The organism is Aliivibrio sp. 1S128, assembly GCF_001691065.1.
Taxonomy (GTDB): Bacteria; Pseudomonadota; Gammaproteobacteria; order Enterobacterales; family Vibrionaceae; genus Aliivibrio.
The window spans coordinates 57,672-173,014 of record NZ_MAJV01000001.1 but is presented as its reverse complement, the minus strand read 5'-3'; the positions used below and the strand labels follow the sequence as shown (position 1 = coordinate 173,014).

The window sequence follows — 115,343 nt, the reverse complement described above, 5'->3', positions numbered from 1 at the left end:
GCAATCATTGAATGTGCTGACGCCGCGCATGGCCTTGGCGGTCGTATTATCGGTGATGGCGGTTGTTCATGTGCCGGTGACGTATCTAAGGCGTTCGGCGGCGGTGCTGATTTCGTAATGCTTGGCGGAATGCTAGCTGGTCACGAAGAGTCAGGTGGCGAAGTGATTGAGCAAGATGGTAAGCAGTTCATGAAATTCTACGGAATGTCTTCACAAAGCGCGATGGACAAGCACTCAGGTGGTGTTGCTAAGTACCGTGCAGCTGAAGGAAAAACCGTACTATTACCATACCGTGGTTCAGTTCATACAACGATTTCTGACATCCTTGGCGGTGTACGTTCAACTTGTACATACGTAGGCGCGGCAAAGCTTCGTGAGCTAACTAAGCGCACAACTTTCATCCGCGTACAAGAGCAAGAGAACAACGTTTACGGTAAAGAGTGATTAGTTGATTTAACTTAAATTATAATAATTTAGGGCTGTGTTTTTTCAGCCCTTTTTATTTGGTTTATGACGTTAGGATATTAGTTATTGTAATACCTTTCACCATCAATAACCCAACTTGCAATGACATTCATATCTTTAATTTCAATTTTAATTTCTGACATATTTCTAGCGCCTTTACCTGTTAATTCAGAGTAAAGTGCCTCAGCTTCCTTTTCTGCAGTCGCTTGACCTGTTGAACCTAGCTCTTCAGGTACACAATATACAAATTGTGGTTTCATAATATCCTTCTCCTTTTGATAATCAGACTATAAAACCCTACCATAGAATTTTAGTAGAAAACAAATTAACGTCACAGAAAAAATACTAATATCACCATTTTGGCAAAAATAGTACTCTGTTATTTAATAATAAAGTGAATTTATTTTTTGTGTGTATAGTCGAGATAAACGCATTCGTTTAATGAATAGAGATAGGAGAGAGTTCGCATGAAGCATGAAATTATTAAGGATCTAGAAAGTCGTTATACAACGAAAAAATACGATTCAAGTAAAAAAGTATCCCAACAAGATCTAATGGTATTGTTAGAGGCATTGCGTTTATCTGCATCATCAATTAATTCACAACCGTGGAAGTTTATAGTTATTGAATCGAATGAGGCGAAGCAACGCATGCATGATTCATTTGCTAATATGCATCAATTTAATCAGCACCATGTTAAAGCGTGCTCTCATGTTATTTTATTTGCTAACAAATTAACTTACTCACGTAATGATTACGAATTGGTATTGAATAAAGCGGTACTAGATACTCGAATTACGGAAGAGCAGAAAGAAGCAGCCTTTGGATCGTTTAAGTTTGTTGAATTGAATTGTGATGAAAATGGTGAGCATAAAGCCTGGACTAAGCCTCAAGCTTATTTAGCTTTAGGTAATGCATTACATACTTTGGCACGCTTAAAAATTGATTCAACGACAATGGAAGGTGTTGATTCTACTTTACTTAATGAGATATTTTCTGATGAGTTAGAAGGGTATGAATGCCATGTTGCTTTAGCTATTGGTTATCATCATGAAAGTGAAGATTTTAATGCAGCATTACCCAAATCGCGTAAAGCGTTTGAAGATGTAATTACTGTTATTTAACCTCAATACTATATTAAATAAAAAGCCAGCATTTACGCTGGCTTTTTTAAGAATATAACAACTAAATTAATATACGTTTTTAACGGGTAGTTTACGAAGGGTTTCGTAATGCTGTCCGACCATATTTGTATAGTCGCCTGATAAGTAAGACGTAAGCATGCTGTATGTTAGCGTCCAAACAAACTTATCTGCATCAGTGGTTACAGTATAGCCATCATATAAAGCAAAACTTGCTGTCAGTAATTGAGGGTCGAGACCTGCATTTACATAAGCGAGAGTGTAGTCAATAATAACCGTTACGCTGTTTTTGCTGTGAGATTTGCCATCATTATAAGTAATCATATCAGTCTCAAGGTTATAAACGACACCCTCCTGATCTAATACCCCATTAACTACTTTCTCAAATGTTAAATTAGCTTCACCTGAGGCAATTTGTGCCTTATACGAATTTACAATAAGCTCAATAAATGGTGCATCTAATGCAAGGATCGGTGTATGGAAATTTGATTGAAATCCGGCAACTGGTTGCCATGCCGATTGAATTGAAGCTAAAGTTTCAGCCGATGCTTGATCTAGTGCTACTTTTGCATTGTAACCTTCGCTCGTAAATAGCTTAGAAGCCACGCGGTTTGCTAGAACATTATCTTTAGTAATTTTATAGTTTACACCTTCTAAAGAAACGGTAAGCGCATCATCACTTAATAAACCATAGCGATCTAATTGCTTTGTTAAACTATTTCTCTGTTTTAGAGAGGTTTCAGCAAACGTAAAGTCTCTTGTTTGCATCATGTCTGTACCCATAGATAAGATCATAGTAGACATATCGGTACGAGCATAATTACTCAAATTATAAAAATTTAAAATACCTCCAGGCAGTGGGGGCAATGATTCAACCTGTTGAGTGACATGTAAGTTCACATCAATTGTAGGCTTATAAACTGCGCCAGTATTGTCAACAAATTTTACTGCACTAATCAATGGTTCTTTAGCAACTAAATGCGCCATGATTGCATCGTATTCAGCTTTTATTCCAGGTAAATCTAGCAATGATGCGTAAGCAGCTTCATCGGTGTAACGAAAAGAATAGCGACGAGCGAGTTGGTAGCTTGCTAGTCCTTTATCTGGCCACATACCTAGAACGGAAACGGCATTTGAATATGGGTTTGCAGGGTCAAATGAACTAACTGAGTTTAAAAATTTTGAGTTAATTGATTTTGCATGGATAGTCGTAGCACCATGTAAATTTTCAATGATTGGTTTTGCAACGTCATCAAAACAATCTGCACGAGTAATATCATAGTCACTTGGAATGTTGTAACTCTGAGCGCTCAATGTCTCCCCTAGGGAGATACTGCGCATAACGCCTGCGCGGTCTGTAATAATACACTGTGTTTCTGGTGTTCTTAGGATATCTAAGAAAAATTCTGACGCTTTATTTGCACCATAAGCATAGTCACATAACCATGAATTTTCAGCTGTAAGCTCTCTATCTGGTGAATAAGTACAAATGTTTGGATTAGCCGCAACTCGTTGTAAAAACTCTGTCGGTTTATCTGAAGGCGATGCGTCACCATAGTCATGGAATAAGGTATCAATACGCTCATTATCTTCAATCATGTCTCGAACTGTATTCATTTCGCGGAATCGACGGATAATGTATGAAGGATAATCAGAATTGAATGTACCATCGCGGTATAACCCAGCATTTCTTGAATCATAACTATCGAGATATTGTTGCCACTGATACGTGGCAATTTCTTGAAGGTTAGCTCCCTCATCAAAACGGTTACAATCACTGTTTAAAGAAACATTCCCATCGGTACAGAATGCATAGGCTTTACGTGTGAAACCAAGTATGTCATCAAGGTAGTAAAGCACCCCGTGTTCTGCTCGAGGATCACCATTTAATGCCGCTGTATCTAGACGGGAGAAATCACACGTATAGTTTGATTGACCTGTTGGTTGCCCTAAATCATCAAGAATAGCGGATTGTTCAGCGCATACCATTAGAGCGTTATTATCAGTAGTTATGCCGTATTTATTATAAAATGAATCAGCATATTCTAATTCTCCACCTTCAACTGAACGCTGTTCATTCGTCATTGGTGAAGCTTCAATAAGGTCTAGTTTACGTCCATAAGCAAATTTAAATGCAGCTAAGTCGTATAGTCCCCATGTAGGGATTTCATCTAGCATACTTGGTGCATAATCCATGGTTGAACTGTATGCGGGAACATTACTCAAACCAAGTAGCTTAGATTGTTCTTTTGATAAGTAGTTATCAATGTCATTAGAACCTTTAAAGTTATGACGTAAGCCTACATTGTGGCCAATCTCGTGGACCAGTGTATTTGCATATGTCGTTACCGTAATTGCATCCGCTGCGGTTGTTTTTAGATTTTTAGGTAAATCTGACCAAGCTTTTAATGTTTTCGTTACAATGCCTGATCCAGTATCAGTAACGGTAGTAAAGTAACCTTCGTCAGTTAAAGGTAGGTTATCGATAACAGCTTTACTGGAAGAGGACACCCAAGAGGCTTCTATAGGATAAACATTGTTTTCACTCCAAAAAGCGATGCGATCTTCTTCAGCTTGAACAATTTTTTCTAAGTCCATCTCATCATGCATTTGTCCAAGCGTTGTTGGAGATACTTTATTTTTAATGCTTTGTTGAGCTAAAAATTGAATAATATCCTGCTCATCTAAAGAGGTTGTTGCATGATCATGGCCTGAATGATTTATCTCTAAACTTGATGCGACTTGCTTATTCTTTTGTAATTCGATACGAGAGGCAACTGTGGGTGTCTCATCAACAGGGGAAAGTCCATTTAACTCGAGTTGCCCGCGGTTGTATAAACGCGCCATATTATCCCAATAATAAGGTACACCGGTTCTCGCTACCCCTGAGTATTGATTGACGTGAGCTTTGATTATTTCGCCTGTGACAGGGTTAGCAATGGATGGACCATAGCCTAATAAACCATTATCTAGGGGTTCATCAACAAGGTTGATCACGTTATAGCGTAAATCACCTGGGTGAATGCCCATACCTTCAGTTTTGTTTACTATTTCAAGCATCGGTTTATTGGAGTTTGGCTCAAGCAAGCGCAACGTGTTATTCATTTTATTAATGGTTGTAATTGTGGAGTCTAAGAAGATTTTGTTTTTTTCCTCAAAGAAATTGTCCGACAAATAATACTTAATCGTTTCTTTGTTTGGATTAAAACGATTTAAGTAAGTAACCGAATCGTATTTGTTCGTTATCGGATCTTTTTTCTTAGTCGTTGTTGTAAAGAAGCCAATGTCATTCTCATCATTAACAGGGTATAGCACTGGTTGATAGTCACTTGATGCTAAATGACTTTCATGAACTAGAGAGTAATAGAAGCGAGACTTAAATGAGCCTTTTGCCATTTCTTCTTCCATTGCTGACCAATCCATATAGCGAGATAGCTTGTCAAAATTGATCTTAAATGTTTGTTCAAGCTCGAAGTTTAATACACCTTTCTTTGGATCAAACTCCCACGAGATCACTTCTGGTGAACCTTGAGGTGTTAAGCCATCTTTGGTTCCATATAACTCATCCCAGTTTAAGTCACTAACAAGTGTCGATTCAGGATCTGGCGTAAAGTGGGTATTGTTTCTAAAGGTGGTATTGCCAAGGTTTGGATCTGAATCAGTTTCTTCAACATTAGTACAATCCCCATAGCTGTCTTCACGACATTGATATTTTGCGTAGCTGCCAGGAATAGTCATGACATGAGGGAAGTTTACTTGATCGTCAGAACCAATATTGTTCGAGTCTTGTGGTAAACAGAAGCCACTTTTATCTTTCGGTAAGATAAGATCTGGATTGTTATTATCGTAACCACGAACTTCTAACCCTTCATCTGAAAAACAAAGTTCAACGTATCTTCCCATGCCTTGTAAGAAGGGGAATTGTGTTACTGCAAAGCGAGGTGCAGCACCTGTAGTTGGCGCATAGAACCAGCGACCTTCTACACGGAGATCTTGTACTTGAACTTGGGTTAAGTCTTTATCAAGCGTATCGTATTCTTGCTCTTCTGGAGCACAACCCGTGAGGGCAACCGCGATTGCTGCGGTTAGGGACAGTTTTTTATAATTCATAGAGTAACATCCTGTTTTTTATTGTTCTTCCTTAAAATGAATAGGTCATTCCAAGTGAGTAAGTGGCTTTGGCTTCATCAAAAATGTCAAAGCTACCTAGGGTTCCTTGTGCTGCGTCTGTGTATACGCCTGAAGAAGCAAGAGTTAAAGAAATTGATAAGTCGTCGAGTAGTTTATAACCAGCCCCTAAACTACCACCATAGCTGTATCCGTCAGCCCATCGTCCGTTGTAATTTATGGTCGTTCCACCTAGTGCAGATGCAAAGAAAAAGGCATCACCATAGGAATAATTTGCGGCTAATAAGAGTGATAATCCCCAAGAGATATTCACTGTTCCGGAAGGCGAGGTAGTATATTGATGAAAGTTTTTACGTATTCTTGGTGCAACAGTCATATCAATATCTAGCAGTGTAAATGAGATCGGGGTTTGGATTCTAAATGCTGTATTTAAATGGTTATCTTGTGAAAATTCAGAAGTAGGGATCGAGAATTGGCCACTCATTCCTATTTTTCCTGATCCGCCAAAAGTGAATAGTGACGAACGTGATAATCCTATAACGGTATCTGTTGAGTAATATCCCTCAGCATGCTGCAAAGTACGATAACCTCCAGAATTGGCATATAAGGAATAGTTATCCCAGAAGCTTAAATAAACTGAACCATGCAATGATACCGCTCTGTTTGAACGATAATCTGATTCTTGAAAAAAATTACTGTCATAACCAAGGGATAATGATCCACCCCACGAGGTACTGTCTTCCTTTATGTCGCTAGATTCACTTGTATCATCAGCAAACACAGGCTGTGATAATGCTAAAGTGCAAGCAATAAAGCGAGACAGTACTGACACATTTATTTTTTTTGTCTGCATGTGTGACTTCCATGTATAAATACGCTCATCTGTGAGCAAAAACTGACATTGTAATTTTAATTTGGTCTCGTCATTAAATTGACGATGTAACATACATGTAACCTTTTGTGGTAATATTACGCAACAAATTATATTTTATGGATAGTATGGTTTTATTTTTTGAGTTCGATAACACCAAATAATGAAACTGAACTAGTAATTAAGAACAAGATACAGTAACGTTATTTTTAATCATTAAATAACATCAAGGAAGTAGTTATGGGATTTTGTGCAAGTTTATTATTAAATGCGTTAAGAGTTAAATTAAAAGAGAACGATCTAACATATAATGAATTATCATTAAAGGTTAACGTGCCTATTTCAACATTGAAACGTCATTTTCATAGTAATTCAATTGGTATAGATAAATTACTTGAGTATGCTACCGTATTGAATACTAACATAGAGGAGTTATCTCAAATTGCACGAGATATTCACCATAGAGAAGAAGGGACAAGGACGGAAGTATTAGACGAAATATTTTTTAGTCACCCTTATCTATATGATTTCTTTTATGAGATCCACGTAAAAGGTCGAACTATTGAAGAGGTAGCGACAGAGTTTGAGTTATCTGAACAAAGTGTGTATATCTACTTGAGATCTCTTGAAATTCTTGGCCTGTTAGAGTTGCGTTCAGACGGGGTTCCATGCTTTTTAACACCGCCGTATTATACGTTTTTTGAAGGATCTAAATTAGACGAGCTTTTCACTGAAAAATTAAGACTTGAAGTGTTGTCTCAAAATAGTCGGCCTGAAGTCGGGATGTCACGTGTTTGTTTAACTCAAGAGCAAATAGAACAAATATCAGAAATGGTTTATGAAAAAACTCAACAATTTCATTTTCAAAATAAAGAATCTAAAGAAAGTGAATTATTAAGAAAAAATATATTATTAAGTGTAACTAAAGGTAATTATATACATCTTTCTGAGGGGTTAATTAATATAGAGCCCACTTTATTAAAAGAATTATACGAAGCAATGAATTGTGATGAAAGTAAATAATTAATCTATTATTTATTTTTTTGTTAGAGTTAGTTCATAATTTAAACAAAGATAGATAGTCGAGTTAACCGTCTTTTTTAAAGATAAGATTACCTATTAAATGGTGTAATTTAATTAAACTTGAATTGAGCTATCTATCATTTTCCACTAATATATCACCTTTGTAATATTACTAGGACGAGTGTCTTAGTTTTGATAAGGTTAAACAATGAAAACAGTTCCAACCCCTACATTCTCATGGGTGCTGTTGTCTCCAAAATATTGGTTAGTATGGCTATCTTTTTCTTTTCTTGCTCTTTTAGTCAATGTATTGCCTTTTTCTATACTTAAAGCATTAGGTTTTGGTATAGGACGCTTATCTCAACATTTTTTAAAAAAACGTGCCGATATTGCTAGAACAAATTTAAAGCTCTGTTTTCCGGATCATTCGTCAGAAGAAATTGATAACCTTGTGATTAAAAATTTCCAAAATACAGGGTTAGCGATTATTGAAACCGGTATGGCGTGGTTTTGGCCTGATTGGCGAGTTAAGCGCCATATCTCTATTCTTGGGAAAGATAAGATTTTGCAACAAGAAAAAGAGGGCCGTGGCGTTTTAGTTATTTGTTGCCATTTTTTGAACTTAGAGATGACAGCACGCATCTTTAGCCTTTTTGCTCCAGGGTACGGGGTTTATCGCGCGAACAGCAACCCTGTTTATGAGTTTATCCAGCACAGAGGTCGTACGCGTAAAGGGCATCAAATGATCGATCGCCGTGATGTAAAAAGCATGATTAAAGTACTTAAATCTGGCAATCGTCTTTGGTATTTACCTGATCATGACTATGGTAGAAAAAACTCAGTGTTCGTTCCTTTTTTTGCGGTTAATGAAGCGGCAACAACAACAGGTTCAAGCTTTTTAATTGACATGACAAAATGTGCAGTGATGTCAGGAACGAGCATAAGACAAGGTGGACATTACACGTTAGAAGTTGGTGATGATTTAAGTGGTGATATTCCACGCCGTGACGCAGTAACAGCAGCAACAGTGTTAAATCAGGAAATTGAACGTTTAATAGAAAAAGAACCTTCTCAGTGGATGTGGTTACATAAACGCTTTAAGACTTTACCAGAAGATTCGACTCAACAAGATAGATATAAAACTAAATTATTAACAAATTAAGTTATCTATCCATATAAAAAAGCCCCATTATCCATGTAGGATAGCGGGGCTTTTATATTGAAGGAGTTAACCGTTAATTCAGGTAACGCCTTTTTATTTAGTGATTAAGCTAAAAGCTCTTTTGCTGTTTTCACTGCATTTTCAGTAGTGAAACCAAACATTTTGAATAGTTCTTCAGCTGGTGCTGATTCGCCAAACGTTGTCATACCGATGATCTTGCCGTTTAAACCAACGTACTTGAACCAGAAATCAGCAATACCCGCTTCAATAGCAACACGTTTTGTTACTGCTGATGGAAGTACTGATTCACGGTAAGCTTCATCTTGTTTATCAAATGCATCTGTTGCTGGCATTGATACAACACGTACCGCTTTGCCTTCAGCAGTTAGTTGAGCCGCAGCTTCAACCGCAAGCTGAACTTCAGAGCCTGTAGCGATAAAGATTAGTTCAGGTTGGCCTTCACAATCTTTAAGAATGTAGCCGCCTTTAGCGATGTTAGCTACTTGCTCTACATCACGATCTTGTTGTGCAAGATTTTGACGAGAGAAGATAAGTGCTGATGGGCCATCGCGACGCTCAATTGCTAGTTTCCAAGCAACTGCAGATTCAACTTGGTCACATGGACGCCATGTGCTCATGTTTGGTGTTAGACGTAGAGAAGCGACTTGCTCAACTGGTTGGTGAGTAGGACCATCTTCGCCAAGACCAATAGAGTCATGTGTGTATACTTGGATATTCTGAATTTTCATCAGAGCAGCCATACGCATAGCATTACGTGCGTATTCCATGAACATTAGGAACGTTGCGCCGTAGGGTACGAAACCACCGTGCAGAGCGATGCCGTTCATGATAGCTGTCATACCGAATTCACGAACACCGTAGTGAATGTAGTTACCAGAGAAATCTGTTGCTTCAAGCGACTTAGAACCAGACCACATAGTTAGGTTAGAAGGTGCAAGGTCAGCAGAGCCGCCCATAAATTCAGGTAACATAGCACCAAACGCTTCTAGTGCATTTTGAGAGGCTTTACGTGATGCGATGTTTGCAGGGTTTGCTTGAAGATCAGCTATGATTGCAGAAGCTTTTTCTTCCCATTCAGCAGGTAAATCACCGTTTACGCGGCGAGTAAACTCGGCTGCAAGCTCTGGGTATGCTGCTTCATAAGCTGCAAATTTCTCGTTCCACGACGCTTCCTTAGTTGCGCCTGCTTCTTTCGCGTCCCATTCTGCGTAAACTTCTTGCGGAATTTCAAATGCGCCGTGCTCCCAACCTAATTGTGCTTTCGCTGCTTTAATTTCTTCAGCGCCTAGTGGAGCACCGTGACAATCGTGCGTGCCTTGCTTGTTTGGAGAACCAAAACCGATGATAGTTTTAGTACAAATCAGAGTAGGGCGAGGATCTGCTTTTGCAGCGATGATTGCGGCATTGATTGCGTCAGCATCGTGACCATCGACAGCAGGAATTACGTGCCAGCCGTATGCTTCAAAACGTTTAGGCGTATCGTCAGAGAACCAACCTTCCACTTCACCATCAATAGAGATACCGTTGTCATCCCAGAAAGCAACCAGCTTACCAAGACCTAATGTACCTGCTAGAGAGCATGACTCGTGAGAGATACCTTCCATCAGACAGCCATCACCCATGAATGCATAAGTGTAGTGGTCAACGATGTCGTGGCCTTCTTTATTGAATTGTGCCGCTAATGCTTTTTCAGCCATCGCCATACCAACTGCATTCGTGATGCCTTGGCCTAATGGACCTGTGGTTGTTTCGATGCCTGGTGCATAACCGTACTCAGGGTGACCTGGCGTTTTAGAGTGCAGTTGACGGAAGTTTCTAAGCTCTTCAATTGGTAATTCATAACCTGCTAGGTGAAGCAGAGAATAAATTAGCATAGAGCCGTGGCCGTTAGATAGGATAAAACGGTCGCGATCAGCCCATTCAGGGTTAGCAGGGTTATGGTTTAGGTGTGAACGCCAAAGAACTTCAGCGATGTCAGCCATGCCCATTGGTGCGCCAGGGTGACCAGAGTTTGCTTGTTGTACGCCGTCCATGCTTAGAGCACGAATAGCATTAGCTAAATGTTTACGGTTCATAATAGTTAACTCGAATATTTGAAAATGAAGGGCTGAGAGGTTCAACCCGATTTGAATATGGTGACGAGCTAGAAACGATAGGCGCTTCGCTTCTAGAAACTATAAGAGCATGGAATACATACGTCGAGAGTGTTACTTATAACGTAATTGCTTTTGCTCTTATAGTAGCGAAGCGTTCTAGTTTCTAGTTCTATAGCTTAGCTGCGATCATGTCTTCTAGCTTACCTTGGTCAACCGCAAAGTTACGGATGCCTTCAGCCAGTTTCTCAACAGCCATTGGGTCTTGGTTGTGATCCCATAAGAACTCAGCGTGAGTCATTGCAGCTGGACGTTCTTTATTGCCGTTAGTATCAATCAGTTTCTCAACCACTTCACCCGTTGCTTCTTCAAGCTCTTGAAGTAGGTTAGGGCTGATAGTTAGACGGTCACAACCAGCAAGCTCAAGAATTTCACCGATGTTACGGAAGCTTGCGCCCATTACTACTGTGTTGTAGCCGTGTTCTTTGTAGTAGTCGTAGATACCAGCAACAGAGATAACGCCTGGATCTTCGCTTGGTTCAAAATCACGACCTTCTTTTGCTTTGTACCAGTCCATGATGCGACCAACAAAAGGAGAGATTAAGAACACGCCAGCTTCAGCACAGGCACGCGCTTGAGCGAAAGAGAATAGAAGCGTTAGGTTACAGTTGATGCCTTCTTTCTCTAAAACTTCAGCCGCACGAATACCTTCCCACGTTGACGCCAGTTTAATAAGAATGCGATCGTTAGTGATGCCAGCATCGTTGTACATTTTGATCAGTTGGCGAGCTTTTGCAATGCTGCCTTCAGTGTCGTAAGAAAGACAAGCGTCTACTTCAGTAGAGATACGACCTGGAACTACTTTTAGGATTTCTTTACCGATGCTAACCGCAAGCATGTCACACGTATCTTGTACTTGTTGTGCTTTGTCGTTGCTTTGTTCTTTTGCGTAAGCGATAGAAGCGTCAATTAGTGGTGCGTATTCTGCGATTTGAGCTGCTTTTAAAATTAGAGAAGGGTTAGTGGTCGCATCTTCAGGTGTGTATTTTGCGATTGCTTCAATATCACCAGTGTCTGCTACTACTGTTGTTAGTTTACGAAGTTGTTCTAATTTAGTTGTCATACTACTTACCCTTACTGATCACATGCTATTTAGCATCTTCTTTGAAAGTCCGTCTCGCTGCCACCGTTGCAGATGATACTGAGCAAATGCGATGGTAGTGAACATTTGATGTATTGATAATTGAGTTTTACGAGAGAGATGTCAATGGAAAATAAAAAAAAGTGTGATTATTAATGCTTTTTTATATGAATATTTGAGGGAGATCGTTTGCGTGAACTGTATTCTAATGTGATATGCCTCTTAATTTGTTTAATGAATAAAGGACAACAGAAAAAAGACGATTTAAAGAATGTGTTAAATGGGGATAGATTTCAGAATTTAAGGTATAAAAAAGGCCAACGATACGAGTCCGTTAGCCTAGATTACTGACGCTAAGTGAAATTAAAAACCGTTATAATCTTTCAAGTTCTACATTAGATTGAGATGGTTTTTTAAGAGAGGTAAACTTCTGTTTAATCTCGTTAATAAGTTGTTTTTTCGATTGTTTCTCTTTGTTTTCCGCGTACTGCTGTTGGCCTAATTGAGTAACTAAGTGTTTAATTTCAACAACATAAACTCCTTGTTTACTCCACTGTTCATAATGGTCAGAAATTATTTGGTGTGCAAGAATCATGTTGTTACTATCAAGCGCAGAAATAAGGGCTTTGCTACCATTGGTAACATTCACTTTATTATTCGTAATATCGAGGTCTGTAGAGTGACCTTTTGTTCGACTAATATACCAACCTATTGCCGTTAATATCCATAAAAGGGCAAAAGCAAACGTTGTATATGGCCAAAAACCATGATCAACTTCACGTTTTACTGTGGTTTCTGGTTGCGCATTTGTTTGTGTTGCGATCTTTTGTTCATCAATTTGAGTGCTCGGCGTCACTGTTAACGTCAGTGAATCGAGAGTTGCTGTCTCCGATTGACGAGTTTTACTGTTCCACCACTGAATTGAAACCGCAGGTAATGTTACTGAACCACTGGTATGAGGGATGATCACTTGCTTAATCGTCATCACGCTATTGCCTTGGCTGTCTTTACCGATTGTAGGTTTCTCATCGTACATGCGAACCGATTTAGGATAGTCAATATCCAGTTTTGGTAATTTCTCTGGTGGGACATCTGCCATCATTAGCGTGATTTGACGAGTAATGGCTGTTCCGGCTTCTACTGTGGTATCAGATAATGGCTTCCCATCAACTAGCCATTGCTGTCCTAGTTTTAAATCCGTAGTCGGTAACCAAGTACCTGTAAAATCAGCAGGTTTTGCTAATACCGTTAATTGGTATTGTTTAGGGCTGATGTTTAGTGGGATTAATTTGGTGCTACGACCATAACGATCGGTTTGCACTAATCCACCAGTAAAGGCTAAACCATCAAAGCTTAATTTACCTGCTTGGCTTGCACTGACGCTGAAGGCTTGTTCAACCACAGTGGCTTGCAATCCATCAATCACTGTTTGGTATTGTTTGCTTTCACCAATAGGAGAGAACTCAATGCCATTCCCTTGCGGTGTGATGATGTTTGGATCTTTTAAACGACGAGTATCCGCAAAGATAGCAATCTTGGCTTTAAATTGTGCTGTTTCACCTTCATACAATTCATTTTTTGTTAGCGAGCCGCTTACTTTAATAACATCACTGCTTTTTGGGGCGGTAGCATCTTTAGTCACACGAATCGTTATTGGGTTAGTTTGCTCACCAGCGACATTCATACTAGGAATGGTTAACGTGCCCATTTTTGTCGGAATGATAGAAACAGTCCATTGACTGTGCTTACTTGTATTACCATTATTATTCAAATAGGATTCTTTAAAACCAATTTGGCCACTGCGAAAATCAGGCGCCAGTTGGCTAGGGTCAAATTTACTTTGATCGGCACTTTTATCGACAGTGACCATTAATTGAATCACTTCGTTTTCAGTGATTTGGTTTTTACTTACTGTAGCAATGGCCTGAGCGTAACTTGCAGAGATACCACTAACGCACAAGGTGGCAAATAAGAATACTTTCTTTATTAGCGCTGTCTTTTTCATAGAAGCCTTCATTGTCGAACTCTTTACAGTAGAGTAGGGACTGGTTTGTCTTATACTCATTTTAATTACCATTCATTCTCAGAAGCTTGTGGGGCTTCTTGTTGTTTTGCTTGCAGATACAATAGGGCGCGCAGCAGTTCATCTTCTTTTGCGCCTGATTGTTCTAATTTTTGTAGACGAGGATCGGTTTTAATGGCGTCACTGTCGGCTTTTGCTTGTTGTGATTGCATTTGAGCTTGTCGCTCTTTTTCTTCGTCTGATTTAGGTTGCTTATCCTCTTTATCACGAGCTTGTGCGGCTTGCTCTTTGTCTTTCTTCTCTTGTTCTTTTTTAGCTTGATCTTTTTGTTGCTGCTCTTGAGAAGAAGCCTCTGACTTATCTTGTTTATCAGACTGTGATTTATCATCAGATTGAGATTCATTTTTCTGCTGATCCTGCTGTGGATCTTGAGATTGTGAGTCTTTTGAATCTGAAGATTGCTCAGAGCCGTCTTTGCTGTCTTGTTGTCGCTTTTTATCGCCATTAGGATCATCTTTTAGCGACGTATCCCCATTTTTATCTTTCTTATAAGTTTCTTCGGTCTTTTTATCTTCGAGTGCTTTAGAAACAATACCAAGATTCTTCTTCGCATCTTTCATATCAGGATTGGTTTTCAACAAAGATTCGTACTTCTCTTTCGCTTCTTCCAATTGACCATTTTGCGCCAAGGAATTCGCAAGATTGTATTGAGATTGAGTATCTTCAAGACCGGTTAAACTCTCTATCGCGCCTTTATAGTCTCCCGCTTTATATTGAGCGGCTCCTTTCCATTGCTTGGATTTGAACTGCTCGCTTGCCGCTTGATAGTCCTTTTGCTCAAACTGTTGATGCGCAGTGTAATCATCAGAAAGTAAGCTATTTGATAGTTCAGTACTCGCCATGGATTTATCGACAGGCAATAACACCAACAATAACGCCAAGAACATTCCTTTTCTAAAGCAAAGCAGTGAGAACAGTACCAATGGGAAAAGTAGCCAATAACCATGATTGGCTCGACTGTTCACCTGGGTATCGCTGTTTTGTGTTACTTGCTCTAAAGGCGTTTTAGTTAAGCGTGCAATGGTTTCAATATCACTGTTATCCGATTGAATAAGTTGTGCTACACCATTGGTTGCTTGTGCCAGTGTTACTAGTGGGTCGGGATCTAAAGTCGCCACAACGGTGTTACCAGAACGGTCGGTGAGCAACTGACCTGAAGGCAATTCAATTGGCGCGCCATTTTTAGTTCCTATGCCTAATAAACTGATCCGCCATTTGGTGCCTTTAACGCGACTCATCACTTTATCGAGCTGTTGGTTTGATATTCCATCAGTCAAAACAATGATGTCACCTTGTTGATGGCCTGATTTGGTCATCATCTCAATACTTTGATCAACCGCGGCTAACAAGTTACTGCCTTTACCTTTATAAGGCATGATCTCTGGCGATAAATTAGTGATTAAGTTATTGAGTGTTTGGCTATCTTCAGTTAACGGACTAACTAAGTAACTGTCCGCGCCATAAGCAACTAAACCGGTCATGCCTTCTTTCCAGTAAGGCAATAAATCTTTGGCTTTGTATTTCTCTTGAGTTAAACGATTTGGTTTTACGTCGGTCGCATACACTGAGCGAGACATATCCATCACCAGTACTCGAGCACCTGAGAGCTGAAAACTCGGTGAGTCTTTATAACCAAAGCTTGGACCGGCGAGGGCAGTAGTAACACATAACCACGCGAGAACTAAGCCAAGGGTAAAGCCATTGCCTTGTGTTTTTTGAGTCATTCCCAATTGTTTGGCAATGTGCGGTGCAATCAACCCTGTGGTGTTTTTGTTTTTACGTTGGATTAACACCAATAGCCCAAGAGGGATAAGGGCTAAAAACCACAGAGGATAGAGAAAAGTAAAATTAGCCATGACGCTTTCTTACTCCCACAATAATAAAGAAGAAAAAGAGATACCCCATTAACGGATAGCGGAACCACTCTTCATGTGGCCGCCAGGTTTGTGTTGCTTGAGTAATGGGCTCTAGTTGGTCGATGGTTTGGTAGATCTGCGCTAACTCATCGGCATTACGTGCACGGAAATATTGTCCACCCGTCATGGTTGCAATTTCAGTCAGTGTTTTCTCATCCAAATCACGCGCGGTATTAACGGTTTGTTTACCAAAGAAACCTCGAACCTGCATTTCACCCGCACCAATACCGACAGTATAAATCTTGGCGTTGTTGTCTTTGGCAAGTTGAGCCGCTTCTAATGGCTCTAGTACTCCGGCTGTATTGCCGCCATCACTTAATAAAATAATGGTTCGTTGCGGAGCATTACTTTCGATAAAGGTTTTGGTCGCGAGTCCTAAGCCTTCACCCATTGCAGTCATTTGTCCAACTAAGCCAAGAACAGTACGGTCTAGTTGTTCTTCTACCGTTTTTCTATCAAAGGTGAGTGGGGTTTGCAGATAAGCGTGATCGCCAAACAGTACTAACCCAAGACGGTCGCCTTTACGTTCATCAATAAAATCAGACACGACTTTTTTAACCGCCGTTAAGCGATCCACAAAATCCCCATTCTCGGTTTGCATGTCTTCTTCAGCCATTGAGCCAGACAAATCGACCACTAGCATCATGTCACGGTGTTCAGGCTGAATATCAACCGGATCGCCATACCATACCGGACGCGCTAAGGCGGCAATCAATAACAGCCAAGCGACAGACAATAAACCGATATTAATGCGTTTATTCGGTTGCTTATATTCTCCTTGCTCTGGCAGTCGAGGAAGGTGAATCGCCGTGCCTACGTCTTTTTCAGGAACAAAAAAGTAAAACAGGAAAGGAATAGGCAGTAAAAACCATGCCCCCCACCAAACGAATTCAAGCATGTTGATGTCCTTGTGTTGTTGCCATTGTTACTTTTTTTGCAGGCAAAGCATGAGATAACCAATAACGCACATCATCATAGAAACGTTGTTGATTTGTCTCTGATAAAGGCTGTTGTCCGTATAACGCTTGCTCTAACATTTCTGCTCGAGATGAGAAATGGACATTGGCCTGTTTTTTAACCGGTAGTTGCTGCTCAACAAAATGCCACCATGCTAACCCATGCAGTGAGGCAATACGTTCACGAGGGAAATGACTCAATGCCGCTTGTTTTAATAATCGAGCAATTTCACTGGTTTGCTGTGGTGCTAAGTTCGCTAATTGCTTTAGTGCCAAACGCTTAAGCCCACCTTGTTTTCGCTTACGGAGAATAACCCACACAATGACAACGAAAAACAACAGTAACCCAATTAATAGGCCATAGCCTTGCAGAGATAATCCCCACGATGGCGCAGCAGGTAAATGAATATCTGCTAATGGTAATGCATTGTTTGCTGGCGCTTGCTGTGTTGAAGATAAAGACATTACTTGGCTCCTTTATCTTTGTGTGATGGAGCTTGCGCAGAGGCCAACTGACTTAGTAACGGCAAACCTGACGACAAGCTGTGTAATTTAATCCCCAGTTGCATCGCCATATTCTGCACATAGGCTTTATGAAGATTAGACTGTTGCTCTAAGGCTTTCTTAGTGGACGATGAAGAGAAATCCAACCACGCTGAACGTTTGTTATCAGAGACATATTCTGTACCATTAAAACGCGTTGAACCTTGCTCAAGCGGATCACTTATCATCACAAACTGAATACGATTGTGTTTACTTAGTTGGCTGAATATTGCCTTACATTCATCGGTCAGGGCATAAAAATCGCTGATAATCACAATCTCACTGCCTTTAGGACACAAACGCTGTAACTGGCTTAACCCCTTGGCAAACGAGCTAGCTTGTTGTGCGATATCCTGAGGTTCAGAATCACTGTTGGTATTATGCTGTTCAATGATGGATTGCATAAATTGCAGCACACTTTTCTGACGAGAAGAGGGCTTGCAATCAAAGGTCGATAATCCATTAAAGATGATCCCACCGACGCGATCTTTCGCTGCTAACGTTATCCAACTTAATAAACTGGCAAAATGCGCGGCTTGTACAGATTTAAACAGTAGTTGAGAGCCAAAACGCATGGTGTCACTGACATCAATAAACAGCATGGTCGGTTGCTCACGCTCTTCACTGTAGAGTTTGGTGTGAGGTTTCCCGGTACGTGCAGTCACACGCCAATCAATCGAGCGAATATCATCGCCCGGTTGGTATTGACGTACTTCTGAGAAATCCATACCGCGGCCTTTTTGTCGGCTTTGGTGGCTGCCATTCATTTTTGACCAGACAGATTGGGACGGCGGCAGCCACTGTAATGAATGATTCTTATAGTGAACCAATTCATTAAGTGACAAAGTAACGCCATTACTGTGTGGTGGCAGCGATAGAGTAGTCTTTTTCATATAATTACTTTACGACGTTAAGACGCCGCAACCATTTGTAATAATCGTTCAACCACTTTATTTGCAGTCGTCCCTTCAGCTTGTGCTTGGAAGCTTAACAACAGACGGTGACGTAACACAGGGTAAGCCATTGCTTGTACATCTTCAGGGCTCACAAAATCACGTCCTGCTAACCATGCATGCGCACGGGCACAGCGATCAAGCGCTAACGTCGCACGAGGACTCACGCCCATCTCTAGCTGCTTCGCTAAGTCTTGGCAATACTGTTCTGGCTTACGCGTCGCCATAGTGATACGAATAATGTATTGTTCGATCTCAGGCGCCATGTAAATCGACAGCACTTCTTTACGCGCTTTAAAGATCTCACTTTGCGCTAAAGGCTGTGGTTTCTCTGCTTGCTCACCTAGCGCTTCACCACGGTTTAAACGTAGAATCGCCAATTCGTCTTCTGCGCCTGGATAATCAACATCCAAATGCATTAAGAAACGGTCAAGTTGCGCTTCTGGTAGAGGGTATGTCCCTTCTTGTTCAATCGGGTTCTGCGTTGCCATCACCAAAAATAGCTCTGGTAATTGATACGTGTTGCGACCTGCCGTGATTTGTTTCTCTGCCATTGCTTCTAACATTGCCGCTTGCACTTTAGCAGGGGCACGGTTGATTTCATCCGCAAGAACCAATGAATTAAAGATAGGACCCGGTTGGAAAGTAAACTCTCCCGTCTCCTGGCGATAAATATCCGTCCCCGTTAAATCAGAAGGCAAGAGATCTGGAGTAAATTGAATGCGGTGGAAGTCTCCCTCAATAGAATCAGCCAAAATCTTCACGGCACGCGTCTTTGCAAGACCTGGAGGACCTTCAACTAAAATATGCCCATCGGCAAGCAAAGCAATCAATAGTTGCTTCACTAACGCAGGTTGGCCAATGACTTGAGATTCAAGATAAGTTTGTAATTGTTGAATTTTTAACGCTGGCATAGTTCACCCAATGTCTGGATTGTTTAGTAATTATGTCTTTGTGACTGATTAAAATCACATTAGTTCCTTATAAGATTGGGTTTAATTATGAATTTTCAACTATTTAGCTAATGAATTAAAGTTTAGTTATAAACTAAAGTAATAGTATGTGCCGCCGTTATATAAAGAATCTATTTTAGCTGTGGAAAAATTATGATTAACCTAACAATAAAACAGAAACTCGTAGCCGGTATCGTTATCGCGATTATCGCATCGACGTCACTTGTGGGTATTGTCGCGCAAACCAAAGCATTCGAAACTCTTGACGAGCGTTTAACGACGCTTGAATTACCAACCATTCTTAAGCAAATTGGTGGTGAAGTTGATAAAGAAGTCTCCGTGATTTCTTCTGCAGCAGAACAAATGGCGAATAATCCATTTATTATTGATGCAATTTCAAATCCTAATGTTTCACCGGAAGACCAAACGATTTTAATTGAACAATTAAATCAATTAAAGCGACAACATAATTTGAACGATGCGTCAGTGGGCAATCGTTATAATGCTTATTATTGGAATCAAAATGGTTTCTTACGTCAATTGACTCAACAACAAGATGCGTGGTTCTTTGGTTTCACTCAAGGTGGACCTGAGCGCATGTTGAATGTATTTACTGAGCAAAATGGTGAAGTAAAATTATTTGTGAATTTTCAGCAGTTAAACGGGGTTTCTTTGGCAGGATTATCTAAATCTTTAGATGATATGGTATCTCTGCTTAATAGTTTTAGAATTGAGAAGACCGGTTTTGTGTATTTAATGGATGGTAATGGCGACATTAAAATTCACAAAAATAAAAGCATCATGGGTAAGCAATCAATTCATGATGTGGTAGGAGCTGAAGCATCAATACTGTTAACTAAGCAAGAATTTAATCTAAGTCGCATAGAGAAAGACGGTAAAGAGATCTTCATTGCTTCTCACTACATCCCATTAATGGAATGGTTTATTGTAGCTGAAGTGCCTGTAGATGAAGTATTTGAAAGCCTTCACAGTTCAACAGAAGAAATTATCCTATCTATAGTAGTGATTATCGCGATCTTTATTACATTAGCAATCTGGGGCGCAGGGTCTATCACTAATAAAATTAAAGAATTAGCGCACCGTTTTCATGAACTTGGTGAAGGTGAAGGGGATTTAACTCACCGAATCGAAGTTAAAGGCAATGATGAGATAGCTGAACTTTCAAAAGGCTTCAATGGTTTTGTTGAGAAAATTCATGCAACCGTATCAGAAGTCGTCGAAACGGGTCATGTATTGCATACCACAGCAGAAAATGTCGCACTCAAAGCAACTTCAACCCGCGACAACAGTGAAATGCAGCGCGATCAAACCTTACAAGTGGTTACCGCGATTAATCAAATGGGCAGCACGATCAATGAAATTGCGTCCAATGCTGCAAACGCCGCTCAATCAGCAAGTAAAGCAGAAGTAAGTACGCAAGAAGGGCGACAAACCGTCATTGAATCCCGTGATGCAATTACACAACTTGAAAGTGATTTAGTTCAAGTAAGCCATGTGGTGGAACAATTAGCAGGAACAACCCAAGATATTGGTTCTATTCTTGACGTTATCCGTGGTATTTCTGATCAAACTAATTTGTTGGCATTGAATGCAGCAATTGAAGCGGCGAGGGCTGGTGAGCATGGTCGTGGTTTTGCAGTGGTGGCTGATGAAGTTCGCCAATTAGCAAGCCGCACGTCTGAATCAACGGATGAAATTCAGAAGATGATCGACCAATTGCAAACAGAAGCTCAACATGCCGTATCGGCAATGGAAGAAAGTCACACTGTAACGGCTCGTGGTGTTCAATCTGCAGATACAGCGACTGAAGTGTTAGCGGGCATTGCATTAAGTATCTCTGATATCTCAGACATGAATACCCAAGTAGCAACAGCCACAGAAGAGCAATCAACGGTAGTTCATACCATTAACCAGAATATCGAAGAAATTAACGGCATTAATGAGTTAACTACCGCAACCGCACAAGAGTTAGCTGATTCAAGTCAACAACTTAACGCACTTTCACAACGATTAGATCAATTAGTTGGTGCTTTTAAAGTATAAGCATTTCTTTAAGGTTTACCTTATGTAGGGTTCTCTTGTAGAATCCTACACATTGTTTTAATGAATTGAGAAAATAATCATGAGTGATATCGAAAAAGAATTGCAAGACATGGTTCAACAAGGATCAGACCAACCAGAAGTAGCATTGCCTTCTATCGAAGAGCAAAAAGCGATTGTAGCAGAGCTTAAACGTCTTGAAGAAGCAGGGGAACTGACTCCTGAAATCCTTGAAGCGCATTTTGGTAAGTTTAACGCAGATGATGAAGCACCAATTCACTAATTGAATTCTCGGGTCTTAATTTAATAAAAATGCCAGTATCTCGCGATGCTGGCATTTTTTTGAGTATTTTATTTTAAGACGGAAAACTATTGGATTAATGTCGATAACAAGCCAATAACACCACCAAAAATACCACCCCAAACGACAAGCCAACCAAGGTGCTTCTTAATCATATCTTGAACCATCTCTTTTACCATTTTAGGTGTGAGCTCATTCAAACGTTGATCAATGATCTCTTCGATAGTGACTTGTATATCATCCATCATCTCAGGGCTTTCTAACTCCTCTTTTAGTGCGTTCTTAAATTGATCTTGTTGACTGATCTCCGTGATCGATATTTTCATCTTTTCAATAAAAGGTTCACGCATAGGTTGAATGGCTTCACTGCCGCCCATCATTGCTAACATGCCACCAAATTGAGAGTTCATAATAACCTCAACCAAGGAATCAAAAGCTGGAGATAGGTCGATTTTATTAATCACCGGCTCTAGGTTAATATTAGTGGCCGATGCCATCTCTTTAGATAGAAACTTATCTACATTTGATTTTGTGAAAAATTGCTCCATCATCAAGTGTTTAATACTTGCTTTGAATTCTTCAAATCGCGCAGGAATAACACCAGAGCCATACAAGCCAGGTACCTTTTCAAACAGCATATGAATAGCAAGCCAGTTAGTTAATGCACCAGAAAAAGCAAATAAGCCAATATAGTACAGCGTATTTTGTTGCATGTAATAACCGACTGCTAACAAGAGTAGTGAGATTAAATTGGTGATCATGCTTTTATTTAACATATCAATCCTGTTTTTAGAGTGGAAAATTTTTGTGAAGTTTATCAGCTACTAAAAGCGTACAACAAGTGAAAATGTGTTTTTGATCTGCTTTGTTGGGTGTAAACTGATGAAATACGTAGTAGCAGAGAACATTTAAGGAGAGATGATGAGTATTTGGAAACGTCCAATGGATTTGGCAGTATTGAATGCGACTTCAAGAGATACTTTAATGGAAGCATTAAATATTGAATACTGTCAGTATACCGATGACTCTATCACTGCTTCTATGCCCGTCACTTCAACCGTGCATCAACCTCTTAGAATGTTACATGGGGGAGCGTCAGTCGCGTTAGCTGAATCCGTTGCCTCTATCGCGGCTAATTGGTGCGTCGATGAAACAAAATACTGTGTAGGGTTGGATATAAATGCCAACCATATTCGTGCAGTACGAGAAGGCATTGTTTACGCCACAGCAAAACCCGTGCATTTAGGTGCAACCACTCAAGTTTGGGTAATTGATATTAGAGATCAGCGAGCACGCTTAGTCTGCACCAGTCGCTTTACTGTTGCCGTAATGAAAAAGAAAAAGTAGCAATTCGTTGTGGAGAATAATATGGAACAAAATGAAATTTTAAGTCATGCACATGAACTACCAAAGATACCTAAAGTGATCCGTGAAATGATGGAACTCGTGAATGACCCTGATGTTGATTTACAAGAATTATCACGCACTATTTCAATGGAACAAGTAGTCAGTGCGCGTGTTATTCGTTTAGCTAATTCTGCACATTTCTCCCGTGGAAAAAGTGTGTCGTCAGTCGACCAAGCTGTCGTCCGTTTAGGCCTTGAGCCACTAAAAACATTGATCATTGCTTCATCTTTAATCAGTGCTTTCCCATATGTAGAAGTAATTGATTTAAAAGCTTTTTGGCAAGAAACATTCGAAGTGGCCATTCTAAGTAAAGCGATTGCTCAAAGCTGTACTGTAAATCCTAATAGTGCCTTTACTGCTGGTATGTTACACAATATTGGTGATTTAATGATCCACACTGTAATGTCAGAACAAGTTCCAGTGATCCTTGCAAAAATTGAAGAAGGAAGTTCTAAAGTATCAGCCCAGCGCTCAACGATTGGTACAGATAGTGCTATTTTGGGTGCTAAGTTGGCAGAGAGTTGGTCTTTTTCTGAAGAGTTAGTCTTTGCTATTTCTGAACAATATGAACCAAAAATAGATAATATTTATTCTCCATTAGCAGCAACGGTACGCTTAGCTAATGCCATTAATCGTGATTGGGATAATTTACCAACAATGGATGCAAAATCTGTATGGTTATCAGAGCAAATTGAAGCCAATATTCTATTTATTACGACTTCTCTTATTGAAAAGGTCGATGAGGTTAAAGGGGTTGGTATTGAAATGGCTCGGTTGGTAATGTAATCATGCAAAAAGAGTGGATGTTATCTGCACTTATTGGTGCTTTTTTTGCAATTATTTCATACGTAACTCCTGGTTATCTATCAAGTAAGTTTTTTGTTATCGTTGCCGTTTTTTTCTTGGCGAAAGCGGTAAAAGCTATTGTTTACTCACTAAAACATCGCCAATATGAAATGTAATATCGGTTAATCAAAATCCAAAGGGCTTTTTGTTCCTGAAAAATGTAAACCTATTACATGCGTATAAATTTGGGTCGTTTTGATATCAGAATGACCCAATAGCTCTTGTATCGTTCTTAAATCAGTCCCCCGTTCTAATACTCGAGTTGCAAAACTGTGCCGAAAGGTATGACAACTTGCTTTTTTATCTATTCCCACTGTATTGATTGCTTTTTTTACCGCGGATTGAACGGTTCTATCCAGAAGGTGATGTCGTCGATATTTTTCTGAACGAGGATCATTACTTAATCTAGGTGATGGGAATACATACTGCCATCCATAGCTTTTGGCTTGCGCTGGGTATTTCTCAGCTAATGCATGAGGCATATAAACTTCATCGTTCCCATCGATTGCATCGAGTTTATGTTGGTGCTTAACAAAATCAAGTTGTGTTTTTATAGAGCCAATAATGCTTTCTGGTAGGATTGATGTACGGTCTTTATTGCCTTTTCCATTTTTAATCGTAATTATTTTTTTGTCTATATCGATATCATTAACTCTCAGCCTCAATGATTCATTTATTCTTAGTCCGCTACCATACATTAGTTGTGCGATTAATTTTATTGGATGCTTTAACTTATTAATGACAGCAAGTGCTTCTGTATGAGTGAAAACAGTGGGGAGTGTCGTAGCTTTTTTTGACCGTTTAAAATCTAAATTATCAACAGATTGGTTTAGAAACTCTCGGCATAAAAATACCAATGCATTGAGTGCTGTTTTCTGCGTATTAGGTGATACATTTTGTTTTATGACAAGGTGATCAAGGTAGCTTGGAATATCAAATGCTTCGATTTCATCTTTTGATGTGTAATTTTTATAACGAATAAAGCTACTTATCCAGTAAATATAATGTTTCTCTGTATTATAAGCAAGGCCACGCGTACGGATAAAAATACGTAAGTGATCTGTAAAGCGTTGTGAGCTTGGATTAAGGTTTAATGGAATATCCATAATAACTAATTTTGGTGAATGATAAGGCGAGTGTAGTCATCTATACTTTTCTCACAACTTAGTTTCGCATATTTGTAAGGTAGTTATTAATTTAATGGAAATATTAATTTAATCAGTTACATGCGAGATCTTAAAAAAATGGGATATACGAAAAGTTTTCATATATTTTAGTCACTTTATTAGTCGGTAAATAAGTTATTATATTGGTTTTAAGGTAAAATATGGTGGTTTTATGGTGGTTTTATGGTGGTGGAATATATTTGGAAGACATTACGAATGTTGTTGGTATAATTAAATGTTATGCGTACTTTTTTGATTAAGGGAGTTTGAGTTTGAAAGGTATTTGTTTGTGTGGCGAGGTGTCGTTTGAGCTATCTGGTGCCTTACCTCCGATTTATCAGTGTCATTGTTCGCTTTGTCGCAAAGTATCTGGGTCGTCATCGAATTCAGCTTTAATTGTTAAAGCGGATAGTTTCAAATGGCTTTCGGGTACAAATTCTATTGGTCGTTATGTTTCAAGTTCAGGCTTTAAATCGGAATTTTGCCAGTGTTGTGGAAGCCCTGTACCGAACCTTAGCTCAAGCAAAGATAAATATTGGGTGCCAGCAGGATTGATGTCCGAAGATTTAGAAACAACAATCAAGGCTCATGTCTATGTTAATTCGCGAGCAAACTGGGATGAGGCATTTATCTGCGATAACGTCGAAGAATTTGCCACAATGCCTTCAGAATCTGAATGGTTGAAACTATCGGATGCTAGATCGTAACAATAACCGACACACGCTTACCGCTTAAAAACTCACTCGGACTCAGAAAATTTAATGCCTTTCTAGGTCTCGAATTAATCCAAAACTCTGCCTGTTTAACCTCTTTTGCAGCAAGTTCTCCAATGGCCATTCCCTTTGGGAAAAAACGTCTTAGTAAACCATTGGTATTTTCATTCAAACCTCGTTGCCAGGAATGGTAAGGTTTAGTAAAATAAATGTCACAGTTCAGATGCTTAGCTATCTTAGCATGACCCGAAAACTCTCCGCCATTATCAAATGTGATAGTTTTGCAAAGCCCCTTAAAGGGCTTCATCATGCGATTATTCCGCGAGTAACGACTTTTTTGGATTTACTACGTACTTTGCCCGTAACTAATAGCTTAGATACTCGTTCAACCATAGTCACTAAATACCCATTTTGACCATATACTGTATCACCTTCCCACTGACCGAGCTCTGCATTTTCATCAACAATAGATTGGCGTTGAGATATATCTATACGATTAGGAATTAGTTTTGCACCTGCTTCCGTGCCTTTACGTGGCTTATATCTTTTGCCTTTTCGAGGTAGAAGAGCCTTCCAATTATCTCGTTTTGTTAGGTTGTAAATGGAACTGCAAGATACTGAATTTCCCTTTTTCATTCTTCCTGCTATTTGCTCAGGACTCCAGCCTATTTCAAGAAGAAGCTTTATTATATCTTTGTCTTTTTGACTGCATTTAGTGTGTTTTTTTTGCAAATGTCGCTTTTGGAAAGCGTGCCTATGTGCTTGTTCTGCACAATAGCTGCCGATAGGGCAGTGTAATAATTCAATTGAAATTGAATTATTTCTTCGCTTAAGCATTTTTCCTATTTCACGAGATGAAATACTGAGTGAACTTCGATCTGGTATCTTTCACCTAGTGGCAGTTGCTTATATCGGTTTCCCATGTGGTTACCTTGGCCTATTGTGTGAGAGCTTGAAGTTTATAGGCAACTGACTCTCTTATCTATACCAAAGTGTGTCGGTTATTCTTGGGATCGAAGGATCGCTACAAATTTGTAGCGGTCTAGCTTTACTGTAGTATCTATTAAAAATCAAAGTAATAACAATAGATACCGGACTCAGGATAATTATCTAACCCACTGAGTCCGTATAAGTATCTAATGACATTTTTATTCTACTAATACAATCTCTTACGACGATATCTTTTCAAACAATAACCACTAATAAAACTGCCTATAGCAATCGTTAATGTAATAACAGGAGCAGCCATTAAAGCCATTGTAATATATTTAGATAACTTTTCTGGTAAAAAGGAAAGAGAATAACCAAAACCGGTAAGTAATAAAATCCAAATAATAGAACTCATCCAAGCGAAGTAGTGGAATCGTGCTGATTTTTGCATTCTTAAGCCCATCATTAATGGTAAAAGGGGGCGAACCACAGGAATGAATCGAGCAGCAAATAAAGCAATTAAACCATGTTTAGCCAATAAAGAATCTACAGTTTGCAACCGATGAGCAGGAACCGCATTTATCCACTTTTGAATAGTGGGAAATTTATGCAACCAACGGCCTTGAATAAATGCTAACTGACTTCCAATCGCAGCCGCCATAATAAGACCACTAGCAATCACGGGATAACTGATAACACTTTCAGCTGCGAGTGAACCTGCAAGAATAACAACGCTATCACAAGGAAGGGGAGCTGCTGGAATAAATGCACTTTCTAACCAAATGAATAATATCAGGCAAAAGTAAATCATTGTGACACTACTTGGATTTTGTAATATTGCGAAATCTTGTTGCCATAAAGCAGTTAGAATCGAAAAAAATGAATCAAACATCGCCATTCTCCAGACGAAAGATAAGTAGTTAGCTTAATGAAGTTAAGTAGTCCGAGAGTAAGGTAACTTATTGTTAAAGTCACCAAAAATATTCATTGTCATAAAAACTTCATATTGTTTTTCTTGATAATAACGACCACATCTCAAATTGTGATCGTTATTTATAAAGTTAAGTAACTAACACCACATATTTTTACTCAAAAAAGCATCAACCAATAAAGCTAATATAAGCTTGAAGTATAATTAAATTAGTTATATCAATAAAGAAGGCACCCACAATAGGTACGACCATAAAGGCTTGTGGAGACGGACCAAATCTAGATACCAACGACCCCATATTCATCACTGCAGTAGGGGTTGCTCCCAATCCAAAACCACAATGTCCACCAACTATTACTGCCGCATCATAGTTTGAACCCATAACTCTGAAAGTTATAAAATAAGAAAACAACGCGAGAACCACAGTTTGAATAGATAAAATAATTAAGAATGGAATAGCAAGGTCAAAAATATTCCAAAGTTTCAAGCTCATAAGAGCCATCGCTAAGAATAAAGATAAAGAAACGGTGCCTAGAATATCGACTGTAACGGTATCAATTTTACGAACTTTAGTGACTTCAAAAAGATTGGTAATAAAAACGCCAATAAATAAGGCGTAAACAAAATCAGGTATTTTCAGCCACGATACACCAAAGCTACTTACAAAGTGACTTAAATGTTGAGAGCCAGCGACGCAAAGCAATAAAATAAACAGCATTTCAATAACTTTTTTTGCTGTAACTTTATCTTCTTCTCGTTCGTTGTAAGTCACTAATTCAGGGAAGCGAGTATGAGTATCAACACCCGTTCCATATTCTGATTCTAAATTATGTTTTTGAATCAATTTTTGAGCAATAGGACTGCCAATTAATCCACCCATAATCAGGCCAAACGTAGCAGAAGCCATCGCTAATTCTAAAGTGTTTAAATGATAACTATCAGCAAAGGTTTGAGACCAAGCGGCACCGGTTCCATGACCTCCCGATAAAGTAATTGAACCTGCAATTAAACCAAGTAGGGGGTCTAATCCCATTGCACTAGCAAGTCCAACACCTACCGCATTTTGGATAATAATATAAAAAGAAGCGACCGCTAAGAATAAGAAAACTTTAGTACCACCTTTAATTAACTGCGTATAGTTAGCTGCAAGACCGACCGTACTGAAAAACATCAGCATAAACGTATTTTGTAAAGGTAATGAAAACTCAAGACTCACACCTTGGAAGTGTAAAACAGTAATAGAAAAAGCAACAATTAGGCCACCAACAATGGGCTCGGGGATGTTGTATTTTTTAAATACGCCAACTTTTGAGTTAATGAAGTGACCAAGGGAAAGCACTGAAATAGCGATTAAAAAAGATTCTAATGCGCCGATAGATATCGTATTTGTCATAAGTAGCTCGAAATGTAATATCAAACCAATGGGTGTGACTAGGAAGATCGAGATTATGATAACTTATTGATAAAGTCACTATAAATATTTACGTTAATAATAAATATTATAATAGCTTTTTAGTGCATTACGGTTTATATGACTTATTTAGACACAAAGACATAATAATCCCAAAACAAATACCCTGTGTGATCATTGCTGTGCCGCCATAACTAAAGAAGGGCAAAGGACTTCCCATAACAGGTAATATCCCACTAACCATTCCCATATTAATAAAGGCATATAAAAAGAAACTGAGCGCAAAGGTGCCACTAACTAAGCGATTAAATGACGAATCACACTGATAAGCCAACCAAATAACACGAGCAGTAATAAAAAGGTAAAGGCTTAATAAAAGCACGCAACCAAAAAAGCCCCACTCTTCAGCGTAAGTAGAAAAAATAAAGTCCGTATGACTTTCTGGTATGAACCCCAGTTGACCTTGGGTTGCATTTGCCCAGCCTTTTCCTCGAATACCGCCGGACCCAATCGCAATTAAGGATTGGATTATTTGATAACCAGCGCCAAGCGGATCTGATTCGGGATCAAGGAACTGAGTAACACGCTTTTTCTGATAGGCTTCCATAATAAAAACCCATAGAATTGGTATTATTACCGCAATTGCCCCAAGAAAAGAGCCTATAATTTTCCAACTCATACCAGCAAAATAAAGCACAAATAAGGCGTAGATGATCGTAAAAATGGCTCCATCAAGATCCGGTTGAATGAAAATCAATCCTGCAGGAACTGCTGTGACAAGTAAGCACACTGCGATTTTTTTAATGTCTGGCCGACCAGCATCAGCAACTAAAATCCAAGCGACCATTAATGGAATTGCAACTTTAACTAACTCTGATGGCTGAAATCGAATGGGACCAATGATTAACCAACGTTGAGAGCCATTAGTACTGTCGCCAGCAATAATTACTCCCAATAATAGGATAACGGCTAAACCATATAAGTAGGGGGTTACTCTTTCATAGGTTCGCGGTGAAATAGATGACATAACAACAATACATCCAACGGCTATCAAAGCTCGGATCAGGTGTCGTTCTAACATAGGTTCGCTAAACCCACTTGCGCTCCAAACCGTGAGAGTACCAAGTAACATTAATAGTAAAATCGCAATCAGTAAAGCATAGTCAATTCGGGGAGTATATTTAAACATAATGCATTAATCTTTATAAAACAGACAGGTAATCACACTCATAGCTAAGTGCATAAATATTTTTAAATATGTTTCGTTAGGGGCTTTCTACGAATACCTTAGAGTGCAGGAACAATTTATCCCATTTTATTTGAAGGCAATGGAGTAATGCTATCAATAGCCGATTTTTATGTTTCATTGGTTCTTTCTACAAAAAATACCAGTACTTAATTAGGTATTGAGATTATGGTCATACAACCAATTAATAAGCAGAGAAAATAACGGTTTTATAGAAAAAAGCAATCTTTAAGTTCTCGATAGTCAATAAATAAACGAACACCAAAGATGTTCGTTTATTAGTAATTACATAAGGTTAAAATTCAGACTCAATATCGAAACTAACCTCAATATTTGTGACAGGGTGACGAAATTTCAAATAACCGGCATGTAAATGTAATCTTGTACCTTTAAATCCGTATAAATCATCGCCAACAATCGGGGTATTTAAACCCGCTTGATGAGCACAATGTACGCGCAACTGGTGAGTTCGACCTGTTTTTGGATAAAGGTAGACTTTTGTTTGGTTGTTGTTTCGCTCTATTACTTGAAAAGTGGTTTCTGCTTTTCGGCCTTGCTTATGGTCTACCATTTGTCGTGGTCTGTCTTCTAAATCACCAGTGAGAGGTAAATTAATGATGCCATCATTTAACTCAATATTACCTTCAAGCAGCGCGGTGTAACGTTTCTCGACAGTGCGTTCAATAAACTGCTTTTGTACTTGTTTATTTGTTTCTGCCGTTAATGTTAATACTAATAGCCCTGAAGTAGACATATCTAAGCGGTGTACTATTAATGGACCGGTTGCCTCTGGATAGCGAGCTTTAATACGCGTCTGTACCGAATCGGTAATGAATTTACCAGGAACAGATAAAAACTCAGCCGGTTTGTTTACGATAACAATAGCCTCATCTTCATAAACGATCTCAAGATCTTTTTCATAAGAGGGCGTTTGTTTTAATGAATTATCATCCAGTTCTATCCCTTCAAGCATGTGTTCTAAGATTTCAAAACACTTACTTTGACAGGCAGGATAGACATTTTTGTGTTGTCTAATTTGTTCATAAGGTGACGCCCCCCACCAAAACTCTCCGAGCGCTAAAGGGATTAGTCCCATTTTAAAGGCCGCTTGAAGTAATTTTGGTGCATTCTCTTCACTTGAGTGTGAAATTGGAGACGATTCATCAACTGCAGTGAATAAATCATATAAGCTTTTTGTTGAGCCCAATTTGTTTGTAAATTGGCAAGCTCGTAACTTTTCCATGTCTAGATTTTCAGATAGTTGTTCGCATTCATTTTCTTGCTGAGCAATCGAAGTAAGCATCGTATTATGTTGAATCGTTAATTCTGCAAGAAGCGCTTTCCATTGGTCTTTTAAGGTTTTTAATTCTCTTTTTTCTCGGCTGCTTTGATTACCAAGATCGTGAATTAACGCTTCAAGTTGTGTTGTGTTTACTGGTGATGCAGGGTTTGATTCTGCTTCTGTGCGTAATTGTTTACGCTCCTTCTTACTTTTTGCCATTGATTGTTGAAATGCAGTGATTTCTTGCTCAGCTTCTGCATTTTTTAACGCCAATTTTTCAGTAAGCGCAATAAATGCGGGGGTGCTTTTTAATGTAGATATATGCTGGCGAAGCGTATTAATATGTTGTGTTTTTTCAGCAAAGTAAGGCTGATAATAGTGATGGTCAACAATTGCATCGACAAACAGACTAGGAGTGTCACTGTCTATTTTATGATTAGTTAACTCATTTCCGGCATAAGAAGATAAATAACCGATATCTCCTTGTTGGTTTTTAACGACAAGCACACCAAACATGTGTCCAATAGCAGTAAAGTCGTATTGCCATTCTTGTTGAGTGCCTAGGTAATGCTGTAGCTCACTCATTGCTAGTAACGCTAATGGGTGAGGGGCATAGAAATATGGGAACGTAAAATTCGCAGGTAATGAATACTGATCAATGTTCGTCGAGAATCGGATAAATTGATGTTGTGTCATATTAAAACTCCGCCTCAACATTAAATGTCATTGCTTCTTTAGTCATAGGATGGGAAAGAGCCAAATAACCAGCATGAAGATGAAGTCGTTCTGCTTTCTTCCCATACAAATCATCACCCACGATAGGCATATTTAAACCTAAATGATGAGCGCAATGCACTCGTAATTGATGCGTGCGACCGGTTTTAGGGTAAAGATATACTTTGGTTTTATTGCCTTTACGCTCAATTACTTGATAAGTAGTGTCTGCTGTTTTTCCATGTTCAAAACAAACTAATTGACGAGGGCGATCATATAAGTCACCACGTAACGGTAGAGTAACTGTCCCTTTATCTTCTTTTAATACTCCATCAATAAGTGCCGTGTAACGTTTTTCAACCGTGCGATTAATAAATTGTTTTTGCAGTCGTTTATGCGCTTTACTGGTTAACCCCAACACCATCAAACCGGATGTCGCCATATCCAAACGATGAACAATTAAACCACCCGTAGCATTTGGGTAACGTTGCTTTATTCTGGAGTAAACAGAATCATGGATATTCTTCCCTGGAACCGATAAAAAATCAGCCGGTTTATTGATGATCAGCATAAACTCATCTTCATATATCACCTCTATGTCTTTTCCTTCTGCTGGGTTTATTAGTAATGGATTCTCATCCATATCTATCCCATCAAGCATATGGCCTAAAATAGGCAAACATTTACTTTGGCAAGAGGCATAGAATTTTTTATGCTGACGTATTTCTGATTTAGGAGCGATACCCCACCAGAACTCAGCTAGGGCTAAAGGTGTAAAACCATGAGCAAAAGCGTATTGAAGTAATTTTGGGGCGGCGCATTCACCTGAACCTGCAGGGGGGATATGATTCGGTGTTTCTTTGAAGATATCATTAAGATCTTTTACTACACCATATGTATTTAAGAATTTGTACTGTTGAAACAGTTTCTTTTGTAATCCGTTAGATAGATTTTTACGCGCTGTCTTGAAATTAGACAGTTCACTAGTTAATACATCTAGCTGATGCTGAATATGATGTATCTTTTCATCCCAAAAGATTTTTAAATCTCTTAGTGTGTTTTTTTCTTGTACACTTTCTTTGCCAAGCTGTATTTTTAATTGCTCTAATACTTCTTGAGAGCCATCTTTAACTTTTCTTTCTGCCTCTGCTCGTTGTTCTTTTCGTGATTTTCTTCCATCGATCATCCGTTGGCGTTGAGCTTCAAGTTTTTCCTTAGAAAGAACCGTTTCTTTTTGTAGTTCAAGGGTTAAATCAGTAAGTAATGGATTTGCTTGTTTCTGTTTTATTACGGTATTAATTTCAGTAATTTCAGCTAATTCTGTTTTAAAGAAACCATCATCTTCAAGCATATCAAAAACAGGCGGAACAAAATGAGGCAGGTGATTACTGTCAGCCACTTTTCCTGAAAAAGCAGACAAAAATCCGACTTCACCAGAAGGGTGGCGTACAAGCAATACGCCAAACATTTTACCAATGGCTTTATCGTTGCTTTCTTCTAATCCAAAGTTGTGTTGCCATTCTGTTTGGGATATCAAGTGACCCTGTAACTGATTAGCTGCTAGCTCGCATAATGGATGCGGTTCATAGTAAAACGGGAAAGTGAATCGATCAGGTAAAGAGTAGCTATCGAGAGGGTGTAAAAAAGAAGTAAAGCAAGGATCAGACATTGGCATCATCTTATCTAATTAGCAGAGTTTGTAGGGGAATAGGTGAACAAAATAAGTGATTCAAATATCAGCTTGAGAGCCATGATATTTGAATCACTAGATACAAAATAAAGAAATTATTCTGCTGCTTTTACGCGAATTTTGTCTTTATCAAACTTTTTACCATTTTCAGCTTCGATAGCGGCTAGAGCTTCTTCATCGTTTGGCATGTCAATAAAGGCAAAACCTTTAGATTCGCCAGTCGCTTCGTCTAAAACTAATGTGCAATAACCAAGAGAACCGTGAGCTTTAAACATTTCTCTTAATTCATATTCAGTCATTGTACGAGGTAAATTGCGAACTAGTAATTTCATGATTAACCGTTAAATAGTGATTTGAGGCTACGTTATAACAGAAATTGGTTCGATGTGCCAAAATGAAAATCCGAAACCGTAAAATAACCGTTTCGGATTTGTATTTAGCCTCCACCCAGAGTACTAAAGTTTATTATTGTTAACGATTTTACTTAGAAATCGTAACGTAGGCCAAATTGCAGTTGGTCGTCTTTATTGTCGATTTGTTCAAATTTGTAGCCTGCATAAGTACGGAAACTTTTATTGAGTTTGTAAATGGCTTCAATAGCCACATTGTTTTCTGTATCGGTACTGTCTACGTCTTGAAAGTTATATACGCCCTGGAAAACCCATTGGTCGAGTTTATAAGCCGCAGCCAGTTCGTAACCATTGGCGTCTTTATTATCGATTTCACCAGTAGTAAATAAGCCTGATACCATGAAGGCATTTACTGTATAGCGAATCGCGAGATTTATTTGGTCGGCATCGACAGAATTTAAGCCTGCAGAGGCTTGCTGTCCTGATGTGTAACCTAGGCCAAAGTCCAATCCCATAGGCAAAGCATACATACCAGAAATACCAAAGCTATCATCGTCTTTTTCATTGCTGGCAATGTAGTTTGCTTGCACTGTTAACGCATCAAATTCACCAGAGTATAAGAAGTTGTTTTCACGCTTATCTTGGTTACCTGTCGTTAAATCGGCAGCATCACCACCAAACGTAGCAAGAATATCGGTGTAATCAGTCAGCATAACTTGCGCTGAATCTTGTTGGCCGTAAGAGAAATTACCAACGGTAGTGCTTAAGCCTGCAAATAAGTAACGGGTATTTACCGTATTATTCTTACCACTCCCAATTTCGACTTCATAAGTACCAAAGGCACCTAAGCTTTCATTGATTTTTGTTTTACCTTTTAAATTAATACGTGCACGACTTTTATCTTTAAATGAGCTGTTGTCTATTGTTTCATTATTGTCGGATATATTCGCTCGTGCTTCGGCTCTGCCACCAACTTTCAATTGAGTGTTGTCTTGATCATAAACGGTTGCAGCGAAAAGTGAAGTTGATGCAAGAGACGACAATATAGCGGTTGATAGTAGTAATTTTTTCATTAGATTCCATACCTTTAAAGTAACCAAAACAATCCGTTTTGGTGTAATTGTTTGCTTGGTATCTAAGATAAAAAAACTATATGAAAGATTGATGTAAGTTTTATTTAAGATTTATAAAAGTAATGTGTCAGTAAAATGACCGACACATTACCATTGATAAGATGCGTATTATTTAGAAGGGATCCGTTTGATGTTTTTCTTGTGACGTTTGTCTTCATCAAGTAATTGGCATGTCGCGCAATTCTTCTTGCCATCGATTTTGTATTTCATGCAACAGGTTTCGCGTTGCACATACAAAATGGCTTGAGTTGTATTTTCTGCCACTCGAACATGAGCCAATCCTTTGCCTATATCTGGCATGATGTTGTCGACCCATTTATCGGCTTCTGGGGCAATATCATTCGCTTGTTTATGGGATATGCCATTTTCGGTTAAACGCATAAAGAAAACACTGACAGCTAACGATACGGCCCCCCAAAATGGTCGATGTTTCAATTTTTCTTGTTCAAAGAGAACGCTTAATCCACCGCCGACTTGTTGTAAAAGGTGCGTAAAGGCCAGATCCAGCTCTTCATGATTGCTTACGGTTGTCGCTTGAGACTCAGAAGAAAGAGGATCATCAGAAAGACAAACAAAAGGGCAGTGTTTATTAATTTGTAATAATTTTATTTTCTCACCATTTGGGGTTGAAATGAAAATATCATTAAACTGAATAATAGGAACACGATTGAACTTTAGACGCAGAGCCACCAAACTGGTGAAAAATTGGTTGTTAAACGATTTTAGCCACATAGAAGCCGCAACGTTTTGATTAACCTCATTCTTTTTAGCAAACAACTCAATGGCAGAATGTAAGTGTTGTGGTAACCATTGATTTAAAGCTAGATGATCTTTCTGTATCTTCTTTGGATCAGAGGTTTTAAGTTTAATATTATCGTCAGCATTGCGCAGCCATGCCAATTGCTCTTCTAAAGTATGGCATGGATCGGATGACTTTTTGCTGTGCCAAATTGGCTGTAGTTGAGCTGAAATATGCATAAAGGGACTACTTAGTAATTATTCTTATTTGTATTTAAAACGCCGGATAGATTACACCTAAACTTGCATAACGTGAAGCACCGGTAACATCCGGTTCATTACTTGCTAGGTCGTGAACGCGTTGGTGAGCAAGCCAAGCAAAGGCCATCGCTTCCATGTTATCACTATCTACATTGTAGTCGTTGGTGGTGGATACTGCCCACTTAGGAAGGTGGTGTTGCAATCGTTCCATCAAATATTGATTATGCGCGCCACCACCACATACCAGTAATTTGGTTTCGCTACCAACGCGAAACTTAGTTATTTGGTCAACAATGGTCGTGACGGTAAATTCTAATAAAGTTGTTTGTACGTCCTGTGCTTTATAGGATTGATTTTCAATGTATTGAGTAAACCATTCTAAGTTAAACAACTCACGCCCTGTGCTTTTAGGATAAGGTCGAGCAAAATACGAGTGTTGTTTTAGTTTGCTTAATAATGGATTAATGATAATGCCGTGGCGAGCCCATTCACCATTGTGATCATAATTCTTTTGCTTATGCTCATATATCCAGGCATCCATCAACATATTACCAGGGCCAGTATCATAACCAATGACTGGCGAATTTTTTTGAAGAATCGAGATGTTAGAAATACCGCCAATGTTTAGCACAATAAGTGTACTTTCTGGCTTGCCAAATAAAGTGTGATGAAATGCAGGAACCAATGGTGCGCCCTGACCACCAAGCGCCATGTCTTTGCGACGAAAATCGGTAATCGTATTAATTCCCGTTTTCGCCGCGATAATATTGGCATCTCCTAATTGAGTCGTAAATGGGTATTGAGTATCAGGGGAGTGAAAGAGCGTTTGTCCATGGCTACCAATCGCAGTAATACTGGCAGGATCAACAGAGAGAGTGTTGAGTAAATGTAAGGTCGCATCTGCAAATAAATGCCCTAAGCGATGATCTATTTCCCCAATCATTTTTAAATTGGTGGCTTGCCCAGTACAAACAGACAATACATCGGATTTTAATTGAGCATCCATTGGGTAATCTGCGTGACCGAGAAGTGTAATTTCTGTACCGTTGGTTTCAACTAATACGGCATCTACACCGTCTAAACTCGTGCCTGACATTAAGCCTACGTATTTTTCCATCTTAATCTCTCCATATTTAATGTCGCTATCTGCATTTTATCATGGTCAATAAAACTGAAACTCATTGTGCCATAGAATAAGTGAAATATACCTAGGGTTTGTTTGAGATTTCGAACCTAAGTTCAAGATATAAGATTTTAAAACGACAAAGAGCGTGATACTTTAAGCCTATAAAAATTAAGATGATTTGGAGAATGTAATGGGTCCGTTATGGCTAGATGTTGAAGGGTATGAAATTGATGCAGAAGAGCGTGAGCTACTTCAGCATCCTACTGTGGGAGGTTTAATCCTTTTTGCTCGTAATTATCACGATCCTGCACAATTATCAGCGCTCATCGCCTCAATTCGTAAAGCGGCAGGTCGCCCTATTATTATTGGTGTTGACCAAGAGGGCGGGCGTGTTCAACGTTTCAGAGATGAATTTACCTTAATCCCACCCGCTCAAGCGTATGCCGAGATGAACAATGGTATCGAGTTAGCGAAAACTGCGGGTTGGCTATTGTGTGCGGAATTAGTCGCTCATGACATCGATTTAACGTTTGCACCAGTGTTAGACAACGGCTTTGATTGTAAAGCGATTGGTAATCGTGCATTTGGCGATGATATTAATACCATTGTTAAGTACAGCACCGCCTTTATGCAAGGAATGAAATCGGCAGGAACGTCGACAACGGGCAAGCATTTTCCTGGCCATGGTGGTGTGATTGCCGATTCTCATTTAGAAACCCCTTATGATAATCGCGACAACATTTTTGAGCTAGACATGGCCATCTTTAAAGCTCAAATTGATGCAGGTATTTTAGATGCGATGATGCCAGCCCATGTGATTTACCCTGAATACGATTCATCACCAGCCAGTGGTTCATCATTCTGGTTAAAAGAGATCTTACGTAAACAACTCAACTTTACGGGTTTGGTGTTTTCTGATGACCTTAGCATGGAAGGGGCAACGATAATGGGGGGACCTGCAGAGCGTTCTCAGCAAGCTCTTGATGCTGGCTGCGATATGGTCTTAATGTGTAACAACAGAAAATCAGCGGTTGAAGTTTTGGATAATTTAGCTATTCAATCCGTAGATAAGGCCAATTCTCTATTGAAAACACAACACATTGATAGAAAAACGTTACTAAGTAGTAAAGAATGGAAAACGGCGAATGAGGTCGTGACTCGCGCTTATGATCGTTGGAAAAAGTGATTACTTAAATAATAAATAGTTTTTAGAGATAAATAAAAACGCACAAGATTGATATTTGTGCGTTTTATTTTATTTATTGAAGTTTAAGCAGTGATGTCCGTTTTATATCAAGTCCATCGTAAGCGTTTTGCAGTGTAAAAACATGACCCTTATTGGATTCAAAAACAAAAAATGGCCACTCTGTGTAATTTCTCCCATCAATCATAGAAGTTGTTTCTTCATAGCGTGTGATCTCGGCATTATTTGATTTTTGTAGTTGTCTGATCATATTAAATGGGTATTCTTCAATAACCCATAAATAAGCACCTGTATCAAAAAGGTGTTTTAATTCAGCTGTTTCATCTAAGCCAACACCATTTACATACTCTTGTAATGGAAGTTTCCCTACGTGAATCATATCAAGAAAAGCAAAATCAGAGATGAAAAAATAATCTCCTGTTTGTGAATAATAATAATTTCCAGTTCTGTCAAACCAAAAATCATCACCATGATCATAAGCCCCATGATAAATATCCGATTTTGGTTGTTCATCCCAACGTTCTGAATCTAATATGACTTTTGAAAATGAGCGAGGACTTGAGTTTATATCTTGTGTATACAAAGCTTCACCATTTGGAGTAACTTTTAATATTGGCCCACCATTAAACTCGCTAGAATTACTGGTTTCAATATTACCGGTATTAATGTTTATTCGCTCTAAAGCTTGCCAATTATATCCAGTACTTATCGTATAAACGTAACCCCCTTTTACTGCAATATTTGATTGACTGGAATTTGAGTTTAAAAGTTTTTGGAAAGAGGTAGATGGACTTGATTTATTATAATCTATAATAAAAACACCATAATATTGACTCACTGCAATACGGCCTTGTTTTTCACTATGATCAACGGATAGATTTTTAGGATAGCTTGTAAGTGCAAATTTTTCAGTTGTATTACTGCTTATGTCATAAACATAGATAGCATTTTCAGGGAATTCTGATGTCATAACTAACACATCTAACCCTTGTATATATTCAGCTTCATTAACTGTGAAATCAAATGCAAGAGGAGCATTTATGGCAATTGATTCGTCACCACTAGCAATAGGAGAGTTAACTTTATAGATCATTGGAATACTAAGTGGGCTTCCTTTGATAGGGTAGACACATTCTGTATCATAACAAGCATTTACCATAAAGTTTTTACTATGCGTACCAATTGATAGGTTACCGGGTAACTTTAAGCCTAGATCAAGATCGAAGAAATACCCCGTTCGTTGTGTGACATTAAATTTATTAATTAAGTCGCTATCACTTCCCCGATTTAAGATCACTGAGTTGCTATTACTGCCAGTAATTGCAATTTCTTTTGAAGTGAAGTTATCGGTGATATTAGCATCATCATAATTGTATTCTCGATTTATTGTAGACTCTGCACTTACCATGCTAATTTCATCGTCTAATCTTACGTCATAATTGATGGTAGTATTAATTGGAGAGCCAGATACTTGTTCATTACAATATTCATCATAGCAAAAATTGATAGAGATATTGTGTGTTGATTGTCCATCACCAACAGCGTAACCAGGAATAAAATCAACCTCAAGATTGCCAGTGCTATCTGAGGTGATATTCATATAAGTTGATTGGATAGCGACACTGTCATAAAACGCACCAAAATAGAGTTTTTTTGAGGTCGTTCCTCTTGAGTTTACAGGTATAATGGCTCGTGTTGATTCTGTCGCATTACCCTGTACGCTAACATGTGGTGAAGAGCTGAATACGTGTAAACTTCCTCCATTACTTCCTCCGCCACTATCGCTATCTCCACCGCAACCAGCAAGAAGGGCTACAATAGAAAGAGTTAAAATTTTATACATATATATTCCTCTATTTTGGTTAGTATTTTGAAGTAATATCACATTATTTAATGATTTCAATATGAGATTATTAAACTCGCGGTGAAGTTAGATATTGAAATAAATAACCTTCGATTGGCTTCAAACTTAATATCAATAGGAATGTAATATTACAAATATCAATTAAGCCCCTCCGTTGTATATGACATGAAAATTAGAGATTTTTAGGTAAGTATTTTCTTTTCAGTTCAGAATTTTCATAGATAAGCTATAATCGATCTTTGAATTTTACTTATTGGATACTGAACAGATGACGAAAAAATTGACGATTCTTGATATAGCTAAAATGGCTGGTGTTGGAAAATCGACGGTTTCTCGTGTTTTAACCAATGATCCAAAAGTGAAGCCAGAAACCCGCCTCAAAGTAGAACAGATAATCAAAGAGTCTGGTTTTACTCCCTCTAAGTCGGCTCAAAGCATGCGTGGTGGCAGTCAAAAAGTAATAGGGATCATCACATCTCGCCTTGATTCACCTTCAGAAAATAAAGCCATTAGCGGCATTTTAGAGATTATCTATCAGCAAGGTTATGATGCCGTGATCATGGAGAGCCAGTTTGATACTCAAAAAACCAATGAACACTTAGAAGTATTAAGAAAACGGAGTGTAGATGGCGTCATTCTATTTGGTTTTACAGACTGTGATATGGCTGAAATTGAGCGTTGGAATGAGCGCATTATTGTGATAGCAATGGACACGGATAAGGTGAGCTCAATTAATTACGACAATCATGGCGTTATCAGACAAGCGTTACATTACCTTTCTGAACTACACTTAACGAATATCGCGTATGTCGGTGTTGATCCTAGCGATAAAACAACGGGTAAATTACGTTTGGATGCTTACCTTGAATGGTGCCAAGAGCATGATATTTCACCAAAATTTGCCACAGGTCAGTTAGATCACAAAAGTGCTTATGCGTTAGTTGATTCTGTTCTTGATGATGAAATTCAAGCCATTGTTTGTGCTAGTGATACGTTAGCCTTAGGGGTTGCCAAACGTCTTCAAGAGTTGCAACGCAATGATATTCAGATCACTGGTGTCGGTGGTAATGAGCTGCTTTCATTTCTCTTCCCCAACATTATTAGTATTAACCCAGGTTATCAACATGCAGGGGAGAGTGCCGCCAAGCAGCTTTTACAACAATTAGAATCGAGCGCAAGTATCGCACACTTAACCCAGCCTTTATCTCTTTAATATTGTCTAAAAAACCCGCTTTATTGTGATCTGATTCACCTTGTGGGATTGTTCCCATTTATTTTTTGTTTCATCTTTGTAATTATACTTAAAACGAGAATGGGAACATTCCCATAAATATAAAATAACAATCAACGTGGACAAAGGTATGAGTAAAATAGAGAGAAAGGACGTACAACGTTTGATCGAACTGATCGGGGGATCAGAAAATATTGCTAGCGTAAGTCATTGTTTGACTCGCTTACGTTTTGTATTAAATAACACCAAAGGTGCTGATGTAAAAGCGATTGAAAAAATCCCAATGGTAAAAGGGTGTTTTACCAACGCAGGGCAGTTTCAAGTTGTTATTGGCACTGAAGTGGATGAAGTCTTTAAGATATTGAATGAACTTTCGGGCGATAAAGGTGAGTCAAAAGAGGATGCAAAACTCGCAGCTCGCCAAAATATGAATATATTAGAGCGTGGTATTTCGCATCTTGCTGAAATATTTGTTCCATTACTGCCTGCTATTATCACTGGTGGTTTGATTCTAGGTTTTAGAAATGTCATTGGCGATCTAAAAATGTTTGATGGCCAAACCTTGGTTGAAATCAGCCAGTTTTGGGCAACCGTTCATTCATTCTTATGGTTGATTGGTGAAGCGATATTCTTCTTCTTACCTGTTGGCGTGTGTTGGTCAACGGTGAAAAAGTTAGGTGGTACGCCAATTTTAGGTATTACATTAGGGGTGACGTTAGTATCACCACAATTGATGAATGCTTATCTTATAGGTAAACAAGTTCCCGAGGTATGGGATTTTGGCTTGTTTGTTATCGAGAAGGTCGGTTATCAAGCACAAGTTATTCCTGCAATGCTAGCAGGGGTTGCACTGGCTTTTATTGAAACCAACTTAAAGCGCATCGTTCCTTCTTATCTATATCTTGTTGTTGTGCCTTTTGTTTCAATTATCGTTTCTGTCATTTTAGCTCACGCATTCATCGGTCCATTTGGTCGAGTGCTTGGTGACGGTGTTGCGATGGCTGCTAAAGCGGCTATGACTGGAGATTTTGCGATTGTTGGGTCTGTGATCTTTGGTTTCTTCTATGCGCCATTGGTTATTACGGGTATTCACCACACAACCAATGCGGTTGATTTACAGTTAATGCAAGAGTTAGGTGGTACACCTATTTGGCCATTAATTGCATTATCAAACATTGCTCAGGCGTCTGCTGTTGTTGGGATTATCATTATCAGTAAGAAAAGTGGCGAGCGAGACATTTCAGTGCCTGCCGCGATTTCAGCTTATCTTGGTGTGACTGAGCCTGCGATGTACGGGATTAACTTAAAATATAAATTTCCAATGTTAAGCGCAATGATTGGTTCTGCTATGGCTGCGGCTATTTGTGGTGGGGCCGGTGTGATGGCAAATGGTATTGGTGTTGGTGGTTTACCCGGTATTCTTTCTATCCAGCCACAATATTGGGGGATCTATAGTATTGCCATGCTAGTCGCTATTTTTGTTCCAGCGATTTTAACATTAGCGATGTATAAACGCGCACAGGCAAAAGATCAGCTAGATGTATCAGCGGCATAAGCCGTAATAAACAAATATAAAATAACACCTCTGCATGATATGAATAAATACAGGGGTGTTCTCTTTTTCAGTGGTTGAGAGAATAAACATGACAAATTCAGAATGGTGGCGTACAGCGACTATCTATCAAATTTACCCAAAAAGTTTTTGTGACAGTAGCGATAAAGGGACTGGTGATATTCAAGGTGTTATTTCTAAATTAGATTACCTTCAAAAACTGGGTGTCGATGCAATATGGCTAACACCCGTTTATCAATCTCCGATGATCGATAATGGGTATGACATCGCTGATTATTACTCAATTAATCCAGATTTTGGCACCATGGCTGACTTTGATAATCTACTTGAACAAGCAAAGTCTCGTGGTATACGCATTATTATGGATATTGTGGTTAACCATACCTCGACAGAGCATCATTGGTTTCAATCTGCTTTGGGAAATAAAGAGAGTGAATTCCGTGATTACTACATTTGGAAAGATCCAATCGATGGAAAAGCCCCTACTAATTGGCAATCAAAATTTGGTGGCAATGCATGGGCGCTAGATGAAGCGACAAATCAATACTATTTACATCTGTTTGCTAAAGAGCAAGCGGATTTAAACTGGGAAAATCCAAAGGTTCGCCAAGAAGTAAAAGAAATCATTAGTTTTTGGGCAGAGAAAGGGGTTGATGGTTTTCGTTTAGATGTTATTAACCTTATTTCAAAACCGAATGAATTTATTAACGATGAAAGTGGCGATGGACGTCGTTTTTATACCGATGGTCCTAAAGTTCATCAATATCTACAAGAGATCAGCGACGCCGTTTTTCAAAAGTACGGCTCTGTTACTGTAGGTGAAATGTCATCAACCACGTTAGAACATTGTCAGCAATACTCTGCTCAAGATGGTAAAGAATTATCGATGGTATTTAATTTCCATCATCTTAAAGCTGATTACAAAAATGGAGAAAAGTGGACCAAAGCTCCGTTTGATTTTTTATCGTTAAAGTCGATCTTCAATCATTGGCAAACCGGCTTAAATGGCAAAGGTTGGGGCGCTCTTTTTTGGTGCAACCATGATCAACCAAGAGTGGTTAGTCGTTTAGGTCACGATGGTGAGTATCGTGAATTATCAGCCAAGATGCTTGCTTCCTCAATACACATGATGCAAGGAACACCATATATATATCAAGGTGAAGAGATCGGGATGACCAACCCACATTATACGTCTATTGATCAATATCGAGATCTTGAAAGTACCAATATGTACGATATCATGGTGAACCAAGATAAGTCAGTTTCAAACGATGAGATGCTTGAGATTTTAGACCAGAAATCTCGAGATAATTCACGTACCCCAATGCAATGGAATGATTCGGACAATGCTGGGTTTACTCAAGGAAAACCATGGTTATCGATTGCGACTAACTATAAGAGTATAAATGCAGAAAAAGCAGTCAGTGATTCAAGTTCCGTGTTTTACTTTTATCAGAAATTGATTCAGTTGCGTAAGCGTCTTGATGTCATTACTACTGGGGATTATCGCGATCTAATGCCTGACCATAAATCTCTATTTTGTTACCAGCGTGAAAATACGACGCATCGTTTGATTGCGGTACATAATTTTTACGGTAATGACGTTCCTGTTACTTTAGATTTAACAGGGAAGCAATCGGAGTACATTTTAGCTAACTACGATGATGTCGGATCTACACCGCCGCAAGAGAATGGGATGCTGCGTCCGTATGAATGCCGCGTTGTATTAATCCAAAAGTAATGTAAATGATAAGCTACAAGCACTGAATTGACGTAAAAAAAGCCCTGAAAATCATTACGACTCTCAGGGCTTTTTAATACTTTAATTTAGCGAGTTTTATTACTCAACAGTAATGATACGCATGCAGTTAGTTGAGCCTACAATGTCCATTACATCACCTTGAGTGATAATAACTTGGTCGCCTTTTACTAATAGACCTTTGTCTTTTAGTGCATTGATAGCGGCGTGCGTTGATGGAAGACCAGAACCTGCATCCTCATCAAAGAATACAGGCGTTACACCACGGTAAAGTGTTGCACGGTTGAGAGTGCTTTCGTTACGAGACAAAGCGAAGATTGGTAGACCTGAGCTTAGACGAGACATCATTAATGGTGTACGACCAGATTCAGTTAACGTGATCATCGCTGTGATGCCTTCCATGTGGTTTGCTGCGTACATGGTAGACATTGCAATGGTTTCTTCTGGTGTAGTAAAACGACGGTCTAAACGGTGGTTAGATACGTTTACTGTTGGCACTTTTTCAGCACCAATACAAACACTTGCCATTGAAGTTACGGTTTCAACAGGGAAATCACCTGCTGCTGTTTCTGCAGAAAGCATTACCGCATCTGAACCATCAAGTACGGCGTTAGCAACGTCCATCACTTCAGCACGAGTTGGCATTGGGCTAGTGATCATTGATTCCATCATTTGTGTAGCGGTAATAACCGTACGGTTAAGGCTACGAGCACGACGGATCAGTTGTTTTTGAACACCAACTAGCTCAGGGTCGCCAATTTCAACACCTAAGTCGCCACGAGCAACCATTACTACGTCAGACGCCATGATGATGTCATCCATTGCTTCTTCTGTTGCTACTGTTTCAGCGCGTTCTACTTTTGCTACTAACTTAGCATCAAGACCAGCTTCACGAGCTAGACGACGAGCGTAGTTCATGTCTTCGCCGTTACGTGGGAAAGAAACGGCTAGGTAATCTACTTTCATCGCAGCAGCAGTGATGATGTCCGCTTTGTCTTTTTCAGTCAATGCATCAGCAGAAAGACCGCCGCCTTGTTTATTGATGCCTTTATTATTTGATAAAGGACCAGCAACTGTTACTTCAGTATGAACCTTGTTACCTTCAACTGACGTTACTTTAAGTTGTACACGACCATCATCAAGAAGCAGCACATCGCCAGTAACAACGTCTTGTGGAAGTTCTTTATAATCTAGACCTACAGAGTCTTGGTTACCTTCACCTTTTGGTAAATCGCTATCTAGTGTGAATTTATCACCAATAGCTAATTGGATTTTACCGTCTTTGAAAGTAGAAACGCGAATTTTTGGACCTTGAAGGTCACCAAGAATAGCAACGTGAGTTCCTAGCTTAGCCGCGATTTCACGTACTTTTTTAGTACGCATAATGTGGTCTTCTGGGCTACCGTGTGAAAAGTTCATACGAACAACGTTTGCACCAGCGATAATGATTTTTTCAAGATTATTATCACGATCAGTTGCAGGGCCAAGAGTACAAACGATTTTTGTTCTACGTAGTCTGTTAGACATATTATCTCCAAGAGGATGTTATTGTATTTGTTTCATTATCAGATAAACATATATCGAGAATGATTACATTTCCATGATTCAAACAAGTAAATTGTAAAAATTTATCACGCAATCGCTAAATACTTATGTGTTTGTATAGAAAGTCGCCAGTTATTCTTAATGCAAGTTTCAATACACAGTTCAGTAGCGCGTGGCTTCTGGCTAATAGGTTGCAATGCAATCGTTACATCGGATAGTAGATTAACGCCATCCAGTAGCGCTTCTAGTTGTTCAATGTCTTTATTTGTACCAACAGGATGTTTAATTTCATTAGCGCGCATTAACGCTTGTTCTAATACAGGCAATTTACCTTTCATGTTTATTTTAGGTGACACTGTCACCCAAGTGTCATTAGACGTTAATACAGGGTAGGTTCCACTGGTCTCAATCTGACAGCGATAACCATGTTGCTCTAACTCTACTGTTAGGGGGGTTAAATCATACATACATGGTTCACCACCAGTGATAACCACATGTTTAGCTGTATATCCTTGCTGTTCTAACATATTTATAATTTGAGTACTTGTTAACTCTGTCCAACTTGGCGTATCTTCTGTTTTAGCCAGAATCGTTGCTAAATCAGTTTTATCACTTAATTCAACGTCCCATGTTTGCTTGGTATCACACCAAGAACACCCCACAGGACAACCTTGTAAACGTAAAAAAATAGAAGGGACTCCAGTAAATGTCCCTTCACCTTGGATAGTTTCAAATAACTCATTAATTTTAAATGATGGCGCTGACATAATTATTTTACTCAAATAAAAAACTATAAATTTTGGTGGATGAAATACGGCTTAAAGTCGCATTTTCAGTAAATATTTCATAAACTTCGTGATTAGGGTCACGTAGGCTAACTCTTAAGCTTCACAATTACTTCGCAAAGTAAAAAAATGATTTATTGTTACATTTTCTCATTGGAGACACCCATGTACGTGGCCCAACCCGGACAGATTGATCACTTAAAACAAGTAAATGCAGGACGGGTTTATAAACTAATTGACCAACGTGGCCCTATCTCTCGCATTGATCTTTCAAAAGAGAGCAATTTAGCTCCTGCAAGTATAACTAAAATTACACGTGAATTGCTTGATGCACACCTTATCAAAGAAACGGAGGTACAAGAAGGAAATAGTAGAGGGCGCCCTGCAATTGGATTAAAAGTAGATAATGATGGGTGGCAATTTCTTTCACTTCGTTTAGGTAGAGGTTACTTAACCATTGCTTTGCACAGCTTAAGCGGTCAGCAAATCATTGAAGAAAAGCAGAACATCAAAGAAAGAGAGCAAGATGAGCTATTAGCCAAGCTATTGACTGAAATTGAATGTTTTTTCCAAAAGCACGCTCGAATTCTAGGAAGAATTACCAGCATTGCGATTTCTTTACCTGGGTTAGTTGTGTCATCTCAAGGGTTAGTGATTCAGATGCCACATTATAATGTGAATAACCTTCCTCTTGGTCCTAAAATTTACGAAGCGACAGGCTTACCTGTTTTTGTTGGTAATGACACAAGAAGTTGGGCTTTAGCTGAAAAGCTCTTTGGTAATTCACAAGAGTTTGATAATTCAATTCTTGTATCCATTCATCACGGTGTTGGTGCCGGTATTATAATGAATGGAGAAGTGCTGCAAGGTCGAACTGGTAATATCGGTGAAATGGGGCACATTCAAATTAACAAACTTGGGTTACGTTGTCACTGTGGTAACTCAGGGTGTTTAGAAACCATTGCCAGCGCAAAAGCCTTACGGGATCAAGTTAAAAATTTAATCAACAGCGGTCACCAGACCTCGCTAAAAAACAAAGTAATCACAATTGAGAATATTTGCTTAGCTGCAAACGCAGGCGATATTTTAGCCAAGCAAGTCATCACAGAGCTTGGACACAGTTTAGGTGAAGCAGTCGCAATTATGGTTAATTTGTTTAATCCTGAAATAGTATTGATTGGAGGCGAAATAAACCTTTCTAAGCACATTTTATATCCAGCGATAATGGATTGTATTCAGAACCAAGTTCTTCCTTTATATGCCAAAGATACGAGATTAGAAGAAAGTCGATTTTACACTCAAGCAACGATGCCCGGAGCTGCACTAGTGAAACAAGCAATGTTTGATGGTTCATTATTAATGAAAGTGATTGAAGGGTAATTTAACACATTATTTATTTTAGATAATACGATAAAAAGCATACAAAAAAGAGCATCCTTAACATGCTCTTTTTCTGTATCAATACTGGCTATAATCGAACAGTTATACCTTTAAAAAAGCAATAAACGTATCAATATCATCTTTTGAAATGTCTTTATGAGTCACAAAACGGATAGGGTTACCCGCAGAGATTAAGATATCTTGTTGTTGAGCTTTTTGTTCAATGTGGTGGATATCAACATTCATGTCTAATTTTGCAAAAACGATATTTGTTTGAATATGTTCAACATTGACAGAAAAACCATCCACTGTATTCAATTGTTCAGCAAGGTATTTTGCATTGCTGTGGTCTATAGCTAACTGAGGAACTTGCTCAGTTAATGCCAATTTACCCGCGGCAGCAAGGATACCCGCTTGGCGCATGCCACCACCTAACATTTTTCTAATGCGGCGTGCTTTCTGGATATACTCTTTAGGGCCTAACAATAAAGAACCAATGGGAGCGGATAGGCCTTTTGATAAACAGATTGTCATGCTATCAAAATGTTGTGCGATCTCTTTAATATCAACATTAAGTGCTGTTGCTGCGTTATAAACACGAGCACCGTCTAAGTGAAGCGCCAAATTATGCTTATTAACAAACTCACGAGCTTGAGCGAGATACGCCAATGGCAACACTTTTCCATTAATTGTATTTTCAAGACTTAACAACTTTGTACGAGCAAAATGAAAATCATCCGCTTTAATAGCGGCCGCTAGTTTCGTAAAACACAACGAACCGTCGGGATTATTCTCAATCGGTTGAGGTTGAATTGAACCCAAAACCGCCGCTCCGCCAGCTTCGTATTTATAGTTATGCGCTTGTTGCCCACATAAATACTCATCACCACGTTCACAATGCGCCATTAGACCGAGTAAATTAGCTTGGGTACCTGAAGAGGTAAACAATGCTGCTTCAAATCCATGACGTTCGGCTGTCCATTGTTCTAATTCATTTACAGTTGGGTCATCACCATAAACATCATCTCCAACAAGGGCATTAGCCATAGCATCACGCATAGCTTGAGTTGGGTGAGTTACGGTGTCAGAGCGAAAATCAATCATGCTTCTTCCTTGATTACCATTTATTACTAGAGAGGATTTCTTGCCATTATTCTATATTTCAACAACGCTATAATAGTGTTTATAAATGTAACAATCCATCACTAAAAACACATGTATTTGAATTTAATGTCATAGTCGTTAATTCAATTCAACGGAAATCAACTTCATTTTTACATCCTTACCATGATCAAATAACAACGCTTAAGCATTATTATTAACGAATAAAAAGGTCATAAATTGGGAAATACGACTAATTAGGTAGTTAAAATGATTGTTTATCAAACAATTATGTAAATATGTAACTATAATGACTATTGAAATTACATTATACTCAATATCATATGACATCAGAATTGTAAGGGAATGTAATGCAATGTAACTCAATTAGAACTAGTGCTGAACGTGCATTGTTATCAGAGCGCATCCAAAAATTGACAACAGCCTTGTCTGATGGTGTATATGAAAGAGAAGACACAATGAGGTTATGTCTGCTTGCTGCGCTTTCTGGAGAGAGTGTGTTTTTACTTGGGCCTCCAGGTATCGCAAAAAGCTTAATTGCAAAGCGTCTGATTAAAGCTTTTGATAACAGCAGCTATTTTGAATATTTAATGACACGATTTTCTACCCCAGAAGAAGTCTTCGGACCATTATCGATTCAGGAATTAAAAGACAACGGGAAATACGTGCGTTTGACGGAAGGTTATCTACCTAATGCTCAAGTTGTCTTCTTGGATGAAATTTGGAAAGCTGGGCCTGCGATCTTAAATACCTTATTAACCGTTGTTAATGAAAAAACATTTAAAAATGGCAGTGAAATCCTCCCTGTTCCTATGCGACTACTTATCTCTGCGTCTAATGAACTCCCTGATGAAGACAGTGGATTAGATGCACTATATGATCGAATGTTAGTGCGTGTGTTTGTAAATCGTATTCAAAATAAAAATAATTTTAAGTCCATGTTAATGACAGGGACAATACAAGAAACAGACATTGATCCTTCTTTAGTTGTTACAGATGCTGAATATCATCAATGGCAAAAAGAATTTGATGGATTAACGTTATCTGAGGACGTATTTGAAAAGCTTTTTGAGCTTAAATCAATGCTTGAGAAACATAGCTCCGCTTATGATGATGACCTTTATGTATCTGACCGTCGCTGGAAAAAATCAGTAAAACTCCTTAAAGCATCCGCATTTTTTAGTGGTCGTGATGAAATTAATCCAATGGATCTTTTATTACTACAAGATTGTTTATGGACTACACCTGAAAACCGTGAACAAGTAAGAGACAATATTCGAACATTTGCATCAGAAAAAGCCTTTGATCAAAAAAACGTTTCGTTGAACATTGACATGATCCAAACAGATATAATTGAAATGGAATCGTCAGTATTGGTTGAACAAAGTATTAATTTTCATATCGAAGCCAGCGGTAATCGACTAATGAAAAAAGAAAGCTATGAGTTCGATTTTAATAAAGGCAAAAGATACAGTGTTGGCTCTGCACATCAATTGATTAAACTAGTCATGCTTCAATCAAACATGTCGGTTTCAGAAAGTGAGAAGGGTGATAGTCGTTGGGTGTTTGTAAATCCTGATGATATTGCAAAGCAGATGAAAGAAGGTAAAGCGACGGTTTACGGTTATGTAAATCAAAACCCTAACCTATGCGTTTTAAATTTTGAATTAGATGCTGATTCTAGATTAGTAATCAAAGATATCGCAAATCGATCTGTTCTTGTTGGTATGGTCGGTCATAATAACCCAGAGCAAAACCAATTTGAACAATGGGAAAAAAGCATTGCGCTGAATAACGCAAAGCTAACAGAAGCAGAACATCAATTAAGAAAAAGTCGAACTCAGTTTCATGCTGCACTTCCACATAACTTTATTGAAGAGAATTTACCTTCTGTCATTGAAAGCAGTTTACAATTATTGGCTCAACGTATTGAAGATTGTAAAACTCAATTTGAGAGCACTAGTCGTAGAGTGTTGAATTTTAGAGAATATTACTCTTAATATAATATGTATTATTACTCACAAGGAAATGTATGTTAGGTGCTGACGCGTTAAATTTAGTTATGATGGTTGCTGAGTCAGGGATGATTGACTCCTCAATTGCAGAGGTCTTGTCTCGGCCTCAATTTTTAACGGCTGCTAAGTCAAATCCTAACATTAAACCAACCATTAAAAATCATATTTTGAAATGGCGTGGCAAAGTAAAACACAAAATGACTAAAGTGTGTGAAACGGAACGGATCCAAGAAGAATTAGCTTTATATCAAGAAGTTATTCACTGGAGCGAAAATGAGTTTTACGATCAGATTGATAATATCATCATCAAACTAGAATGGCATTCATCATTCTATATTGAAGCCAGTAAATTAGTAAAAAATAACAAAGGCTTGTTTAATCCAATGTTCCCACGTTTTTTTTGTGAGCGTTGGTATGAAAGTCTTTCTGATGCGATAAAAAAAGCACAATTAACCGAATTAAAAGAAGATAAAGAAAAGCTACTTGCCGATTTGTACCAACGTATTGAAACCTTAAAAACAATGGAATCTGTCACGGTAGAAGGCGACGAGGCTCAAATAGGCAAGTTGTGGGATATGGCCTCTGCAAAGTTGACTAAATCTAATGTCGATATTATGAAACTTCACGCTCGTTTTTTAAATAAAAATAAAGGCCTTCAAGACATTGCGTCTAAACTTGGTCGCATGGCAAATGAAGCCCCAGATAATGACCGTTCCCAAGCCATAGCTGAAGACGTTAAAGTGGTGGAAGAAAAGAGCGATTTTGTTACTGACGATATCGTAGGTATACAAGAAGGGGACGATCTTAGCCGCTTATTACCTAACGAAACCTTATTTTTATCTCATCCCGAACTTGAAGTTATTTTTTATCAGCATCTTGTTGATAAGCGTTTAATGAATTATCGAATGGAAGGGGCAGATAGAAAGCTACGTAAAGTGACAGCACACTCAAGAGCATCTAGCGATACCTTAATCGAAAAGGGGCCATTTGTCGTCTGTGTGGATGCATCCGGCTCTATGAGTGGTTTCCCTGAGCAATGCGCTAAGGCATTAGCTTATGGTTTGATGCAAATAGCATTGGCAGAAGGGCGAGATTGTTATGTTATTCTCTTTTCAACACAACAAATTACTTATGAACTAACAAAGCAAGATGGCCTAAAAGAAGTGGCGGATTTTTTATCGTATAAATTTCATGGAGGAACAGATTTAGAGCCTGTACTTGAGCAGTCAATTCAACTAATGCATGGCGATAAATATAAAAATGCAGATTTAGTGGTGTTATCTGATTTTATTGCACCAACACAATCAGAGCACATTGATACGATGGTTCAAGAAGTAAAACAGCATAAGAATCGTTTTCATGCAGTTTGTTTATCTAAATATGGAAATCCAGCATTAATGGCGATGTTTGATCATACATGGTCTTATCATCCATCAATGCTAGGTAGATTAACGCAAATCAGATAGAGCGTTATTCTTCATCTTTCACAAAACGTACTTTACTAAAACCTAATTTAGAGAAGTAGCTGTGACGAAAATCTTTAACAGCACCAGGGTTGTTTGATGCCATTTCTACTTGTTTTAGCATGGTATCAAATTTAGAGATATCAATGCCTTCTGCCGCTGCTGCAGCTTCAAATGGACCGTGAAATTCACGGAACGAAAAAGCAATCTCTTTCGTTTCTGATTTATAAGTATAACGAACAGTACGAGCCATTATTATTCCTCGAAAAAGGATGGTCGAAACCATCCTTATCTTAATTACTTCTTGAAGATTTCAGCCAGTTCACGTCTCATGATTGGATCACGACGCGACTTTTTAATTTGCTTAACAAGATCTTTAACACAATTGTGAAGAACTTGGTCAAGCAGCTGAGAACGGTATTCCGCTTGTGCATCTTCGTCCATATTTTCAGGAAGATCGATAGTTGCGAATTCCGCCATAAAATCATAGCCAGCGTAACTTTGGCTTAAAGAAACTAGTGCATGGAATTGCTCAAAGTTATCTAATACTTGTTGAGCACTCGCTGGCATTTCATCCCAAGATTCACGAACTGCAATCTCAGCTACTTCATGAACAGAAACAAGCATGTGCCACATTTCTTCAGGAACGCTTTCAAACTCAATTACTTTTTTAAGTTCTGGAGAGATAGTTGCTAAATCAATAGCTTCTTTTTGTGTGTTTTCAACTTCAGACATGGGCATTTCTCGTCATATAAAAAATAAATGGTAACCAGACCACAAAAAATGTCAATTCTATTCATAACAGGATAGGAAAATAGCATCCTAATTGTTCTATTTAGAAGCAAAAAGACAAGATAAGACTCACATAAACACGTTTTTAAGTAAAGATATAACCACTAATGTCGATAAAAGAGATAGGAATATTATTACTCGGATTAATCATGTTTAAAGTTTTATCATTATGTACTTCATTAATACTAGTCGGTTGTGCACCAATGGGGAATAATTTATTAGATACTGCACCGAAAACTAAAAATGACACTCCATATCCAACATTTGAAGATCCTATAGATAAGTTATCAGAAAAAAGTGGATTAATTAATGATACCGCGCTTAGTCCATTAACTGGACCCAATGGCGAATTGAAAGATGACGTCATGAGAAAAGTGGCTATGCAGTTTTCAGAACTGGGTATTAATTATCATGAAATGAATGGGGATCAGCTTGTTATTACAATCCAAGAAAAAGTACATTTCTCAAGTGCCAAAGCTGAATTAACGCCATTAGCTAGAAACCTTCTAAATAAGCTGATCTCAATAATGGCGACAAAACCTGAATTAGCGTTAGTGCTGGATGGTCATACTGATGCTTCAGGAAATTCAATAAATAATCAAAATTTATCGGAAATGCGCTCGAGTGAAGTTCGCCGCTATTTATTGGATAATGAGTTAAGTAGAAGCCAGTTGTATTCGCGTGGATTTGGGGAATACCTTCCTTTGTGTGATAACGAAACGATTCTTGGGCGTAAATGCAATCGCCGTGTTGAAATTACGGTATTAAAGATTCATTGGTAACCGACGCAAAGAATTAGAAAAGGGATTGAACGTAATTCTATCCCTTTTCCTATTATTTTATTGAACTGAAACCGGTTGTTCTTGGTACGCTTTAGTTCCCCACAATGGCACTGTAGAAAGACTGTGCTTGAAACTACCCTCTGTCTCTTTTGTCGTGTAAGACAAGTAGAGTAGGGTTTGATTCTCTGCATCATAGATACGCCTAACCTTCATCGACTTGAAGAAGATACTTTTCGACTGCTTAAATACCACTTCACCCGATTTGCTTCTATCGATTTGAGCTATCATATCAGGCGTAATCTCGCCCGTTTGACGGCATGAGATTGAAGAGTCGCTTGGGTCAGAAAAGCTCAAGTTTGCTTCAATTGAAGCGATATGACAGGTGACCCCTGGAATTTTTTCATCATCCAAGTTTGATACTTTTATGTCTTTCATGGTGAACATGCCAAGTGATACGTCACCAACTTCATTATCTGAACAGGCCGCCAGCATTGTCGTGAGACTTAGTGCAAAAATGATTCTTTTCATTAAAGGTTCTCTTATTTTGTACGATATATAAAGAGTGTAGCATAAGCGTTAGTCGATTTGAGCATGGACTTTATGCTAAAAATATAAATGATGTCATTACTTTAGCATAAATCATATAAGGCGAGCATCGCGATTAAATCGCAAATTGGTTTCTGAATTAGTTAAAAATGTATTAATATCTATTCTATCAATGCAAGTGTGGAGATATACCTTGAAAAAACAAATGATTACTGTAGCTCTTATGGCTCTTTTATTAAGTGCTTGTAGCTCTCCATCACAGCAAAGAATGTGTGTTCCAGATTTTTGTAATATCTGGGGGCAATGATTTTTAATGCTTGATTTTTATTGTTAGATTCAACGTATCTATTTAATTAAATTAGGCTATAATCAACCAGTTCAAGACATTGTTAGGATTTTAAAATGAAAGTATGTGGCGTAGAGCTTAAAGGTAATGAAGCAATCATCTGTTTAATTAACAAATCAGATGGCATGATTGACCTACCAGATTGTCGTGTTGCTAAATTTGATATTACTGAGCCATCTAAAACGGAATCTATCCGTGATTTTCAGTTTAAATTTAAAAAATTAATGGAAGACTACCAAGTAGATGCCGTTGTTATTAAAGAACGCGTAATGAAAGGTAAATTTGCCGGTGGTGCTGTTGGTTTTAAACTAGAAGCAGCTATTCAGTTGATTGAAACTGTTGAAGTTGAAGTATTACCAGCAATGGATCAAAAAGCGAGCCTTAAGCGCGCACCTGAAATGCTTCGAGTAAAAGAAATTGGCCTTAAAGGTTTTCAGCAAGAAGCGTATGAAACGGGTTTTGCTTTCTTAAACTTATAATTTTCGATTATTTAAGGATGGGCTAACCATCCTTTTTTGTAGGTACTTATGTCTATAGATTTGAACACATTCAACCAAAAAAAATCAGCTTGGTTATCAAGTCAGGTTAATGTCGACTTTCCAACACCGGAAAGCGTAAAAGGCCGAGATATCTACTTAAATCAAGAAGTAAGAGTTCCTGAAGAATACAACTATGTTTCTTCAACGCTAGCCGATAATGTATCAATCTTACAGGTTACAGAACATCGATTAACCATTCGATGGGCAATGACCGTCGCAAAACAGTGGGATGCCGAGTACGATCATGTCCTTGAATTTCTAACTCAGATTGACTTGTGTGATGATTATCAATTATTCATTGCTCTTGATGGTATGCAGCCGATTGGTGCTTGTTTAACTCAAATATCAGAAAACGTAATGTTTGTTTCTGACGTTTCCATAACAAGTCATGCGTTAGATATTAATGAATTTTTAAGTGTAGTGATGGAACAACAGACGGCCTTAACGGGGGAAACTTTTATCTCCTGTACCCGAACGTAAGCTTATTTTTATTTGAACGAGCTAAGTTTATGCGCCATTTTCTCTTATTATTCGGGGTTTCTCTTTCTTTAATCTCACAAGTCGTTTTTGCACAACTTATTGAGACAGAGAAACCTATTAATATTCTTGTATTACACTCCTATAGCCCTTCCTATGAATGGACGATGAACATAGAGCAAGGGATTAAAAATACAATAAAAAAATCAGATAAAAGCATTCGCCTATCTATTGAATATATGGATTCAAAACGAGTTAATGGAAGTGAGTACCACGAAAAGCTCCAAACCTACCTACAATATAAATACGCAGACAAATACTTTGATGCCATCATTGCCTCTGATGACAATGCGATTAACTTTTTAATTCAAAATGCAGACCATTTATATCCAGATATTCCAATCGTTGCTATCGGTATTAATAATCATTTTATTGATTTAGGTACTTTAAAAAAACGAACGACCATCTATTATGAATATGACCATATAACTAAAAATTTAGAACTGGCTCAATCATTATTCCCTAACACTAAAACGATTTATTTATTGAGTGACAATAGCTTAACCTCTCAATTAATCAGACACCATTTCTTAGCTAAAGCAAAACAGTATCCAAATTTAACGACTCAAATCATTAATAATGAATCACTTGTTGAGGCTGCTGACTTTCTTTCCAAAGCCCCAAAAGACTCGGTAGCATTTCTAACGCACTATAATACCGAGTTAAATAAAAACAAATACTATGACTACGAAGTTGTTGCTTCAGTCTTATCAAAGAATAGTTCGATCCCTATTTTTGTATTTTGGGAGCATTACATTGGACACGGGATCTTAGGTGGGTATGTCAATCGCTCGTATTCATTAGGCGTTCAATCCATTATTTCTCTCAGTAATGAATTGAAATTTACCATAACAGAAAATAAATCGGACATCGCATCTGCTTGGGAAGGCTATTTATTTGACGCGAGTATGATAGACCGATTTAACTTAAAAAAGAAAAACCTTCCTTATGCCTCTAGTATTGTTAATGAGCCTTCTTCTTATCTATATAAAAATAGAAATATAATTACGGTTATTACTTTGTTAGTAACCATGATGCTTGGGATCATTATTACTCAATATGTAGCTATATTACGTAAGAAGGAATTAAATGAAAACAAATCTCACATATTAGCATTACAAAATAAAACGCTAACCGTTCAAAAAGAAATGATTGAAGTTCTTGGAGAAGCGATTGAAACCCGTTCAGGTGAAACAGGGAATCATGTTCGCCGAGTAGCTAAAATGTCAAAATTACTAGGTCGTATTTATGGATTACCTAAATTAGATTACGAGCTATTAGAAGTGATTAGCCCAATGCATGATGTAGGTAAAATTGGCATTCCAGAAGCAATATTAGACAAACCAGATCAATTAACTCAAGAAGAAAGAACCATTATTGAAACTCATACCATACTGGGTTATAAATTATTAACCTCTGGCGATGGTGAGATTATGCAATCTGCTGCGAGAATTGCACTAGAGCACCATGAGCGATGGGATGGAAAAGGGTACCCAAATACACTAACAGCAGAGGAAATTCATATTTTTGCTCGCATAACAGCGATTACTGATGTCTTCGATGCGTTAATGAGTAAACGTTGCTATAAAGAAGCTTGGTCTTTGGATGAGGTAATAATGCTTTTTGAAAAAGAATGTGGCAAACAATTTGACCCTAACTTATGCAAATTATTTTTACATAACATACCAAGATTTGTTGCTATCAGAACTGAGTATCCTGATTGACATCGTTGAAAAACAGCTATTTTTTCATAAAAACATGATATTTATTTAGTATTCATATTGGTAATAAATTCAATAAAAATTCATTTTGTTAGAAAATCCTCGGGGGTAATACAAATGAATTTGACTATATATGCATATTTTTAAATAGAACACGTAGTAGCTTTTATTATATTACCGTTCTATATGGGATCTAACCAAAGGACACTACCATGTTTAAATCGATTCTTTCCATTACCATTGTAAGTGCACTTTTAATACTAGGACTGTTGTGGCAACACTCATCATCGCAGCTTAATTATTTAAAGCGCGATATGGTATGGAGCTGGTCTTGGGCATACTATGAACCGTTTTCTAACGGCATTCAGACATCAAGAACTAACGACACAAAACAACTCATCTTCAGGCGTGTTGATACGATAAATAAGATATCTACTTATGTTGATGTTACCTACACAAACACATTTGAAATTATTGTCATCCATGAACAATATTGCCAACCAAAAGCCATCATTCCAACTACAGTCCAATTAAATGATTTACCCGAACAAAGTGCTAATTTTGTGTGTGAAGATAATGGAAAATCTTACCTGTTAAGAGAAGTAGTAAAACACCTCTCAACATTTAAACTACAGACATTAGATTTTAATCTATCAGAAGATTTCTCTAATTGGCCAATTGAAGAATTAAAAAAAGATCAATTCATTCAGAAGCACTCAAACTTCTTTAAGGATAAAGGGGACGATACTGTATATGAATGGAGCAGGGACTGAGATAGTCATTTAGATATTAGGTATAAAAAAAGACGCATATTAGCGTCTTTTTGTTTATCTAGTTACTAAGTAACGAATTACTTTTTACGACAGAATTCAGCGATTACATACATAGATTGACCGCCGTTCGCTTTACCTGAAACTAGGCGAGGGTCGTCGCCAAGGTTAATGCCACGGATAACAGTACCTTGTTTGATAACTTGGTTAGTACCTTTAACTGGAAGGTCTTTAGTAACCGTTACGTCGTCACCTTTTTTAAGTTCAACGCCATTGATGTCACGTGGTTTTTCACCATCAGAAAGAAGTGCTTTTTCAGCCCATTCTTTAACATCTTCTTCAACATACATCATGTCTAGAGCATCTTGAGCCCATGATTCTGTTAGTTTACTTAAAAGAACATAAGACATAACTTGAACAGTAGGAACTTGGCTCCACATACTGTCGTTTAGACAACGCCAGTGATTTACATCCATAGTTGCTGGATCTTCAATTTGTGAAGTACAAGTATCACAAATCATTACACAGTTATCTACATTGATATCTGTCATTGGCGGCACAGCAAATGGTGCAAGTGAAGAAGTTGAACCACATAGTTCACATTTAGAATCGCAACGAGTTAATAGCGTTTTTGCAGTGCTCATAATAATGCCTGTTTATTTAATTGTGTTTATATTATGCCAAGTTTATACCATAAGAAGAAGGAATGCGGTGAGAATACTGTAATTTTTCTTCTTAATCGGGGGTTTGGTATCACAAGCGTAAACATAGGTTTTCAAAGAGGTAAAACATAATCGTAAATGGCGTTAAAATTATCGGCTATTCACAAATAATCTAACGCAGAGTAAATCTAATAAATTCAGTTTTTTAAAGAAAATTTGTCTAAATTCGCGCATACAACCTAAAATTAAAGCGGATCTAGCGTTCTATTTTAGCCTTTTTATCTGATTAAACTTGAATGACTTCAATTAACCAGTACTATGCAGCAGCCAAGAATGATGACTGACATCATTAATGACAGTTTCGTTCCCATTATCCAATAGAGGTCATCGTCGTTAAATGGTAAGACATCAACATCAGTTGCAAAGTAGCTATGAGGAACAAGGGTATTTTGTTATTAGAAATTATTTTACGGCATCTGAAATTTCATCTCTTAGAGAAATAATATTAAAGTTTCATGAGCTATGGAAAAAAGACAACGCAGAATTTTATCAAGAAGAAGCATTTAACTCGTCTTTAATTACTGGCAGCCAATACTTAGGCTTCAACGATAGAGTGACACTGTTTAACTTCATTAGCTCAAAGAAAATAATGAATGCTGTAGAGCTAGTTATTCCTACGAATCCTGTTTTCATGAATACTCAATTATTCTTTAATCCAGTAAAGCCTCAACAAAGAGATTTCTGGCACCGAGATTGTCAGTACGATCATGACGTTGAAATACAAAAAAAAGTAATCCACGATACGCAAGTCGTGCATCTTCGAGTTCCTTTATTTGATGAACTCGGCATGGAGTTAATCCCTGGGACACATAAGCGTTGGGACACTGCAGAAGAATTTGATATTAGACAAGAAGAGAATGGACATGAAAGCCATGAAGACATATCAGGCGGAAAAAAGATCCCACTTGCTGCTGGTGATTTATTGGTTTTCTCAGCGGATATGATACATCGTGGTTTGTATGGATTAGACCGATTAGCATTAGATATTTTAACCTTTGATTCAGCCGCAGATTTTGTTGACTACATAGATGACGATTGTTTACCAGAGCCATTAATACTAAACAATATAGATGACCCTAGATTATTTATAAATGCCATAGAATTAAAATCAAAATACGCTTTGTATGAAAGCGATTGTGGATCAGAAAAAATAAACGAGTATGTTTATGATAATACAGCGATTGAAGCTGTAACTCTGTAATATGAAATCAACAATAAAGATTGAGCCTGCTTAAATGTGGGCTTTTTTATACCAGAAGTCACCCTTGAGTTAATTAACCTTACAGTGCGCATTATATATCTTATGTTAAATAGGGTTCAGTAGAACTATAATCTATATCTAAACCTACACCCTATCTATTTATGCAGTTAACCTGCGCTCATTTAACCATAATACTATTTACCATAAAATAGCTAATAATCATTCAATAATACTTCGTATTCATCGTTTGATTATTAGCGTTCATTTTAATGCTTTAAGATTAACCGCCAGCAAGTTTAACGGTATGACCTTGCTTAGTTAAAAAGTCTTTAATTTTTTCGCGGTTATCGCCTTGGATCTCAATATCGCCATCCTTTACAGCGCCGCCACAACCACACACTTTTTTAAGTTGTGCTGCCAGTAATTTAAGTTGTGTATCTTCCATATCAAGGCCAGTGATGATACAAACACCTTTACCTTTACGACCTTTGGTTTCTCGTTGGATGCGAACAATACCGTCACCTTTAGGACGTTCTTGTTTTACTTCTTCTTGTTTAATACGGCCGACATCCGTTGAATATACTAAAGACATAATTAATCTCGTTTTTTAATGATATGTGATTGTAAATTATTTTTCGTGTTTATCCAAAAACCTTTTTATTGCAGGTAATGAACCTTTTGCTAACTTACCGTGATATAAACAATACCAACTCTTAGCTTCACCAGTGTCATTTTTAATAGCAAAGCCTTTATAACCTTCAGATTGGCTTTTACTTTTTTGATCATTAACGGCTGTTTCGCCCATATCACCAAATTCTTTGGGCTGAATAATAGAGCCGGTGTCGCTCCACCAATCTATGCTTTTCTTTACTGCACTTAAATGTCCATGTAACACTTTGTTTTTTATTAATACTTTCCAATCATCAGGAATATCTGTTTTATTTTCAATAAAGAATCCTCTGTATAATGATTTCTTCATACTAATTACTCTTTTAATGTCCTGATTGATAATCACTAGGTTCAATTATTTCATTCTTTTATACTAGATAAAAACTTAGATTTCGTGATCTTATGTCAATTTTAATAGTATGGTATAGTCAACACAGTATAATTCAAGGTTATGGTGCATCAGGATGGATAAAAAAAGATTCCTTTCAACGGAACTTGATATTGCGACATTAAACACTTATTTAAAAAAGGACTATTCCAATAATAGTCTACTTTCATTTAAGAATGACTGGAATAATTTTGTTTTATTTTGTCAGTTTCATCATGTTGTTGCTCTTCCTGCCTCAACGACGGCTATTCGTATTTTTATAGAGAAGCAAGCTAAAGAAAAAAAACTGTCTTCTATTAAGCGTTCACTTATATCCATATCTCATATACATGCTGCATTTGATTTGAAGGACCCAACTAAAACAGCTCAGGTAAAAGTCGCTTTGGGTAAAATCCGTTTAGATAAAAAAGATGACAATAAACAGACTGAAGGTATTACGGCGATGATGCTTGATAAGTTAGAAACTTTGTTTTCTCACTCGGTTGAATTGAAGGATATTCGTGATTTATGTATTTGGCATTTAATGTTTGAGTTACTTCTAAAACGTGGAGAACTCCGAGATTTACAATTGGATGATGTATGTTTCGATGAATCTAACCATGGGATGGTAAAATTGCAACAATGCTATTACCCACTCTCAGATGGTACAAACCACCTTCTGACGAATTGGATCAACGCATCGAAAATAACAGATGGGTATTTATTTAGAGCGATTGATCGCCACCAGAATGTATCAAATAAGCATTTGAACGATTCATCCATCTATCGTGTTTTCCGCCGTGCGAATGAATTGTTGGATCTAGATATTCAATTTTCAGGATTATCAGCCCGTGTAGGAGCGACGAAAGAACTCGCAAAAAGTGGTTATTCTATCCATGAAATCCAAGAAATGGGCCGTTGGGTAAGTCCAGCGATGCCTAACCAATACATAGGTAATATCGAACGTTCTGAGCGACAAAAATCTCGATTTAAAACAAATAAGCCTGATTAATATCAGGCTTATTTATCATTTAACACTCACATTGTTCTTATTTTATCGCGTTTAATATCGCTTTTTGTAAGAACATTTTGAAGTCACCACCATTATGTTCTAATAATTTAGGGAACATAGAAATTGGGGTCATTCCTGGGAATGTATTCACTTCATTTAAATATATCTCGTTGTCTTCTGTTAAGAAGAAATCAATACGAGATAAATCTTTCAGCTTCATTTGAGTAAATACTCTTTGGCTGTATGTATTGATCAGCATTAACTGCTCATCTGATAAATTAGTCGCCGTTAAACTTGTTGTTGAATGGCTACCACTGCCATATTTTTCATCATAAGAATAAAAGGCACCATCTGGGGCGGTTACTTCACCCGGAGGCGTTGTAAACAATTGCCCATCAATCTCATAAGCAGCAACTTCTAACTCTCTTGGTTTTACTGCTTTTTCAACAAGAACCTGAGCTGAATATCCAAAAGCATCATTAATTGCTTGTGATAACTCATCTTCCAACGTTACCTTGTAACAACCAACAGACGAACCTTGGCAAGCGGCTTTAACAAATAACCCACCCCATTTCTTAAATGCAGCTAATGCAGAGGTATGAGTCTCTTCATTATTTTCAGTTAAGAATAAATAAGGAGTATTTGGTATACCAATTGCGTCATACCAAAGCTTTGATGTGATTTTGTTAAAACTGTTTGTGCTTGATTCAGCGTCACAACCTAGATACGGAATACCAAACATATCAAGCATTGATTGAATGTCACCCGTTTCTCCTGGATACCCATGAATACAAGGGATAACATAATCTACAAGCCCTAAATTATCTTCACCACAAAGTAATGATTTATCAGAGCGTAGTTCATATTTCAAACCTGATTCAATATGAAACCAAGCACCTTCTTTTATCTCAAGATGTGTGATTTGGAAGTCATTTAATTCAGAAAGCTGTTGAGAAATGTATTTTGAAGAAACCAAAGAAACTTCATGTTCAGTACCGCTACCGCCACAAAGTAAAAGGATATGAGTCATAATATTCACTATAAAAAACAATCGGTGAGCTTAGAAGCGCACCGATTAAATATTAATTTAATTTATGTAATTCAGGATTATCTGAATTTTTAATACTATTGATACTACGAACAAACGGCTTATACGCTTGAATGTCTGCTGGTAGTTGCTTAACGGCTTCTCGAGCCTCTGCAGGTGTTGCAAAATCGCCGTATAATATAGTATACCAAGGCATATTATTTACTGTTTTACGGTTCAACCAAACTGGTTGTTCGCCAGTAAGTTTTTCTGCATATTTTGTAAGATCCGTTTTTCGGCTCAATGCTAAAATCTGCAATGTGTACCCATAACGATTATGCATCTCTTTTTGTTGTTGAGTTGGTGGTAATATTTTGATTGCAGCATCAGATTCAGCAACAGCGGCTGTATCTTCTGGAGTGAGTTTAACAACTGGCTTTTCAGCGTCAGCTTGCTCTACTGCAGCAACCTCAGTTTCTTCAAAAGTAACCTCTTCTTGCTCAATAGGTTGAGATACTTGATAAACTTCTTCTGAAGATTCTGTTGTGATATTTGTGGTATACGAACTACTTGTACACCCTGCTAGTAGCATGGTTAACGTAATAGGAATGATTCTTTTCATTTTAATTCACAGTTTATAATTGATGCTGATTTCCTAATTCTGCACCTGATATTCCTTACAATCAAGTCTTTAGCCTTGTAACTGTTCAATTACTCCAGAATTTATATGTAAATAGCAATAAATTAGGTGTTTCTGTGCGCTGTGTTTTGTTTATATTACTCTATGACACTAAATTATTTAATCTCAGCTATCTTATTCTTATATAAGGATTAAGGGAGTGTGTAATGTCTGATTTAAAAACACTGTTACGGCCCCGCTCAATTGCGGTAATTGGCGCGTCAATTCATTCTGATCGAGCTGGTCATATTGTCATGCGAAATCTTCTTGATGGTGAGTTTGATGGACCTATTATGCCGGTACATCCGCATTATCATTCGGTTTGCGGGATCTTAGCTTATAATGATATTAAATCGCTGCCTATTACGCCTGATTTTGCGATCTTATGCACCCCAGCTAAAGAGAATATAAAGATACTAGAGCAATTGGGTGAAAAAGGAGTCAAACTTGTTATTATCCTATCATCTGATATGAATCTGCATTGTAATGGCATTGGCGAACCTTTACCTTATGAAGCTGCACGAATCGCAACTCAATATAATATGCGTATTCTTGGCCCTAACAGTCTTGGGATTATTTTGCCTTGGGTCAATCTTAACGCTTCTTTTTCTCCTATTAACGCAAATAAAGGAAATATTGCTTTTATTTCTCAGTCTGCTGCAGTTTGTACCACTATTCTCGATTGGGCTAAAGAGAAAGAGATTGGATTTTCTGCGTTCGTGTCTCTAGGTGATGGCATTGATATTGATTTTAGTGAACTGCTTGATATCTTATGCTCCGATTCTAAAACAGACGCCATTTTACTTTATATTGATTCAATAAAGGATGCCCGACGCTTTATGTCTGCGGCACGAGCAGCGGCACGAAATCGACGTATTCTTGTCGTAAAAAGTGGTCGTTCTATAGCAGGAAGTAAAGCTGCACAACTGCATACCAATGGTGAAATTAGTCTAGATGCTGTTTATGATTCAGCCATCAGACGTGCTGGTATGTTAAGAGTATCTAATACTCATGAATTATTTGCCGCAGTAGAAACCCTTGCGCACCCTATTCCTTTTCGTGGACATCGTTTAGCCATCATAACGAATGGTGGCGGACCTGCTATTATGGCCGTTGATAGCTTAATGCAAAAAGGTGGGAAATTAGCGCAATTAACAGAGCCACTAGTTGAAACACTTAATCAAAAATTACCACTAAATTGGTCACATTCTAATCCTATTGATATTGGGGGCGACGCTAATGAAGAAAGGTACTGTGAATCTGTTAATGCTCTTTTAAATAGTGATGATTGCGATGCTATTTTAATCATGCACAGTCCGTCTGCTATTTCTAATGCGACGAATACGGCTGTAAAACTTATTGAGTTAATTAAAAGCCACAAACGAAAATCAAAATTCACAATCTTAACTAATTGGTCTGGTGAAACATCATCTAAAGAAGCAAGATTACGCTTTACTCAAGCGGGAATTCCCACGTATCGAACGCCTGAAAGCTCGGTTTCGGCTTTTCTTCACTTGGTTGAATATCACCGTAACCAAAAATTATTAATTGAAACTCCAGTATCCTCTGGCCATATAAATAAACATGATGCTCAAATGGCCCGGAAATGGTTAGATGATTGTGTATCACATGATCTCGTCGAATTAGATACCCATGAAACACAAGCCCTTTATTCATGCTATGGATTTAAAACTGTAGATACTTGGATAACTGAAGAACCAGTAGAAACTGGATATATATCAGAAAGCATTGGTTACCCTGTCGCTGTAAAGCTTCGCTCTCCAGATATTCCACATAAATCTGATGTCCAAGGTGTGATGCTAAATTTAAATACTAAAGAGGAAGTTATCTTAGCGGCACAATCCATTATTGACCGAGTCTCTCTAAGTTACCCAGCGGCAAGAATTTCAGGACTTAGTGTACAAAAAATGGCTCAGCGAGCAGGATCCCAAGAATTAAGAATTAAAGTGTGTCAAGATCCCGTCTTTGGCCCTGTGATCTTATTGGGTGAGGGTGGATCTGAGTGGGATCTAAACAATAACGCTGCTGTCGCTTTACCGCCACTTAATATGGCGTTAGCCGAGAACTTGATAAAGTACGCAATTAAAGAAAATATCATTCAAAATAGAAACACACCGACTAAAATGAGCTTATTTGATTTAAGTGCTTTTCTTGTGCGCCTGTCTCAAATGATACTTGATTGCCCTGAAATTGTTGAGCTCGATATTCATCCGCTGCTGATTTCTGGTATGGATCTCACTATTATTGATTCATCAATGAAGGTACAGCATTTTACGGGGGATATACATAAACGTTTGGCTATTCGACCTTATCCTAATGAACTAGAAGAGTTTTCACAATTAAAAGATAACAGCTCGGTGTTGCTTCGCCCTATTCTTCCTGAAGATGAACCCAAGCACGCTGATTTCATTTCTCAAGTTTCACATGAAGATTTATATAAACGTTTTTTTTCTGATGTTGGCGAGTTTAACCATGAAGCCTTAGCCAATTTCACGCAAATTGACTATGATCGAGAAATGGCTTTTGTTGCAACAAAACAAATAGAAGGTGAAGAAGTCATATTAGCGGTTGCTCGTGCACTGTCTGATCCTAACAACAACAATACAGAATTTGCAGTTTTAGTTAGATCAGATCTAAAAGGATTAGGCTTAGGAAAGATCCTTATGGATAAAATCATTCGTTATTGTCGGGGACAAGGCATAAAAGTAATGACAGGTATGACTATGCCATCTAATCAAGGAATGGTTGGATTGGCTCGACATTTTGGATTTAACATCGATATTCAAATGGCTGATGGTGTTGTTGAAATGCATCTTATCTTAAATGATTAACGCTTACTAAAATAAAAAACCAAGATAAACAGTGTTTATCTTGGTTTTTATATAGATATAAAGTGTTTTAAAAAGGGTTATCTATATTATTTAGCTTGTTCAGTTTTTTCTTTTTTTACCATAATTGCACCAGCAATAACAAATGCAACTAACAATAAAACTTCCATTAACTTATCCTATTTAGTGTAAAAGTAATCAACCTGCATAATATACCACCAATAAAAATAAATTAAATACCTCTGACCCAATTTTGTAAACATTCTGTCACAATTTTTGAGATACATTACGTTTTCTTAAACATAATACACTTGATGTTGAAGCGACGAGGTTAACACTTAGGTTTCTATCAATTACTATCCTTTGCTTAGTTCTTTAGTATCGAACTCAGAATAATAAGATGAAACGACTATTTATGTAAAATAGAGTTACCCTCTACATTATTTTATTGCGAGGATACCATGAATAAATTAGCTGTTATTTTAATTATCTTACTCTTTTCTTCATCCAGTCAGGCGAAAAGTGTTTCTAAATATTATAAGGATCATCAATCAAAGCGCTGCGAGACTCTAAATAGAGTTCTCACTCATGTTAATAAATTACTGAGTTTTAGCGAAGGCAACGCATATAAAGAAAGGTTGAAGGAAAAAAAGGCATTGAAAAAATTACGAAAAGAGAAAAGTTGTTAAAAAGCCAACTCTTATGTATTGGCTTTAAATATTAATAGAATTTGATACTAAAACCTATTTTGCTTTTGGTCTAAAAGGTTTGATTACTTCTTCATTACATTCAAGAAATGGACCATCCATTAGATCAATACAATATGGAATTGCAGGAAAAACAGCATCCAGACATTCACGAATAGATTTTGGTTTTCCTGGTAAATTTACAATTAATGAATCTTTACGCAGCCCTGCCGTTTGACGTGACAAAATAGCGGTTGGTACAAACTTTAATGATTCTGCACGCATCAATTCACCAAACCCAGGCATCATACGATCACATACGGCTTCTGTTGCTTCTGGTGTAACATCTCGTTTTGCAGGGCCAGTGCCGCCAGTAGTAACAACTAAGCAGCAACCTTTTTCATCAGTTAATTCAATTAGTGTTTTTTCAATGATATCTTGTTCATCAGGGATAACGACATATTCAGGTTCCCATTCAGATGTTAGATAATCATTTAATGTTGCCATAATTGCTGGACCAGAAATATCTTCATAGATACCAACACTTGCACGATCACTAACGGTTACAATGCCAATTTTTGCTTTTTTAGTCATAATGAATTCTTATTGATGTAAGGTAGTACCATTATTACAGATTTAGTATTCGTAAGCCATATTGACAGATACACCATACGTTGAATCTACTGAATAGATTGCAGCTAAATCAAGATGGAACATGTTTAACGGTGAGAAACCAATACCTGCGGTAAATGCATCATCGTATGTACCCACTAAATCTTTCTTAAAACCACCACGTAATTGAATTTGATACAATAAATCAAATTCAGCACCAACTCTTAGCATCTGCATATTATCGTTTAACTCAACAAAACGTTCTTGTTCATTGAGATCAACATCAGCGGTCAAAATAAAATAATTAGTCATGAAAGCAATACCCGCCGTATAGATTGGTTCCATATTATACGTATATTGAGTTATGCGAGTTTGTTTTCCTGGCCCACCGGTATAAGCTGAGTTTCCGATAAGTTGACCTATTTCAGCATCAGACAACCCTACCGTTATTGATGATTCTTTTGTTTTAATCTCTTGAGATATTAAATTTTTACCTGCAAGAGCGAATCGCCACGGTCCATGAAACCACACGGCACCAACATCAAAATTAAAATTGGTTTCGCCGGTTTCATAATTATCTTTAATGTCATCAAATTTAAAATCAACAGCAGATGCACTGTAATTAAACGTGTAACTTTGTTGAATTTTAGGGGTGATACCAATAGTTAGATTTTGCCCTAAAAAATTCGTATATCCAGCAAAAGCGACACCAATTTCTGTAATACCAATAGCAGCTGCATCGACAGTTGCGTATGATATATCCAGCAGATCCGCCAATGCAGGATCAGGTAAAGTACCATAAGATTGACTTTCTACATCAGCAATAGCAACAGACTCTAATGACGTTTTTGCATAAAAGTTCATAGATAAGTATCGATTTGGAATCGCAAATGCAATTGCAGCGCCTAATTGAATTTGTGCCGTATCACCCGATAAATCAGACAGTGCTTTTGTCGCACCAGGTACATCTATCTTATCGTAAGCACTTATTAATTTATCAAGATCATCAACCATGTTGTCTTTATCAACAACCTGAAGACCAAAACTTGGTAATAATAAACCTGCATCATCTTTTCGGCTGTAAATAGCAATCAATGCGGGGTTATAAAAAACACCAGTCAAATAATCAGCTGACGCAGTACCAGCCCCACCCATTGCATCAATTCGACCATCAACACTGTAGTTAGTCGCATGTAATTGAGTTGACATCACTGCGCTGTACGATAGTAAGCCAATTTTTATCCACTGTTTCATTTTTTATAAACTTAATAAAAGATAGTTAACCCTTTATCGACTTTGTTGGTCGTAACTTTAGGAAAAACTAGGTATTTATAGAAGTATTTAAATATAAAGGACGGTAGCTTGGTGTGAAATCGTAGTCGTTTTATTCATAAATAAAAAATCGAGATACTAAGATCTCGATTTTTATTTTATTTCTTCGCTTTTTCCGCTATTTCTGCTCTGATTTGTTCTGAAATCATTTTAATAGCCTCGCCACTACTAACACCTTGACGCATTAGCTCTTGGATTTTTTCTACTGCTTTCTGCTGTTCTTCATGAGTTAACGTTGGTACATCTAACATCAGTTTCTCTCTACATTTTCTAGTCCATCAAAATTGATGACTTTAGTTATTGCTTGTATTTCTTGAATCGAAATGGGCCCTTGGAAGCGCTTATGGTTAAATGATACACTCAAAATATAGCTTCCGGGTAAAACATTCGTAGAAGGTAAGCTTTTAGGAAACTTTTCCTCATACGATTCTTCCCATAATTTTATATATTCATTATCTTGATGGTCATAAATCCCAACAGACATTTCGGGTAATGGGCAGTTAGAGTTAAGCAAACCTGTTTGCGTTGTCTTCCACTTTTCTTTCCCTAACCAAGACACCGTCATTTCCGTTTTAGGTGTACTAAGTACTATCCATGTTTCCCATTGCGTCTTTTCTTTATCATCTGCGGTAATTATTAGCTTATATAATCCATTCTTGACTCGGTTATTAAGGGAGTCACTCCCATAAATATACTGCGTCACCGATTCATCTTGAGTCGGTATTTTTCTGATCGATGGATTAATAAGAAGCTCTTCATCAGGCCACTTAATAAATGATAAGGAGGATATCTCTTTTTTACTGTCAAATTGAACCATCAAGCGGTGATGTAATCGGCCAGGACTTTGAATTACCATCCTTTGAACACTTAATGATGTTAACCATTTAGGAATTACAATTGTTGATAAGTCACGACCGCAACTGTCTGAAATTGCAACGCCCATCAATTTATCAATATTTTGAATAACGTTATTATCTGTTGTGCTTTGCAACACTTCGATTGAAGTACTAAATCCTTTTAGTGTTTGACCTTCAAGAAATTGTTTATGCGCAGAAAAAAGAGCAGATTGTTCATTAAACCAATCCGCTGAATGTGCTAGAGGAAAATGAGTTAAACAAAAAAAACCAATCAGAACAGTGGCTATTTTTTGTTGAAACAAATTCATCATTACGCTTTCATTTTGTAGCCAACACCACGAAGAGTTTCAATCTCAATTCCTACAATCTTTTGACGTAATTGAAGAATGTGAGTATCAACCGTTCGAGTCGTTGGGAAATGGTTATAACCCCATACTTGATCAAGCAACTCATCTCGAGTAAATACTTTACCCAAATTGGTTGCTAAAAAGAGCAATAGGTCAAATTCAGTCCTAGTTAGCGTTACGTTGTCACCTGAATTAATAACATCTCTTGTCGAAGTATCTATTGATAGATGCCCAACAACCAATTTGGTTTTTATTTCTTCCGATTCAGGCGATCTCAAATGGGCTCTTAAACGCGCTAATAACTCAGCTTCCGCAAAAGGTTTAGTCAAATAATCATTTGCCCCAGAATCTAGACCTGTCACTTTATCTCTTACAGAAACTAATGCCGTTAATAGAATGACTGGGATGTCTTTAATTTGTTTCCATTGAGGTAACCAAGTTAATGAGTCCCCTTCAGGTAACTGACGATCAAGAATAACAATATCAGCATCAGCCCATAGACCTGATACATTTGTTGCATTTTCTGAGTGAAGGCAATGATATCCCGCTTCTTCCAAGCTAACGATTAAACCATCAGCTAAATTTTTATCATCTTCAACAAGTAGGATTGTCTGTTTCACAAGGTATCTCCAGTATAAAAGTTGTTGGTGGCCCCTGAAGAGTCATGGTGCCTCCCATTCTTTTGATCATTGATTCAACAATCGTTAGGCCTAAACCTAACCCTGCTTTACTAACAAAAGGGGTTTTTAATTCTTTCCAATTTGCTTTTGTTAATTGACCGCCATCAATGACTTCAATTTTTAATTTTTTATTTTCAACTGTAACACTTAAAATGACAGGTTGAACCCCATATTTATGTGCGTTACTTATTAAATTATCTATACAGTTTCCCAGCCAGTAGATATTTACCCTTATTGCTGAGTCTTTATTTATTTTAAATTGTACTGGTTGGCGATACTCCATACAACGGTAACTGAGCCACTCTTCAACCGATGGGATCCATTCAGTTGCAAAGCCTTTATCGTCTGATTGTAAATAGTCTTTACTTGCCTCTGCCAATTGGCGCAATCTTCTAGAATCTTCACATAAACGTCTAAATTCGTCATAGAGAGATTCAGGTAATGATTCAAACTGTCGTCGGAAACCTTCAACGGTGAGTCCTAAGCTCGCAATTGGCGTTCTTAATTCATGTGTTAATATTTGCAATACTAACATTCGACTTTTCATTTCTCTTCGCTTGCCGTTCCATTGAGAGATACCCCAACCCACAGCTAAGCATAAATTTGCAAACACTAAGATTAAGACACTATAAAAAAGAGTCTTCGAGTTACTCTCTTCCTGCCAGCACACATTACCGTTGCGTACGTAGCAGTTATCTCCTTGTTTAAACTCTGCCATATCAAGTTCAAATTTATCTAAATTCTTTTGTTTTAAGCTCAATGGATATAAATAATATCGACTGCCTTTTCTTATCCATAAAAGTTTGTCGGCAATAATCGTATCAGAACCACTAATAATGGCTCTTATCGCTGTATCATCCATGTCTTGTAAATGATGTAGTAATGTTCCTTCTGCCCCTAATGCTCTTTCTTTTATGTGCATATAAGGTTCTAATTGAGTCAATCTATTAGGGTGAGCTTGCACATATCGATATGCGTAAGAACCACCACCTGGGTGTATCATTCCAGAGCGAGCAAACCAATTCGTGGGCAGTTTTATTCCTTTACATAGCGCACGGATCAGAACTAATGGCTCGCCAACCAATGGACTCACCGGCCATGGTCCAGTACACGTTTGTGCATTTTTGTATAATTTTTGTAATTGGCTGTAAGGATACGACGCTGTTTGTGGCAAAAGCGTATCAGGTGACAATAATACTGTGGGATATTCTTTTTGTATCAAGCGAATGTCATATATTTCGGTTGCTTGCTCTTTTTTAAATGCTTTTTTAAAGCTATCGATCTTTGTTGCTAAACTCACCGCATATGAAGGGAAGCTAATTACCAACAACAATGAAAATAACAAGCGTTTATCTATCAACAGAGAATCCTATTAAATACAGTAAAAATAAAGATCAATCTATTCAGTATATTATAAATTAGTTAGAATACGAACAGTTTATCTCACTTCATTGTTACCTTCCCGCCAATCATTTTATATGCAGGGATCCCTCTTATTAATGTTTCCCGAGCAAAAGTAACGCCACATTCAGGGCATGAGCATGCTATTTTTGTATGATTTTCAACAATGCGTTCAATAAAGCATTTAACTAAAGCACCTTTCCCTCCTTTGCGATACTTATAAAGTAACGTTCTGCATTTAGAGCAGTAAATTTGTACCGTTGTTGTTGGCCCTTTCTTATTTGGTTTTGCCATCGATAATTTTTGCTCTTTGGTTGCTATCAATAAGTATTTTATTTTACACTCAAATCCTTGTGTCTTTTTAGTTTATTGTACCTCATAGGATTTTCATGCGAAATTACGCTCAACACCCTCATGCTCAAAAAGTATTAACGTGCCTTACCGAGGTTCAATCCTATTTTAAAATGGAACTGAGCAAAGTAAGCAATCTAATTAATGCTACTACAGAATTTTCAGAGATAGAATGGCTACGAGATGAAGGAATTCATGGCGGAGGGAAGCGATTTGAATCAGTCGGAGGTGGGTTATTCAATCGAGCGTCAATTAACGTATCTCAAATCCATTATGAAGATGTAAAAGACAAACATTATAATAGCGCTACCGCTCTTTCTACTATCATTCACCCATTGCATCCTCTTGCTCCTTCTATACACATACATATAAGTTGGACGGCTTTAAAGGATGGAACAAGTTATTGGAGAATAATGGCGGACCTTAATCCATCCCATTTCGATAAAGACGATAAAGAGTACTTCGATCAAACATTAAAAGTGGCAACAAAGGAGTATTACTCTGAAGGAACAAGGCTTGGTAATCAATATTTTGATATTCCGACGTTAAATAAGCGCAGAGGTGTAAGTCATTTTTACTTAGAAGCATTTAACCCAATAAATACAGATGGAACGGAGTTTGCGCATCAATTTGTTATTGAAGTCATCAATACTTACTGTCACCTTTTGACTTCACATATTATTATGGCTGTTCCGCCAACAAGCGAGCAGATACAGCAACAATTGAATTACCACACTCTTTATTTATATCAGGTACTCACTTTAGATAAAGGAACCACTGCCGGTTTGTTAGTACATAACCAAAATGATGTTGGGACATTAGGTTCTTTGCCGTCTCACATTAATCGTGATTTATTAGAAGAATGGCAGTCGGTCTCTCCTGAACCAATTAACTCATTAGTATCTGAGTTGTTAAACGTATTACCAAAGCAAAGTATTTGTTCAATAACCCCAGATATAAAAGCAAAGTTAGCTCAAGCTGTACGTAGATTCTATGAACAATAACGACTCTTTTAGTTGATAGAAATAAGCCAGTGATACTAATTGGAGCTATTGCTGGCTTTTTTCTTTTAAATAACTATATATTGGGTTTTATCCAAACAGTATTGAAATCAAACCACCCTAATCCATTACATGATGCGTTTTGAATGCTGTTATTTACATCTTCACTTATGCCCATCCACCCATGGAATAATGGCGTTATTTGGCCGCAATCAACTAGATATCGACATATTTCATTTACCGGGAAATATCGCTGAGGTGAAGATTGCCATTCTTCAATCAACAACGAAATATGGTTAAAATCATCTTCTGGCATAACACGTTCAATTTCATTAAACGCAAATAACCATGATAATAATGCTTCAGGACATTGTGTTCCTAAGCTCATACCTCGCAGCCAAATATCTATATTTGCTGTTTTTTCTTCATCAAGAAGATCGAGCGTCTCAAATGGGTGTACTTTTAATACAATGCCATCATTCGCTAATTTCTGTTTAATGATTTTTCCAAGCAACGGGTACAATGGATGTTCATTCTCATAACCTAAATGTACAACACTTCCTTTATTTGGAATTTCACATTTTTTCTGTGGTCTATTTAAACAATGTTGTAGACCTGGCAGTAACCCATACGCATTAAAAAGACCGATACCGTTCATATTTGCATTTTCTAGCTCACTTAATAACAATAATGGCGTAATTGTTTGAGTTAAGTAAGTCTTCCAATTCTCATCTTGAGGTAAGCCTGATTTTCGATTAAATAGAATGTAACTACATCCCCTATCCACATCGACTTTTTCGCCATAAGCGGTTGTTGGAGATAGTTCTGAATTTTCGTACACCTCCAATCCCAACTTCAATTGAATTGGAGCGACTTCAGGTAAGATCCAAACTTCGACAGAATCAATTAATGGTCGATAACCAAAATAGTTCTCGTTAGCGACAAGGATGAGTTTCTTTTCTGTATTTTCACTCACTTTATATGGCCCGGTACCAATAGGTAAACGGCTATAATCTTGCGCAATATGTACTGATGCAGGAATGATCTTCGCATTAAACTGCGCTAATTTTGAGTCAAAATAGTGATCATCTTTATCTAATAAAAAATCAATCACATTAAGATTAGGGCTAACAATCTCTTTGATATGTTTAAATACAAAGTTAGCTCTTAATGAAAGGAATGTCTCTTTAATATCTTCAAAAGACAGTAGTTTACCATCATGAAAGCTCACGCTTGGGCGAATATAAAAGCGCCAGTGCGTAGGAGCTAACATTTCCCAATGATGAGCGATATCCCCTTCGATATCTCCTCTTTTATTCCACTGAGTTAATCCATTAAAGATTTGTTGGACTAAATGTTGCTCTGAGCGACGTATCGCTAATGCAGGTTTAAGAATATGAAGTTGACGATAATAAGGAAGCTTTACAACTTGTTTCCCCTTTTCATGAGAAACACCAAGCACATTATGGATAAGCTCAAGCAATGCATCTTGGTTGCCATCTAAAATTTCTAATGCAACATCAAGTTTACCATCTTCAATACTTCGTTTTGCTAATGCAGAATAAACATGATCAGGTGTTGAAATAAATTCTAAGATCGAACTTTTTCCACGCCCAACCGCTGGACGCCATACAATCCATTGTTCATCAGACATTTTTTTAAGAACCATACGAGTATTTCGACGAGTACAGCATAATAAGTCAGCAATGTCATCGATTTGAACTCCAGCAGAGCTGCGATGATAATGCTTATGCAATTTTTCAAATTGTGTACGTAAACGTGGACTACCCATAAAGCACCGTTCATTTGGTTGATATAAGTCTTAATATGAACTCAAACATTGAGACTTTGAGCTTATGCTCTTGATTTTTCAATAACTAAGTTTACACTAAATTTTGAGTATTTAAGAGGAAATTCAAGATGATCCCAGTTCAATTACATGAATTCACTTCTCATATGAGAAGAAAATCTGATCGTTATCCTGTCGTTCGTAACGGTATTTTTCTGGTTAAGTCTGGTGAATTGATGTACCAAGATAAAATGGGAGAATCCATCACTCTTACTGGTGGTGATTTTCTACTTTATAGTTCTGGTGATATATCTAAAATTGATATTTCAACTTCAACAGGTAATTTCACGGCTGAATCCTTTGTTATTGATAATGCTATTTTTCAACGATTTATAAGCTATACTAACGCTGAAGATCATATAGGCTCAACTCGAGAATCGTTTAAATTCAACCAATCAGATCGTCATCTTGTTTCTCTTCTTACTATATTAAAAGAACAATTAGCTGATAATCCCTCTCCGAATACTGTTGAATTCATGACCTTAACTATTTTAAGTGAAATGGTTAATCTGCATCCTGAATTACTTGATTTTATATATCGAATTTCAGTCTTAACAATATCTCAGCAATTAATTCGTTATGTAGAGCAAAATATTGCGTCCGATTTAACTATTGATACCGTTGCTCCTAAATTAGGTATGTCTTCATCAACATTAAAGCGAAAACTTCAATCAGATAAATTGTCGTTTGCAAATTTAGTTAAAGTAAAACGAATTAACCACGCAGCAACACAGCTTAGAGTTACAAGAAAAACAATAACGGAAATAGCTTACGAAACTGGATTTAAAACAGCGGCCCATTTTAGTACCACTTTCAAAGCCGTAACAAAAATGACGCCAAAAGAATTTAGAGAACAAATACACGCTTAAATAAATAAATGTCACAGAGATGTAATACTCTCGTTTTATTATGTTTTTTTTCTTTACGAGACTAGATCATGTTTAAAGCGTTATCTTACACTAGCCTTATGGCAACCGTTCTGCTTAGTTCAACGGTAATGGCTGCAAATTCCAATACAACTGTCGCAGGTTCAACGTCGGTATCAACCTTATTAGAACCTTTTATTGAGCAGTATAATCATAGTTCTGAGCATAATATTGATCTTCAAAGTATTGGTTCTAGTGCTGGCATCGTTATGCTAAACACTGGCGCTGTTGATCTTGCTATTAGTTCAAGGCAACTATCCGATACAGAAAAAGAAACTCTTTCTTCAAAACTCATCGCCTATGATGCTATTGCTGTTGTTGTACACCCTGAAAACCCAATTAAAAATCTTACGGCTGAAAATATCTGGAAGATTTATCACGGCGATATTTCAAACTGGAAAGAAGTCGGTGGTGAAGATAAAAAAATTGCAGTCGTAACTCGAGAGTTAGCATCCGGGTCTCGATTTTCATTTGAGAACAATTTAGGATTAACTAAAGAGATAAATTCGTTTACGGTTTCAGATATCAGCAAAAACGCAATTGTAGTGAATGGGACAAGTATGGTGAAAAGTATCGTAGCTCGTAACCCCCACGCTATTGGTTATACATCTGCCGGTTCTATTGGCGATCTTGCTCAACTGCATATTGTTACAATCGATAATATTCTGCCAACAGCCCAAGCTATTATTGACAATAAATATCCACTTTCTCGTCCCTTCTTATTTGTTTTCAAAAATGATGAGCTATCGACACAATCTAATGAATTCATTTCTTATATGAACTCTGATTCGTCTATCCAAAAAATTCAATCATTAGGTTATGTAAAGTAACAGTTGAAAAAAAACAATGAATAACCTATTGTTAAATTGAATTTAATTACAAGGATGCGTCATGTTAAGTGTAAATAGCTATTTTGAAGATAAAGTAAAATCAATTGGGTTTGAACAAAATAGCAATGCTATTTCTGTAGGCGTTATGTTACCAGGTAACTACACATTTGGAACAAATGCTGCAGAGAAAATGACAGTCGTTACTGGCGCGTTAGAAATCAAACGTACTACAGACATTGATTGGGTTGTATTTTCTTCAGGAGAGAGTTTTTCAGTTGAAGGCAATTCATCTTTCGATGTGAAAGTGAGCATTGAAACCGCTTACTTATGTGAATACTTATAATTTCATATTAATGATGTAATGTACAAAAATGGCTAATGAGATACCTCATTAGCCATTTTTTTATCTAAAATAAATACTTATTTTATTCGTCATCAACAACCAATGTTTTTGGCTTTTTCTTTGGCATAAATACTTGATCACCCACTGCCACATTTGTGTGGAATGAATTATCACGTTTCTTAGCAGCCTTTGGTTTATGAGTTCCACGTTTTGCTGTATTTTTCTTCGCGTCGTCTTTCTTAACAAACGTACGTTTCTTCTTAGGTACAAGACCTTTGAATTTACCTTTTAGATCTTCAAATACAGAGAACGTTAATTCTTTCTGTAAGAAGTTTTCTATACGTTTAAAGCTTTCCCAGTCTTTTGGACCAACTAAAGAGATTGCTGTCCCTTTTTTACCAGCACGACCAGTACGACCAACACGGTGAACGTATTCTTCCATATGTTTTGGCATATCGAAGTTGATAACGTGAGTTACGCTAGTTAAATCTAAACCACGAGAAGCAACGTCCGTCGTAACTAGAATTTTATGTGCGCGACGTTCAAACTGACTCATGATGTTATTACGAGCGGTTTGGTTCATGTCACCACTTAGTGCTACTGCTTTAAGCTTACGCTCATTAAGTCGCTCGGTTAAACGATCAGTGTCAGAGCGAGTCGCTGTAAAAATCATGATTTGGAAATATTTTTCTGTTTCAATGATTTTATCTAACAATGCTTGTTTATGATCTAAATGATCGCACAAGTAAAAGCTTTGCGTAATATCCGTATGCTCATCTGTTGATAAACCAACAGAAACAAATTTAGGATTATCAAGCATATTGCCAGCAAACTGAGTCACTGCGTCGTGGTCTAATGTTGCAGAGAACATTAATGTTTGACGACGACGGTGGTTTGCTGCTTTATGGATTTTTTGTAAATGCTCAGCAAAGCCAAGATCAAGCATACGGTCTGCTTCATCAAGAATTAGCGTTTCTAAGCCATTTAAGAACAAAGATTGATGCTCTAAATGATCAGCTAAACGCCCTGGTGTTGCTACGATAAATTTAGGGAATTTACGTAATGCATTTACTTGGTCATTAAAGTTTTCACCACCGGTAATCAAGGTAGCGTCATAACTTAAGCCACCTAACATACTACGGAGATGAGTATAAACTTGTTTTGCTAATTCACGCGTTGGTGCCAAGATCACTGCACGAGGATCATTCTTCGAGAACGATTTTGATTTCAGTGATTTATGAAGCATTGGTAATACAAACGCTAACGTTTTACCTGAACCAGTTTTTGATGACGCAAGAATGTCTTTACCGGCCATCGCAACAGGTACGGCTTTACGCTGAATTTCTGTTGGTTTTTTGATGTTCTGGTGAGCGAGATTTTTTAATAGGCGATTATCTAAACCTAAATCTTTAAATTGCAAAAGCTTGCACTCCGATTTCGAGTATTATTGATGAATAACCAGTCATTCTGGTCTAATGCGGCGCATTATAACATAAGTGTCGTTTATCCTTGCATATAAATCTTCATTTGAACGGCTATGCTTAATTGAACTAAAGAACTAAATTCAGAGAGAATTGCTTAGGTATATACTCTCCCACCACTTTGCTACAATATAATTAACAAATAAAAATCCTAACCTAATAAAAAGAAAGTAGAAAAAGTCTATGAGCATTCAAATTACTGGAACACTAGCAAAAATGCGAGCATCACTGCTTGATGGTGAAGTTCAATATCGTTTACCTGTCGGTGATGAAGAAATTGAACTTAACGCCTTCATTGGTAAAACGCTCACCCTAACTCATACGGGCAATATCTTTTGTTGCTCTTGTGGAAAAAAAACCAAGAAAAGCTATTCACAAGGTCACTGTTTTGTTTGCATGAGAAAATTAGCAAGTTGTGATATGTGCATAATGAAACCTGAAACCTGTCATTTTGCAGAAGGCACTTGCCGTGAGCCTCAATGGGGAGAAGATAACTGTTTTGTAGATCATTACGTTTATTTATCAAACACATCAAGTTTAAAAGTTGGTATTACTCGCCATACACAAATCCCGACTCGCTGGATTGATCAAGGGGCTACGCAGGGCTTACCTATCGCTAAAGTTAAAAACCGCTTAATTTCAGGTTTGGTTGAAATTGAATTAGCCAAGCTGATTGCAGATAAAACCAATTGGCGCACACTTCTAAAAGGTAATAATGAACCACTTGCTCTAAAAGAAGCAGCATTAGAACTATTACCACAAATTGAAGACGCGATAGCTAAAATTCAAGCAGAGCACGGTAACGATTCCGTTGAACTACTGGACGAAAACATTCTAGATATTACCTTCCCTGTTAACGAGTTTCCCGTCAAAATAGTCAGTCATAACTTTGATAAGAACCCTGAAGTTACGGGTGTATTAAATGGCATTAAAGGCCAATATCTTCTGTTTGATACCGGAGTGATTAATATTCGCAAATTCGGGTCTTATGAAGTAACAGTGACAGCGTAACTTTCAAGTCAGTCCGGTTGTACTTATCTTTTCTGTGAGGGTAAGTACAACTCAAACGTGATTCACGTCGTATAACGATTATTCATTACCGATAATTAGCCAAAACTAAATCGCCACACACATCGGCGTATTTGAAATAGGGTCACGAAATACACGAGCTTTGAGATCGAAAACAGAACTGAGCATATTTTCTGTCAGCACCTGATCGGGTGATCCTTCGGTAGCGAGGCGTCCTTGGTCTAAGACGACTAAGTGATCGCAGTATCGGCACGCTTGATTGAGATCATGTAGTACAACAACCACCGTTTTTCCTTTGGCATTCATCTGCTGCATCAAATTCATTAATTCAACTTGGTGCGACATATCAAGGTAGGTTGTTGGTTCATCGAGCATCACAACATCCGTATCTTGCGCTATCACCATCGCAATCCATGCTCTTTGACGTTGACCACCAGACAGTGATTCTACGGGTTTATCTGCAAACTCAAATACGCCTGTATCGCGCATCGCTTGTTCGACAATTAATTGATCTTCTTGCCCTAATCTTCCCCAGTGAGATACATAAGGAGAGCGACCATACTCGACCAATTTTCTTACTGTAATTCCCTCCGGATTTATCAATATTTGTGGTAAGAGTGACAACGAGCGTGCGAGTATTTTATCACCATAGGTAGATAACGATTTATTTTCAAACAGTACATCTCCTGCTATTGGTTTATTAATTCTAACCAAGGTTTTTAGCAAGGTGGATTTACCACATCCATTTGGTCCAATTAAGGCGGTAATTTTTCCCTTAGGAATTGAAACCGAAAGGTTCGGTATAATTGTTTGTTTGCCGTACGCGACGGAAAGGTTCTGTGTTTCAAGCATGGTTACCAACCTCGATAACGATAAATAAGAAAGATGAAATAAGGCGCGCCAATCACAGAGGTAAGTACACCAGCAGGCAGTTCAATCGGTGGTTGTAATCCTCTTGCCAGTCCGTCAGCACAAGTCACTAGAATCGCGCCTAACAATGCAGAGCTAGGGACCAATAATTTATGATTGTGTCCAAATAATAAACGAGCTAAATGAGGAGCTAATAAACCCACAAAACTGATCGTCCCTGCAACCGAAACACTGATACTGGCAAGTAATACTGCGGCCAACAACGCGAAAGCCTGTATCTGTTTTGGTTTAGTACCAAGTGTTGTCGCACTTTCTTCCCCAAGTCCCATCACATCCAAACGCCAAGCCAACCAAAACGCGATTGGCAATAGCAAGAGTAATGCACTCCAAATAAAGGGCACTTGTTGCCAGTTTCGCCCCCAAAGGCTACCTGTTAGCCATACCATCGCCGTGTTGATCTCAATGGGATTAGTGACAAGTAAGAAGTCGATGCTACTAGCAAGAAATGCACTCACTGCAATACCAATTAACGCTAATTTTGCAGGGGTTGGTTTTGTCCACCATGCCAGTGCTGCAATCAGCACAGCGGCGAAAACCCCACCGAACATTGCAATCAGAGGAAGCATACTAACTGGTGCATTAGGAAACAAAACTAAACTCGCTGTCGCGGCAAGTCCAGCTCCTGCACTGATACCCATTAGATCAGGGGATGCTAGCGGATTACGTATCACTCCTTGAACTAATACGCCAGAGAGCCCTAACCCTGCTCCCACACCAATGGCAAGCAACATACGTGGAAATCGGTATTGATGAATAATAAAATCGTCATTGGAAAATGTTATTAAATGTTCAACAACTTGAGATACAGAAAGTGAAGCTGCACCAATAAACAAACCTGTGGATGCCACTATCACTAGCACTCCAAACAACAAGAGAATCTTCGTCTGGCGAATCATCATGACCTCCTCGTCGCAATCAAAATAAAACAAGGCGTTCCAAGCAAGGCGGTAATAACACCAACCGGCGTTTCAGTTGGAAAAGCAATTGCTCGTGATAACGCATCTGACCATGCCACCAACGCTGCGCCAACCAATGCGGAAATTGGAATAAGTAAATGGTAATTATGACCCACTATAGGCCTAACAAGATGAGGGACTAATAAACCCACAAAACCAATAGGCCCAGCAATAGCAACACTCGAACCAGCAAGTAGCACAATAGTCATTCCGCTAACAATACGAGTAAGCCAAATGTTGCTCCCCAATCCAACGGCAACTTCTTCTCCAAGAGCCAACAAATTAAGGTTACGAGCAAGACTCATTGCTAATATCAAACCAATCAATACTGGCGGCCAAAGCTGCTGCCATTGTTCAGAGTTCACACTAGACAATGAGCCTGTAAGCCAGTGCAACACGCTATAAGCCATATCATCAGCAAGGATCAGTGCCGCTCGCGTTAAACTAACAAGTAATGCGCTGATGGCAATACCAGCCAGAATCAAACGTAAAGGATGTGAACGAGAAGAAAAAAATCCCCCGAGAAGCATCACGGTAACACCACTTAATAACGCACCACAAACGGCATTAAGGATTGGATTGATTGCACTAACCAAAGGTATACCAATTGCGGCTAACGCCATAAAACAAGCGGCACCAGCGTTAATCCCGAGAATCGAAGGAGACGCGAGCGGGTTACGCGTTAATCCCTGCATCAATAACCCCGAAACAGCCAAACTCGCCCCAATCAATAATCCTGCGTAAGCTCTTGGCGCTCTTAATGTCGCTAAGATTTGATGAGTCATATTACTTTCATCAAACGTAAACCAGTACTGAATCAAATCATTAAACGTTAGCGAGAAATTAGACCACCCCAACATAGAAGCCATGTAACCAGAGAGCGCTAGGCTCGATACCAGCATCGTAAACAAGAGCCCTCGCCACTGAAGTATCGACTGACGTTGGTTCTTAATATCAAGTTTACTACCAGAAAGCAGCAAAGAGCTCATGATCGATCCAAAATCTGCTCAAGATTTCGAGCTATTTGCTCAGCAGCCAACATACCTCGATTCAATGACCAAAGCTCTGGTGAAACCTCGACAAGTTGTTTCTTTTTCTCCGATGTTAGTGCATTAAATAGCGAATTTTTTCGCCAATCGTCGACAATATTCGGATGAGAATAAGCCCCTAGAAGTAGCCAATCTGGGTTGGTTTTCAGTAATAACTCAAAACTGGTTGGTAAATACGCTTTTTCTGTTGATGCAACAAGTGGACTGGCAATGCCCAATGCGGTGAGCACTCCTCCTGCGTAAGAGGCAGGGCTATGTAACCACATACCTTTGTCCGACACCACCGCAAATTGGATGGTTTCCTTAAGGGAAAAATGACTTTTGAAGTCAGCCATCGCCTGTTGATGCTGTTGAATTCTCAGCTCCATCTCTGATTGCCTATCAACAGCTATTCCAATCTTGAGTGCGGACTTCAAATTCTCTTGATAAGTCTCACCTCGGCTTTTTAACAGTAGTGTAGGCGCGATGCGTTGTAAATCTTGATAGACCGTACGATGGCGCTCAGCATCAGCAATGATCAGCTCGGGCTTTAATACTGCAATGGCTTCTAAGCTCGGTTGAGAACGCATACCAACCGATTTCCATGGTTGAATCAATTCACGCACCGCAGGAATCACTCGCGAAGCATCATTGTCGTCAGCCACACCAACAGGAGAAACCCCCACAGCAGCTAAGGCATCCACAAATGAAAATTCCAACACGACAATACGTTGTGGCGTTGTGGCGATCTCAAACTGACCTTGCTCGTCTTGTATTACTCGCGAGCTTGCTGAACTCGAAAATGAGAGCAAGCTGAAAAATAATGAAGTGAAAATTACCACCAATCCGTTCAATGACAAGAATCGAGAATTGTTTTTCATATTTAATTTTCCTTAACACTAAAGCGGTTAAAGTCACCAATTATTATTGGCGACTTTTATTTATATTTAGTTTCAATTAGTTACGCTCTAAAACTGGTAATTTAGATCCAAAGTGTAAGATCGTCCTGGAGCGGGATAACGACCTACAGGGCTAGTATCAATACCACGGAAATAGTAATCCTCATCAAGCAGGTTGTTCACCGCGACATTCATGCGTAGCTTGCCATTTTCATCCTTATATAAATCGGAACCTAGATTGAAATTCCATACCATGTAGGCAGGTACTTTACCTTTCGCACCCGTTGCATCCTCAGCGCTTGTGTTCGCATTATCAGAGTAAGCCTCACTGAAATAGTAACCAGATAGCGTAGTGTCTACCCCCATAAAGGCGTAAGTTGCATCCCAATTCAGTTGGTGTTTAGATGTGTAAGGAAGTTGATTGCCTTTATTTGTGCCATCTTCTTCCATAGTCGCATCCAAGTAGTTATAGCTAGCACCTAAGCTCAGAGCTTGAAGTTTTTGGGGAATATAACGACCAGAAATTTCAATACCTTGGTGAAGCGTTTTACCAATATTATCAAAAGTTTGCGTCGCACTTTGCCATTGCAACTGATCTTTAAAATCAATGCGATAAAGTGCTGCACTAAAACTGGTTGAATCTTGATTGTAACGAGCACCCAGTTCATAGTTCCATGCCAGTTCACTGCCCTTTTCACCTAAACCACGGATATAAGCAATTTGTGGTGCACGCAAAGACTTCTGTGCGTTAACATAACCGACCCATTGTTCCGTTAGATGGTACGCCACCGTTAAACCCGGCAACCATTCTGTTACCTTATTATCTGTACTCTGCGCTTTACCCAGATCATCGAATTTCATATCAACTGACTCGTAGCGGATGCCCGGCGTTACCTTTAATGCATCATTAAATAGGCCAATTTCATTGCTGATGTAACCTGCAAAAGCATCGGTATCAAGATGCCAATCACGAGGTACACTTGTCGCACCACCCGCAATTGGAGTTTGAGTCAGCTTGTAATCGATATTTTCATTGACGTAGCGCGCACCCACAATTAAGTTTTGCGTCACTGTGTTGCTGTCAAAGTACATCGCTAATTTAGGTTCTACACCATAAACGGTAAACTCACGCGGTGAAGTACGAATATCGGTTGAGGGTAATGCTGGATCCGCCCAATGACCACCCGCGCCATTAAACCCCCATTGGAAGAATCGTTCAGAATTATGACCAAATGTCAGCACTTCCAATTCAGCGCTATCCGCAATATTCAAGTCTTGCAGGTATTTCACGCTCCAACGCGTTGATGAGCCTTGGTACTCGTCATAAGGTCGTTTTGATTGAGTTCGATCATTCTTATAATCTTCTGGTGATAGCGCTCCTGGCATTTGCGTGTCGGCATCATAGCGCTGAATGAAAGCTTGTAGTTCCTGAGTATCACTCATCAGCCATTGCACTTTAGCTTGGAAGTTTTTTACCTCAGTATCAGAGTGTTCACGGAAACTTTCGCCTTTTAAAAAGTTACCTTCTAGTTGTAATGCAAGCGTATCTGTTAACCAACCACCGGTGCGCAAATAAAAATCGTTAAGTGGTGTATCACCATCTTCAAATACAGTGAGGCGATTACTGATTTCAGTTTCCCAAGAGTTTGGGATAGGCTTTGTCACCAAGTTGATCACACCACCAACGTTGTTCGGTCCGTACTGTACGGCAGCACCGCCACGTACAATATCTATTCGGTCAAGCATAGACAGTGTTGCAGGGAAAATCGACTGTCCGGGGTGACCATAAGGTGCCAACGTTAGTGGGACACCATCCATTAGAAATTGAGCATGACCACTGCGGCTTGCTTTTAAGCCGCGCACCGAGATGTTAGGTAGAACACCCGTGCCAGTTTCATCTTGAACTTTAATTCCAGGAACGCTTTGAAATGCTGAATCAATAGAGCGCGCAGCGGTCTTTTTAATTTGCTCATTAGTAAGAACAGTACGAGCTCCCGGATACTCTTTCACATCCTCGACTTCTGAGTTATCGATTAAACTCGCAGTCACGACAATCGTTTCCATAGTTGTCGTTTTAGGTTCTGATGCAGCGAATGCATTCATGGAAGTTACTGATGCGATGGCTGCCGCAAGTACACTCAGGCGCAGCTTAAATTGTACTTGGGGTTGTATTTGAAGTTTACCGTCCAAATTCTGGTAAAACATGAAAATCTCCTATATATAAGCAGGTTAAGGGCAATGATTTTAGAACTGGTATCCGTAACTAAGCATGAATTCTGCTGGCGCACCGTAACCGATCTGATTCAAACCAGACTTGCCATTCGTCGCACCCAGAATATATTCCTCATTCAACACGTTATAAGCATTCGCTTGGATTTTGTGACGGCCTGTAGTGTATGCTGCCATCAAATCGACGGTGGTGTAATCGCCTAAAGCTACAGCTTCATCATTACCCGCATAACGGTCACCTACGTATTTCACACCACCACCCAATCGCCAGTTGTCACCTAATTGATAAGTACTCCAAAGTGAGAACAGGTGATCAGAAACATCATTCGGTTTTTTACCTGTTTCTTTATCTTCCGCATCTAGGTAGCTGTATCCCACCGAAATATCCCACTTATCTGTAAACTGACCGCGCGCTTCCAACTCAATACCTTGATGACGGGCTTCAATCTTGTTGATAACATCTCCGTCCACATTGGTTTGTGGTTGTTCTTGATCAATTTGGAAGATCGCTGCGTTTAACATCAACGCATCGTCTAATAAGTAAGCTTTTGCGCCCACTTCTTTCAGATCGGTATGGAAAAACTCTGCTAATTTAGGATTAATATAAATGCCAGAGTAAGGTAGCTGCCATGAACGAGCCATGCTTGCGTACACTGACATATCATCGTTGAGGCGGTAGACCAACCCTGCACGGTAACTCATTTTGTTATCGTCTAAGTTCTCTTTTGCTGCTCCCGCTTTTTGCTGTTCAAGATCCATAGAGTCGTAGCGAACATTACCAATTACAGAAAGATCCCCAAAGGTGTAAACATCTTGAATATAAACGCCAGTCGTCGTTGTCGTATTATCACGGAAAGGTTTAAAACCCGGATCAGGCGTTGGACCAACGACAGGATCGTAAATATCTTTCGGCGGAAGCGTTTTATCACTTGCCAATGTGAGATCGATATTAATTTGATTATAATCGGCACCGATCATCATTTGGTTAGATTCTGTTTCCCAAACTAATTCCGATTGCACCGTCGTAGTGGTACGAGGGTCATAGCCAAAATTGTTAACGGTTTGAGAAACTTTATCTCCTGTTACTGTGCCCTGACGTGTGCCTTTTTGCTCTAATTCGATATGGCTATAGGATGCACGGTTTGTCCATATCCAATTATTACTCAATTGCCACTCGTAATTAACCGCAAGTCGAATATTGTCCGATTCTTGATAATCGTTCGTTCCACCAAAGAAAGTACTGCTCGAAACATCGACAGGCTTACCGTTTTTCGATGGTACACCACGATATGGCACCAACTCTTGATGCGCGTATTCAACATCTAAATCAATAACATGACCTTCAGCAGGCAATACTCGAATAGTAGGAGCAATAAAAAAGTCATTAGAGTCAACATGGTCGACATAAGAGTCCGCTTGTCGATATTCCACGTTGATCCGACCATTGACCTTATCTGTAATTGCCATTGAGTTATCGATCTGCCCAACAAATTGACTATTACTGCCAACGCTGCCGTTAACGCTGGTAAAATTATCGCCGTTAGCCCGCTTAGTCACCAAGTTAATAATGCCTCCAGCAGAGCCTCGGCCATAAAGTGCACCCGCAGGGCCTTTTACCACTTCAACGCGTTCGATATTAGCCAGGCTACGATATGATTGCAGCGTCCCGTCATCACGCATGCCATCGCGATACATGTCGTTAAGCGCATCAAAACCACGAATCACAAATTGGTCTCGGCTCCCTTCACCTAAGGTATTATTTACCCCAGCCACACCATCAAGAGCATCGACTAAACGCACTGCACCGCGGTCTTGTATTTCTGTCTTAGTAACCACAGAGACGGCTTGCGGCACATCTAACCACTCGACATCCGTTTTCGTTCCCGATTGCGGCATATGTTCGGCGTAACCTTCATATTGATGACCAATAACTAGCATCGTTTCATTCGTGGTTACCTCTTCTGCCGCCAACACATTAGGAGTCACGACTGTTGCGGCCAATGCAGCTCCAATAGCCAAAGTAAGAGGAGATAAAGTCAATTTCATGTTCATTTCTAATTCCATTTCAGTTTATAAAACACCACCAATACGCGAATGAAAACAAATATCATTTGTATTTGCAACTATTAATTTTATGTCTTATATTGATTTCCCTTATAAATCAGAGTGTGAAATTAATGACAATATAATCAATAAGATAAAATAATAATTACAAATTCTTACCAAAAATTTGAGTAAATACTGATTGTATTCAGGCAGTAACAACGTTAGGAAAACTAGGAAAACCCCATGAAATCAACAATGATAATCGTAAGTCATGTCGTGAATGATGCCATCATCCACGGCTTCGTACCCGTAGCAAAAGCGATGGGCCTTCACGTCGTTTTGATCACCGATCATAAGCTCAGCCATTTAAAATTGGCCAGTGAAGATAACCAATTCAACCCTGATACCGTTCTGGAATGTGATGTATTCAATCCGCTTGAACTCATAGAGATCATTACCGAAAATGGTCTGAAACCAGATGCCATTTTTAGCAACAGCGACTACCTGCAAACCTCCACGGCTATCTGTGGTCAATTTTTTGATGTACCCGCAAAAGATTGGACCGTCACATTAAAAGCGAAGAACAAACATTTAACCCGCCAAGTATTAAGCGAAAAATCTCTGCCCAACACTCAGAGTGCGCTGTTACATCGAGATACCGTGCTTGAACTTGAATTGACCTTCCCTGTCGTAGCTAAACCTAAAGAAGGTGTCGCTAGCATAGATGTTCAGCGCTGCAACAATAAAGCTGAACTAGACAACTATTGCGATGCGTTTTGGCAAAAACACTCCACGACCCCGATCTTAATAGAAGAATTTCTACAAGGACCTCTTATTACGGTAGAAACCTTGGGCGATGGCGAGCAACTGATTGCTCTAGGTGGATTCGATGTAGAGCTTTCGGCTCCTCCTTATTTCATAGAGACTGCGGCTAGTTGGAATGGACCCAATAGCATTCAATATCGTGATGAGTGTGTGAATCAGCTTCAAACATTTGGCGTTGGTTTTGGCATTTGCCATAGCGAATTCATCATTACTGAATTGGGTCCAGTATTAGTCGAAATTAACTATCGCAGTATTGGCGATGGGCGAGAGTTCTTACTCGATAACCTCAGCAGTGGAAATTGGTTCTCCACCATCTTAAATCTTCATCTTGGTAATAAAATTGATCGGGCATTCCACATAAATGGTAGTGCACATATACATTACGTGGTGGCAGAACAAGACGGAATTATTGAAGGTACATCAACCTCTTTCACTCACCAAGAGGGCGATATCGTCACTCAGCAGCAAGTGCTTAAACAGGCGGGAGATACTTTCCGACAAAGCTTCTCCAACAAAGATTACTTAGCAAGAATTTCAATCGTGTCTCCTTCTGAGCAATCCTTAGAATTTACACGCCAACAAGCAATATCTAGCTTTAATCTCACATCAGTCAGCGAGGTGACAGCATGAACGACAACGCTTTATACCTAACTCAACGCTTAATCGACACTTGCCTACGTGAAGACCTCTTTGAATTAGTGTCTCGAAGTAGATTTAACACTGAGATCCCAAGTAAGCTCAATATCTCTTCCTATCCTCGCGCGCAAATATGGCTCAATTTTACGGGTTTGAATTTTACACTCTACTTACCCGTCACTCCGAGTTATTACATGCAAAGATGGGTATACGGACAACCAGATGGTTCTGGCGGTAATGGTTGGTTTATCGAGAGAAATGACCGTGTTGAGCAGCAACAGGATTACCATGATTGGATTGAATTACTAAAAGAAAGTGCTGACAAAAGCTCTCACTCGTTGCTAGATAGCTACTTACAAGAACTCGAATGCGCAGAGAAACACAAAGGTATGTGTGATGAAGCCTTCTCTCTACATTCTCAATCACTCATGCAGCCTATCTCGCGTCTGGATCGTTGGGAACAAAAGCTCTTACGTGCTGATCAAATTGCGTCCTACCTCGATCACCCTTACTACCCAACAGCTCGCGCTAAGTTTGGTTTGAGCGATCAAGACCTCAAAGAGTACGCACCAGAGTTTGCACAAAGCTTTACTCTTCGTTGGCTTGCGATTGAAAAGTCACTCGTTACTTTGACCTGCCCACAACCGGAATGCTGGCCGACAATGGAACAAGTGGGAATTCCAGAAGATTTTTCTCTGAGCCATGAACTATTCCCTGCGCATCCACTAACGCTGCAAAGTCTCTCCTCTTTACCAGAAGGTGTCATTGAAGCACCTCTGGCGTACCTTGATGTCACTCCGACCCTATCCGTACGTACCGTAGTCGTAAAACAAGCACCACATATCCACATCAAAGTGCCATTGATCATGCGCTCATTGGGTACCAAAAACATCCGATTAATCAAGCCATCCACGCTCTATGATGGTCACTGGTTTGAACGCTTGCTAACACACTTAGAACAAAATGATAAAGATTTACACGGCTCGTTTTTTCATTGCAATGAGAAGCACGGCGGCCACGTTGGAGACGATAAAACCTTCGCTTACATCGTACGTGAATATCCACTGAGCCACTTCCAAGACAAAGCGTTGGTGCCAGTTGCTGCTCTTGCCAGTCCAATGCCTGATGGCCGTTTATTCTTAGAGCATCTTTCCGATCAGTATTATCAACACGACACACTGGCTTGGTTTAAGGATTATGTTGACCTGTTGTGCAAAGTACACCTCACGTTGTGGATCCGCTACGGCATCGCCTTGGAATCGAATCAACAAAACGCCATCATCGCCTTTGATAAACAAGGTAAGATGACCTTAGCTATGAAAGATAATGATGCCGCACGTATTTGGCCAGATCGTTTCCAAGCGTTTGAGCAGCACTCTCCTGTAAAGTGCGACCAACTACTAGATCATCGCATCATAGTAGACAACGAACTGGCTCTTGGTCAGATGTTTACCACTATTACTTTGCAATTAGACATAGCTGCAATTGTGGAGGCAATGGCTGAGAAAGGAATTACATCTTCGGCTTCGCTATATGCAACGGTCGCAAACAGTCTTTCACAACAACTTTACCAGTTAGGTAACCAAGAGCACGACATCACACTCGCACACAAGATGTTATTTGACTCCCCAAACCTGTACGCCAAGTATTTATTAAGTTCGGGCAGCTTATTATCAAAAGAAGCATCTGGCGCAAGCGATATCAATAAATTTTATGGTTTGTCGGCACCAAATTTCTTGCTGCTTACCAGTGAAGAAGCACAACACGCTTATCTTGAAACCATCAAGCAGAGCGTGAGTTAATTCATCATGACCAAACTCATCTATTGCGTGCTGCTCTGCCACTTTATTGCGGCGTTTGCAGCCTTGGGAATGCCTCTGTTTTTACCGATGGTTTTACCGACACTTGACGCGAATATTGATACCGATTGGGCGGGGATATTATTTATTCTACCAACCTTTTGCACTGCTGTGGCGGCTCGTTTTTGGGGACAATTTGCTGATAAATATGGCAGACGTCGCTCTTTATTGCGTGCTCAACTCGGACTTGCAACAGGTTTCGCACTGTGTGGTTTAGCAGATAACCTAACGATGTTTGTGTTTGGTCTTGTCGTTCAAGGAACCTTTGGTGGCACCATGGCTGCCTCAAATAGCTATTTATCTAGCCAAATTCAAGATGTAAAAACACTGGGTAAGTCACTAAATAAGACTCAGCTTTCTGCCCGTTTAGCGTTAATCATTGCACCGATTGGGTTAGGTTGGAGTTTATCAGAAACCAACCCACTTAACGCCTATCTTTGGCTCTCCGCTTTGCCTTTATTGGCACTAGCGATCACCTTAACACTGCCAGCCGATCACCTTGCAAAAAGAAAAACTAAAAAAGACCAATCATCTAATGAAGAGCAATGCACTCAAGTTCAACCATTAAGTGCCCTTTATTGGGTATTCGGTGCACAATTTAGTTTTGCTTTTGCCATGGTAGTCACGTTCCCTTATTTCTCACCTTATGTGCAGCAATACGGCGTGACAAATCAAGCATGGATTGGTTTTTTATACGCTCTACCACATGGTATCTACTTGATCTTTGCTTGGAAAGTTCATCTGTTCTCAGAATTGATTAATCGACACCATCCACAGTGTATTTTGTGGCTAGGGTTTATCTTGCTGTCATTCAGCGCGGCAATGCATCTGATTTCTTATCAAGAAATGTTGATTGTTGCTCGCATTGTCTTTGGCCTTGGCATGGTCTGCTGCTATCACGGCTTACACCAAGCTTTAGCAAACCAAATTGATCGACGACAAAGCGGAAAAGTGTTTTCACGCTTTGATGCCATGTCTAAATGGGGCGGAGTTGGAGCAGGGTTAAGTGCATCTTTCGTCTCAAGTTTAGGTTGGCTTGAGGTTCCTTTCTTACTTTCTACGTTGGTCAGTGGCGGTACCGTTATTGCACTGATCATCCATTCTAAATTTGGACATAAAAATGTTATTCACTCAATTACTTCCGACTGAACATTCAGCTAAAAACACAGAACTTTTAAGCCGTAAAAAAATGCTTTTCAATCGTGAAAAAGCCCAAATCAATACTATTATGGGTGTGGTTAACTGCTATTTACGTGAATACGCGATACCGAAAAATCAAGTCGATTGGCACTTTAGCTCAGCCTCTCTGCCTCAGACTCTGAAAAAAAACTATTGTGCTCATCAACGTGTAGCTATTCACTTACCTCACCAAAACCAATCTCAGAAGAATGGTTTGTTGGTTTTACCCGTTGAGTACATCAGCAAACTGGGAAAAGTAAAACTCAGTGATACACCTTGGGCTAAAATGCCCGGCACAACTTGGTGCAAGCTGGATGCAACGCAAACTCTGACACTTCTACTCAATTATCTAAAACAAGTGTTAGTGATTCCATTCAATCACGAGTTAGTCGAACAAATGGAAAACAGTTTGTTGATCACCGAACAGTTTCTCAACTTAGGCAATACCTCTCAGTATCACAATGCGTTTATCGCATCAGAACAATCATTGCTGTGGGGGCATACTTTTCATCCCACGCCAAAGAGTCGCTCAGGCATCAGTATCGATGATTTACTCTCTTGCTCCCCTGAGGTTGGAGCTAAAGTTCCTCTGTATTGGTTTGAAGTCGATACCGCGCTGCTCGATGTCTTGAGCTCAGACAATCGAACTTCACCACAAAAAATGCTGGAGAAACTCGCACCAGAAAAGAGTCATTCTGCGGCAACCATGCTTTACCCCTGCCACCCTTGGGAAAATTACACCCTTTTACAAAATCCTGCGGTCAAACGAGCTATCGAACAAGGGAGAATTACTCCTCTGGGTTTAGGTGGTGAAAAGCTCTTACCCACCTCATCGGTACGCACTCTTTATCACCCTGATATGGATTGGTTCGCTAAATTTTCTATCAACGTACGTTTGACTAACTGTGTACGTAAAAATGCATGGTATGAACTCGATAGTGCGGTTCAATTAACCTCGATTCTTCATCCAATAAAAGAAAGCGAACAGCTACACAACCCTGTATTTAAAGTAATGACAGAACCTTACGCCACCACATTAAATCTAGAGTCTATCGCGGAGCAACAACATAGCGATATCATAAAAGCTCGTGAATCATTTGGTATTTTATATAGAGAAAACTTCACCTTGGGTGAAACTGATATCTTGCAACCGACTTTAGCCGGATCCCTCTTTGCCTACGACAAAGACGGAAACAGTTGCATCGCTACTCAACTCAAACATAAGGCAAAATCAACACAAAACCAGTATGAAAGTTTGGCAACATTGTGGTTCGAGCGCTATTTACATTATTTGATCCCGGGTATATTTAACTACTACTTTAAGCATGGTGTGGCGTTTGAACCTCATTTACAAAATACGTTGATTGGTTTTGAAAAAGATATGCCATGCTGTGTATGGATTCGAGACTTAGAAGGCACCAAATTACTGCCAGAGTTTTGGTCGCCAGAGACTCTACATCAACTATCTGATTGTGCTCGTCAATCTGTTTACTACAGCCGTGAACAAGGCTGGAATCGTATCGGTTACTGCACTTTCATTAACAACATTAGTGAAGCTATTTTCTTTATCGCAGAGGGGAATTCAGTACTTGAAGAGGCATTATGGGAAGCATTAAAAGACGCCATTACTCGCTGGCAGTCAATCAATGGTAAACAACCCGAATTGATTGCATTACTCAATGGTGGCTACTTCCCAAGTAAAAATAACTTCACAACACGTTTGATGAAAAATGCCGATAAAGAATCTGGCTACACTCTAGTTTCGGTGCCCTGGACAACAAAAAAGCAAGGAGGTTCTCATGCCTAATTCTCGCCTGCTCCCTACACATATTCAGCAAGAAGTTCAGCGACTGGCAGAACAACAAATGCAACCACTGTGTGCTTATCTGTATGACCTTAACGCATTAGAACTGCATATCAAACAGATGCGCCATGTCTTACCGAAAAACGTTGAGCTGTTTTATGCCGCGAAAGCGAACCCTTCTGCGCCAATATTACGAACTCTAGCTCCTTATGTGGATGGTTTTGAAGCGGCGTCAGGTGGAGAGCTTACTCACCTACACCAACAACAACTCAACCAACCACTAATTTTTGGTGGTCCGGGAAAAATGCCAAGTGAATTAAAACAAGCGATAGAACTCAATGTTGATGCAATTCATGTAGAAAGCCTCACAGAGTTACAACGCATTGGTATACTGACGAAGGAGTTAAATCGCCCTGCCTCGATCTTCCTACGTATGAATATCGACATTGGTGATATCACACTTAGTAAATTAGCCATGGGCGGAAAACCGACCCCGTTTGGTTTAGATGAGAATGAGTTAAACAATGCGCTGATATACTTACGTGATTTCCCCTTAATAAAGCTAAAAGGTTTCCACTTCCATTTGATGTCACACCAACTTGACGTCAAACGCCACCTCGCCTTAATGCAACGTTATTTCCAAGTGGTGAACTCTTGGAAAAATACATTTTCACTCGATGAACTGACAATTAATCTCGGCGGGGGAATGGGGATCAATTATCAAGATCCTAAACAGCATTTTCCATGGATGGAGTTTTGTGACAAATTGGAATTGTTGATTGCCAAAGAACAACTACAAGATTGGACACTGCGTTTTGAGTGTGGACGCTACATCTCTGCATCTTGTGGCTACTACGTAATGGAAGTGCTAGATATTAAACAAAATCTTGGCGAGAATTTTGTGATCGCACGCGGCGGTACTCATCACTTTCGCACGCCCGCAGCACAAAACCATGATCACCCTTTTTCGATTGTGGAAAGTAACCTGCAACCCGAAATTTCACATTCGATAAGTCATACTACGGCTACGCTGGTTGGTCAGCTATGTACACCAAAAGATGTCCTAGCACGAAATCAATATATTGAGCATATCGACATCGGTGATTATGTGATCTTTTCTCTAGCAGGAGCTTACGCCTGGAATATTTCACACCAAAAATTTTTAATGCACGAGCCTCCTGTGTTCCATTTTATTGAACGCTCCTCTATGCTCCATGATTTTTAACATCGAAAAATCCACTGGAACTGAGTTAAAGACAACTTAAATGAAAAAGGCGTTAATAAACTCAAGTCAATTAACGCCTTATATAAAATGAATATTGCATAACGATCTAATTATACATGATAGATCAAAAAGAACTTATTGAGGTAGATATTCCAATGGAACATCTTTAGCATACAGCTATTAGTTGTAACTAGATAATCTTAAGTATGAAAATGGCGATATTGAACCTATTCTTTCTGCAATCTCCCTAGCCAGAAATCAAAATGCATTGATTGTTATTGAAGGCGTTGAAACCGCCAAACAATATGAAGATATGAAATTACTCGGTATTGATTATTTTCAAGGCTTTTTATTGGGTAAACCTTTGCCATTACAACAACAAAATCACCAAGCTGCGTAACTTCCCTTTACTCTTTTGACTTTGCCGTTAAAATAGCGTTTTTGATTTTTAAAGGATTCACGCTATGTCCATCCAATGGTTCCCTGGTCACATGCATAAAGCTCAAAAAGAGATCGCTGAAGTGATCCCTAAAATGGATGTGATCATCGAAGTACTTGATGCTCGTATCCCTTTCAGTAGTGAGAATCCAATGATCGCCTCTCTACGTCAAGACAAGCCTTGTATTAAAGTTTTGAACAAGCGTGATTTAGCCGATCCTGAAGCGACTCAACTTTGGATTGAACACCTTGAGAAAGAGCAAGGCGTCACAGCAATGGCAGTGACAACCAGCAACCCCGATGAAATCCATAAGATTATGGAAAGATGTCGTAAATTGGTTCCGCACCGTGAAGCCATGGGAAAAAACGTTCGTACCATGATTATGGGTATTCCCAATGTTGGCAAATCAACCATCATTAATACGTTAGCAGGACGTATGATTGCGGTAACCGGTAACCAACCAGCAGTAACTCGTCGTCAGCAACGTATTAATTTGCAAAATGGGGTTGTTCTTTCTGATACTCCTGGCATTTTATGGCCTAAAGTTGAAAATCCACACAGTGGTTTCCGTCTTGCTGCGACTGGTGCTGTAAAAGATACAGCAATGGATTACGATGAAGTCGCTTTCTATACTGTTGAGTACTTAGCAAAACAATATCCAGAGCGTTTAAAAGAACGCTACAACTTGGATGAATTACCAGATAATGATTTAGAACTAATGGAAGCGATTGGTCGTAGCCGTGGTTGTTTACAAACTGGTGGGCGAATTAATATCTATAAAGCGTCTGAAATTCTTCTTCATGAACTTCGTTCGGGCACATTAGGTCAATTAACTCTGGAACTTCCAGAAATGATCCCAGCAGAACTTGAAGCGGTTGAAGTTGCAGCTGCGCTTAAAGTTGAGCAACAAATTAAGAAAAAAGAAGAACGTCGTAAGCGTTACTTAAAAAACAAACGTTAATTCTTTTTTAACTCATAAATAAAAAGAGAGGCTACCCTAAGTTAGTCTCTCTTTTTTTGCTCACTTACCTATTACTCTTCAATAAGTAAACTCAATAGCACTTCTTCTAATTGATCCCAAGGTAATAACTGAGTATCGATTACCTCTAATTTTGATTCCATTCCATCAATACTCAATAAATTGACTGAAACGACACCATTAGCGACATTAAATGCATAAAACCCTTTGTTAGTATTAATTACAGCTTTAACACGTTCAGCAGTAAGTGCCGATAACATTGAAAACAATTCATCAAAATCAAATACAGATTCAGCCCCAAAGAACCAACCACAACTGACATAACCCTGCCCTTTATTTTCTTTACGATAGAATTTTTGTCCCGGCTCTAACACCATTTCAACTGCATGGTGGTGGTGATGCTCTTCAATCGTTATTTCAACTGTACGATTTTCATCTAGCCAATGTAAAGGCAGCTCACCATGATTAATGGTGGTGAATTTAGGCTGGTGTGGTAATGATTTTGCCCATGAAGAGAATAAACATTCATCATACTCTGACGCAATATCCATCTTAGTCGCAACAACCACATCAGAGATACTTAACTGGTCATTAAAATTCTGATTGCTTGTGTATTTTTCGTTGGACAGATTACGGGGATCAACAAGACCAATGGTTGATTTCAAATCAATGTATTTTTCGTAATGCTCAGATTGAATAATCGCTATGATTTTCTTGGGATGACCTAACCCTGTAGGTTCAATAATCAAACGGTCTGGCTTTTGACGTAATAATGCATTAATACCAACAGACATCGGTAAACCGGCAGTACAACACATGCAACCACCCGGAACCTCTTTTACCATCGCTCCGCTTTCTGTTAGAAAAGCACCATCGATACCGACTTCACCAAATTCATTCACTAAAACAGCCCAAGACTCACCTTCTGGCTTATTTTTTAATAGTTGTAAAATAGTGGTCGTCTTCCCGACACCAAGAAAACCCGTGATGATATTGGTTGGTATTTTTTTCATAACAATGCTCGCAATTAATAAAAACCTTTTGATGATACCTCTACTGCGTCTCATCACGCTAATTATTTAGGTAAACTTATTGATAATGTATAAAATAAATTACATAAATCTGGCTTTTGAGTTATGTTAAAACCATATAGAAATACTCTGTTATTTCTCGCCAAACCCACTTTAACAATAATTTAAACAATATAATAATTAAAGGCTTAATGTATGTTTAACTTCTTTGAGCGGATAACTACCGCTTTCCCTGAACAAGAACCAGAACAACCACCAAAAGGGTTGTATGCTTTTTGTCGCCATTACACCAAAGGGTTCGGAGTTCCTTTAATCGGCATGTCAGCACTTAGTGCTATCATCGCCATGGTTGAAGTCTCTCTTTTTGGGTTTATGGGACAATTAGTTGATTGGTTATCCACTCATGACAGAGAGACCTTTTTAGCACAGGAAGGACAAACCTTAATGTGGTTGGGTATTCTTGTTGTTATTGGAATGCCAATTTTAATCTTGATCCATTCATTAATTACACACCAAACGTTATTGGGTAATTATCCAATGGCTATTCGCTGGCAAGCGCATCGATACCTTTTAAAACAAAGTGTTTCTTTTTATTCAGATGATTTTGCTGGTCGTATTGCAACAAAAGTCATGCAAACTTCATTAGCGGTCCGTGAAACCGTAATGAAGCTACTTGATGTCCTTATCTATATCTCAGTTTATTTTACCTCCATGATTGTGATGGTCGGAAAAGCAGATTGGCGTCTTATGTTGCCTATGCTTGTTTGGCTTGCGGCATACATTGCGATTCAGTTTTACTTTGTTCCTAGAATGAAAGCCGTTTCAGAGAAGCAGGCCGATGCTCGTTCTACAATGACAGGACGCATTGTTGACAGTTACACCAACATCAATACGATCAAATTGTTTAGCCATAGTAAGCGTGAAACTGAATACGCAAAAGAAGGCATGGACGATTTTTTAGTGACGGTTCATAAACAAATGCGCTTAGCAACTGGCATTAATATCTCTGTAGAGATCATTAACTACTTATTGGTTTTCTCAATTACTGCAGTTTCTATCATGCTGTGGATTGATAATGAGCTATCTGTTGGTGCTATTGCGATTGCGATCAGTTTAGCGTTACGTATCAATGGTATGTCTCATTGGATCATGTGGGAAATAAGTTCTCTATTTGAAAACCTAGGTACGGTGACAGATGGAATGAATACTTTATCCAAACCAATTACCATTAATGATAAACCCGATGCCACAGAGCTTTCTGTTAAACATGGAAATATTCAATTTAAGAATGTTAACTTCCATTATGGCGAGAACAAGGGAATTATCAATAATCTAAATCTTGATATAAAACCAGGAGAAAAAATAGGTCTAGTGGGACGTTCTGGTGCTGGTAAATCAACATTAGTAAACTTGTTGCTTCGTTTCCATGATATTGAATCAGGGTCTATTTCTATTGATGGTCATGATCTTAGAGATGTAACTCAAGATTCATTACGCAGCCAAATAGGCATGGTAAGTCAAGACACCTCCCTATTACACCGTTCAATCAGAGAAAATATCAAATACGGTCGACCTGACGCAAGTGATGAAGCGTTATTTATGGCAACCAAACAAGCTCAAGCTCACGAGTTTATCGAAACATTAACCGACTCAAATGGTAAAAAAGGCTACGATGCACAAGTCGGTGAGCGTGGAGTAAAACTGTCCGGTGGTCAGCGTCAACGTATTGCTATATCTCGAGTTCTACTCAAAGATGCTCCGTTATTAATTTTAGATGAAGCAACCTCAGCCTTAGATTCCGAAGTTGAAGCGGCAATTCAAGATAGCCTTGATGAGCTAATGGAAGGAAAAACCGTTATCGCCATTGCTCACAGACTATCAACTATTGCGGCAATGGACAGACTATTGGTGATGGATCAAGGTAAAGTCGTAGAACAAGGCACACATAAAGAGTTAGTTCAATTGGGCGGTATCTATGCTCAACTATGGAACCATCAAACCGGCGGTTTTATTAGTGATTAAGTCATAACTTTATAAATGAAGACACAATCTGATTTTTCTTTTTGTGTTTTCATTTTATAAGTATTACTTTTGCGAAAATGATTGATAAGATTCTGATTTATTGTAGATAATTCTTATTTTATCCACTACATTATGTGTATATATTCTCAAAAGGCTTGAAACATTGCGCGGATTACATTCTCTTCTTATTATATTGTTATTACCCCTCGTAATAGAGAAGGCTGTTGCTCGTAAGCTCACGCCAGAAAGACAAGTAGAGCAGGCGTTTGCCACCTCCCTCGTTTTATCTGATAGCAACATGATAACCTTCGGGATCGCGGATTTTAATCCAAATAACTACTTAGAAAAGGATAACGACAGTATTGGCAGCTCTAACTCTGTTGAACTTCGTAATCAATTAACTGTATATGCTCTTCCTTACACATTTGAATTAACCGATGATCCTGACTCATTGTGGTCTCATGATATAACAGTGCGTGCGTCTTACGTTAACACTGATGTTGATGTTGAAGTTGGAGACAAAGCCTCTCCAGATTCAGATGTAGATGAAATATTCGGTTTATACGCCGAATACGCTCAAAGCTATGAATTTTATAAAGATTGGACAATTTCATTTGGTAATGCGCTTCACCTAATGCACTACAAAAATACCCATACGTATAACTCTAGTTTTAGCCAGTCTTTTTCTCCTTACCTTGATGGAACCTATTACAATTTAACAAGTAACACCTTCATTATTGAACCTAAACTAACATTTGAATATAAAAAAGAAAATGACTGGGGTGAATGGCGTTTTAACAACAGCTATCATTACGCTTATGGTCAAGGTTTTGGAGGCTCTGCTGATTTTAGTTCAGACGTCAACCCAGAGGTATGGCGCTTTGTAAACAGCTTACAATTAAGATACAACATGGCTCATTGGAATCGCTTTGCTCAGGTTCTATACTTAAAAGCAAAACGAGTAGATCTTGGTGGTGATGTCAATGATACTCTTGGTACTGACTACTATTATGAGTTCAATATTGCATGGTTAATCGATACGAGAAAATGGATATCACTGGTTGATAATGTAGGCATTGGATTCACTTTTAACGTAGGCAGTGCCTTACGTGGGGGAAGTATTGTTCTTTTTTACGATGAATAGTCACCAATTACCCTAGATTAATCTATATCAGCAACGCCAGATCTATATATTTTACTTTACCGCAACCCAATAGCATTGATAAAAGTGCTACTATCAGTCCCTGAAATTAGACAATATCATTTGGAATAATGCATTAAAATACATTTATTCTTCATTTTCTTTCGATAACGCCGTTTATGTTACGAAATTAAAAGATTGATATTTCAACTTAGGAGTTCTATGACAAACACTCTATCTATTGGCGCACTTGAATCATTCTTAATTGCCATCGCAGTTCTTTTTCTCGGACACTTGGTCAATTCAAAAGTTGTGCTATTTAAAAAATACAATATCCCAGAGCCAATTGTTGGCGGGTTAATCGTCGCGTTTGCTATCACTGCCCTCCATTTTAAAGGGGTTAACTTACAGTTCTCACTGCCTTTACAAAGTACATTCATGCTAATGTTCTTTAGTACAGTCGGTTTGGCTGCCAACTATAAGCAATTAATCAAGGGGGGAACGAAAGTATTCATTTTCCTTGCCGTTGCTTCTGTTTATATCATTATCCAAAACGGAATTGGGGTAAGTTTAGCAAGTATGATGGGACTAGATCCTCTCATGGGATTAATTGCAGGTTCAATTACCCTATCAGGCGGTCATGGAACAGGTGCTGCTTGGTCTCAAACATTTGCTGAGACTTATCATTTAAACACACTTGAGCTAGCAATGGCCTCGGCGACCTTTGGTCTAATTATGGGTGGTTTAATTGGAAGTCCAATTGCACAAAAACTGATCCATAAACATAAGCTAGAATCAGAATATGGTACTGGTGTTGATACACATAGCCGTTTCCCTGAACTTGTCACTTACAATGAGCGTGAGGAAGATAAGATTACAGCTAAGAAAGTAATAGAAACACTCTTTGTTCTTTTGCTTTGTGTCGTTGGTGCTGGCTATCTTGGTGATTTCGTTGCAACGTTTGATATTTCATGGTTAAAAATACCTGATTTTGTTTATGCGTTATTCATTGGCGTGTTTATTACTAATATTACAGAAATAACCAAGGCTCATAAGATTGATACCGAAACGGTTGATATCTTAGGTACAGTTTCTCTTGCTTTATTTTTAGCAATGGCTCTAATGAGTTTAAAATTATGGAATATCTTTGATTTAGCTATCCCATTACTCGTTATTCTTTCGGTTCAAACCGTCGTACTCGCACTATTTTCGTACTTTGTTACTTTTAGAGTGATGGGGTCAAATTATGATGCTGCTGTAATTGCAGGTGGTCATTGTGGTTTTGGTTTAGGCGCGACACCAACTGCAGTGATGAATATGGGGTCACTTGTATCTCGTTTTGGCCCATCACCACAAGCATTTATGGTGGTTCCAATTGTAGGTGCATTCTTCATTGATATAGTTAATTTAATCATCCTACAAACCTACATTAGCTTTATTGGGTAGTGGTTAAGGAACAAAGTATTCAGATAATGTTATCATTGTATAAACGTTAATTTTTATACTTGAACAAAACAGAAAGGGCCTATGTGAACGCATTCGCCCTTTTTTTTATCTCTTAAAATAAGATATATTAAACCTCTAATCTCATGAGCAATATTTCAATACACCGCAACATCCATCAAAAATAGTACCTTAAATAAGGCAGTTAACATCCCTCTCCTTTTACCCCACCTACCATCTTCAATTGGTGACTATAATTCGATGAAATAGCTTTATGCCTATCATTCGATACTCACATAAAAAACCTTTCTCTTAACTTACTTTTGACTGCACATAAAAAATCCCCACCAACAGAGTTGACGGGGATTTTTTCGCTAATCAATTAATACGAATATTAAAGGTGTTTACTGATCTCTACACAACTTTCTTTAGCATCACCGAAAAGCATCTCAGTGTTTTCTTTAAAGAATAGTGGGTTTTGAACACCAGCATAACCTGTATTCATAGAGCGTTTAAATACGATTACGTTTTTCGCATTCCACACTTCAAGAACTGGCATTCCTGCGATTGGACTGTTTGGATCTTCCATTGCTGCTGGGTTAACTGTATCGTTCGCACCAATAACAAGAACCGTATCTGTCTCAGATAAGTCATCATTGATCTCATCCATTTCAAGAACGATATCGTAAGGCACTTTTGCTTCTGCAAGTAATACGTTCATGTGTCCAGGTAAACGACCTGCAACTGGGTGAATACCAAAACGGACATTAATACCTTGCGCACGAAGTTTTTCTGTAATTTCATGAACTGGATATTGAGCTTGAGCAACAGCCATGCCGTACCCTGGTGTGATAACTACTGACTTAGAGTTTTTAAGCATTTCTGCAACTTCTTCAGCCGTTGTTTCGCGGTGTTCACCTTGCTCTTCATCACCAGATGATGCAACAACATCTTGACCGAAGCCACCAGCGATAACACTGATAAAAGAACGGTTCATTGCTTTACACATGATGTAAGACAGAATCGCACCTGAAGAACCAACTAACGCACCAGTAACAATCAGAAGATCGTTTGATAGCATGAAACCTGCTGCTGCTGCTGCCCAACCAGAGTATGAGTTAAGCATAGATACAACCACTGGCATATCTGCGCCACCGATTGAAGCAACCAAGTGGTAACCAAATGCAAAGGCAATTAGAGTCACTAAGATAATTGCAAACATGCTGCCTTCAACACTAACGAAGTAGTAAAGAAGTGCGGCAGAAGCAATTAATGCGATTAGGTTTAATTTATGACGATGTGGTAACTGAAGTGCCGACGAGCTGATCACGCCGCGTAATTTACCAAATGCAACCAAAGAACCTGTAAATGTTACTGCACCGATGAAGATACCTAAGAACACTTCGACTAAATGAATATTTAGTAGTGCGCCAGTTAATTCACCGTGATCAATATAGCTATTGTAACCAACAAGTACCGCAGCCATACCAACAAAGCTGTGAAGAATTGCCACTAATTCTGGCATTTCCGTCATTTCAACTTTCTTAGCATAGTAAAGACCGATAGCGCCACCCATTGCCATCGCAACGAGGATCCAACCTGTACCCGCCGAATCAGGACCAAAAATAGTCGCGATTAAAGCAATAGCCATACCAGTAATACCGTAGTAGTTACCGTTACGTGCGGTTTCTTGTTTAGACAGACCTGCTAAACTCATGATAAATAGAACGGCAGATACAATATAGGCTGCTTGAACTAATCCTGCTGACATTATTCTACCCCTTACTTATCTTTACGGAACATTTCAAGCATACGCTTGGTCACAGCAAATCCGCCGAATATGTTAATACTCGCGATTAAAACTGCAATAAATGCTAAAAATGAAACAACACCATTACCCTGACCTACTTGCAGTAATGCACCTACAATGATGATTCCAGAGATGGCATTCGTTACGGACATTAGCGGTGTATGTAGTGAATGGCTTACATTCCATACCACATAATAACCAACCACACATGCTAAAATGAATACGGTAAAGTGAGCTAAGAATGCAGCAGGAGCAACTGAAGCTACCCAACCAAATGCAGCAATACCAGCACCAATCATTCCGAATTTTTTAATTGGTGACATTGGTTCTTTAACTTTCGGAGCTACCTTCGCTTTTGGTGCTGCCTTAGCTTGAGGTTGAGCTGAAACTTGAATTGGTGGCGCAGGCCATGTTACTTCGCCTTCTTTAACAACAGTTACACCACGAAGAACAACGTCTTCAAAATCGATATTGATGTTACCGTCTTTTTCTTTACATAGAAGCTTAAGAAGGTTAACTAAGTTTGTACCGTAAAGTTGCGATGATTGCGTTGGTAGACGACCAACCATATCAGTGTAACCTACAATTTTTACGCCATTTTCAGTTGTGATCACTTGGTCTTTTACTGTGTACTCACAGTTACCACCATTAGCGGCTGCCAAGTCAACAATCACACTGCCCGCTTGCATGCTATCAACCATTGCTTTGGTAATTAGCTTTGGTGCAGGACGACCTGGGATAAGAGCGGTTGTAATAATGATATCAACATCTTTAGCTTGAGCAGCATATAGTTCTTCTGCTTTTTTGTTGAACTCATCAGACATTTCTTTTGCGTAGCCATCACCTGAACCAGAGTTTTCTTTGAAATCAACTTCAAGAAACTCTGCACCCATCGATTGCACTTGTTCTTTTACTTCAGGACGAACATCAAAGGCACGAACGATAGCGCCAAGACTACCAGCGGCACCAATAGCAGCAAGACCAGCAACACCCGCACCAGCGACAAGAACTTTTGCCGGTGGAACTTTACCAGCAGCCGTAATCTGACCTGTGAAGAATCGACCAAATTCATGCGCCGCTTCTACAACTGCACGGTAACCTGCAATGTTAGCCATTGAACTTAACGCATCCAATGCTTGTGCACGAGAAATACGAGGAACTGAATCCATCGCTAAAACATTAATGTTCTTTGTTGCTAATTTAGCAAGCAGATCTTCATTTTGAGCTGGCCAAATAAAGCTAATTAAACTTGCGCCATCTTGAAGTAATTCAAACTCATCAACGTTTGTTGCTTCGTTGATTTGAGGTGCGTTTACTTTAAGAATAATTTCTGATTTCCAAACATCGTCAACAGAGACAATCGTTGCGCCTGCTTTTTCAAATGCTGAGTTATCAAAACTTGCTAAAATACCAGCGTTTGATTCTACAGCAACTGTAAAACCAAGCTTTAATAGCTGCTCAACTGTCTTAGGAGTGGCAGCAACACGGGTCTCACCCGCGAATACTTCTCTAGGTACACCAATTTGCATAGTTATTCCTTGGCTATTGGCATGAATTTATACTCTCGTTTTATCGGACATAGAGTATAAATTCAAGTGTTTTGTAATAAAATGACATAATTTCATTACATTAAATTTAATATCTGCTTATTCTCACCTCTATTAGGTAAAAAAACAACATTTTGATGACAAAGCAGAGGTCGAACCACTTTTTGTTACTGATTGATTTTGAAGAATAAGTATAGAGCAAAAAACAAACAACACTCTAATCTATATCAATTCTATTACGTTTACTTAAAGATTGAGTCGCCCATCTGATCAATTAACATTTTGGCTTTACGAAGCATTAATTCATCAGCGTCATTCTTTGAGGAAATCACATCTGAACGAATAAAACGATGCTCTTTTAGCTCACCATTAATCTCTTTTGTTACTTTACCAGCAATACGAAACTGAGAACCATCAGCTTCTGAATTAGGATAAATAAGGTAGGTTTTGTATTCGATTGCTTCGATGACAGGTTCTTTCTTAGATGAAGAACCAAATAGACGTGAAAAAAGCCCCATTTCATTTTCCTTTTTGAAATAAGGCTTATTATACCCCAACCATAAGTGATTTAAATAACAACTATTTCATTATAAGTTAGGTGATATTGATACCAATGACGCTCAGTATTTAATCGTTATTCTTTTTCGTCAAACATTTCACTGATTGGGGTAATACGAATTTCAATACGGCGATTTTTTTTACGTCCATCAGCACTCATGTTCGTTGCAATTGGTTCCGCTTCACCAAAACCATAAGTATTAATTCGATTTGAATCAACACCCTCTTTAGTCAATAAATCTAGAACAGAATCAGCGCGTTTATTCGACAGTGAAATATTAAACTTTTTACTGCCTTGACTATCAGTATGACCAGCAATAAAGACTTCAGATTCAGGCTTATCTTTTAATAACTTAGCTAAATTTGATAAGACATTTTTGCTTTCTTCTTTTATGGTAATACTGCCAGAATCAAAACTTTTATCTCCATTCAGAAGAAGGACGATCTCGTTATTCGTTCGAGCAATACTTCCCATATCACTTGTGATGAATTGGTTTAACTCCTCATTGTGATAATCAACAAAGCTTTCAATTGTCGGTGTTTCTTTAATGGCCGCTATTTCATCTTCGGATGTGCTTTGACAGCCAACTAAAAAGCTTGCCGCAATAATCAATCCCAGTATTTGTTTTTTCATTATATAAATCCCTAGTCCAACTATGGGATAATCTAACAAACTTCGATTACAGTTTCCTGCTCAGTAAAAATGAAATCGAGACACTTCAATTTGATCTGAAATTGTGTTGTTACTCAGTATCATAATTAAGATTTATTTTCGTTTACTGATAAAAAATAAGAGAGCATAAAGAAGGCTTAACCCATAAAGCCCACTCATATTTAACAGCACACTAGGCAAACCAGCACCTTGTTGATTTAACTTCAAAAAGCCATTTATCGCAAAACCACTTGGCAATAAATGCATTAAGTCAGTTATTAAACTAGGTATAAGTTCTGTCGGCCAAATAAACCCAGCACTAAATACGATAGGCATAGAACTAAATAAAACGACCAAAAGAAGGCTTTCTGCTGTTGGCATCCATCGAGCAAGCAACATTCCTAATAAGATAACCGATGAAATAAATGGAACCAATAAAACGATTAATTCTAAGGCCGTTGCAAAGCGACTGATATCATAATGGTTAAAGACAGCACCAAAGTAAAAACACGCCAGAATTAATTCAGAAAATAAGAAAATACAAAAGCGTACGATTAAGTGTGACGTCGTATTTTCAGATACCTTGCTCGCTTTTTGTCGAACCCCTACCGCCATTAATAATGTCTGCTGTAAAATTAATACAAAAACAGCAGGAACGACGTATTGAACGTAACCCATATTGTGATTAAACACAGGAACATAATTTGATTTAAACGGTTGAAACGTATCTATTGCAGTATTAATAGGCGTTCCATCTATCGTCATATTTGCTACACGATATTCAGCGGCAAGAGTTCCTCCCGCTTTCATTAACCCCTCAATAATTGTTCCATAAATTAGAAAGTACGATGCATCACCGGCATAAGCGACCGTTGGCGCTTGACCCAATTGTAAGTTAGTTGAAAAGTCGTAAGGAATTACGAGAAAGCCACTCACTGTATTATCTAAAAATTGTTGCTTTGCTTGATTTATGCTTTCAGCTTGTTCAACAACATTGAGTTGTTGAGATTCATTGGCCATACGAATAAATTTTCGACTTAGGTCTGACTTATCCATGTCGACAACGGTGATTTTTTGCTCTTCAGGGCTTTGGTTTAAATAAGGCAATGGGTATAAAAATGCATAAAACAATACGCCACCGATCATCGCAAGTACAATCGTACTATTACTGAATATAGCCTTTGCTTCATTTTTAACTAACGTGAGAAATGACATGAATTACTTCCTTAGTCGCGAAATAAGCAGTAGTAAAGGCAATGTAAATAACAAAAGAATGCCAACATGAGATAATGTTTGATTAAAAACATAGCCATAGTTAGCTTGTTCTATTTGAGAACGGACAAAATGACTTGCTGGTAAAATAGAATGCCAGAATGTAGCTAGACCGTTCATATCCGTAACCGGAAAAGTAACCCCAAGAAAGGCAAAACTAGGTGCAGTATAAGCACCCGATATACTCATTGCTTTGACTATGTCGTTTGTTCCATAACCAATTACAGTACCTAAACTAATACTTGCCAGTGTCATTGCACTCATCGTCACAAGAAAAGAGATTATTTGAGCATCAAACGGGAACTGTAAAATACCATACAAGAAGTAAAACAGAACTGCTCCTAATGACATTCCAACAATAAAATACACGCAGATAAACTGCGCGATACTGCTCAATGTTTGTGAGTCAAACCATTCTCTTATACTATTCTTATTACTGCGCACCATTTCATTTTTCATTGCCCAAATCATCCCTACAATAATAGCCATTTGCCAAATCGCAGGTAAGATTGCAGAAACCAAAAATTGATTATAACTACTGCCTAAATTGAATAAAGGCGTTACTTGGACTTTGATAGGTACAGCTGAGTTTATTGCGTGAGTCCACGTAGACGTCTTTGTACTTAATGTTTTAACAGCCGCTAATTTTGCTTGTGTCGTCATGTCCGTTTGCATTAAGGCTGAGCTGATTTGCTTTGCTATAAGAATAAACTGTCCGTTATAAAATCCGGACACTTGTGGACTCTTTCCTAATAATACATCTCGTTCAAAATCTCGTGGAATTACGATGTAACCATAATTATCACCATTCTTTAGCGCCTGGTTTGCTATCAACGTATTAGGTTGAATAGAGCGAACCGCTAATGTAGGTGTCGCATCGTAATCACGAGTGATCATTCTTGATAAACTTGATTGATCAAGATCCACCACATCGATAGGCAGGTCTCGGACAACAGATGCAGAGAATACCCACCAAATAATCAACGACAACACCAATGGTAAACCAAAAGTAACAGCAATTAACCATGGATTTGAGCAATAAGAACGCCAAAATGCTTTCATAAAAATCAACTATAACCGATTGATGTGCTGAGTTAATCAAGTTTAACTATGGCACTCATTCCTACTCGCAGATTAGGAACTTCATTAACAGGATGCGCTTCAATTTCAAATGTTTTTAAATCGAAGCCTTGGCTATTATCAGTCGCACGCCACGTTGCATAATCACCCATAACAGAAATATGAGTAATTGTGAATGGAACCGTTTGATCTAATGCAGGCAAATACACATCTATTTGTTGGTCTTTTCTATAATTTTTTAGTTTATCTTCACGAACATGAAAGACAGCCCATGCTTTTTTAATATCAATCACACTAACAACAGGAAAACCTTGAGGTGCAATTTCACCAGCGTTAAGCATGACTTGAGATACTTCACCGTTATACCAACTGTCAATTTTTGTATCTGCTACATAAGCTTCAACTTCAGCAACTGAACCCATAGCCATTTTTACTTTTTCATTGGCTGCACGTTTTGTTTGAGAGCGAGCCCCTTCTTTTGCCATTTGATACATTTGGTAAGCCGCACTTTCTGTATACTTTGACGCTTGCCATTGAGTATATGTCTCATCTTTCTTTTGCTCAGCAACAACGCCATCTTTATATAAGTTATTTACACGAGCATAGGTTTTTTCAAGCAATTTGTTTGCTGCTTTGGCTTTTTGCCATTGATCTTTTGCCGCTGCAATTTGTTGTATTCTTGCACCTTGTTCAGCTTCTTCAGCCAACGCACTCGCAGCTGCTTCACCCGCTTTAGCTTGGGCTAGTTTAGCTTCAATTTCAGGGCTATACAGTGAGAATACGGCTTGCCCCTTTTCAATCATCTCGCCTTTTTTAACGTATATATTTTCTATACGGCCAGGAACTTTCGACGAAATATTATATTGTTCAGCTTCAATTTGCCCTTGCAACAATTCAGGTCGAGGTTGATACGCAGCCCAAAAGCTATACCCAACCCAACTAATAACACCAATGACAACGCAGGCACCTAAAATTTTCTTTGATGTACTCATTATATTACCCTTGTCTCGCTTGAAGTTGATATTGAACGAACGTATCAGTTTGATTACTTAATGCCAATAATTTAACCAGTGAAATGACATAATTAAACGATGCTAATGAACGTTGAGTTTTAATACTAGCTAGATATAATTCAGCATCAACTACATCCAATGACGTAGATAGCCCTTGTTTAAATGCCTTCTCTCTTAGAATTACATTTTCTTGAGCTAATTCAATACTAGACGCTAATCCATAATATTCATCTATCGATTGCAATGCTTCTCTGTACGTCTTTTCAACAAGTAAAGAGAGATCTTGTTTCGCTTGTTTTTTCAAATACTGAACTTGTTGAACTGCTCTGTGAGCCGCGACAACTTTGTCTGAACGCCCTTTGTTATCTAATAGTGGGACATTGACACCAACACCTACCATCCAATCTGGTGCGATTTCAGCGGATAAGCTATCACCCTCATAGAGATTATAGTTACCGTAAAGGTAAACTTCAGGATAGTAGCTTCCTTTTTCTGCTTTAATTAGGCTGCTTGCTTGTTTTTCTTTCGCTGCTAATAAGTCTAAACCTGGATAGGTTGCCAATGTATTATCAATAAACGCCGTCATTTGTGGCAAGGCTTGATTAATAAACAATGGGGTTTCTGGAGTAACACTTTCATTCATTTGCAGCATGCTTCGTAGTGCAGCGCTGGCAATGTCTGAGTTTTGCTGGGCTTTTCTTAAATCAACTTTTGCTTTGTCATAAGCAGCATCGGCTTGAAGGCGTTCTACTTTTGCGATTTGACCTTGCTGCTGTAACTTTATGGCATTATCTCTATGCTTTGCTAAACCTTGTTCAACTTCAGCATAGGTAGTAACAACCTCATTGGCTAATACCACACTAAAATAGTATTTGGCTAAATCTTCGTAAGACCCTTGTTGCTTCATCTTTAATTGGCTCTGTGCCTCTTCAGTCTTACCTTCTGCTGCACTTTCTGCTGCAGATATACGGCCACCAGTAAAGATTGGCCAGATAGCGCGTATTGAGCTAGTGAAAATATCACGCTCAGTTAAGGTTGAGGTTAAATTGGGAATAGGTAAAGGTATAACTGAAAGTGATGTTCCCGCACTATTCGCTACTTGTTCAGCTGAAACCGTCACATCATCATCTAGGTAAGTATAATTTGCACTTAAGGTTATAGAAGGAAGATTAAGATCAGAAGTGCCAGAGGCTAACGCTTCCTGGCGCTCAACATTAGCGCGCTCGGCAGCAATACCATTATGATTTTTGAGTACATTTTGCCATGCGCTGTCAAAATCGACTGATTTAGCACACACAGACAGAGAAAATAATGTTGTAAATAAAGCAGATATTCGTGAAATTTTAAGCATAAACCCTCCAATTAATAGAGTATAAACTCTAAACAGTTAAGGATGCAAAAAAAAAGCTCATCGAGGGTATCGATAAGCTTTTAAAAAAATAAAGATGATTACTTCGTCATACGAATTAGAGATAAGCCAATTAGCCACTCTAGATCTTTACGACTCTCTTCGCCGTATAAATCTTCAACCATACCGTATAGACGTTCAATACCATTGCTTGCAAACTCATGTGCATTCGCAGAAGTAACAATATGGTGGAATAAAAGACGTAGAATTGCGCGGAATTGTTCATCTTCTAGAGATGCTATCCAACTGTTGATAAATGCTTGTTTATCACCTTGCATCTCAAGACGTTCAGCGAACAAACGGAAAATACGACCGTCTAATGCAGCAGTAAAGTCTGTTTTCTTTGGAAAGTGATGGCTAATCCCCGTTCTCGACACACCGGTTTGTTGGCTTAGCGTCGTATATGACATCTTGTCATAGCCTAAGCGTAATAGTTGATCAATAACCGCATCCATGATTTTTTGGATAGTGATTTCAGTATCTTCTTTACTTCTTTTTGGCATAATAAAGCTCTTCTAATGTAATTAGTCCATTAAGAAATCAATCATAAAAATTAACTAAATATTTCATAGGGTTAATTTATAAGATTCAACTCCATTTGTCTGTTTTTTATAGTTTTTTGCATGATAAATATCATATCGTAATCTAACTGCTAATGATGCCTCAAAATTAAGAATCGTTATTTAACAGAATTTTAGATCACTATTTCACTCATGCAACCAGTCGTTATTAATTCATTCTGCGTTATACAGTATGGAATTACAATACACCGCTCTGGATTATGACAAAGATTTGTCATAAAGGTTCATATTTTGAGATTCTCATCCCAAGTAACAATACTGTAATGGAATATTTACTTAAATGTTACTAATGCGTATTTACTAACAATACCACTATAAATGATAGTTTTCTGATACAAAGAAGAATAATATAAAGACATTGATACTACTAAGGATATAAAAATGACTTCTGAAGTTGAACAAAACGTACCGTGTGATTCTTGTGGCTGTAGCGCAGAAATGGGGTTTATTATTAAAGAAGGCGATGATGTTGCTGAAGTCAGCATCTTTGCAGATAACAAAGCACAACTAGAAACCGAATTCGCAAATTACTTGTCTCTTGCAAAAGAAGTATGTGACGAAGTAGAACACAGTATTAAACTATCTGAAGATGAAAAAGAGCTACACGCTCGTTTAAAGTTTTCTTGCAGTGCTGAAAAATTAATTTATGAATTGAAAACACGCTCTCTTACTCGATAATAAAGAAGCATAATAGTCCAATATAAAAAAGGCTCTCATTTATGAGAGCCTTTTTATGTAACATGCCGATTAAGCAGCGTGAATATTGCTTG

The 115,343-nt window shown here is 38.5% G+C and carries 101 protein-coding genes and 1 pseudogene (2 of these 102 cut by a window edge); 41 read left to right on the top strand and 61 right to left on the bottom strand.

Annotated features, from left to right (window positions below):
- Positions 1-444: the final stretch of a GMP reductase gene (locus A6E03_RS00760; protein ID WP_065593540.1), read on the top strand. Its footprint begins 600 nt before the window's first position; 444 of the gene's 1,044 nt are visible here — the last part of the coding sequence; its start codon lies beyond the left edge, outside the window; it ends in the stop codon at positions 442-444.
- Between the two features lie 80 nt (positions 445-524).
- Here A6E03_RS00760 and A6E03_RS00755 read toward each other — a convergent pair whose 3' ends face one another.
- Positions 525-725, bottom strand: coding sequence for a hypothetical protein (locus A6E03_RS00755; protein ID WP_065593584.1), 201 nt, complete (start codon positions 723-725; stop codon positions 525-527).
- A 207-nt stretch (positions 726-932) separates the two neighbouring features.
- Here A6E03_RS00755 and A6E03_RS00750 point away from each other — a divergent pair, with 207 nt between their 5' ends.
- Positions 933-1,589, top strand: coding sequence for an NAD(P)H-dependent oxidoreductase (locus A6E03_RS00750; protein ID WP_065593585.1), 657 nt, complete (start codon positions 933-935; stop codon positions 1,587-1,589).
- Between the two features lie 66 nt (positions 1,590-1,655).
- Here A6E03_RS00750 and A6E03_RS00745 read toward each other — a convergent pair whose 3' ends face one another.
- Entirely contained in the window at positions 1,656-5,717 is a 4,062-nt protein-coding gene (locus A6E03_RS00745) for a zinc-dependent metalloprotease (RefSeq protein WP_065599969.1), read from the bottom strand.
- Between the two features lie 31 nt (positions 5,718-5,748).
- Positions 5,749-6,588 (bottom strand): hypothetical protein, encoded by an 840-nt coding sequence (locus A6E03_RS00740; protein WP_065593587.1) that lies wholly within the window; start codon positions 6,586-6,588, stop codon positions 5,749-5,751.
- A 258-nt stretch (positions 6,589-6,846) separates the two neighbouring features.
- On the opposite strand from A6E03_RS00740, the gene A6E03_RS00735 reads away from it, so the two are divergent.
- Together A6E03_RS00735 and A6E03_RS00730 are read left to right on the top strand one after the other, a co-directional pair.
- Positions 6,847-7,629, top strand: coding sequence for a helix-turn-helix transcriptional regulator (locus A6E03_RS00735; RefSeq protein ID WP_065599968.1), 783 nt, complete (start codon positions 6,847-6,849; stop codon positions 7,627-7,629).
- 208 nt (positions 7,630-7,837) lie between these two features.
- Positions 7,838-8,791, top strand: coding sequence for a Kdo(2)-lipid IV(A) acyltransferase (locus tag A6E03_RS00730; protein ID WP_065593589.1), 954 nt, complete (start codon positions 7,838-7,840; stop codon positions 8,789-8,791).
- Positions 8,792-8,895: 104 nt separating this feature from the next.
- Here A6E03_RS00730 and tkt read toward each other — a convergent pair whose 3' ends face one another.
- The 8 genes from tkt to A6E03_RS00690 all read right to left on the bottom strand — a co-directional run bounded on the left by tkt (position 8,896) and on the right by A6E03_RS00690 (position 19,411).
- Positions 8,896-10,887, bottom strand: coding sequence for a transketolase (gene tkt / locus A6E03_RS00725; RefSeq protein ID WP_065599967.1), 1,992 nt, complete (start codon positions 10,885-10,887; stop codon positions 8,896-8,898).
- Between the two features lie 190 nt (positions 10,888-11,077).
- On the bottom strand, positions 11,078-12,028 hold the full coding sequence (tal, locus tag A6E03_RS00720; RefSeq protein WP_065599966.1) for a transaldolase: 951 nt from the start codon (positions 12,026-12,028) through the stop codon (positions 11,078-11,080).
- 391 nt (positions 12,029-12,419) lie between these two features.
- Positions 12,420-14,051 carry a BatD family protein gene (locus A6E03_RS00715; protein WP_255310559.1) on the bottom strand — a complete coding sequence of 544 codons (1,632 nt, stop codon included), beginning with the start codon at positions 14,049-14,051 and terminating at the stop codon, positions 12,420-12,422.
- 65 nt (positions 14,052-14,116) lie between these two features.
- On the bottom strand, positions 14,117-15,985 hold the full coding sequence (locus tag A6E03_RS00710; protein ID WP_065599965.1) for a VWA domain-containing protein: 1,869 nt from the start codon (positions 15,983-15,985) through the stop codon (positions 14,117-14,119).
- A complete protein-coding gene (locus A6E03_RS00705; protein WP_065599964.1) occupies positions 15,978-16,943 on the bottom strand; it encodes a VWA domain-containing protein in 966 nt (321 codons plus the stop codon). Before A6E03_RS00705 ends, A6E03_RS00710 begins: the two co-directional genes overlap by 8 nt.
- Positions 16,936-17,466 (bottom strand): DUF4381 domain-containing protein, encoded by a 531-nt coding sequence (locus A6E03_RS00700; RefSeq protein WP_065599963.1) that lies wholly within the window; start codon positions 17,464-17,466, stop codon positions 16,936-16,938. The genes A6E03_RS00705 and A6E03_RS00700 overlap by 8 nt, the downstream gene beginning before the upstream one ends.
- Complete coding sequence (locus A6E03_RS00695) at positions 17,466-18,437, bottom strand: DUF58 domain-containing protein (RefSeq protein WP_065599962.1); 972 nt, start codon at positions 18,435-18,437, stop codon at positions 17,466-17,468. The genes A6E03_RS00700 and A6E03_RS00695 overlap by 1 nt, the downstream gene beginning before the upstream one ends.
- Before the next feature lie 17 nt (positions 18,438-18,454).
- A complete protein-coding gene (locus A6E03_RS00690) occupies positions 18,455-19,411 on the bottom strand; it encodes a MoxR family ATPase (protein WP_065593597.1) in 957 nt (318 codons plus the stop codon).
- Between the two features lie 192 nt (positions 19,412-19,603).
- Between A6E03_RS00690 and A6E03_RS00685 the strand changes: the two genes are divergently transcribed.
- Both A6E03_RS00685 and A6E03_RS00680 read left to right on the top strand, forming a co-directional pair.
- Positions 19,604-21,514, top strand: a complete 1,911-nt coding sequence (locus A6E03_RS00685) for a methyl-accepting chemotaxis protein (RefSeq protein WP_065599961.1) — start codon at positions 19,604-19,606, stop codon at positions 21,512-21,514.
- A 79-nt stretch (positions 21,515-21,593) separates the two neighbouring features.
- A complete protein-coding gene (locus A6E03_RS00680) occupies positions 21,594-21,794 on the top strand; it encodes a hypothetical protein (RefSeq protein WP_061037457.1) in 201 nt (66 codons plus the stop codon).
- A gap of 86 nt (positions 21,795-21,880) precedes the next feature.
- On the opposite strand, the gene A6E03_RS00675 is transcribed toward A6E03_RS00680, so the two are convergent.
- Positions 21,881-22,588, bottom strand: coding sequence for a DUF445 domain-containing protein (locus tag A6E03_RS00675; RefSeq protein ID WP_065599960.1), 708 nt, complete (start codon positions 22,586-22,588; stop codon positions 21,881-21,883).
- 145 nt (positions 22,589-22,733) lie between these two features.
- Here A6E03_RS00675 and A6E03_RS00670 point away from each other — a divergent pair, with 145 nt between their 5' ends.
- The 3 genes from A6E03_RS00670 to A6E03_RS19955 are packed head-to-tail and all read left to right on the top strand — an operon-like array spanning position 22,734 to position 24,181.
- Positions 22,734-23,159 (top strand): hotdog fold thioesterase, encoded by a 426-nt coding sequence (locus tag A6E03_RS00670; protein ID WP_065593600.1) that lies wholly within the window; start codon positions 22,734-22,736, stop codon positions 23,157-23,159.
- 21 nt (positions 23,160-23,180) lie between these two features.
- Positions 23,181-24,005: an HDOD domain-containing protein gene (locus tag A6E03_RS00665; protein ID WP_065593601.1), complete on the top strand. Its 825-nt coding sequence runs from the start codon at positions 23,181-23,183 to the stop codon at positions 24,003-24,005.
- A gap of 2 nt (positions 24,006-24,007) precedes the next feature.
- Positions 24,008-24,181, top strand: a complete 174-nt coding sequence (locus A6E03_RS19955; RefSeq protein ID WP_141676959.1) for a hypothetical protein — start codon at positions 24,008-24,010, stop codon at positions 24,179-24,181.
- 6 nt (positions 24,182-24,187) lie between these two features.
- Here the strand turns inward: A6E03_RS19955 and A6E03_RS00660 are convergent, their stop codons facing one another.
- Positions 24,188-25,171: an integron integrase gene (locus A6E03_RS00660; protein ID WP_065599959.1), complete on the bottom strand. Its 984-nt coding sequence runs from the start codon at positions 25,169-25,171 to the stop codon at positions 24,188-24,190.
- A 347-nt stretch (positions 25,172-25,518) separates the two neighbouring features.
- Here A6E03_RS00660 and A6E03_RS00655 point away from each other — a divergent pair, with 347 nt between their 5' ends.
- Entirely contained in the window at positions 25,519-25,938 is a 420-nt protein-coding gene (locus A6E03_RS00655; RefSeq protein ID WP_255310558.1) for a GFA family protein, read from the top strand.
- Here A6E03_RS00655 and A6E03_RS19760 read toward each other — a convergent pair.
- From A6E03_RS19760 to A6E03_RS00600, 10 genes and pseudogenes are all read right to left on the bottom strand, one after another.
- Positions 25,928-26,867 (bottom strand): annotated as a pseudogene (locus tag A6E03_RS19760) (IS30 family transposase). The gene A6E03_RS00655 and the pseudogene A6E03_RS19760 sit on opposite strands and share 11 nt — an antisense overlap.
- Before the next feature lie 233 nt (positions 26,868-27,100).
- Positions 27,101-27,766 (bottom strand): DedA family protein, encoded by a 666-nt coding sequence (locus tag A6E03_RS00640; protein WP_065593075.1) that lies wholly within the window; start codon positions 27,764-27,766, stop codon positions 27,101-27,103.
- A 208-nt stretch (positions 27,767-27,974) separates the two neighbouring features.
- Positions 27,975-29,198, bottom strand: coding sequence for a sodium/glutamate symporter (gene gltS / locus A6E03_RS00635; protein WP_065593076.1), 1,224 nt, complete (start codon positions 29,196-29,198; stop codon positions 27,975-27,977).
- 127 nt (positions 29,199-29,325) lie between these two features.
- Complete coding sequence (gene rodA, locus A6E03_RS00630) at positions 29,326-30,405, bottom strand: rod shape-determining protein RodA (protein ID WP_065593077.1); 1,080 nt, start codon at positions 30,403-30,405, stop codon at positions 29,326-29,328.
- A 352-nt stretch (positions 30,406-30,757) separates the two neighbouring features.
- Complete coding sequence (locus A6E03_RS00625; RefSeq protein ID WP_065599955.1) at positions 30,758-32,440, bottom strand: RluA family pseudouridine synthase; 1,683 nt, start codon at positions 32,438-32,440, stop codon at positions 30,758-30,760.
- Position 32,441: 1 nt separating this feature from the next.
- Positions 32,442-34,133 carry an RluA family pseudouridine synthase gene (locus tag A6E03_RS00620; RefSeq protein ID WP_065593079.1) on the bottom strand — a complete coding sequence of 564 codons (1,692 nt, stop codon included), beginning with the start codon at positions 34,131-34,133 and terminating at the stop codon, positions 32,442-32,444.
- Between the two features lie 110 nt (positions 34,134-34,243).
- On the bottom strand, positions 34,244-34,480 hold the full coding sequence (locus A6E03_RS00615) for an RNA-binding protein (protein WP_065593080.1): 237 nt from the start codon (positions 34,478-34,480) through the stop codon (positions 34,244-34,246).
- A 152-nt stretch (positions 34,481-34,632) separates the two neighbouring features.
- Positions 34,633-35,571, bottom strand: coding sequence for a porin (locus A6E03_RS00610; protein ID WP_065593081.1), 939 nt, complete (start codon positions 35,569-35,571; stop codon positions 34,633-34,635).
- Positions 35,572-35,739: 168 nt separating this feature from the next.
- Positions 35,740-36,609, bottom strand: a complete 870-nt coding sequence (locus A6E03_RS00605; protein WP_065599954.1) for a (2Fe-2S)-binding protein — start codon at positions 36,607-36,609, stop codon at positions 35,740-35,742.
- A 34-nt stretch (positions 36,610-36,643) separates the two neighbouring features.
- A complete protein-coding gene (locus tag A6E03_RS00600) occupies positions 36,644-37,747 on the bottom strand; it encodes an anhydro-N-acetylmuramic acid kinase (protein WP_065599953.1) in 1,104 nt (367 codons plus the stop codon).
- Positions 37,748-37,946: 199 nt separating this feature from the next.
- Between A6E03_RS00600 and nagZ the strand changes: the two genes are divergently transcribed.
- Positions 37,947-38,942: a beta-N-acetylhexosaminidase gene (gene nagZ, locus A6E03_RS00595; protein ID WP_065599952.1), complete on the top strand. Its 996-nt coding sequence runs from the start codon at positions 37,947-37,949 to the stop codon at positions 38,940-38,942.
- A gap of 73 nt (positions 38,943-39,015) precedes the next feature.
- Here nagZ and A6E03_RS00590 read toward each other — a convergent pair whose 3' ends face one another.
- The gene (locus A6E03_RS00590; protein ID WP_065599951.1) at positions 39,016-40,803 is read right to left on the bottom strand and encodes a hypothetical protein; all 1,788 of its coding nucleotides are present in this window, start codon (positions 40,801-40,803) and stop codon (positions 39,016-39,018) included.
- Positions 40,804-41,092: 289 nt separating this feature from the next.
- Between A6E03_RS00590 and treR the strand changes: the two genes are divergently transcribed.
- The 3 genes from treR (at position 41,093) to treC (ending at position 45,369) form a co-directional block, all read left to right on the top strand.
- Entirely contained in the window at positions 41,093-42,037 is a 945-nt protein-coding gene (gene treR, locus A6E03_RS00585; protein WP_065599950.1) for a trehalose operon repressor TreR, read from the top strand.
- A 148-nt stretch (positions 42,038-42,185) separates the two neighbouring features.
- A complete protein-coding gene (gene treB / locus A6E03_RS00580) occupies positions 42,186-43,610 on the top strand; it encodes a PTS trehalose transporter subunit IIBC (protein ID WP_065599949.1) in 1,425 nt (474 codons plus the stop codon).
- Between the two features lie 88 nt (positions 43,611-43,698).
- Positions 43,699-45,369, top strand: coding sequence for an alpha,alpha-phosphotrehalase (gene treC, locus A6E03_RS00575; protein WP_065599948.1), 1,671 nt, complete (start codon positions 43,699-43,701; stop codon positions 45,367-45,369).
- Positions 45,370-45,468: 99 nt separating this feature from the next.
- Here the strand turns inward: treC and pyk are convergent, their stop codons facing one another.
- Positions 45,469-46,914 (bottom strand): pyruvate kinase, encoded by a 1,446-nt coding sequence (gene pyk, locus A6E03_RS00570; protein ID WP_065599947.1) that lies wholly within the window; start codon positions 46,912-46,914, stop codon positions 45,469-45,471.
- A 104-nt stretch (positions 46,915-47,018) separates the two neighbouring features.
- Positions 47,019-47,699 carry a 7-carboxy-7-deazaguanine synthase QueE gene (gene queE / locus A6E03_RS00565; protein ID WP_065599946.1) on the bottom strand — a complete coding sequence of 227 codons (681 nt, stop codon included), beginning with the start codon at positions 47,697-47,699 and terminating at the stop codon, positions 47,019-47,021.
- Between the two features lie 183 nt (positions 47,700-47,882).
- Here queE and A6E03_RS00560 point away from each other — a divergent pair, with 183 nt between their 5' ends.
- A complete protein-coding gene (locus tag A6E03_RS00560) occupies positions 47,883-49,097 on the top strand; it encodes an ROK family protein (protein ID WP_065599945.1) in 1,215 nt (404 codons plus the stop codon).
- A 102-nt stretch (positions 49,098-49,199) separates the two neighbouring features.
- Here A6E03_RS00560 and ltaE read toward each other — a convergent pair whose 3' ends face one another.
- Entirely contained in the window at positions 49,200-50,198 is a 999-nt protein-coding gene (gene ltaE, locus A6E03_RS00555; RefSeq protein ID WP_065599981.1) for a low-specificity L-threonine aldolase, read from the bottom strand.
- 371 nt (positions 50,199-50,569) lie between these two features.
- Here ltaE and A6E03_RS00550 point away from each other — a divergent pair, with 371 nt between their 5' ends.
- Both A6E03_RS00550 and viaA read left to right on the top strand, forming a co-directional pair.
- The gene (locus A6E03_RS00550; protein WP_065593092.1) at positions 50,570-52,219 is read left to right on the top strand and encodes an ATPase RavA domain-containing protein; all 1,650 of its coding nucleotides are present in this window, start codon (positions 50,570-50,572) and stop codon (positions 52,217-52,219) included.
- A 32-nt stretch (positions 52,220-52,251) separates the two neighbouring features.
- Positions 52,252-53,700, top strand: coding sequence for an ATPase RavA stimulator ViaA (viaA, locus tag A6E03_RS00545; protein WP_065599944.1), 1,449 nt, complete (start codon positions 52,252-52,254; stop codon positions 53,698-53,700).
- A 4-nt stretch (positions 53,701-53,704) separates the two neighbouring features.
- Here viaA and A6E03_RS00540 read toward each other — a convergent pair whose 3' ends face one another.
- Both A6E03_RS00540 and A6E03_RS00535 read right to left on the bottom strand, forming a co-directional pair.
- Positions 53,705-53,950, bottom strand: a complete 246-nt coding sequence (locus A6E03_RS00540) for a DUF2960 domain-containing protein (protein WP_065593094.1) — start codon at positions 53,948-53,950, stop codon at positions 53,705-53,707.
- 44 nt (positions 53,951-53,994) lie between these two features.
- The gene (locus A6E03_RS00535) at positions 53,995-54,432 is read right to left on the bottom strand and encodes a DUF3069 domain-containing protein (RefSeq protein WP_065593095.1); all 438 of its coding nucleotides are present in this window, start codon (positions 54,430-54,432) and stop codon (positions 53,995-53,997) included.
- Between the two features lie 206 nt (positions 54,433-54,638).
- Here A6E03_RS00535 and A6E03_RS00530 point away from each other — a divergent pair, with 206 nt between their 5' ends.
- Positions 54,639-55,271 carry an OmpA family protein gene (locus tag A6E03_RS00530; RefSeq protein ID WP_065599943.1) on the top strand — a complete coding sequence of 211 codons (633 nt, stop codon included), beginning with the start codon at positions 54,639-54,641 and terminating at the stop codon, positions 55,269-55,271.
- A 57-nt stretch (positions 55,272-55,328) separates the two neighbouring features.
- Here the strand turns inward: A6E03_RS00530 and A6E03_RS00525 are convergent, their stop codons facing one another.
- Positions 55,329-55,799 carry a CreA family protein gene (locus A6E03_RS00525; protein WP_065593097.1) on the bottom strand — a complete coding sequence of 157 codons (471 nt, stop codon included), beginning with the start codon at positions 55,797-55,799 and terminating at the stop codon, positions 55,329-55,331.
- A gap of 420 nt (positions 55,800-56,219) precedes the next feature.
- Here A6E03_RS00525 and A6E03_RS00520 point away from each other — a divergent pair, with 420 nt between their 5' ends.
- The 4 genes from A6E03_RS00520 (at position 56,220) to A6E03_RS00505 (ending at position 59,733) form a co-directional block, all read left to right on the top strand.
- The gene (locus A6E03_RS00520) at positions 56,220-56,642 is read left to right on the top strand and encodes a DUF3010 family protein (RefSeq protein ID WP_065593098.1); all 423 of its coding nucleotides are present in this window, start codon (positions 56,220-56,222) and stop codon (positions 56,640-56,642) included.
- Between the two features lie 48 nt (positions 56,643-56,690).
- Positions 56,691-57,182, top strand: coding sequence for a hypothetical protein (locus A6E03_RS00515; RefSeq protein ID WP_141677210.1), 492 nt, complete (start codon positions 56,691-56,693; stop codon positions 57,180-57,182).
- A gap of 29 nt (positions 57,183-57,211) precedes the next feature.
- Positions 57,212-58,963, top strand: coding sequence for an HD domain-containing phosphohydrolase (locus A6E03_RS00510; RefSeq protein ID WP_065599942.1), 1,752 nt, complete (start codon positions 57,212-57,214; stop codon positions 58,961-58,963).
- Positions 58,964-59,172: 209 nt separating this feature from the next.
- On the top strand, positions 59,173-59,733 hold the full coding sequence (locus tag A6E03_RS00505) for a hypothetical protein (protein ID WP_065593100.1): 561 nt from the start codon (positions 59,173-59,175) through the stop codon (positions 59,731-59,733).
- Between the two features lie 77 nt (positions 59,734-59,810).
- Here A6E03_RS00505 and A6E03_RS00500 read toward each other — a convergent pair whose 3' ends face one another.
- Positions 59,811-60,374, bottom strand: a complete 564-nt coding sequence (locus tag A6E03_RS00500; RefSeq protein WP_065593101.1) for a PhnA domain-containing protein — start codon at positions 60,372-60,374, stop codon at positions 59,811-59,813.
- A gap of 415 nt (positions 60,375-60,789) precedes the next feature.
- Here A6E03_RS00500 and A6E03_RS00495 point away from each other — a divergent pair, with 415 nt between their 5' ends.
- Positions 60,790-61,653 (top strand): phytanoyl-CoA dioxygenase family protein, encoded by an 864-nt coding sequence (locus A6E03_RS00495; protein WP_083190286.1) that lies wholly within the window; start codon positions 60,790-60,792, stop codon positions 61,651-61,653.
- Positions 61,654-61,933: 280 nt separating this feature from the next.
- Here the strand turns inward: A6E03_RS00495 and yciH are convergent, their stop codons facing one another.
- Both yciH and A6E03_RS00485 read right to left on the bottom strand, forming a co-directional pair.
- Positions 61,934-62,245: a stress response translation initiation inhibitor YciH gene (gene yciH, locus A6E03_RS00490; protein ID WP_065593102.1), complete on the bottom strand. Its 312-nt coding sequence runs from the start codon at positions 62,243-62,245 to the stop codon at positions 61,934-61,936.
- A 36-nt stretch (positions 62,246-62,281) separates the two neighbouring features.
- Positions 62,282-62,632, bottom strand: coding sequence for a DUF3319 domain-containing protein (locus A6E03_RS00485; RefSeq protein ID WP_065599941.1), 351 nt, complete (start codon positions 62,630-62,632; stop codon positions 62,282-62,284).
- Between the two features lie 154 nt (positions 62,633-62,786).
- Here A6E03_RS00485 and A6E03_RS00480 point away from each other — a divergent pair, with 154 nt between their 5' ends.
- Entirely contained in the window at positions 62,787-63,701 is a 915-nt protein-coding gene (locus A6E03_RS00480; protein WP_065599940.1) for a tyrosine-type recombinase/integrase, read from the top strand.
- A gap of 37 nt (positions 63,702-63,738) precedes the next feature.
- Here the strand turns inward: A6E03_RS00480 and A6E03_RS00475 are convergent, their stop codons facing one another.
- Both A6E03_RS00475 and A6E03_RS00470 read right to left on the bottom strand, forming a co-directional pair.
- Entirely contained in the window at positions 63,739-64,731 is a 993-nt protein-coding gene (locus tag A6E03_RS00475; protein ID WP_065593105.1) for a D-alanine--D-alanine ligase, read from the bottom strand.
- Between the two features lie 52 nt (positions 64,732-64,783).
- The gene (locus tag A6E03_RS00470) at positions 64,784-65,350 is read right to left on the bottom strand and encodes an SPOR domain-containing protein (RefSeq protein WP_065593106.1); all 567 of its coding nucleotides are present in this window, start codon (positions 65,348-65,350) and stop codon (positions 64,784-64,786) included.
- Between the two features lie 224 nt (positions 65,351-65,574).
- Between A6E03_RS00470 and A6E03_RS00465 the strand changes: the two genes are divergently transcribed.
- Positions 65,575-68,259, top strand: coding sequence for a bifunctional acetate--CoA ligase family protein/GNAT family N-acetyltransferase (locus A6E03_RS00465; protein ID WP_065599939.1), 2,685 nt, complete (start codon positions 65,575-65,577; stop codon positions 68,257-68,259).
- A 740-nt stretch (positions 68,260-68,999) separates the two neighbouring features.
- On the opposite strand, the gene mog is transcribed toward A6E03_RS00465, so the two are convergent.
- The 7 genes from mog to A6E03_RS00430 form a co-directional block, all read right to left on the bottom strand.
- Positions 69,000-69,536, bottom strand: a complete 537-nt coding sequence (gene mog / locus A6E03_RS00455) for a molybdopterin adenylyltransferase (RefSeq protein WP_065593109.1) — start codon at positions 69,534-69,536, stop codon at positions 69,000-69,002.
- 42 nt (positions 69,537-69,578) lie between these two features.
- Positions 69,579-70,808: a conjugal transfer protein TraF gene (locus tag A6E03_RS00450; RefSeq protein ID WP_065593110.1), complete on the bottom strand. Its 1,230-nt coding sequence runs from the start codon at positions 70,806-70,808 to the stop codon at positions 69,579-69,581.
- Between the two features lie 176 nt (positions 70,809-70,984).
- Positions 70,985-71,140, bottom strand: a complete 156-nt coding sequence (locus A6E03_RS19755; protein WP_176703434.1) for a YoaH family protein — start codon at positions 71,138-71,140, stop codon at positions 70,985-70,987.
- Positions 71,137-72,054, bottom strand: a complete 918-nt coding sequence (locus A6E03_RS00445) for a DUF2861 family protein (protein WP_255310557.1) — start codon at positions 72,052-72,054, stop codon at positions 71,137-71,139. The genes A6E03_RS19755 and A6E03_RS00445 overlap by 4 nt, the downstream gene beginning before the upstream one ends.
- On the bottom strand, positions 72,054-72,710 hold the full coding sequence (locus A6E03_RS00440) for a response regulator transcription factor (RefSeq protein WP_065599938.1): 657 nt from the start codon (positions 72,708-72,710) through the stop codon (positions 72,054-72,056). Before A6E03_RS00440 ends, A6E03_RS00445 begins: the two co-directional genes overlap by 1 nt.
- The gene (vxrA, locus tag A6E03_RS00435; RefSeq protein WP_065593112.1) at positions 72,685-74,130 is read right to left on the bottom strand and encodes a sensor histidine kinase VxrA; all 1,446 of its coding nucleotides are present in this window, start codon (positions 74,128-74,130) and stop codon (positions 72,685-72,687) included. The genes A6E03_RS00440 and vxrA overlap by 26 nt, the downstream gene beginning before the upstream one ends.
- An 83-nt stretch (positions 74,131-74,213) precedes the next feature.
- The gene (locus A6E03_RS00430) at positions 74,214-74,465 is read right to left on the bottom strand and encodes a hypothetical protein (protein ID WP_065593113.1); all 252 of its coding nucleotides are present in this window, start codon (positions 74,463-74,465) and stop codon (positions 74,214-74,216) included.
- A 95-nt stretch (positions 74,466-74,560) separates the two neighbouring features.
- Between A6E03_RS00430 and A6E03_RS00425 the strand changes: the two genes are divergently transcribed.
- Entirely contained in the window at positions 74,561-75,526 is a 966-nt protein-coding gene (locus tag A6E03_RS00425) for a coproporphyrinogen III oxidase (RefSeq protein ID WP_065599937.1), read from the top strand.
- A 73-nt stretch (positions 75,527-75,599) separates the two neighbouring features.
- Here A6E03_RS00425 and A6E03_RS00420 read toward each other — a convergent pair whose 3' ends face one another.
- Positions 75,600-77,315, bottom strand: a complete 1,716-nt coding sequence (locus A6E03_RS00420; protein WP_065599936.1) for an SgrR family transcriptional regulator — start codon at positions 77,313-77,315, stop codon at positions 75,600-75,602.
- A 128-nt stretch (positions 77,316-77,443) separates the two neighbouring features.
- Between A6E03_RS00420 and A6E03_RS00415 the strand changes: the two genes are divergently transcribed.
- From A6E03_RS00415 to A6E03_RS00405, 3 genes are all read left to right on the top strand, one after another.
- Complete coding sequence (locus tag A6E03_RS00415; RefSeq protein WP_065599935.1) at positions 77,444-78,241, top strand: AraC family transcriptional regulator; 798 nt, start codon at positions 77,444-77,446, stop codon at positions 78,239-78,241.
- A 68-nt stretch (positions 78,242-78,309) separates the two neighbouring features.
- The gene (locus A6E03_RS00410) at positions 78,310-79,128 is read left to right on the top strand and encodes a phosphate ABC transporter substrate-binding protein (protein WP_065593117.1); all 819 of its coding nucleotides are present in this window, start codon (positions 78,310-78,312) and stop codon (positions 79,126-79,128) included.
- A gap of 61 nt (positions 79,129-79,189) precedes the next feature.
- Positions 79,190-79,471 (top strand): pyrimidine/purine nucleoside phosphorylase, encoded by a 282-nt coding sequence (locus tag A6E03_RS00405; RefSeq protein WP_065593118.1) that lies wholly within the window; start codon positions 79,190-79,192, stop codon positions 79,469-79,471.
- Positions 79,472-79,553: 82 nt separating this feature from the next.
- Here the strand turns inward: A6E03_RS00405 and A6E03_RS00400 are convergent, their stop codons facing one another.
- Positions 79,554-80,891: a DEAD/DEAH box helicase gene (locus tag A6E03_RS00400; RefSeq protein ID WP_065593119.1), complete on the bottom strand. Its 1,338-nt coding sequence runs from the start codon at positions 80,889-80,891 to the stop codon at positions 79,554-79,556.
- Positions 80,892-81,135: 244 nt separating this feature from the next.
- Here A6E03_RS00400 and A6E03_RS00395 point away from each other — a divergent pair, with 244 nt between their 5' ends.
- A complete protein-coding gene (locus tag A6E03_RS00395; protein WP_065593120.1) occupies positions 81,136-81,963 on the top strand; it encodes a DUF2797 domain-containing protein in 828 nt (275 codons plus the stop codon).
- A 105-nt stretch (positions 81,964-82,068) separates the two neighbouring features.
- Here the strand turns inward: A6E03_RS00395 and fecE are convergent, their stop codons facing one another.
- From fecE to A6E03_RS00365, 6 genes are all read right to left on the bottom strand, one after another.
- Positions 82,069-82,833, bottom strand: a complete 765-nt coding sequence (fecE, locus tag A6E03_RS00390) for a Fe(3+) dicitrate ABC transporter ATP-binding protein FecE (RefSeq protein WP_065599934.1) — start codon at positions 82,831-82,833, stop codon at positions 82,069-82,071.
- Positions 82,834-82,835: 2 nt separating this feature from the next.
- Positions 82,836-83,807, bottom strand: coding sequence for an iron ABC transporter permease (locus tag A6E03_RS00385; protein WP_065593122.1), 972 nt, complete (start codon positions 83,805-83,807; stop codon positions 82,836-82,838).
- On the bottom strand, positions 83,807-84,856 hold the full coding sequence (locus tag A6E03_RS00380) for an iron ABC transporter permease (protein WP_065593123.1): 1,050 nt from the start codon (positions 84,854-84,856) through the stop codon (positions 83,807-83,809). The genes A6E03_RS00385 and A6E03_RS00380 overlap by 1 nt, the downstream gene beginning before the upstream one ends.
- Positions 84,853-85,776, bottom strand: a complete 924-nt coding sequence (locus A6E03_RS00375; protein ID WP_065593124.1) for a Fe(3+) dicitrate ABC transporter substrate-binding protein — start codon at positions 85,774-85,776, stop codon at positions 84,853-84,855. Before A6E03_RS00375 ends, A6E03_RS00380 begins: the two co-directional genes overlap by 4 nt.
- A gap of 87 nt (positions 85,777-85,863) precedes the next feature.
- Positions 85,864-87,999 (bottom strand): TonB-dependent siderophore receptor, encoded by a 2,136-nt coding sequence (locus A6E03_RS00370; protein ID WP_065593125.1) that lies wholly within the window; start codon positions 87,997-87,999, stop codon positions 85,864-85,866.
- Between the two features lie 39 nt (positions 88,000-88,038).
- Positions 88,039-90,075, bottom strand: coding sequence for a TonB-dependent siderophore receptor (locus A6E03_RS00365; protein ID WP_045102245.1), 2,037 nt, complete (start codon positions 90,073-90,075; stop codon positions 88,039-88,041).
- Between the two features lie 237 nt (positions 90,076-90,312).
- Here A6E03_RS00365 and A6E03_RS00360 point away from each other — a divergent pair, with 237 nt between their 5' ends.
- The 7 genes from A6E03_RS00360 to ylqF all read left to right on the top strand — a co-directional run bounded on the left by A6E03_RS00360 (position 90,313) and on the right by ylqF (position 98,997).
- Positions 90,313-91,524 carry an acetyl-CoA carboxylase biotin carboxylase subunit family protein gene (locus A6E03_RS00360; protein ID WP_065599933.1) on the top strand — a complete coding sequence of 404 codons (1,212 nt, stop codon included), beginning with the start codon at positions 90,313-90,315 and terminating at the stop codon, positions 91,522-91,524.
- On the top strand, positions 91,521-93,332 hold the full coding sequence (locus A6E03_RS00355; RefSeq protein ID WP_065593127.1) for an IucA/IucC family protein: 1,812 nt from the start codon (positions 91,521-91,523) through the stop codon (positions 93,330-93,332). The genes A6E03_RS00360 and A6E03_RS00355 overlap by 4 nt, the downstream gene beginning before the upstream one ends.
- A gap of 6 nt (positions 93,333-93,338) precedes the next feature.
- Positions 93,339-94,538 carry an MFS transporter gene (locus tag A6E03_RS00350; RefSeq protein WP_065593128.1) on the top strand — a complete coding sequence of 400 codons (1,200 nt, stop codon included), beginning with the start codon at positions 93,339-93,341 and terminating at the stop codon, positions 94,536-94,538.
- Complete coding sequence (locus tag A6E03_RS00345) at positions 94,510-96,375, top strand: IucA/IucC family siderophore biosynthesis protein (protein WP_065599932.1); 1,866 nt, start codon at positions 94,510-94,512, stop codon at positions 96,373-96,375. Before A6E03_RS00350 ends, A6E03_RS00345 begins: the two co-directional genes overlap by 29 nt.
- Entirely contained in the window at positions 96,368-97,597 is a 1,230-nt protein-coding gene (locus A6E03_RS00340; RefSeq protein WP_065599931.1) for a type III PLP-dependent enzyme, read from the top strand. The genes A6E03_RS00345 and A6E03_RS00340 overlap by 8 nt, the downstream gene beginning before the upstream one ends.
- A gap of 220 nt (positions 97,598-97,817) precedes the next feature.
- Positions 97,818-97,997 (top strand): EAL domain-containing protein, encoded by a 180-nt coding sequence (locus tag A6E03_RS19750; protein ID WP_083190284.1) that lies wholly within the window; start codon positions 97,818-97,820, stop codon positions 97,995-97,997.
- A gap of 64 nt (positions 97,998-98,061) precedes the next feature.
- A complete protein-coding gene (gene ylqF, locus A6E03_RS00335) occupies positions 98,062-98,997 on the top strand; it encodes a ribosome biogenesis GTPase YlqF (RefSeq protein ID WP_065599930.1) in 936 nt (311 codons plus the stop codon).
- Between the two features lie 71 nt (positions 98,998-99,068).
- On the opposite strand, the gene A6E03_RS00330 is transcribed toward ylqF, so the two are convergent.
- Complete coding sequence (locus A6E03_RS00330; RefSeq protein WP_065599929.1) at positions 99,069-100,028, bottom strand: GTP-binding protein; 960 nt, start codon at positions 100,026-100,028, stop codon at positions 99,069-99,071.
- Between the two features lie 213 nt (positions 100,029-100,241).
- Here A6E03_RS00330 and A6E03_RS00325 point away from each other — a divergent pair, with 213 nt between their 5' ends.
- The 3 genes from A6E03_RS00325 to gltS (A6E03_RS00315) all read left to right on the top strand — a co-directional run bounded on the left by A6E03_RS00325 (position 100,242) and on the right by gltS (A6E03_RS00315) (position 104,655).
- Positions 100,242-102,068 (top strand): ABC transporter ATP-binding protein, encoded by a 1,827-nt coding sequence (locus A6E03_RS00325; RefSeq protein WP_065593133.1) that lies wholly within the window; start codon positions 100,242-100,244, stop codon positions 102,066-102,068.
- A gap of 163 nt (positions 102,069-102,231) precedes the next feature.
- Positions 102,232-103,212 carry a Solitary outer membrane autotransporter beta-barrel domain gene (locus A6E03_RS00320; RefSeq protein ID WP_065593134.1) on the top strand — a complete coding sequence of 327 codons (981 nt, stop codon included), beginning with the start codon at positions 102,232-102,234 and terminating at the stop codon, positions 103,210-103,212.
- Between the two features lie 219 nt (positions 103,213-103,431).
- Positions 103,432-104,655, top strand: coding sequence for a sodium/glutamate symporter (gene gltS / locus A6E03_RS00315; RefSeq protein WP_065593135.1), 1,224 nt, complete (start codon positions 103,432-103,434; stop codon positions 104,653-104,655).
- Between the two features lie 391 nt (positions 104,656-105,046).
- On the opposite strand, the gene pntB is transcribed toward gltS (A6E03_RS00315), so the two are convergent.
- From pntB to A6E03_RS00270, 9 genes are all read right to left on the bottom strand, one after another.
- On the bottom strand, positions 105,047-106,423 hold the full coding sequence (gene pntB, locus A6E03_RS00310) for a Re/Si-specific NAD(P)(+) transhydrogenase subunit beta (protein ID WP_065593136.1): 1,377 nt from the start codon (positions 106,421-106,423) through the stop codon (positions 105,047-105,049).
- Positions 106,424-106,434: 11 nt separating this feature from the next.
- Positions 106,435-107,991, bottom strand: coding sequence for a Re/Si-specific NAD(P)(+) transhydrogenase subunit alpha (gene pntA, locus A6E03_RS00305; protein WP_065593137.1), 1,557 nt, complete (start codon positions 107,989-107,991; stop codon positions 106,435-106,437).
- A gap of 260 nt (positions 107,992-108,251) precedes the next feature.
- The gene (locus tag A6E03_RS00300; RefSeq protein WP_065593138.1) at positions 108,252-108,527 is read right to left on the bottom strand and encodes an HlyU family transcriptional regulator; all 276 of its coding nucleotides are present in this window, start codon (positions 108,525-108,527) and stop codon (positions 108,252-108,254) included.
- A 116-nt stretch (positions 108,528-108,643) separates the two neighbouring features.
- Positions 108,644-109,201 carry an OmpA family protein gene (locus A6E03_RS00295; RefSeq protein ID WP_065593139.1) on the bottom strand — a complete coding sequence of 186 codons (558 nt, stop codon included), beginning with the start codon at positions 109,199-109,201 and terminating at the stop codon, positions 108,644-108,646.
- Positions 109,202-109,333: 132 nt separating this feature from the next.
- Positions 109,334-110,434 carry an ABC transporter permease gene (locus A6E03_RS00290; protein ID WP_065593140.1) on the bottom strand — a complete coding sequence of 367 codons (1,101 nt, stop codon included), beginning with the start codon at positions 110,432-110,434 and terminating at the stop codon, positions 109,334-109,336.
- Between the two features lie 3 nt (positions 110,435-110,437).
- Positions 110,438-111,553 (bottom strand): ABC transporter permease, encoded by a 1,116-nt coding sequence (locus A6E03_RS00285; RefSeq protein ID WP_065593141.1) that lies wholly within the window; start codon positions 111,551-111,553, stop codon positions 110,438-110,440.
- 32 nt (positions 111,554-111,585) lie between these two features.
- Entirely contained in the window at positions 111,586-112,563 is a 978-nt protein-coding gene (locus A6E03_RS00280; RefSeq protein ID WP_065593142.1) for an HlyD family secretion protein, read from the bottom strand.
- Between the two features lie 4 nt (positions 112,564-112,567).
- On the bottom strand, positions 112,568-113,935 hold the full coding sequence (locus tag A6E03_RS00275; protein WP_065599928.1) for a TolC family protein: 1,368 nt from the start codon (positions 113,933-113,935) through the stop codon (positions 112,568-112,570).
- Positions 113,936-114,033: 98 nt separating this feature from the next.
- A complete protein-coding gene (locus A6E03_RS00270; protein WP_065599927.1) occupies positions 114,034-114,495 on the bottom strand; it encodes a TetR/AcrR family transcriptional regulator in 462 nt (153 codons plus the stop codon).
- 459 nt (positions 114,496-114,954) lie between these two features.
- On the opposite strand from A6E03_RS00270, the gene A6E03_RS00265 reads away from it, so the two are divergent.
- A complete protein-coding gene (locus tag A6E03_RS00265; RefSeq protein WP_065593145.1) occupies positions 114,955-115,251 on the top strand; it encodes a YfcZ/YiiS family protein in 297 nt (98 codons plus the stop codon).
- Positions 115,252-115,320: 69 nt separating this feature from the next.
- On the opposite strand, the gene A6E03_RS00260 is transcribed toward A6E03_RS00265, so the two are convergent.
- Positions 115,321-115,343, bottom strand: the end of a protein-coding gene (locus tag A6E03_RS00260) for a cold-shock protein (RefSeq protein WP_061005313.1). Its footprint extends 184 nt past the window's final position; the window shows 23 of its 207 coding nt (coding positions 185-207); its start codon lies beyond the right edge, outside the window; its stop codon occupies positions 115,321-115,323.

Coding starts and splice junctions, on each gene's coding strand:
- A6E03_RS00755 (WP_065593584.1), bottom strand. CDS start 725: ATGAAACCACAATTTGTATATTGTGTACCTGAAGAGCTAGGTTCAACA.
- A6E03_RS00750 (WP_065593585.1), top strand. CDS start 933: ATGAAGCATGAAATTATTAAGGATCTAGAAAGTCGTTATACAACGAAA.
- A6E03_RS00745 (WP_065599969.1), bottom strand. CDS start 5,717: ATGAATTATAAAAAACTGTCCCTAACCGCAGCAATCGCGGTTGCCCTC.
- A6E03_RS00740 (WP_065593587.1), bottom strand. CDS start 6,588: ATGCAGACAAAAAAAATAAATGTGTCAGTACTGTCTCGCTTTATTGCT.
- A6E03_RS00735 (WP_065599968.1), top strand. CDS start 6,847: ATGGGATTTTGTGCAAGTTTATTATTAAATGCGTTAAGAGTTAAATTA.
- A6E03_RS00730 (WP_065593589.1), top strand. CDS start 7,838: ATGAAAACAGTTCCAACCCCTACATTCTCATGGGTGCTGTTGTCTCCA.
- tkt (WP_065599967.1), bottom strand. CDS start 10,887: ATGAACCGTAAACATTTAGCTAATGCTATTCGTGCTCTAAGCATGGAC.
- tal (WP_065599966.1), bottom strand. CDS start 12,028: ATGACAACTAAATTAGAACAACTTCGTAAACTAACAACAGTAGTAGCA.
- A6E03_RS00715 (WP_255310559.1), bottom strand. CDS start 14,051: ATGAAAAAGACAGCGCTAATAAAGAAAGTATTCTTATTTGCCACCTTG.
- A6E03_RS00710 (WP_065599965.1), bottom strand. CDS start 15,985: ATGGCTAATTTTACTTTTCTCTATCCTCTGTGGTTTTTAGCCCTTATC.
- A6E03_RS00705 (WP_065599964.1), bottom strand. CDS start 16,943: ATGCTTGAATTCGTTTGGTGGGGGGCATGGTTTTTACTGCCTATTCCT.
- A6E03_RS00700 (WP_065599963.1), bottom strand. CDS start 17,466: ATGTCTTTATCTTCAACACAGCAAGCGCCAGCAAACAATGCATTACCA.
- A6E03_RS00695 (WP_065599962.1), bottom strand. CDS start 18,437: ATGAAAAAGACTACTCTATCGCTGCCACCACACAGTAATGGCGTTACT.
- A6E03_RS00690 (WP_065593597.1), bottom strand. CDS start 19,411: ATGCCAGCGTTAAAAATTCAACAATTACAAACTTATCTTGAATCTCAA.
- A6E03_RS00685 (WP_065599961.1), top strand. CDS start 19,604: ATGATTAACCTAACAATAAAACAGAAACTCGTAGCCGGTATCGTTATC.
- A6E03_RS00680 (WP_061037457.1), top strand. CDS start 21,594: ATGAGTGATATCGAAAAAGAATTGCAAGACATGGTTCAACAAGGATCA.
- A6E03_RS00675 (WP_065599960.1), bottom strand. CDS start 22,588: ATGTTAAATAAAAGCATGATCACCAATTTAATCTCACTACTCTTGTTA.
- A6E03_RS00670 (WP_065593600.1), top strand. CDS start 22,734: ATGAGTATTTGGAAACGTCCAATGGATTTGGCAGTATTGAATGCGACT.
- A6E03_RS00665 (WP_065593601.1), top strand. CDS start 23,181: ATGGAACAAAATGAAATTTTAAGTCATGCACATGAACTACCAAAGATA.
- A6E03_RS19955 (WP_141676959.1), top strand. CDS start 24,008: ATGCAAAAAGAGTGGATGTTATCTGCACTTATTGGTGCTTTTTTTGCA.
- A6E03_RS00660 (WP_065599959.1), bottom strand. CDS start 25,171: ATGGATATTCCATTAAACCTTAATCCAAGCTCACAACGCTTTACAGAT.
- A6E03_RS00640 (WP_065593075.1), bottom strand. CDS start 27,766: ATGTTTGATTCATTTTTTTCGATTCTAACTGCTTTATGGCAACAAGAT.
- gltS (WP_065593076.1), bottom strand. CDS start 29,198: ATGACAAATACGATATCTATCGGCGCATTAGAATCTTTTTTAATCGCT.
- rodA (WP_065593077.1), bottom strand. CDS start 30,405: ATGTTTAAATATACTCCCCGAATTGACTATGCTTTACTGATTGCGATT.
- A6E03_RS00625 (WP_065599955.1), bottom strand. CDS start 32,440: ATGACACAACATCAATTTATCCGATTCTCGACGAACATTGATCAGTAT.
- A6E03_RS00620 (WP_065593079.1), bottom strand. CDS start 34,133: ATGCCAATGTCTGATCCTTGCTTTACTTCTTTTTTACACCCTCTCGAT.
- A6E03_RS00615 (WP_065593080.1), bottom strand. CDS start 34,480: ATGAAATTACTAGTTCGCAATTTACCTCGTACAATGACTGAATATGAA.
- A6E03_RS00610 (WP_065593081.1), bottom strand. CDS start 35,571: ATGAAAAAATTACTACTATCAACCGCTATATTGTCGTCTCTTGCATCA.
- A6E03_RS00605 (WP_065599954.1), bottom strand. CDS start 36,609: ATGCATATTTCAGCTCAACTACAGCCAATTTGGCACAGCAAAAAGTCA.
- A6E03_RS00600 (WP_065599953.1), bottom strand. CDS start 37,747: ATGGAAAAATACGTAGGCTTAATGTCAGGCACGAGTTTAGACGGTGTA.
- nagZ (WP_065599952.1), top strand. CDS start 37,947: ATGGGTCCGTTATGGCTAGATGTTGAAGGGTATGAAATTGATGCAGAA.
- A6E03_RS00590 (WP_065599951.1), bottom strand. CDS start 40,803: ATGTATAAAATTTTAACTCTTTCTATTGTAGCCCTTCTTGCTGGTTGC.
- treR (WP_065599950.1), top strand. CDS start 41,093: ATGACGAAAAAATTGACGATTCTTGATATAGCTAAAATGGCTGGTGTT.
- treB (WP_065599949.1), top strand. CDS start 42,186: ATGAGTAAAATAGAGAGAAAGGACGTACAACGTTTGATCGAACTGATC.
- treC (WP_065599948.1), top strand. CDS start 43,699: ATGACAAATTCAGAATGGTGGCGTACAGCGACTATCTATCAAATTTAC.
- pyk (WP_065599947.1), bottom strand. CDS start 46,914: ATGTCTAACAGACTACGTAGAACAAAAATCGTTTGTACTCTTGGCCCT.
- queE (WP_065599946.1), bottom strand. CDS start 47,699: ATGTCAGCGCCATCATTTAAAATTAATGAGTTATTTGAAACTATCCAA.
- A6E03_RS00560 (WP_065599945.1), top strand. CDS start 47,883: ATGTACGTGGCCCAACCCGGACAGATTGATCACTTAAAACAAGTAAAT.
- A6E03_RS00550 (WP_065593092.1), top strand. CDS start 50,570: ATGCAATGTAACTCAATTAGAACTAGTGCTGAACGTGCATTGTTATCA.
- viaA (WP_065599944.1), top strand. CDS start 52,252: ATGTTAGGTGCTGACGCGTTAAATTTAGTTATGATGGTTGCTGAGTCA.
- A6E03_RS00540 (WP_065593094.1), bottom strand. CDS start 53,950: ATGGCTCGTACTGTTCGTTATACTTATAAATCAGAAACGAAAGAGATT.
- A6E03_RS00535 (WP_065593095.1), bottom strand. CDS start 54,432: ATGTCTGAAGTTGAAAACACACAAAAAGAAGCTATTGATTTAGCAACT.
- A6E03_RS00530 (WP_065599943.1), top strand. CDS start 54,639: ATGTTTAAAGTTTTATCATTATGTACTTCATTAATACTAGTCGGTTGT.
- A6E03_RS00525 (WP_065593097.1), bottom strand. CDS start 55,799: ATGAAAAGAATCATTTTTGCACTAAGTCTCACGACAATGCTGGCGGCC.
- A6E03_RS00520 (WP_065593098.1), top strand. CDS start 56,220: ATGAAAGTATGTGGCGTAGAGCTTAAAGGTAATGAAGCAATCATCTGT.
- A6E03_RS00515 (WP_141677210.1), top strand. CDS start 56,691: ATGTCTATAGATTTGAACACATTCAACCAAAAAAAATCAGCTTGGTTA.
- A6E03_RS00510 (WP_065599942.1), top strand. CDS start 57,212: ATGCGCCATTTTCTCTTATTATTCGGGGTTTCTCTTTCTTTAATCTCA.
- A6E03_RS00505 (WP_065593100.1), top strand. CDS start 59,173: ATGTTTAAATCGATTCTTTCCATTACCATTGTAAGTGCACTTTTAATA.
- A6E03_RS00500 (WP_065593101.1), bottom strand. CDS start 60,374: ATGAGCACTGCAAAAACGCTATTAACTCGTTGCGATTCTAAATGTGAA.
- A6E03_RS00495 (WP_083190286.1), top strand. CDS start 60,790: ATGGTAAGACATCAACATCAGTTGCAAAGTAGCTATGAGGAACAAGGG.
- yciH (WP_065593102.1), bottom strand. CDS start 62,245: ATGTCTTTAGTATATTCAACGGATGTCGGCCGTATTAAACAAGAAGAA.
- A6E03_RS00485 (WP_065599941.1), bottom strand. CDS start 62,632: ATGAAGAAATCATTATACAGAGGATTCTTTATTGAAAATAAAACAGAT.
- A6E03_RS00480 (WP_065599940.1), top strand. CDS start 62,787: ATGGATAAAAAAAGATTCCTTTCAACGGAACTTGATATTGCGACATTA.
- A6E03_RS00475 (WP_065593105.1), bottom strand. CDS start 64,731: ATGACTCATATCCTTTTACTTTGTGGCGGTAGCGGTACTGAACATGAA.
- A6E03_RS00470 (WP_065593106.1), bottom strand. CDS start 65,350: ATGAAAAGAATCATTCCTATTACGTTAACCATGCTACTAGCAGGGTGT.
- A6E03_RS00465 (WP_065599939.1), top strand. CDS start 65,575: ATGTCTGATTTAAAAACACTGTTACGGCCCCGCTCAATTGCGGTAATT.
- mog (WP_065593109.1), bottom strand. CDS start 69,536: ATGACTAAAAAAGCAAAAATTGGCATTGTAACCGTTAGTGATCGTGCA.
- A6E03_RS00450 (WP_065593110.1), bottom strand. CDS start 70,808: ATGAAACAGTGGATAAAAATTGGCTTACTATCGTACAGCGCAGTGATG.
- A6E03_RS00445 (WP_255310557.1), bottom strand. CDS start 72,054: ATGATGAATTTGTTTCAACAAAAAATAGCCACTGTTCTGATTGGTTTT.
- A6E03_RS00430 (WP_065593113.1), bottom strand. CDS start 74,465: ATGGCAAAACCAAATAAGAAAGGGCCAACAACAACGGTACAAATTTAC.
- A6E03_RS00425 (WP_065599937.1), top strand. CDS start 74,561: ATGCGAAATTACGCTCAACACCCTCATGCTCAAAAAGTATTAACGTGC.
- A6E03_RS00420 (WP_065599936.1), bottom strand. CDS start 77,315: ATGGGTAGTCCACGTTTACGTACACAATTTGAAAAATTGCATAAGCAT.
- A6E03_RS00415 (WP_065599935.1), top strand. CDS start 77,444: ATGATCCCAGTTCAATTACATGAATTCACTTCTCATATGAGAAGAAAA.
- A6E03_RS00410 (WP_065593117.1), top strand. CDS start 78,310: ATGTTTAAAGCGTTATCTTACACTAGCCTTATGGCAACCGTTCTGCTT.
- A6E03_RS00405 (WP_065593118.1), top strand. CDS start 79,190: ATGTTAAGTGTAAATAGCTATTTTGAAGATAAAGTAAAATCAATTGGG.
- A6E03_RS00395 (WP_065593120.1), top strand. CDS start 81,136: ATGAGCATTCAAATTACTGGAACACTAGCAAAAATGCGAGCATCACTG.
- fecE (WP_065599934.1), bottom strand. CDS start 82,833: ATGCTTGAAACACAGAACCTTTCCGTCGCGTACGGCAAACAAACAATT.
- A6E03_RS00385 (WP_065593122.1), bottom strand. CDS start 83,807: ATGATTCGCCAGACGAAGATTCTCTTGTTGTTTGGAGTGCTAGTGATA.
- A6E03_RS00380 (WP_065593123.1), bottom strand. CDS start 84,856: ATGAGCTCTTTGCTGCTTTCTGGTAGTAAACTTGATATTAAGAACCAA.
- A6E03_RS00375 (WP_065593124.1), bottom strand. CDS start 85,776: ATGAAAAACAATTCTCGATTCTTGTCATTGAACGGATTGGTGGTAATT.
- A6E03_RS00370 (WP_065593125.1), bottom strand. CDS start 87,999: ATGTTTTACCAGAATTTGGACGGTAAACTTCAAATACAACCCCAAGTA.
- A6E03_RS00365 (WP_045102245.1), bottom strand. CDS start 90,075: ATGAACATGAAATTGACTTTATCTCCTCTTACTTTGGCTATTGGAGCT.
- A6E03_RS00360 (WP_065599933.1), top strand. CDS start 90,313: ATGAAATCAACAATGATAATCGTAAGTCATGTCGTGAATGATGCCATC.
- A6E03_RS00355 (WP_065593127.1), top strand. CDS start 91,521: ATGAACGACAACGCTTTATACCTAACTCAACGCTTAATCGACACTTGC.
- A6E03_RS00350 (WP_065593128.1), top strand. CDS start 93,339: ATGACCAAACTCATCTATTGCGTGCTGCTCTGCCACTTTATTGCGGCG.
- A6E03_RS00345 (WP_065599932.1), top strand. CDS start 94,510: ATGTTATTCACTCAATTACTTCCGACTGAACATTCAGCTAAAAACACA.
- A6E03_RS00340 (WP_065599931.1), top strand. CDS start 96,368: ATGCCTAATTCTCGCCTGCTCCCTACACATATTCAGCAAGAAGTTCAG.
- ylqF (WP_065599930.1), top strand. CDS start 98,062: ATGTCCATCCAATGGTTCCCTGGTCACATGCATAAAGCTCAAAAAGAG.
- A6E03_RS00330 (WP_065599929.1), bottom strand. CDS start 100,028: ATGAAAAAAATACCAACCAATATCATCACGGGTTTTCTTGGTGTCGGG.
- A6E03_RS00325 (WP_065593133.1), top strand. CDS start 100,242: ATGTTTAACTTCTTTGAGCGGATAACTACCGCTTTCCCTGAACAAGAA.
- gltS (WP_065593135.1), top strand. CDS start 103,432: ATGACAAACACTCTATCTATTGGCGCACTTGAATCATTCTTAATTGCC.
- pntB (WP_065593136.1), bottom strand. CDS start 106,423: ATGTCAGCAGGATTAGTTCAAGCAGCCTATATTGTATCTGCCGTTCTA.
- pntA (WP_065593137.1), bottom strand. CDS start 107,991: ATGCAAATTGGTGTACCTAGAGAAGTATTCGCGGGTGAGACCCGTGTT.
- A6E03_RS00300 (WP_065593138.1), bottom strand. CDS start 108,527: ATGGGGCTTTTTTCACGTCTATTTGGTTCTTCATCTAAGAAAGAACCT.
- A6E03_RS00295 (WP_065593139.1), bottom strand. CDS start 109,201: ATGAAAAAACAAATACTGGGATTGATTATTGCGGCAAGCTTTTTAGTT.
- A6E03_RS00290 (WP_065593140.1), bottom strand. CDS start 110,434: ATGTCATTTCTCACGTTAGTTAAAAATGAAGCAAAGGCTATATTCAGT.
- A6E03_RS00285 (WP_065593141.1), bottom strand. CDS start 111,553: ATGAAAGCATTTTGGCGTTCTTATTGCTCAAATCCATGGTTAATTGCT.
- A6E03_RS00280 (WP_065593142.1), bottom strand. CDS start 112,563: ATGAGTACATCAAAGAAAATTTTAGGTGCCTGCGTTGTCATTGGTGTT.
- A6E03_RS00275 (WP_065599928.1), bottom strand. CDS start 113,935: ATGCTTAAAATTTCACGAATATCTGCTTTATTTACAACATTATTTTCT.
- A6E03_RS00270 (WP_065599927.1), bottom strand. CDS start 114,495: ATGCCAAAAAGAAGTAAAGAAGATACTGAAATCACTATCCAAAAAATC.
- A6E03_RS00265 (WP_065593145.1), top strand. CDS start 114,955: ATGACTTCTGAAGTTGAACAAAACGTACCGTGTGATTCTTGTGGCTGT.